This window comes from Nitratidesulfovibrio sp. 1201_IL3209 (assembly GCF_036763125.1).
Lineage (GTDB): Bacteria > Desulfobacterota > Desulfovibrionia > Desulfovibrionales > Desulfovibrionaceae > Cupidesulfovibrio.
Genome location: NZ_JBAIYT010000015.1, coordinates 1 through 91,578, shown reverse-complemented (window position 1 = coordinate 91,578; position 91,578 = coordinate 1). Strand labels below are relative to the sequence as shown.

General features: G+C 68.2%; 76 protein-coding genes, 1 tRNA gene and 1 rRNA gene. 24 read left to right on the top strand and 54 right to left on the bottom strand.

All coding sequences use genetic code 11. The features are described from left to right. The first annotated feature begins 30 nt into the window (after positions 1-30). Positions 31-145, top strand: a 5S ribosomal RNA gene (rrf, locus tag V6B97_RS09070). A gap of 144 nt (positions 146-289) precedes the next feature. Here the strand turns inward: rrf and V6B97_RS09065 are convergent. The 13 genes from V6B97_RS09065 to V6B97_RS09005 form a co-directional block, all read right to left on the bottom strand. Beyond that, entirely contained in the window at positions 290-1,909 is a 1,620-nt protein-coding gene (locus V6B97_RS09065; protein ID WP_333506180.1) for a sigma 54-interacting transcriptional regulator, read from the bottom strand. 96 nt (positions 1,910-2,005) lie between these two features. Further along, complete coding sequence (locus V6B97_RS09060) at positions 2,006-3,166, bottom strand: UxaA family hydrolase (protein ID WP_333506179.1); 1,161 nt, start codon at positions 3,164-3,166, stop codon at positions 2,006-2,008. A gap of 3 nt (positions 3,167-3,169) precedes the next feature. Continuing rightward, the gene (locus V6B97_RS09055) at positions 3,170-3,454 is read right to left on the bottom strand and encodes a UxaA family hydrolase (protein WP_333506178.1); all 285 of its coding nucleotides are present in this window, start codon (positions 3,452-3,454) and stop codon (positions 3,170-3,172) included. A 72-nt stretch (positions 3,455-3,526) separates the two neighbouring features. Beyond that, positions 3,527-4,120, bottom strand: coding sequence for a FumA C-terminus/TtdB family hydratase beta subunit (locus tag V6B97_RS09050; protein ID WP_333506177.1), 594 nt, complete (start codon positions 4,118-4,120; stop codon positions 3,527-3,529). A 9-nt stretch (positions 4,121-4,129) separates the two neighbouring features. Then, the gene (locus V6B97_RS09045; protein WP_333506176.1) at positions 4,130-5,014 is read right to left on the bottom strand and encodes a fumarate hydratase; all 885 of its coding nucleotides are present in this window, start codon (positions 5,012-5,014) and stop codon (positions 4,130-4,132) included. 29 nt (positions 5,015-5,043) lie between these two features. Beyond that, a complete protein-coding gene (locus V6B97_RS09040; protein ID WP_333506175.1) occupies positions 5,044-6,570 on the bottom strand; it encodes a cytochrome b N-terminal domain-containing protein in 1,527 nt (508 codons plus the stop codon). Beyond that, the gene (locus V6B97_RS09035) at positions 6,570-7,958 is read right to left on the bottom strand and encodes a 2Fe-2S iron-sulfur cluster-binding protein (protein WP_333506174.1); all 1,389 of its coding nucleotides are present in this window, start codon (positions 7,956-7,958) and stop codon (positions 6,570-6,572) included. Before V6B97_RS09035 ends, V6B97_RS09040 begins: the two co-directional genes overlap by 1 nt. 12 nt (positions 7,959-7,970) lie before the next feature. Then, a complete protein-coding gene (locus tag V6B97_RS09030) occupies positions 7,971-8,309 on the bottom strand; it encodes a succinate dehydrogenase (RefSeq protein WP_333506173.1) in 339 nt (112 codons plus the stop codon). A gap of 44 nt (positions 8,310-8,353) precedes the next feature. Continuing rightward, the gene (locus V6B97_RS09025; RefSeq protein ID WP_333506172.1) at positions 8,354-10,075 is read right to left on the bottom strand and encodes an L-aspartate oxidase; all 1,722 of its coding nucleotides are present in this window, start codon (positions 10,073-10,075) and stop codon (positions 8,354-8,356) included. A gap of 249 nt (positions 10,076-10,324) precedes the next feature. Next, positions 10,325-11,815 (bottom strand): tripartite tricarboxylate transporter permease, encoded by a 1,491-nt coding sequence (locus V6B97_RS09020; protein ID WP_333506171.1) that lies wholly within the window; start codon positions 11,813-11,815, stop codon positions 10,325-10,327. 13 nt (positions 11,816-11,828) lie between these two features. Next, entirely contained in the window at positions 11,829-12,338 is a 510-nt protein-coding gene (locus V6B97_RS09015) for a tripartite tricarboxylate transporter TctB family protein (RefSeq protein ID WP_333506169.1), read from the bottom strand. Positions 12,339-12,412: 74 nt separating this feature from the next. Then, on the bottom strand, positions 12,413-13,393 hold the full coding sequence (locus V6B97_RS09010; RefSeq protein WP_333506168.1) for a Bug family tripartite tricarboxylate transporter substrate binding protein: 981 nt from the start codon (positions 13,391-13,393) through the stop codon (positions 12,413-12,415). A gap of 79 nt (positions 13,394-13,472) precedes the next feature. Then, entirely contained in the window at positions 13,473-14,231 is a 759-nt protein-coding gene (locus tag V6B97_RS09005) for a sulfite exporter TauE/SafE family protein (RefSeq protein WP_333506167.1), read from the bottom strand. A gap of 756 nt (positions 14,232-14,987) precedes the next feature. Here V6B97_RS09005 and V6B97_RS09000 point away from each other — a divergent pair. After that, positions 14,988-15,824 (top strand): inositol monophosphatase family protein, encoded by an 837-nt coding sequence (locus V6B97_RS09000; protein ID WP_333506166.1) that lies wholly within the window; start codon positions 14,988-14,990, stop codon positions 15,822-15,824. 133 nt (positions 15,825-15,957) lie between these two features. Here the strand turns inward: V6B97_RS09000 and V6B97_RS08995 are convergent, their stop codons facing one another. The 4 genes from V6B97_RS08995 to V6B97_RS08980 form a co-directional block, all read right to left on the bottom strand. Then, the gene (locus V6B97_RS08995) at positions 15,958-17,232 is read right to left on the bottom strand and encodes an MFS transporter (RefSeq protein WP_333506165.1); all 1,275 of its coding nucleotides are present in this window, start codon (positions 17,230-17,232) and stop codon (positions 15,958-15,960) included. Positions 17,233-17,267: 35 nt separating this feature from the next. Further along, the gene (locus V6B97_RS08990; RefSeq protein WP_333506164.1) at positions 17,268-18,881 is read right to left on the bottom strand and encodes a tetratricopeptide repeat protein; all 1,614 of its coding nucleotides are present in this window, start codon (positions 18,879-18,881) and stop codon (positions 17,268-17,270) included. Between the two features lie 259 nt (positions 18,882-19,140). Then, positions 19,141-19,773, bottom strand: coding sequence for a rhodanese-like domain-containing protein (locus V6B97_RS08985; protein WP_333506163.1), 633 nt, complete (start codon positions 19,771-19,773; stop codon positions 19,141-19,143). A gap of 77 nt (positions 19,774-19,850) precedes the next feature. Next, entirely contained in the window at positions 19,851-20,642 is a 792-nt protein-coding gene (locus V6B97_RS08980) for a 4Fe-4S double cluster binding domain-containing protein (protein ID WP_333506162.1), read from the bottom strand. 835 nt (positions 20,643-21,477) lie between these two features. Between V6B97_RS08980 and V6B97_RS08975 the strand changes: the two genes are divergently transcribed. The 3 genes from V6B97_RS08975 (at position 21,478) to V6B97_RS08965 (ending at position 24,484) form a co-directional block, all read left to right on the top strand. Further along, entirely contained in the window at positions 21,478-22,680 is a 1,203-nt protein-coding gene (locus tag V6B97_RS08975; protein ID WP_333506161.1) for a quaternary amine ABC transporter ATP-binding protein, read from the top strand. 14 nt (positions 22,681-22,694) lie between these two features. Beyond that, positions 22,695-23,555, top strand: a complete 861-nt coding sequence (locus V6B97_RS08970) for an ABC transporter permease (RefSeq protein WP_333506160.1) — start codon at positions 22,695-22,697, stop codon at positions 23,553-23,555. 71 nt (positions 23,556-23,626) lie between these two features. Then, positions 23,627-24,484, top strand: a complete 858-nt coding sequence (locus V6B97_RS08965) for a glycine betaine ABC transporter substrate-binding protein (RefSeq protein WP_333506159.1) — start codon at positions 23,627-23,629, stop codon at positions 24,482-24,484. Between the two features lie 508 nt (positions 24,485-24,992). On the opposite strand, the gene mtgA is transcribed toward V6B97_RS08965, so the two are convergent. The 4 genes from mtgA to V6B97_RS08945 form a co-directional block, all read right to left on the bottom strand. Then, positions 24,993-26,204 (bottom strand): monofunctional biosynthetic peptidoglycan transglycosylase, encoded by a 1,212-nt coding sequence (mtgA, locus tag V6B97_RS08960; RefSeq protein ID WP_333506158.1) that lies wholly within the window; start codon positions 26,202-26,204, stop codon positions 24,993-24,995. Positions 26,205-26,462: 258 nt separating this feature from the next. After that, entirely contained in the window at positions 26,463-28,055 is a 1,593-nt protein-coding gene (locus tag V6B97_RS08955; protein ID WP_333506157.1) for a PhoH family protein, read from the bottom strand. Positions 28,056-28,286: 231 nt separating this feature from the next. After that, positions 28,287-30,227: an AAA family ATPase gene (locus V6B97_RS08950; protein WP_333506156.1), complete on the bottom strand. Its 1,941-nt coding sequence runs from the start codon at positions 30,225-30,227 to the stop codon at positions 28,287-28,289. Positions 30,228-30,277: 50 nt separating this feature from the next. Continuing rightward, the gene (locus V6B97_RS08945; protein WP_333506155.1) at positions 30,278-31,396 is read right to left on the bottom strand and encodes a type IV pilus twitching motility protein PilT; all 1,119 of its coding nucleotides are present in this window, start codon (positions 31,394-31,396) and stop codon (positions 30,278-30,280) included. 245 nt (positions 31,397-31,641) lie between these two features. On the opposite strand from V6B97_RS08945, the gene V6B97_RS08940 reads away from it, so the two are divergent. Further along, on the top strand, positions 31,642-32,445 hold the full coding sequence (locus tag V6B97_RS08940; protein WP_333506154.1) for a prepilin peptidase: 804 nt from the start codon (positions 31,642-31,644) through the stop codon (positions 32,443-32,445). A 59-nt stretch (positions 32,446-32,504) separates the two neighbouring features. Here the strand turns inward: V6B97_RS08940 and V6B97_RS08935 are convergent, their stop codons facing one another. Further along, positions 32,505-33,152: a lytic transglycosylase domain-containing protein gene (locus V6B97_RS08935; RefSeq protein ID WP_333506153.1), complete on the bottom strand. Its 648-nt coding sequence runs from the start codon at positions 33,150-33,152 to the stop codon at positions 32,505-32,507. Positions 33,153-33,235: 83 nt separating this feature from the next. On the opposite strand from V6B97_RS08935, the gene V6B97_RS08930 reads away from it, so the two are divergent. Continuing rightward, entirely contained in the window at positions 33,236-33,895 is a 660-nt protein-coding gene (locus V6B97_RS08930) for a DUF4124 domain-containing protein (RefSeq protein ID WP_333506152.1), read from the top strand. A gap of 240 nt (positions 33,896-34,135) precedes the next feature. Here the strand turns inward: V6B97_RS08930 and V6B97_RS08925 are convergent, their stop codons facing one another. The 13 genes from V6B97_RS08925 to V6B97_RS08865 form a co-directional block, all read right to left on the bottom strand. Further along, positions 34,136-37,489 (bottom strand): PulJ/GspJ family protein, encoded by a 3,354-nt coding sequence (locus V6B97_RS08925; protein ID WP_333506151.1) that lies wholly within the window; start codon positions 37,487-37,489, stop codon positions 34,136-34,138. A 13-nt stretch (positions 37,490-37,502) separates the two neighbouring features. After that, positions 37,503-37,901, bottom strand: a complete 399-nt coding sequence (locus V6B97_RS08920; protein ID WP_333506150.1) for a prepilin-type N-terminal cleavage/methylation domain-containing protein — start codon at positions 37,899-37,901, stop codon at positions 37,503-37,505. A 68-nt stretch (positions 37,902-37,969) separates the two neighbouring features. Then, positions 37,970-38,587 carry a pilus assembly FimT family protein gene (locus V6B97_RS08915; protein WP_333506149.1) on the bottom strand — a complete coding sequence of 206 codons (618 nt, stop codon included), beginning with the start codon at positions 38,585-38,587 and terminating at the stop codon, positions 37,970-37,972. Between the two features lie 286 nt (positions 38,588-38,873). Then, positions 38,874-40,154: a type IV pilus twitching motility protein PilT gene (locus V6B97_RS08910; RefSeq protein ID WP_333506148.1), complete on the bottom strand. Its 1,281-nt coding sequence runs from the start codon at positions 40,152-40,154 to the stop codon at positions 38,874-38,876. A gap of 79 nt (positions 40,155-40,233) precedes the next feature. Beyond that, positions 40,234-40,656, bottom strand: coding sequence for a type II secretion system protein (locus tag V6B97_RS08905; RefSeq protein ID WP_333506147.1), 423 nt, complete (start codon positions 40,654-40,656; stop codon positions 40,234-40,236). Positions 40,657-40,824: 168 nt separating this feature from the next. Beyond that, on the bottom strand, positions 40,825-42,039 hold the full coding sequence (locus tag V6B97_RS08900) for a type II secretion system F family protein (protein ID WP_333506146.1): 1,215 nt from the start codon (positions 42,037-42,039) through the stop codon (positions 40,825-40,827). A gap of 315 nt (positions 42,040-42,354) precedes the next feature. Then, complete coding sequence (locus tag V6B97_RS08895; RefSeq protein WP_333506145.1) at positions 42,355-44,061, bottom strand: GspE/PulE family protein; 1,707 nt, start codon at positions 44,059-44,061, stop codon at positions 42,355-42,357. Between the two features lie 57 nt (positions 44,062-44,118). Beyond that, the gene (pilQ, locus tag V6B97_RS08890) at positions 44,119-45,768 is read right to left on the bottom strand and encodes a type IV pilus secretin PilQ (RefSeq protein WP_442935475.1); all 1,650 of its coding nucleotides are present in this window, start codon (positions 45,766-45,768) and stop codon (positions 44,119-44,121) included. A gap of 26 nt (positions 45,769-45,794) precedes the next feature. Next, positions 45,795-46,370: a hypothetical protein gene (locus tag V6B97_RS08885; protein WP_333506143.1), complete on the bottom strand. Its 576-nt coding sequence runs from the start codon at positions 46,368-46,370 to the stop codon at positions 45,795-45,797. A gap of 4 nt (positions 46,371-46,374) precedes the next feature. Next, positions 46,375-46,923: a hypothetical protein gene (locus tag V6B97_RS08880; RefSeq protein ID WP_333506142.1), complete on the bottom strand. Its 549-nt coding sequence runs from the start codon at positions 46,921-46,923 to the stop codon at positions 46,375-46,377. Positions 46,924-46,934: 11 nt separating this feature from the next. Next, a complete protein-coding gene (locus tag V6B97_RS08875) occupies positions 46,935-48,848 on the bottom strand; it encodes a hypothetical protein (protein WP_333506141.1) in 1,914 nt (637 codons plus the stop codon). A gap of 681 nt (positions 48,849-49,529) precedes the next feature. Next, complete coding sequence (locus V6B97_RS08870) at positions 49,530-51,317, bottom strand: helix-turn-helix transcriptional regulator (RefSeq protein WP_333506140.1); 1,788 nt, start codon at positions 51,315-51,317, stop codon at positions 49,530-49,532. Between the two features lie 245 nt (positions 51,318-51,562). Next, positions 51,563-51,649 (bottom strand) — tRNA-Leu (locus tag V6B97_RS08865). Positions 51,650-51,872: 223 nt separating this feature from the next. On the opposite strand from V6B97_RS08865, the gene V6B97_RS08860 reads away from it, so the two are divergent. Continuing rightward, a complete protein-coding gene (locus V6B97_RS08860; protein ID WP_333506139.1) occupies positions 51,873-52,778 on the top strand; it encodes an Hpt domain-containing protein in 906 nt (301 codons plus the stop codon). 115 nt (positions 52,779-52,893) lie between these two features. Here V6B97_RS08860 and V6B97_RS08855 read toward each other — a convergent pair whose 3' ends face one another. The 3 genes from V6B97_RS08855 to V6B97_RS08845 form a co-directional block, all read right to left on the bottom strand. Continuing rightward, a complete protein-coding gene (locus tag V6B97_RS08855) occupies positions 52,894-53,544 on the bottom strand; it encodes a response regulator (RefSeq protein ID WP_035065830.1) in 651 nt (216 codons plus the stop codon). Positions 53,545-53,912: 368 nt separating this feature from the next. Continuing rightward, positions 53,913-55,127, bottom strand: coding sequence for an ABC transporter ATP-binding protein (locus V6B97_RS08850; RefSeq protein WP_333506138.1), 1,215 nt, complete (start codon positions 55,125-55,127; stop codon positions 53,913-53,915). A 63-nt stretch (positions 55,128-55,190) separates the two neighbouring features. Further along, positions 55,191-56,453: a M20 family metallopeptidase gene (locus V6B97_RS08845; protein WP_333506137.1), complete on the bottom strand. Its 1,263-nt coding sequence runs from the start codon at positions 56,451-56,453 to the stop codon at positions 55,191-55,193. Between the two features lie 377 nt (positions 56,454-56,830). On the opposite strand from V6B97_RS08845, the gene V6B97_RS08840 reads away from it, so the two are divergent. From V6B97_RS08840 to V6B97_RS08820, 5 genes are all read left to right on the top strand, one after another. Beyond that, on the top strand, positions 56,831-57,079 hold the full coding sequence (locus V6B97_RS08840) for a FeoA family protein (protein WP_333506136.1): 249 nt from the start codon (positions 56,831-56,833) through the stop codon (positions 57,077-57,079). A gap of 122 nt (positions 57,080-57,201) precedes the next feature. Then, a complete protein-coding gene (locus V6B97_RS08835) occupies positions 57,202-57,402 on the top strand; it encodes a hypothetical protein (RefSeq protein ID WP_333506135.1) in 201 nt (66 codons plus the stop codon). A gap of 121 nt (positions 57,403-57,523) precedes the next feature. After that, complete coding sequence (locus V6B97_RS08830) at positions 57,524-57,781, top strand: FeoA family protein (protein ID WP_333506134.1); 258 nt, start codon at positions 57,524-57,526, stop codon at positions 57,779-57,781. 2 nt (positions 57,782-57,783) lie between these two features. Beyond that, positions 57,784-60,117: a ferrous iron transport protein B gene (feoB, locus tag V6B97_RS08825; RefSeq protein WP_333506133.1), complete on the top strand. Its 2,334-nt coding sequence runs from the start codon at positions 57,784-57,786 to the stop codon at positions 60,115-60,117. A 338-nt stretch (positions 60,118-60,455) separates the two neighbouring features. Beyond that, the gene (locus V6B97_RS08820; RefSeq protein ID WP_333506132.1) at positions 60,456-62,132 is read left to right on the top strand and encodes a sensor domain-containing diguanylate cyclase; all 1,677 of its coding nucleotides are present in this window, start codon (positions 60,456-60,458) and stop codon (positions 62,130-62,132) included. 300 nt (positions 62,133-62,432) lie between these two features. On the opposite strand, the gene V6B97_RS08815 is transcribed toward V6B97_RS08820, so the two are convergent. Both V6B97_RS08815 and V6B97_RS08810 read right to left on the bottom strand, forming a co-directional pair. After that, entirely contained in the window at positions 62,433-62,855 is a 423-nt protein-coding gene (locus V6B97_RS08815; protein ID WP_333506131.1) for an FKBP-type peptidyl-prolyl cis-trans isomerase, read from the bottom strand. A 198-nt stretch (positions 62,856-63,053) separates the two neighbouring features. Further along, entirely contained in the window at positions 63,054-64,256 is a 1,203-nt protein-coding gene (locus tag V6B97_RS08810; protein ID WP_333506130.1) for a M20 metallopeptidase family protein, read from the bottom strand. Positions 64,257-64,787: 531 nt separating this feature from the next. Here V6B97_RS08810 and V6B97_RS08805 point away from each other — a divergent pair. Continuing rightward, positions 64,788-65,579 (top strand): TrmB family transcriptional regulator, encoded by a 792-nt coding sequence (locus tag V6B97_RS08805; RefSeq protein WP_333506129.1) that lies wholly within the window; start codon positions 64,788-64,790, stop codon positions 65,577-65,579. 65 nt (positions 65,580-65,644) lie between these two features. After that, on the top strand, positions 65,645-66,910 hold the full coding sequence (gene lysA, locus V6B97_RS08800) for a diaminopimelate decarboxylase (RefSeq protein ID WP_333506128.1): 1,266 nt from the start codon (positions 65,645-65,647) through the stop codon (positions 66,908-66,910). A 12-nt stretch (positions 66,911-66,922) separates the two neighbouring features. Here lysA and bioD read toward each other — a convergent pair whose 3' ends face one another. From bioD to bioB, 9 genes are all read right to left on the bottom strand, one after another. Further along, positions 66,923-67,669 (bottom strand): dethiobiotin synthase, encoded by a 747-nt coding sequence (gene bioD / locus V6B97_RS08795; RefSeq protein WP_333506127.1) that lies wholly within the window; start codon positions 67,667-67,669, stop codon positions 66,923-66,925. After that, entirely contained in the window at positions 67,666-69,036 is a 1,371-nt protein-coding gene (locus V6B97_RS08790) for an aminotransferase class I/II-fold pyridoxal phosphate-dependent enzyme (RefSeq protein WP_333506126.1), read from the bottom strand. The genes bioD and V6B97_RS08790 overlap by 4 nt, the downstream gene beginning before the upstream one ends. Further along, on the bottom strand, positions 69,015-69,494 hold the full coding sequence (locus V6B97_RS08785; protein WP_333506125.1) for a hypothetical protein: 480 nt from the start codon (positions 69,492-69,494) through the stop codon (positions 69,015-69,017). Before V6B97_RS08785 ends, V6B97_RS08790 begins: the two co-directional genes overlap by 22 nt. Next, positions 69,491-70,831: a beta-ketoacyl-[acyl-carrier-protein] synthase family protein gene (locus tag V6B97_RS08780; RefSeq protein WP_333506124.1), complete on the bottom strand. Its 1,341-nt coding sequence runs from the start codon at positions 70,829-70,831 to the stop codon at positions 69,491-69,493. The genes V6B97_RS08785 and V6B97_RS08780 overlap by 4 nt, the downstream gene beginning before the upstream one ends. 35 nt (positions 70,832-70,866) lie before the next feature. Next, the gene (locus tag V6B97_RS08775; RefSeq protein WP_333506123.1) at positions 70,867-71,283 is read right to left on the bottom strand and encodes an acyl carrier protein; all 417 of its coding nucleotides are present in this window, start codon (positions 71,281-71,283) and stop codon (positions 70,867-70,869) included. Between the two features lie 64 nt (positions 71,284-71,347). After that, on the bottom strand, positions 71,348-72,193 hold the full coding sequence (locus V6B97_RS08770; RefSeq protein ID WP_333506122.1) for an SDR family oxidoreductase: 846 nt from the start codon (positions 72,191-72,193) through the stop codon (positions 71,348-71,350). Then, a complete protein-coding gene (locus V6B97_RS08765) occupies positions 72,187-72,585 on the bottom strand; it encodes a hypothetical protein (RefSeq protein ID WP_333506121.1) in 399 nt (132 codons plus the stop codon). The genes V6B97_RS08770 and V6B97_RS08765 overlap by 7 nt, the downstream gene beginning before the upstream one ends. Next, on the bottom strand, positions 72,582-74,048 hold the full coding sequence (bioA, locus tag V6B97_RS08760) for an adenosylmethionine--8-amino-7-oxononanoate transaminase (protein ID WP_442935476.1): 1,467 nt from the start codon (positions 74,046-74,048) through the stop codon (positions 72,582-72,584). Before bioA ends, V6B97_RS08765 begins: the two co-directional genes overlap by 4 nt. 23 nt (positions 74,049-74,071) lie before the next feature. After that, a complete protein-coding gene (bioB, locus tag V6B97_RS08755) occupies positions 74,072-75,199 on the bottom strand; it encodes a biotin synthase BioB (protein WP_333506119.1) in 1,128 nt (375 codons plus the stop codon). A gap of 138 nt (positions 75,200-75,337) precedes the next feature. Between bioB and V6B97_RS08750 the strand changes: the two genes are divergently transcribed. The 6 genes from V6B97_RS08750 (at position 75,338) to V6B97_RS08725 (ending at position 82,245) form a co-directional block, all read left to right on the top strand. Then, the gene (locus V6B97_RS08750) at positions 75,338-76,294 is read left to right on the top strand and encodes a biotin--[acetyl-CoA-carboxylase] ligase (RefSeq protein ID WP_333506182.1); all 957 of its coding nucleotides are present in this window, start codon (positions 75,338-75,340) and stop codon (positions 76,292-76,294) included. Between the two features lie 215 nt (positions 76,295-76,509). Continuing rightward, positions 76,510-77,931, top strand: a complete 1,422-nt coding sequence (locus V6B97_RS08745; protein WP_333506118.1) for an MATE family efflux transporter — start codon at positions 76,510-76,512, stop codon at positions 77,929-77,931. Next, entirely contained in the window at positions 77,918-78,817 is a 900-nt protein-coding gene (locus V6B97_RS08740; RefSeq protein WP_333506117.1) for a DUF2156 domain-containing protein, read from the top strand. The genes V6B97_RS08745 and V6B97_RS08740 overlap by 14 nt, the downstream gene beginning before the upstream one ends. 191 nt (positions 78,818-79,008) lie before the next feature. Beyond that, on the top strand, positions 79,009-79,242 hold the full coding sequence (locus V6B97_RS08735) for a NifU family protein (protein WP_333506116.1): 234 nt from the start codon (positions 79,009-79,011) through the stop codon (positions 79,240-79,242). Between the two features lie 92 nt (positions 79,243-79,334). Continuing rightward, on the top strand, positions 79,335-80,729 hold the full coding sequence (gltX, locus tag V6B97_RS08730; RefSeq protein ID WP_333506115.1) for a glutamate--tRNA ligase: 1,395 nt from the start codon (positions 79,335-79,337) through the stop codon (positions 80,727-80,729). Between the two features lie 259 nt (positions 80,730-80,988). Further along, on the top strand, positions 80,989-82,245 hold the full coding sequence (locus V6B97_RS08725; RefSeq protein WP_333506114.1) for an HD-GYP domain-containing protein: 1,257 nt from the start codon (positions 80,989-80,991) through the stop codon (positions 82,243-82,245). A gap of 178 nt (positions 82,246-82,423) precedes the next feature. Here the strand turns inward: V6B97_RS08725 and V6B97_RS08720 are convergent, their stop codons facing one another. Then, on the bottom strand, positions 82,424-82,948 hold the full coding sequence (locus V6B97_RS08720) for a hypothetical protein (RefSeq protein ID WP_333506113.1): 525 nt from the start codon (positions 82,946-82,948) through the stop codon (positions 82,424-82,426). Between the two features lie 125 nt (positions 82,949-83,073). Here V6B97_RS08720 and V6B97_RS08715 point away from each other — a divergent pair, with 125 nt between their 5' ends. Both V6B97_RS08715 and V6B97_RS08710 read left to right on the top strand, forming a co-directional pair. Then, positions 83,074-83,232, top strand: a complete 159-nt coding sequence (locus V6B97_RS08715) for a hypothetical protein (RefSeq protein ID WP_333506112.1) — start codon at positions 83,074-83,076, stop codon at positions 83,230-83,232. Further along, positions 83,229-83,918 (top strand): Crp/Fnr family transcriptional regulator, encoded by a 690-nt coding sequence (locus V6B97_RS08710; RefSeq protein WP_167124476.1) that lies wholly within the window; start codon positions 83,229-83,231, stop codon positions 83,916-83,918. Before V6B97_RS08715 ends, V6B97_RS08710 begins: the two co-directional genes overlap by 4 nt. Before the next feature lie 16 nt (positions 83,919-83,934). On the opposite strand, the gene V6B97_RS08705 is transcribed toward V6B97_RS08710, so the two are convergent. The 4 genes from V6B97_RS08705 to hcp all read right to left on the bottom strand — a co-directional run bounded on the left by V6B97_RS08705 (position 83,935) and on the right by hcp (position 89,844). Then, complete coding sequence (locus tag V6B97_RS08705; protein ID WP_333506111.1) at positions 83,935-85,722, bottom strand: PAS domain-containing sensor histidine kinase; 1,788 nt, start codon at positions 85,720-85,722, stop codon at positions 83,935-83,937. After that, positions 85,706-86,902 carry an alcohol dehydrogenase-like regulatory protein ErcA gene (ercA, locus tag V6B97_RS08700; RefSeq protein WP_333506110.1) on the bottom strand — a complete coding sequence of 399 codons (1,197 nt, stop codon included), beginning with the start codon at positions 86,900-86,902 and terminating at the stop codon, positions 85,706-85,708. The genes V6B97_RS08705 and ercA overlap by 17 nt, the downstream gene beginning before the upstream one ends. A 198-nt stretch (positions 86,903-87,100) precedes the next feature. Continuing rightward, entirely contained in the window at positions 87,101-87,988 is an 888-nt protein-coding gene (locus V6B97_RS08695; protein WP_333506109.1) for an ATP-binding protein, read from the bottom strand. A gap of 242 nt (positions 87,989-88,230) precedes the next feature. Beyond that, positions 88,231-89,844, bottom strand: coding sequence for a hydroxylamine reductase (gene hcp / locus V6B97_RS08690; protein WP_333506181.1), 1,614 nt, complete (start codon positions 89,842-89,844; stop codon positions 88,231-88,233). A gap of 666 nt (positions 89,845-90,510) precedes the next feature. Here hcp and V6B97_RS08685 point away from each other — a divergent pair. Continuing rightward, positions 90,511-91,317 carry an acyl-CoA dehydratase activase gene (locus V6B97_RS08685; RefSeq protein WP_333506108.1) on the top strand — a complete coding sequence of 269 codons (807 nt, stop codon included), beginning with the start codon at positions 90,511-90,513 and terminating at the stop codon, positions 91,315-91,317. Positions 91,318-91,578 lie beyond the last annotated feature (261 nt).

The following is a 91,578-nucleotide window of genomic DNA, read 5'->3' as shown; positions in this document are numbered from 1 at the left end:
AGCCTTCCCGGACGGTGACCAGAATCTTGTGCTGGCATCCATGGAGGAGGGGGTACACCCGATCCCATTCCGAACTCGGAAGTTAAGCCCTCCATCGCCGATGATACTGCGTATTCGTGCGTGGGAACGTAGGCCGATGCCAGCACTTTTTCTTTCCGGGAGTCGCGCCAACCGCGCGCTCCCGACCGCTTCCCCAAGCAAGGCCCCGATGTGAGAACATCGGGGCCTTCGTACGTTCAGGGGATGGGGAGAAGGGGGAGTGGAGCGGGGAGCGGGGGATGCGGCGTTGTCAGTGCGCTTTGTTGGTGATGCCCGCCGCAAGGTTTGCGACGCTGTGCGTGTACCGGCTGATTTCGATGCCGTGTTTCTTCAGCTTGTAGAGCAAGGTGGAGCGCGGCAGGCCGAGCAGCGTGGCCGCGCCTTTTTTTCCGCTGATGACGCCGTTGGTCAGGGTCAGCACCCGCTCGATGACCAGCCGCTCGGTATCCGCCAGGGAATAGCCGGACGCCACTGCGGGAGGCGGGGACAGGGGCGCGGCGGGCACGTCGCGAACCTCCGGGTGGTGCGCATCCTGCTGGAGCAGGGGGGTGATCATGTCCGGCTCTATCTCGCCTCCGTAGTTGAGGATGAGCAGCCGCTTGACCATGTTGGAAAGCTCCCGCACGTTTCCCGGCCAATGGTACTCTTCCAGCAGGCGCAGCGCGGAGCGGGAGAAAGTGACGGGCTTGCACTGCATGTCTTCGGTAAGAATGCCGACGAGGTGTTGCAGCATGGCGCGCAGTTCCCCGAGGCGTTCCCGCAGGGGGGGAATGTTGATGATCGCCGCGCCCAGCCTGTAGTACAGATCGTTCCGGAACTGGCCGCGCTGGATCAGCGCGCCGAGGTCGGCGTTGGTGGCGGAAATGAAGCGTACGTTCACCCGGATGGAGCGGCTTTCCCCGACCCGCTCGAAGCTGGAGTCCTGCAATACTTGCAGCAGCTTTGCCTGAAGCGTCTTGTCCAGGTCGCCGATCTCGTCGAGAAAGATGCTGCCCTTGTCCGCCATCTCGAAGCGCCCCACGCGCGAGCTGTTGGCGCCGGTGAACGCCCCCTTGGCATGGCCGAAAAGCTCGCTTTCGAACAGCGTGGAGGACAGGGCCGGACAGTTGACCTTGACGAAGTTGTTGTTCTTTCTGGCGCTGTACCGGTGGATGATGTGGGCGATGAATTCCTTTCCCGTGCCCGTCTCGCCGCGTATCAGGACCGGCACGTTGCTGGAGGCCAGAAGCTGCGCCTGTTCCATGACGGTGCGCATGCTCTCGCAGCGGTAGAAAAAGCGCGGTTCGGAATAGCTCGTCTCTTCCGGATAGAGCAGGTCGCCCACGCGCTGTTGCAGTTCCGCATTCATCTTCTGAAGCTTGGCGTGGGCAAGCATGTTGTCCACGGCCAGGGCCACCTGCACGGATATTTTTTCCAGAAACGCCACCAGACAGGTGTCGTCGTCGCGCAGCGGCCGCCTGAAGGAAACGACCAGCGCGCCGACAGGCTGGGAACGGCTCATGAGCGGCAGGGCGATGGCCGAACGCAATCCGGCATCGTGCATGCTGCGTATTGCGTCGAACGAGGCGAAATTCTTGATGTCCTGGGCGACGTACGGGGCTTTTGCCCGGATGGCCTTATGGGCCAGGGGGCCCCGCTGCGGGGTGGGCGTATCGTCCATGCAGGTGACGGTAACCCCTTCGGCCCGTGCGAACCATTCCAGCGAGTCGTTGGCCGGATTGTAGATGCTCAGGCTGCATCGGTCGCAGTTGACCAGGGGTTGCAGCGTGGCGGCAAGACTCTGGAAAAGCCCCTCCTGGGTGACTTCGCGGACAAGAATGTTGTTGATCAACAGCAGCGCTTGGTAAAACCTGTCAGGAAGGTCGCTCATCGTTCCCTCACGTGTGCTGCCTGAAGGGTACGTGGATGCGGCGTCATGCGTGTGAGTGGGGCAGCCCGCGCTGGCCCCACTCATGACGTGCGGTGCTTATGCGCTTTCGTATAGTCTGGTTATGATGAATTCGCGGTGTCCGAGCACCTCGGCAGACGTCCTTCTGCCGTTGCATGTGCGAATCATCATGTCAATGAGCTTGTCCCCGGCCTGATCGAGGTTGATCTCGCGGCGCAGGATGCCGGAGACGTCCACGTCGAAGTGCTCGCTCATGGTGCGCAGCGTGCGGGGGTTGGAACACAGTTTGACCACCGGAAGGATGGGGTTGCCGATGACGTTGCCCTGCCCGGTGGGGAACAGGTGCACCACGAATCCGGCGGCGGCGCACAGGGTGACCATTTCTGCCGCGGCGGACGAGGAGTCCATGAACCACAGGCCGGGGCCGGTGGGGCTTTCCGCCTTGTCCAGGCAGCCCACCACGGGCGCCTTGCGGCCGATCTTCTGGATGTTGCCGAGGGCCTTTTCCTCGATGGTGGTCAGGCCGCCCTCGATGTTGCCCTTGGTGGGCTGCGAGTCGGTCAGGTCGTCGGTCTTGTGGTCGTCCACGACCTTGGCGTAGCGGTCGAAGAAGAACTGGAACTTCTTGCGCACCTCGTCGGTGGCGCAGCGCGCGGCCACCAGGTGTTCCCCGCCGGTAAGTTCCGTGGTTTCGCCGAACAGCAGGGTGACGCCGGCTTCCCACAGCTTGTCGTAGGCGTTGCCCACCGTGGGGTTGGTGGCCAGCCCGGAGGTGGTGTCGGATTCGCCGCACTTGGTGGACACCCAGAGTTCCTTCACGTCGCATTCCGTGCGCTGCTGCTCGGTGGCCCAGTGCATGTATTCCTTGGCCCGGCGCGATGCGGCGCAGATGGTGGCCAGGTCGCCGTTCTTTTCGATGGCGAAGCCCGACACGGGCTTGCCGGTCTTGGCGATGCCGTCCACGATCTTCTGCGTCCACAGGGGTTCGATGCCGATGACCACCACGGCGGCCACGTTGGGGTTGCTGCCCATGCCGATCAGGGTGCGGAAGTACAGGTCGAGATCCTCGCCGAACTGGAGGCGGCCGTAGGCATGGGGCAGGGCCAGGGTGCCCTTGACGTTGTTGGCCACGGCTTCGCACGCCGCGTTGGACAGGTCGTCGAGGGGCAGCAGGACCACGTGGTTGCGCACGCCCACGCGGCCGTTCTCACGCCGGTATCCGAAGAATTTCTTTTCCATGACCTACCACCTCTTGGTCTTGACGTTGTGGACGTGCAGGTGTTCGCCCTTCTTGATGGGCGCGACCACCTTGCCGATGTCCGTGTTGTACTTGAACACGGTGTCGCCCGCGGCGAAGTCCTTGAGCGCCACCTTGTGGCCGATGGGAATGTCGTTGCGCAGGGTGATGTGGACGGTCTTGTCCTCCTGCATGACCCATCCCGTGCATTCGTGGCCTGCCGTCAGCCCTTCCACCACCACGACGCCGACGCCGTCGGCCGCTTCGTGAACCAGGAAATCGATGGACATGTGTTCCTCCTTGAGGGGTTGTGAGGGTGCATTCCCGCTGTCTTTCCGACCGGGACCGTGGCGCGTCGGCCCCTAGGCCACGCCGAGCCTGGCGTAGATGTCCGGCAGCCTGCGCCGGGCTTCCGCGGCGATCTCGTCGTAGAGGTGTCGCCCATGGCTATCCATGGCCACGGTCAGGGGGCCGAAGTTCTTCACCCGGAAGCGGTACAGGGCTTCGGGGTGCAGATGCTCGAAGTAGACGGACTCCACCTCTTCGATCTGTTCCGTTTCCAGGGACGCGGCCCCGCCGACGATGGCCAGGTACACCGCCCCGTACGTGCGCATGGCGTCCAGGCTGCCCTGGTACAGGCCGCCCTTGCCGATGATGGCCCGCACCCCGTAGGTGCCGATCAGCCCCGGCGTGAAGCGGTCCATGCGCGTGCTGGTGGTGGTGCCCACGCAGATTTTTTCCCATTTGCCGTCCACCTGGCGCAGGCTGGGGGCGGTATGGATGCAGGGCATGCCTTCGAGGCTGACCGGGGGCTTGTTGCCCTGGTCGAAGATGTAGATTTGCGTCAGGTCGCGGATGCCGAACAGCGGGCCGTCGAAGTAGACGATGTCGCCGGCGTGCAGCGCGCGGATGTCCGCCTCGGAAAACGGGGACGTGAGATGGTGCGTGATGCTCATGGCTGTCTCCTAGTACCCGTAGGTCGTGGAGCCGTCGGGCAGGACCACCGCCCGCGCCCGTCGGGCGGGCCAGCACTGGGTGTTCACGGCCACGGGGTTCTGGGTGATGTGGGTGTAGGCGTGCTCGACATGCACGGCCAGGCAGGACACGTCGCCGCCAAGCCCCATGGGGCCGCGCCCGGTGGCGTTGATGGCCTCTTCCAACTCCTCCTCCATCTCGGCGAACTGCGGATCGGGGTGGCGCTGGCCCACCGGGCGGCAGATGGCGTCCTTGGCCAGGCGCATCACCAGGTCGGACGTGCCGCCCAGCCCCACCCCGATGACGCCGGGGGGGCAGGGGTTGGCGGCGCTTTCCACCACCGTGTCCAGAATGAACTTCTTGACCGCCTTGATTCCGTGCTGGGGGTAGAACATCTGCATCTTGCTCATGTTCTCCGAGCCGGAGCCCTTGGGCACCATCAGGATGTCCAGCGCGTCGCTGTCCTCGACGAAATCCCAGTAGATGACGGGCAGGCCCGGCCCCACCGAGGTCTGGGGATTGATCCGGGTGAGGGTGTGCGTGGAACTGCTGCGGAAGGGGAATTCCTGCGTGGCCCGCCGCGCGCCTTCGTAGAGGCAGGACTTGATGGCCGCACAGTTCCAGGGAAACCGCGACCCCACCCGGACCTTGTAGATGGGCAGGCCCGTGTCTTGGCAGAGCAGGGTCTTTTTGGCGTCCGCGATGTCGATGGCCTTGAACATGGCCTCGAATATGGCGCGGGCGGTGGGGACGGTCTCGCGGTCGCGGGCCTTGCGCAGGGCGGCGCGCACGTCCGGCGGCAGGTCGCACAGGGCCTTGATGTAGCTCTGCTTGGCCGCCTCTTCCACGATGCCGTAGTCGAATGATGAAGACATATGCCAACTCCTTGTGCTGGACATTGCGGTCAGCGAATGGCCGGGGGGATGGTTGGGGGGATGATTGGGGGGACGGTCTGAGGGGCGGCCGGGGGTTCGGTTGAAGAGACGGCCGGAGGGACGGTCAGGGTGTCGGGAATGCCGGTGCGGACGTCTTCGGTGCGCATGGGCACCGCCGCGCCCCGGCCGAAGTCGAGGGCCAGCAGGAAGGCGGCGAGGGCCTTCAGCTCTTCGGGCCGGAGGTCGTAGGCGGGCATGGCGCTGGAGGCCATCTTGGACTTGGGATCCTTGATGTAGGCGGCAAGATGTTCGGCCGAGCGCCCCTTGGCGCGCATGTTGGACATGTCGGGGCCGGTGCGGTGGCCGCCTTGCCCCAGGATGTTGTGGCAGTATGCGCATTCCCGTTCCACGTAGATGCGCAGGCCCTGACGGACCTCTTCCGTCATGGCGCCGGGGGAACCGGGGGCGCCGGGGGGCGTGAGCACGACCTTGTTGTAGGGCGCGGCCTCGGAATATGCCTGCCCGGTCAGGTAGACGACGCAGACGATGAAGGTCAGGCCGATGCCCATGGATACCGGCCTGTTGGCCAGTCCCTTCATGCGGCTTTCGCTCATGAAGGGCACGCAGAGCATCAGCAGCGCGCCGCCCACGGGAATGACCAGGCTGCCCACGGCCTCCCACGCGCCGGTGAAGTAGGTCAGCAACTGGAATATCCACATGTAGTACCATTCGGGCCGGGGCAGGTAGTCGGCGATGAAGGTGCCTGCCTTGTCTTCCAGCGGCGCGGGCGCCGTGGCCGCCAGCGCCAGCAGGACGCAGAACAGGATGCCGAAGGCGATGGCCGTGCGGTGCATGTGTTCGGGATAGAAGCGGTAGGGCGCGCCGCCTTCGGCCGGGGGCGGCAGCGGTTCGCCGCCCACCCTCTCGCGCGGGTCGGACAGGTTGTGCAGGCGGATGAGGTAGATGTGCACGGCCAGAAAGAGCAGGAGCAGGGCGGGAAGCAGCAGGGTGTGGATGGAGTGGAAGCGCGTCAGCGTGAACCCGGACATCCCGTCCCCGCCCAGGATGAAGCGCGTGATGGCGTTGCCCACCAGCGGGTACTGGCTGGGAATGTTGGCCCCCACCACGGTGGCCCAGTAGGCTTTCATGTCCCACGGCAGCAGGTAGCCGGTGAAGCCGAGGCCCAGCGTCACCAGAAACAGGCAGGCCCCGGTGATCCACGTGCCCTGGCGCGGGTGCACGTATGCGCCGTGGAAATAGGTGACCATCTGGTGCGCGAACACCAGCAGCACCATGGCGCCCGCCCCCCAGTGATGCAGGCCGCGCAGCAGTCGCCCGGCGGGCACCTCGTTCGAGATGTAGCGGACGGAGTTCCACGCCTTGTCCGGGGAGGGCACGTAGTAGAAGGCCAGCACGATGCCCGTGACCGCCATCAGCAGAAAGACCAGGGCGCACAGCGTGCCCAGAACGGCGCTCCAGCCCGTGCCGTCCGGCAGCCTTTTGTAGAGGAAGGGCTTGAGATGCGTTTCCCATCCGATATGTTTGCCGATGTTCATTACACCACCTCGACCTTGAGTATGCCGTCCTCGACCTTCCAGGGCAGACGGGTCAGCCCCCTGGGCGGCGGACCGGCGATGACGTTGCCGTCCCTGTCGAACGCCCCGCCGTGGCAGGCGCACTTGAAGCGCGAGGACAGCGGGTCCCAGCTGACGGCGCAGCCCAGGTGCGGACAGGCATTGCCGAAGCAGATGACCTGGCCGGGGGCGTCGTGCCGCACCAGCACGGTGGTCTGCACCTGTTCGCTGTGGAAGGCTTGCCTGCGCGTGTAGCCGAGCGGCAGGGTGCTGATGTCGCCCTCGGGGATGTCCTTGATCGGGGCCACGGGCACCCATTGCGCCGGGGTGCGGGCCAGGGTGGGCGCCACGGCCGCGGTGCCCAGGATGCCGCCGAGCACGGCCACGGCCCCCGCGCCCACGGCGGCCGTCAGGAAGGAGCGGCGCGAGGGGCAGGCCGCTTCCGGTCCGCCAGGGGGGCATGTTGTTGCGGCTGCCGGTGCGGTGGCCGGGGTCGCCGCCGGAGCTGCATGGCGCGCCCCGCAGGCGCAGGCCGTCGCAGCGCCCGCCGCAGCGGATGTCCGCGCGTCTTCCACCGCGCCCTTCGTCCCGTTCTTCGCCCTCTCCACAGCCCTGTCCTCCGCCGGATGGGAGGGAAGGGGCCTGAGCGATTTCAGGTGCTTCAGCGCCAGACGCTGGATGTACTTGATGGCTCGCGTCCCGCTGATCTGCTTGGGGCAGACTTCCGTACAGTTGAATTCGGTGCGGCAGGCGTAGCAGGAGTCCAGCGCGCGGGTCAGGCGGGCCTCGAACAGTCCGTCGCGCTGGTCGGCCAGCAGGGTGAAGGCGCGGTTGAGGGCGGCCGGTCCCGCGTACCCCGCGTGGTGATTGACCATGGTGCAGCTCGAAACGCAGCAGCCGCAGGCTATGCAGTCCGTGGCCATGCCGATGTCGATGCGCGCCTTGTCGTCGGGCCTGATGGCATGGGGCTCGTCGCGTGCGTCCGCGGGCTCGAAGAAGGGCAGGGCGTCCTCGTACTTGGCGAAGAACGGATCCATGTCCACCACGAGGTCCTTGATCACGGGAAAGTGGTTCAGGGGGCGGATGGTGATGTCCTGCGCAGGGGGCAGGTGCGAGACGTTGGTCTTGCAGGCCAGGGCCTCGCGGCCGTTGATGACCATGCCGCAGGAGCCGCACATGTTGACGCGGCAGGCGAAGCGGAAGGAAAGGCTCGGGTCCTGCTCGCGCTGAAGGCGCAACAGCACGTCCAGTATCGTGGTGGTTTCCGGCGCGGGGATGTCCAGCGTGTAGGCATCGAAATGCCCCTCCCCGCCCTCGGCGGGGTCGTAGCGGAACACCCTGACGGTGCGGGATGTCGGTTGGGATGTCATGACGGCCTCCGGTTAGTAGATGATGCCCCAGACGAGCAGCACCACGGCAAGGCCCATGCCCGGCAACCAGTAGACGAGGCTGCGCTGCCGCTTGATGTCCGCCAGATTGAAGTCCAGCAGGATGACCCGCAGCCCCAGCGCCGCGTGAAACGCCACCACGACCAGCAGCATGAACTGGAGAAACGGCTTGTAGGTGAAGAAGAGGTGCAACGTGAGGAATACGACGATGAATACGGCGCTGATGCGCTGCATCAGCCAGGCCCACATGCCCACATGGGTGCGCCCTCGCCGGTACGGATCAAGGTCTCCCCATTGCATTGGCGTGCGGTGCTCGAACTTGTGCTGTTCCATGATGTGTTCTCCGAAGTATGCTGCGTTGATATGTCGGTGAAAAATCATTTTTTCCATTTCTGGCAGGCTTCCACGGACTTGTGCGTGAATGCGACGGGCTTCTTTTCCGTAACGGGCATGCCGTCGTCGCCGCGCCAGAGAAACGTGTTGAACAGGCCGTAGTCGTCGCGCTGTTCGGGGAAGTCCAGCCGGGTATGCGCGCCGCGCGTTTCGTCACGCAGCAGCGCCGAGGTCGCGGCCATGATCGAGACGTCGATCATGCTGCGCGTATCGAGCCATACGTTGTAGATCATGTTGCAGGCATTGCTTCCGGAAACGGAGGCGCCCTCCACGTCGTCGCTCAGGCTGCGGAATATGGGCAGGGCTTCTTCCATGTCCTTCCTGTTGCGGATGATGCCCACCTTGAGCCAGTTGGTTTCCTGGATGTCGTGCCGGATTTCCAGCGGGTTCCGCCCGCCGGTGCGCAACAACGGTTCTCGCAGGCGCGCGACCAGCGATGTCACAAGGCCGGGAGCGGTTTCCTTGATGCTGCGGTCCGCCGACAGGAACCGGGCCAGGGACTTGCCCGCCAGGCGCCCGTAGACGCAGGATTCCGCGATGCCGTTGCCCCCAAGCCGGTTGGCGCCATGCACGCCGCCGGCGTCCTCGCCCGCCACGAAGAGTTTGTGCAGGCTGGCCTGGCAGTCGGTGTCGATCTGCGCGCCGCCCATGAAGAAATGGGCCGTGGGAGAGACGGGAACCCGCCCCCTGGCCAGGTCGTAGCCGAACTGCGCGCAGCGCTCGGCCATGCCCGGAAAGGTCTTGAGCACGAAGTCCGCGCCCAGGTGGGCGGCGTCGATGTGCACGCCGCCCTCGGGACAGGCCCGTCCGGCCATCATTTCCATGTAGGCCGAGCGGCTCACCACGTCGCGCGTGGCGCGCTCCGCCACGTCCGGGGCGTAGCGCCGCATGTAGCGCTCGCCCTCGCCGTTGTAGAGGTGCGCCCCCGCACCGCGCAGTCCTTCTTCCAGCAATGCGCCGGCCACCACGCTGCCGGGCACGATGAGCCCGGTGGGGTGGAACTGGATCATTTCCATGTCCCGCATGCGCGCCCCGGCCCTGTACAGCATGGCGATGCCGTCCGCGGATTTTTCCGGGCCGGGGGCATGGAAGCGGTACTGCGTGGGGCCGCCGCCCGTGGCCACCAGGGTGGCCGCGGCTTCCACGACCAGGAATTCACACCGGCGCATGTCGTACAGCAGGGCTCCGGTGACCGTCTGGCCGGTGGCGTCCAGCAACAGTTCCACAGCGCGTGTTTCTTCCAGCACGGGAATGCGCCGCTTGAAGACCTGTTCCGTGGTCCGGCTGATGATCTCGATGCCCGTCAGGTCCCCCCTGTGCACGGTGCGGTCGAAGGATTGCCCCGCGAAAGGCTTCTGATGGATGCGCCCGTCGGGAAAGCGATCAAAAAAGCACCCGCAAACGGTTTCCAGTTCCTTGACCGTCGGGGTGCCCTGCTCGACAAGCTGTTTCGCGAGGTCCTGATTGTTGATGTACTGGCCGCCCTTGAGCGTATCCATGAGATGTTTTTCATGGGAATCATCAGGGCTCAGGACGACATTGAACCCGCCCTGCACCATACGGCTGCATCCGCCCTTTCCCTTCAACGCCTTGGAGGCGATCAGGATATTCAGTGACGGCAATGCATCGTGCGCGTATATGGCGGCAAGCTGCGCCGCCGCTCCCATTCCTATGACGAGCAAGTCTACCTGAATGTCCGGTTTCATATGGCAAGCCTTGGGTGAAATAGTTGGTCACGATGTTCATGCCACATCAAATTTGGTGCCGTTGGTGTCTAATTTATAGCACCGTGTATTTATTTGTATTTTTATTGAGAGCGCATCGGACTTCTTTAGAAGTGCCCAATAATGGTCATTGGTGTTGCCTGTTGGGCAGCCATTCTGACCAATATTGGGCACTTCTTGTGCCGTGCCTTTGCCCGTGGGTTTCCCGGCAGGCGCCCGGCGGGTGGGCCTTCATTGCTCCATGGGGAGGGCACGATGCCGATAGAAAGTATAGATGGTGTATCCCAGGCTCAGCAGCGTTAACGCCAGGAACACCCAGCAGATGACGGACCCGAAGAAAATGGTGGGAGAACCGTGGGAGATGAGCAGTGACCGGCGCAGGTTGTCCTCAAAGAGCGGGCCAAGCACAAAGGCCACCAGCAGCGGCGCCTCGGGGAATTTGAAAACGGACAGGAGATAGCCGAGAAGCCCCAGAATGGCCATGACGAGCACGTCGAACATGCTGTTGTTGATGGAAAATGCGCCGTAGCAACAGATCAGCAGGATAATGGGGTAGAGCACCTGCTTGGGGATGTGCGCTATTTTGGCGAAGGTGCGGATGCACGTGATGCCCGTTACGTACATGAGCGCGGAGCTTACCATGATGCCGATGTATACGGCGTAGACCAGGACGATGTTCTCCTGGAACAGGAGTGGCCCCGGTGTCAGGTTGTGCATCATGAAGGCTCCCAGGATGACCGCGGTGACCACGTCGCCCGGGACGCCCAGCGAGAGCAGGGGGATCAGCGTCGCTCCGGCACAGCCGTTGTTTCCGGACTCTGCCGCGGCAAGGCCCTCCAGTTCCCCCTTGCCGAAGTTGCTCCGGTAAGGGGAACTGCGCTTGGCCTCGGTGTAGCTCATATAGGCTGCCGGCGCGCCGCCGATGCCCGGTATGGCGCCCAGAATGACGCCGATCCAGCTGCCCTTGACAATGGTTTTGAAGCAACGTTTGAACTCTGCCCAGGTCACCCTGTCGCCGCCCACGGCAATGACGCTTTCCTGTACAGGCGGGCGGCCGGTACACCCTTTCAGTATTTCCGGAATGGCGAACAGGCCGATGATGAGCGGAATAAAGCTGATGCCCGGCATGAGTTCCACGCTGCCGAACGTATAGCGGCCGGTGCCGAAAACAAGGTCGAGCCCGATGGTGGAAAGGAACAGGCCCAGGCATGCGCCGATAACCCCCTTCCAGAACTGGTCTCCGGACAGGCTGGCCACGATGGTCAGGGAAAAACAGATGAGCATGAAGAATTCGGGCGGGCCGAAGCTCAGGGCAAAACTGGCGATGATACCCGCGCAGAATATCAGGGAGAGATTGGAGATGAAGTCTGCAATGCAGGAGGCATAGAGCGCCATGTACAACGCTTTGCCTGCCTTGCCTTGCTGCGCGAGGGGATAGCCGTCCAGAACGGTGCAGGCGGCCGCCCCCGTGCCCGGTGTTTTGATGAGAATGGCGGAGATGGATCCGCCGTACATGGCGCCTTTGTAGACGGCCACAAGGAGCAGCAGCGCTGTGATGGGAACCATGTGGAAAGTGAAGGGAAGAAGCAGGGTGACCGCCATGGTTCCTGTAAGGCCGGGTATGGCGCCTATGACGACGCCAAAGGCCATTCCGGCAAACATCATGAGGAAATTTTCCAATGTGGAAGCCAGCAGTAGGGCGTCCATGAAATTTTCCAGCATTGCGCAGCTCCTTTTATATGATATTCTCCAGGACACCCATGGGCAAAGGCACCCCGGCAACTTTGACGAACAGGTAATACAAGATGGCCGTGGTCAGAATCGCACCCGCGAGGGCACGGAGGACGTTGCGTTCTCCGGAGAAAAAGGCAAAAAGAAGATAGAAGATCAGTCCACCGATAAGGATGCCGAGCCAGCCTGCAACGGCAAAAAGCAGGACCAGCGTGGCCATGGCGGCCATGCGAAAGAACAACGCAGTCCAGTCGAAAGGTGTCCGCGCGCTTGAGTCCGGGGCTGCGGCGGTGACCCGCATCTTGCGGAAGCTTGACCACAGCAGCCCAAGGCTGAAAGCCAGCATGGCCCAGAAAATCATGTCCGGGAAAGATCTGGGTGAACTCGCTTGCCCCTTATGGCTCGCTGTAGGTATTTCTATGGCCAGGTCATTCAGGAAAAGGACAAAGGCCAAGGATAACAGGGCAAAGATCACGCCCAGAATGGCATCCCATTTGTGTTCGGTCAGATGCATGGCTCCTCCCTTGTTGCGCGCCTGCTGTGGAGCGGATGTGAAAGCAGCACCCGCTCCACACGATTATTGGATAGTTACTGTATGACGATATCCATCTTTTCCCCGATTCTTAAAAACTTGTCGTACTGATCCATCACGAATTTTTCCGATTCCCCGGGGGTCATGACAGCGGGAAGCGCCCCGAGATTTTGGGTGGTTCTGAGCCACTCCTCGTCCGTCTTCAGCTTCTGCAGCATTTCCGCATAGGTGGTGACCACTTCCTTGGGCATGTTCTTGGGACCGAAAATCCCTGACCAGCCCACCGCGTTGGTCAGGGTGGGGTAGCCGGCTTCCGCTACGGTGGGGATATCCGGGAACATCTCCAGGCGCTGTTCCGTGGTTACGGCCAGACCGCGGACCATGCCGCTTTTGATCACATCCATCATGGGGGAAAGGTTGTTGGGCAGAAACTGGGTGTGCCCGCCGAGAAGCGATGTCTTTGCGTCGCCGTCCCCCTTGTAGGGCACGGATACGGCGGCGTTTTTGGGAAGGCCCGCCGCATCCAGAAGCATCATGCCCACGATGTCGAGCATGGAAAGCGCGCCGGATGTGCCGTACGACAGCTTGCCGGGTTCGGCCTTGATGGCGTCAACCAGAGCCTGCAGGGTCTGGTAGGGGGCGTCGGCCCTGACGCAGATGATGAACGGCGTGATTTCCGTAATGCCCACAAAAGTGAAGTCGTCGACCTTGTAGGGGATGGTCTTGTTGAGGGCGGGCACCGCTGCATTACAGCTTACCCGTCCCATGAGTATGGTGTAGCCATCCGGCTTCCCCTTTGCCGTCGTGGCTGCCGCCAACACCCCTGAAGCTCCCGGCTGGTTCACCACTACAATGGGCTGCGAGAAAAATTTTTTGGCGCAGTTTGAGAGAGAGCGAGAGGCCAGGTCTGTGGTTGAGCCGGCTCCAAACGGACAGAGTAACGTAATGGGTTTTGTCGGAAACTCCGCATGGGCTTGTGAAATCGTCCCGACCAGGAAAAACGCTGCTACTGCAATGAGAATGATGCTGCGGCGCATATGCACTCCTTTCCGTGGGTGGTGATGAATAAGCATTTAAAATTTGGAAAACTCTTCTGTTGTGTGCTGCAACTTCACTTCAGAAGCACAGCTTTGCAGAAACGATAAAGATGACGCCAAGGACAATCTTTCGAAACAACTGCTGATTCATGCGTTTATTTGCCAGATTCCCCAGGCTGCTCCCAATCCATACTGCTGGAACAGCTGGTAGAATATTGAATATTGTTTGGGGTGGAATGATGCCGATGAATACATACGCGATGGCCTTGTAGGTGTTTGTTAAAAAAAAGATGAAAACTATGGTTCCGACGAACGTGCGCCTGTCCTGTATGGAGGTCATGAGATACAGTGACCAGACCAGCCCGCCGGCGTGCGCCAGTACAGTTGCGACGCCGCCTAGCGCACCATAGAAATATATCTGGGTCTTGCCTGTGCGACAGTTTATTCCTGTAAAACGCGCCCTTATCCAACGCACAATGAACATGTTCGGGGAAAGATGACTCAGCGCATATGTCATCCCAAACATTCCAACGCCAAAGCGGAATTCTCTTGCCGGTATGATTGGTAGCAATAATGTGCCGATCAACAGGCCAGGTACTGCGGAAAGCATAAGGCGAAGCAGTTTGTTTGACCTGTCCCACTGCATCCAGTAATAGCGCAAGCCAATAATATCAGAGGCGAGCATGAGCGGCGCGCCCAGGCCAAGAGCTGTTTTTGCGGGAAAGGCCAGGGACAGCGTCGGCAGCAGGAAGACGCCGGAGCCTATGCCCACTCCCGTCTTGATGACACCGGAGAAAAATCCCGCCACCGCCACAATAAGGATTTCCCATAGTTCCATTGTATGCCTGTCTGGTGATTCATGCGTAACGAAACAATGTGCAGCATTCGTTTCAAATCATGGCGTGCAGAAAGTCGAAGTGTTGCAACCGCTCCACGCACTGAGGCGCGTGCTGCTATGCTTGTTCCGGTTTTCTCAAGCAATGGTCATGCCATGTTGTGCGCCCCTATAATATTCTTAATTGCTTTGTAAAAATGGCATAAAATCCGAAGTTCGAGAGGGGCTGGCCGCAAATAGGGCATTGTTGGCCGCTATCGGACAAAATAGTCCAATAATGGACATGCATGCTGCCGACGCTTCCGGAAACTGCATGCAACAGTGCGCCCCCTGTCTGGAACGACTCCGAATACATCGACAGCCCCGTCCGTTCCGTGGTGTACCGGAGGCGCCGATGCCGTGCCGGATGCGTGGCGACGGCACCCGCGCGTGACCGGGGTGTGGCCGCACGGGCGCGTAGGGTGGCGGCAGGCCGGGCCTGCGGGACGATACGGGGGGCGGAAGGGGGCGTGCCGGAAGGGAAGCAGGGCGCGGCGGGATCGGCGGAACTGGCGGAACTGGCGGAACTGGCGGGATCGGCGGGGCTCGGCACAGGCGCGCCGGGGCACAGGCGGTGGAGCTTTTGTCTTTCGCGTCGCGGTGCTAGGGAAGGGGAACGCCGCCGGGTTCCGGCGTGCCCTGGTATTCCGCGCCCGTTGCGGGGCGGCATCCCTTGGGGGGCTTGCCCCGTTCCCATCACTTCAGCTTCGGGAGGGCTGCATGCCTGCCGCACCGTCCACCGGCATCCACCCATTCGCGGGCATCGACCTCGACGCCGCGCTCGCCGTGGCGCTGGATGCCGCCAAGGCGGGATGCACCGTGCTGGCGCGCGGCCGTTCGCGTCTTGCCCGCTTGCACACCACCACCAAGAGCCCCGGCGATATCACCACGGAACTGGACGCCCGGTCGGAGGCGGCCATCTTCGCGCGCATCCGGCAGGTATATCCGGACCATGCCCGGCTAGGCGAAGAGTCGGGTGAGGAGTCGGGGGTTTCCGGCGCGTCGCCGTACCGCTGGATCGTCGATCCGCTGGACGGCACGGTGAACTATGTGCACGGAATCCCGTATTATGCCGTGTCGGTGGCGCTGGAGGTGGACGGAACAGCTGTGCTCGGCGTGGTGGCCGACCCGGCCCGGCGCGAGTTCTTTACGGCCGTGCGCGGCCGGGGGGCGTTCTGCAACGGAAGGCCGTTGTCAGTGGCGCGGCGCGCCCGGCTGGACGAGGCCGTCATCGGCACCGTGGTGCCGCCGCCCAGGTGGCCGGGCATGGAAGGGTATCTCGCGCAGTTCTGCGCCGTTGCGCGCAGCGCGGCGGGCATGCGCCGCGGCGGCGCGGCGGCGCTGGACCTGGCTTACGTGGCCGCCGGGCGGCTGGACGGCTTCTTCGTGGTCAGCCTGAAGCGTTGGGATCTTTCCGCAGGCGCCCTGCTGGTGCGGGAGGCCGGAGGGGCCGTGGCCGACATAGACGGCCACCCGGACCCGTTGCACGCCAACCGCCTTGCCGCCGCCAACGGCGATCTGTTGCCAGCGCTGTTGGGGCGGTTGCGGCCAGAGTGACGCAGGTATCGGCGTTGCGTGCCGGAAAAGCATGGGGAGGGGGCAGCATCGGCTTGCCTCCTCCCCGTTCTCATCGCGTCGCCGTGGTGCATCTCGCGGGCTGCAACCACTGTCACAAAGGCAAAGCCGGCGGTCAGTTGCCGCGTTTGCCGTGCGCCATGTCCTCGATGCCATCCCCGCGCCGCCGCAGCCACAGCCCGAACCACAACGCGTTGCCCAGGCACACGATGCCGGACAGCAACAGGGTCGTCGACGGACCCAGGGCATGGGCCATGGCGCCCCCCAGCAGCGAGCCGAACGGCCCCATGCCCAGGAACATCATGGAGAACAGGGCCATGACCCGCCCCCGGTAGGCGTCGGGCGACATGATCTGCAAGAGCGTGTTGGCCGAGGCCATCAGCACCACCATGCCCATGCCCACGGGCACCAGGGCCAGCAGGGCCGCCCACACCGACCGGCACAGCGCGAACGCCGTCAGGCTGGCTCCCAGCCCCATGGCGGCGTACAGCGTCCACCGGAACAGCCCCTTGCTGTCCCGGCGAGAGGCAAGGCACAGCGCGCCCAGCAGCGCGCCCGCCCCGGCGGCCCCCAGCAGCAGGCCGAGGGTCCTGGCGTTGCCGCCCAGCACCTTGTCGGCCACCACGGGCATCAGCACCGAATAGTTCACCCCGATCAGACTGGTGGCCCCCACCAGCAGCAGGGTGGTGCGGATGCCCTCGTGGCGCACCGCGAAGCCGAGTCCCTCGCGGATGCGTTGCAGCGTCGAAGGCCCCGGCGGCGGGGGCACGTGGGCGGGCAGGCGCATCATCAGCAGTCCGGCGATGACCGGCACGAAGCTGACGCCGTTGAGCAGGAAGCACCACCCCTCGCCAGCGGCGGCCACCATCAGGCCCGCCAGCGTGGGGCCGATGACCCGCGCCGCGTTGAACATGGACGAGTTCAGGCCGATGGCCGTGGGCAGGTCCTCGCGCCCCACCATGTCCATGACGAAGGACTGCCGCGTGGGCACGTCGAAGGCGTTGACCATGCCGAGGGCCGTGGCCAGCACGAACACGTGCCAGACCTGCACCAGATCGGCCATGGTCAGCGCGGCCGCCGTCAGCGCCAGCAGCATGGAGGCCACCTGCGTGCCCACCAGGATGGTCCGCCGGTCGTGGCTGTCGGCCAGGGCTCCGCCGAACACGGACAGCGCGAACAGGGGCAACTGCGCGGCAAAGCCCAGCGCCCCCAGCACGAAGCTGGATTCGCTCAGCCGGTATACCAGCCACGACTGGGCCATGGACTGCATCCACGTGCCGGGCAGCGAAATGGCCTGCCCGCCGAAGAACAGCCGGTAGTTGCGGTGACGGAACACACGCAGCGGGCCGGAACTGCCGCCGGGGGCGTGATGATCGGGGAAAGGAGGCATGCTGCATCCGTTGCGTTGCCGTCGTGCCCGGCGCGTCAGTTGGCGGGGCGGGCGGCCTTGCCTGCCGCGCCTGTGGCGTCACCCGGAGCGGCGTGCGGTGCCGGTTGCGGCACGGACTGGGGCATGGGCTGGGGGGCGGGCGGGTCGGGCAGGCCGGGGGCGGCGGGCTGGAACTGCGGGTGGACCTGCATCCACTGCGCGGCGATGTTCTTGGAGTGCACCAACTGGTCGGGTGTCATGCGCTGTTGCACCTCGGCCGCCACCGGGGCGGCGTCGCCGTCGCCGAACAGCACGGCGCGGGTCAGCCACGAATGGGCGGTGACCACGTCCGCCGTGGTCCCTTCGCCCGCGGCCAGCATGCTGCCCAGCAGGGTCATGCAGCGCGGGTGCCCGCCCTCGGCGCACTGGCCGAACAGTTGCAAGCTGCGCCCGAAGTCCTTGGGCACGCCATTGCCCTCGTGGTGCAGGATGCCCAGATTGAGCCGCGAATGCTGGTCGCCGGCCTTCTCGCCCATCTGGAAGTAGCGCACCGAGCTTGCCAGGTCAGGCTCGGCGCCCTGGCCCCGATAGAACATTTCGGCCACCAGGCCCATGGCGTCGGGGTTGCCTGCGTCGGCAGCCTCTTGCAGCAGGTGCAGGGCCTTGGCATCGTCGCGCTCGGTGCCCATGCCGTAGCGGTAGTGCACGCCCAGCCAGAACCGGGCACGCACCACGCCGAGGGCCGCGGCGCGTTCCGTCCAGCGGAAGGCTTCCTTCTGGTTCTCCGGTCCGGCCAGTCCCTTGCGGTGGTATTCGGCCAGCAGGTCGCAGGCTTGCGGGTGGCCGCGCTCGGCCGCCAGCGAGAGCCATTTTTCGCCCTGCATGAAGTCGCGCCGGGTGCCGCGCCCATAGGTGTACAGCACCCCCACCAGGGCCTGCGCGTTGACGATGTCCTGCCCGGCGGCGGACATGGCCAGGGAGAAGGCCCTGGCCTCGTCCTTCCGCACGCCGGTGCCGTCCAGGTACATGCGGGCCAGCACGTCCTGCGCGGGGCCGAAGTCCTGCGCGGCGGACTTCTCCAGCCATGTGGCGGCGCGAGCCGGGTCGGGCTGGCCGTCGGCGCCCTGCAACAGGGCCATGGCAAAGGCGAACTGGTCCTGCGGGCGGGTGGGGGCCTCGATGCTGGTGCCGTCGGAAAGTTCCACCAGTTCGCCCACGGGGTCGGAGGCGCGGCCTTGCGGCGACTGCGCCGGGGCGGACTGCGCGGCCTTGCCGTCCTGTTCCTGCCGGGCGTCGGCCATGCTGTCCGGCGTGACCACCAGGTCGGGCGCGTCCGACTCGTTTGCGCCGGACTGGTTCTGGCCGGACTGGTTCTGGCCGGACTGGTTCTGGCCGGACGCCGTGCCGGATTCGGCGGCGGATGTTGCGGAGGTCGCGCGTTCGTCGGTCGTGTCGGCGTTCTGCTCCGTGGCCTCGCGCACGTAGGTGGGGCGCTCCGGCAGGGCGGCCGTTCCCTTTTTTGGGGGCTTGCAGCCGCCCAGCAGCAGGCCCGCCGCCAGCAGCGCGACAAGCGCCAGGCGCGCCGCGCTGCGTGTCGTGCTGTGCGGGATGGAGGCGTACGGGGCGCAGGACGAACGGAAACGCGCGGCGATGCGGCGGGATATGCTCATGGTCTCTCCGGGGTGTGGCTGCGGAACGGTCGGGCGTGCGGGTTCGTCCGTGCACGGGCGTACGCGCGGGAGATCGCGCCGAAGGAGGGGCATAGCACGCGCCGGGGTGGGGGTAAACGGGCGCGGAGCCGCATGGGCCGGGAAGAGGGGAATGGGGGCGACACCGGAGCGGAGGGAAAGTGGATGGCAGGGCGGGCACGCCGCCACGACCGGAGCCGTGGGCGCGGAGCCGCATGCGTCGTTCGGCGACGCCGTGGGCTCAGCGCGCCCCGCCGCCCTCGCCGCCGCTGCTGCCGCCACCCGTGCCGCCCTCCATGTCGCCCTGCATGCCGCCCTGCATGCCGCCAGACGCTTCGGATCGGCCGCCGCGAGCGTGCTGGTGTCCCCCGGCTTCGCTGCCGCGCCGTCCCGGCTGGCCGGACTGCCCATTGGGGCCGTTGCCCGCCGGGCGGTGCAGGCCGCTTTCGCCTCCGGCGGGGATGTGCCCGCCGGGTTCGCCGCGCACCGGGGAATGGGCGCAGCCTTCGCCGGTGCGTCCGCCCAGTCCGTCCAGTCCGCCCAGTCCGCCGGGTTCGCCGTGCTCGCCGCCGTGCTGCCGCTGCCACGCCGCCAGTCCGCCTTCCAGGTAGCGCGCGGTCACCCCGCGCGCCGCCAGGCGCGACTGGATGCCCCGGCTGGCTTCGCCTCCGCCCGCGCAGTACACCACGGCGCTGGTGCCTTCCGGGATGGAGGGCAGCCACGTGCCGACGGCGGCCGGGTCGCGCCACTGCGAGCCGGGGATGGCTTCCGGATGCAGGGCGTGTTCGTTCCGGCTGCGCACGTCGAGCAGCAGCAGGCGTTCTTCGCCGCAGATGGCGTCGTCGAGTTCGCGGGGGGTGATGGAGCGGACCATGGGAGTCTCCCTTGGCTGCGGTGTCATGCTCGTCGGGACTGGCCGGGCCGTCCGGCACCGGGGAGCGGCGCTTCCCGTCAGGACGGCTGCGGGAACAGGGTGAACTGGTCGTCCATCATGGTCATGGGCACGTCGTCGCGTCCGTGCAGCACGCCCGTGCCGCGCGTCCCCCACGGGCACACCTTGACGCATACCCCGCACACCGAATGCCCGATGAGCGGCCGCCTGGCGAAGTCCTCGCGCAGCAGGGCGCGGCAGCGCTCGAAGTGCAGGGCTTCGTCGCGGCTTTCGTAGTGCGCGCCCGGCTCGTGCGGCAGCGCGGCCCCCTTGATGGCCCCGGCCGGGCAGGCATCGGCGCAGCGGGTACAGTTGCCGCAGCGGTTCAGCAGCGGGCGGCCCGGTTGCAGGGGCAGGTCGGTGAGCACCGTGCACAGGCGGATGCGCGGGCCGTACAGCGGCGAAACGGTCAGCAGGCTCTTGCCCTGCCAGCCCAGCCCGGCGGCCACGGCCACGGCCTTGTGCGAGATCATGCTGGTGCAGGCCACGGGGTCCAGCGTCTGCGAGGCGGGCAGGGGCAGGGCGCGCCCGCCCGCTTCCTGGATCAGCAGGGTCAGGCGCAGGGCCGTGTCGTCCAGCCGGGCGTTCACGGCCTGGTAGTGGTGGGCGTAGAGCGGCGTGGGGCCGTCCACGATGTCGTCCAGTACCGGGTCCGCCAGGCGCACGCCCAGGCTGATGGCCCGCGACCAGCCGTCCAGCAGGTTTGCGGGATGGGTGGGCAGGGCGCGCACGCGGTCCAGGTCGGCCACGCCGAACAGGCTTGCCCCCCACCGTAACGCCGCTTGTCGCAAGGAAAAACTGTCCATGGCCATGCTCACCTCCGCAGCGTGCTGGCTTCATGGATGGCATGTTTTCCGTCCGGGTGCAACGGCTGCGCGCGCCTCGGCGAGACGTTTGGCCGAGAGAGCATTACATGCCGGAATGCCAGTGATTGTCGTGAGAATACATTGCAGGTGGACACAGGGAATATTTTGCTTTATGTTCATAGAATGGCGTGGACAGGCGATTTCATCATGCGAATGAAATGCATGCCCGCACGGAATTGAAATCTTATGCTTCGATGTCCGGGAGGATGTTGAGCATACGGGCAAGGGCCAAGGAATGCCTGCCCGTATGCATATGAGTTCGGTATGATGTTTGCCACCGGAATCGTGTGATTTTTCGGTGTGCGATGTTTCGGGTGCAGTCGCAATGCGCGGCTTGTGCTTCCTCCGGCGTGCCCTTGCGGCCCGGCAGGATGCGAGTCGTGCCGTGGCCTGTGCCGCAGGCCCGGGCTCCCGCCGTTTGCGGGTGCGCCCGTGTGCGGCGTCTTTCGCGGGGGACCCCTCATGGACCGTCACATGGTCCGCTACATGGTCCGCCCCGCGAACCGGCCATGGCCGTGCGGCGCCAATGGCGCCCCGGCCAGGCTGCATCCCGTTCCGTGTCTCCCTCCCGTGCATCCCTGCGACAACATGATGCGCGCCCACGCCGGGTGTGCGCCGATGGTGCGTGCCCACGCAGCCGGTTCGTGTCCCGTCCCCTTTCCGGATGGCGCACGGCCGTGCCGTCGGGTGGTCCGCCCCGGCGCAACCGGTCCCCGTCCGGGCTCCGTCCGGACCCCATCGGGAACGGGGCACCCGTGGCGCGCGCGGCACAGGAGGCAGCATGGCGAAGATAGAGATCAGGAACCTTACCAAGATATTCGGGCCGGCCCCGGAAAAGGCGCTGGCCATGGTCCGCGAGGGCAGGCCCAAGGACGAGATATACAAGCGCACCAAGCACGCCGTGGGCGTCAACCGCGCCTCGTTCGACGTGGAGGAGGGCGAGATCGTGGTGGTCATGGGCCTTTCCGGCAGCGGCAAGTCCACGCTGGTGCGCTGCCTGAACCGGCTCATCGAACCCACCGACGGCACGGTGCGCATCGACGGGGCGGACGTGACCTCCCTTTCGGTGAAGGACCTGCGCGCCCTGCGCCAGCGCACCTTCGGCATGGTGTTCCAGAATTTCGCGCTGTTCCCGCACCGTACCGTGCTCGAAAACGCCGAATACGGTCTGGAGGTGATGGGTCCCCCGCGCATGGACAAATCGACCCGCCGCCACAAGGCGACCGAAGCCCTGGCCCGCGTGGGCCTTGCCGGATGGGAAGCGGCCCGGCCCGGCCAGCTTTCCGGCGGCATGCAGCAGCGCGTGGGCCTGGCCCGCGCCCTGGCGCTGGATCCGGACATCCTGCTGATGGACGAAGCCTTCAGCGCGCTGGATCCGCTGATCCGGCGCGACATGCAGGACGAACTGCTGCGCCTGCAGGACGACGTGCGCAAGACCATCGTGTTCATCAGCCACGATCTGGACGAGGCGTTGAAGATCGGCGACCGCATCGTGCTCATGCGCGACGGGGCCGTGGTGCAGGTGGGCACGCCGGAGGACATCCTGACCAGCCCGGCCGACGACTACGTGGCCCGCTTCGTGGCCGACGTGGACATCGCCCGCGTGCTCACGGCGGGCACGGTGATGAAGCGGTCCGAGGCGGTGGCGGTGCTGGGCGTGGACGGCCCGCGCACGGCCCTGCGCAAGATGCGCCACCACGCCATCGCCACCCTGTTCGTGCTCGACCGCAACCACAGGCTGGTGGGACTGGTCACGGCCGACGACATCGCCGATCACCTGGCGGGCGGCGAGCGCGACCTTGCGGCCATCATGCGCACCGACATCACCACCGTCCCGACAGACACCCCCGCCTCCGAACTCATTCCCATCATGGCCGGGCTGCCCCACCCGCTGGCCGTCACCGACGAGCGCGGACGTCTGGCGGGCGTCATCGTGCGCGGGCTGCTGCTGGGCGCGCTGGCCGAACGAGGAGGGAACGCCTGATGGATATGACGAGCATGACAAACATAACGGGCATAACGGGCATCTTCCCCCGCATCCCCCTTGGCCAGTGGCTGGAAGCGGCCATCGACTTTCTGGTGACCCACCTGGCCCCGGCCACGCGGGCCTTTTCCGCCGTGACCGAAAGCGGCCTGAACCTGCTGGAGGCCGGGCTGGACGCGCTGCCCCCGGTGCTGGTGGTCGCCTTTGTGGGGCTGGTGGCCTGGCGGGTCACCCGCAAGGCAGGGCTTGGCGTGTTCGCCGTGGCCGGGCTGGCCCTGGTCTGGAACATGGGCCTGTGGCAGGCGACCATGAGCACTCTTGCGCTGGTGCTGGTGGCCACCCTGCTGGCGGTGCTGGTGGGCATTCCGCTGGGTATCGCCGCCGCCATGAGCGACCGGGCCCGCGCCGTGGTCATGCCCGTGCTGGACGTGATGCAGACCATGCCCGCCTTCGTCTACCTGATTCCCGCCATTCCGTTCTTCGGCCTAGGCAAGGTGGCCGCCGTATTCGCCACGGTGATCTTCGCCATGCCCCCCGCCATCCGCTTCACCTGCCTGGGCATCCGGCAGGTGCCCGCCGAACTGGTGGAATGCGCGGAAGCCTTCGGCACCGGGCGCTTCCAGCGGCTGGTGAAGCTGGAACTGCCGCTGGCCGCGCCCACCATGCTGGCGGGCGTGAACCAGACGGTGATGCTGGCCCTGTCCATGGTGGTCATCGCGGCCATGATCGGCGCGCGCGGCCTTGGCGGCGAGGTATGGAAGGCCATCCAGCGGCTGGAAATGGGCAACGGCTTCGAGGCGGGCATCGGCATCGTCATTGTGGCCATCTGCCTTGACCGCATATTGCAGCATGTGGGGAAGCGGGTGGGGGGCTAACTTCCCGTTTCCGCACGCCCCACACCACCTCGCCGCAGTGCGCGGCATAACCTCCAACAGAGGAGCACGACATGAAGAAGATACTGCTGCTGACCCTGGCGGTCTTGCTGCTGGCAACGCAGGCCCTTGCGGCACCCGCTTCCGAGGGCAAGCCCGTCCGCCTCGCCTACGTGGAATGGGACTGCGCCACGGCCAGTTCCCATCTCGCCAAGGCGGTGATTGAGGACAAGCTGGGCCGCAAGGTGGAAGTGCTGCCCGTGAGCGCCGCCGCCATGTGGATGGCCGTGGCCTCGGGCGACGTGGACGGCATGGTCACCGCGTGGCTGCCCGTGACCCACGGCGACTACCTGAAAAAGGTGGAAGGCAAGGTGAAGGACCTCGGCCCGCTGGTGGGCGGCGCGCGCCTTGGCTGGGCGGTGCCCGACTACGTGCCCCTGAAGTCCATCGAGGAATTGAACGCTAACGCGGACAAGTTCAAGGGCAAGGTCATCGGCATCGACCCCGGTTCCGGCCTGATGAAGCTGTCCGAAAAGGCCATGCAGGACTATGGCCTGAACAAGCTGACCCTGGTAGAGGGCAGCGGGGCCACCATGACCGCCGCGCTGGATGACGCCATCCGCCGCAAGGAGTGGATCGTGGTCACCGCCTGGTCGCCGCACTGGATGTTCGGCCGCTGGCAGCTGCACTACCTGGACGACCCCAAGAAGGTGCTGGGCGAGGAAGAACGCATCCATACCGTGGTGCGCAACGGCCTGGACAAGGACATGCCCGAGGTCTACGCCTTTCTCGACCGCTTCCGCTATGCCGACGCCAACCAGTTGGAAACGCTGATGGCCTGGAATCAGGAAAAGAACGCCGACCTGATGGCCAACGCCCGGCGGTTCATGAAGGAGCACCCCGAACTGGTCAACGAATGGCTGGGCAAATAGGGGGGAGGAAAGAAGAAGAAAATGGCCAGGCGCGGCGGGTACCCGTCGCGCTTGGCCGGGAAGAGGAAGGGGCGGGCACCATCCCAAGGTGGTGGCCACGGTTGCGAAGAACGTCGATCATGGTTACTGTGGCACATGAGGAAGCGCATTGCCGACTGGCTTGAAAAAATGAGTGTCGGCATGTTCATTGGCGGGATGCTCAACCCGACTCCGGCCACCCCTCAGGTCGCCTGTTATTTTCTTGGTGTCGCGTTCTTCATTGTTTCAATGGTACTGACATGGCAGGAGGGTAGAAAGGCATGACGACATATCTTATCGCGGTGGGCCTCTTCGGTCTTGCCGTTTTCGTGGTCGCCTTGTTTCTGCCTCCAGACAAGCCGAGGAACCGCAAGCACGACAAACAGTGCAACGCCCATTAAGCGTTACGCCCCGTCAGCAATGGCGGGGTTTTTTTGCGTGCGACGCCGGGCGGTTTTTCTGGAACAGGCCCGGTATGTTTTGAAGGTGCTTACCCGTCCCCCATCCGCCGTTCCATGCGCGAATGGATGATGGATGCCCGCACCTGCACCCCGCGCGAGGTGCCCGTGGGCGACCAGCGCAGGGGATTGGGCAGCACCGCCGCAAGGCGGGCCGCCTCCCACGAGGTGAGCGCGGCGGCGGACTTGCCGTAGTGATGGCGCGCGGCGGCTTCCGCACCGAACACGCCGTCGCCCCATTCCACCACGTTCAGGTACAGTTCCAGGATGCGCCGCTTGGACAGTTCGCGCTCCAGCCGCCAGGCCATGATGGCCTCCTTGACCTTGCGCGACAGACTCTTTTCCGGGGTGAACCACAGGTTCTTGGCAAGCTGCTGGGTGATGGTGCTGCCCCCGGCGGCGATGCGCCCCTCCTCGATGTTGCGCAGGAAGGCTTCTTCCATGCCGTCGAGGTCGAACCCCTCGTGCCGCCAGAACTTGTCGTCCTCGGCGATGGTCACGGCCAGCACGAGGTTGCGAGAAATGTTGCCAAGGCCCACCCAGGTCTGGCGATAGCTGGGGCCGCGCCCCTGCCGCGCCCACTGCGCCTGCCGGTACTCCATGAACGAGGTGATGGCGGGGTTCTGTTTCGCCAGCATGGCCACCGGCGGCCACACCGCGTAGCGGGCGATGTCGCCGCCCAGCAGCAGCGCCACCAGCAGTACCAGCCGCACGGCCAGCGGCCAGCCGGAGCGGGGCGCGCGTGGGCGCGTGGGGCCTTGCGGCGTTCTGGGTGACGTTCGGGGTGACGGCGGGCCGGATGCCGGGGGCGGCGTTCCGGGCGGCTGCATGCTCAGGAAGGGGGAGGAGCGCCGGTCGGCATCCTCCGGCGGCATGGTGGGGCCGCCGTGCGAGCCGGTTCCCGAAGCGTCGCCGAAATCCGGTGCCATGCCCGATGCGCCCGGCGTGCCCGACATGACGCCAGCCGGGCCTGTCCCCTTGCCGTTCTTGCGGCCCGACAGCGCGCCCACCACGTGGGCCATGACCGCCCACAGGCCGCCCGCCATGCGCCATACCGACACGGCCAGCCAGCGCAACGCGCCGAACACCCCTCGGCCCGTTGCCGCTATGCCCAGCGCCAGCCCTCGCAGCATGCGGCCCACCAGCCAGCCCACGCCGTGCAGCGCGCGGCCCGCCACGCCTCGTTCGTCACGCGGGACGGCGGGTGCGGGCATCCGGATGTCGGGCAATTCGGTCGGGGACATGGCAGGGGCATGGCCTCTGCGCGGGGTGTGGTGGCCGGATCGGGTGGACATGCAAGGATGCTATCCGTGCCGCACCGGCTGCGCAAGGGACCGGTGAGGTCATTTTGCTCCTGGTCGTGATGGGCCAGGCCGGGCGGCGCCATGGCGCAGGGCGGACGCCTCGCGGCATCCGCCCAGCGTGTCGTGCGATGTGTCCGGTCTTTCGTGGCGCGGCGCGGTGCGGATGTGCATCCCCCGCCCGCCCCTTTCCGTCCTTTCCTACAGCCCGGCGGCCACCACCATGTCGGTGATGGGGCCACGGCTCTTGCGGCCGCGCAGCACCAGGTGCGCGTAGCCGGGGTTGCCGCGCAGCAGGCGCACCAGCCAGTTCAGGCCGTTGTTTTCCGGGCTGTTGAAGGGGGCGTCCACCTGCTGGGTGTCGCCCATGCAGATCACCTTCACGTTGCGGCCCATGCGGGTGAGCAGGGTGCGCAGGTCCTCGCGCGAGAGGTTTTGGGTCTCGTCCAGGATCACCACGCAGTCTTCCAGGTTGCGGCCGCGCGTGTAGTTGATGGGCAGCACCTGGATCACCTTGGGGTTCAGGCGGCTGAGGCTGGTGCCGTTGGGCGTGGCCGCCAGCGCGTTGGGGGCGCGGCGGTGCTCGTTGTGCAGCTTCAGCATCAGGTCCACGATGTATTCCATGTACGGGTCGGTCTTTTCGGTCAGGTCGCCGGGCAGGTAGCCCAGCTTGGGGCCGATTTCCACCAAAGGCTTCGAGATGAAGATGCGCTTGTGGCGCTTTTCCTTCAGCACCATTTCCAGCGCGCAGCCAAGGGCCAGGAAGGTCTTGCCCTTGCCCGCCGTGGATTGCAGGCTGACCAGCGGGATGTCCGGGTCCAGCATCAGGCGCATGGCCAGCGCCTGGTACACGTCGCGCGGCACGATGTTCCACGGGGTGGGGGCGAACTTGACCTCGTTCGTCTCCAGCGCGTGGTCGTGGAACACGGGGTACGCCCCTTCCCAGGTGAAGCTGTTGGGCACCACGTCGGCGGGCGTGACGAAGCCGGTGTAGCGTTCCGATTCGGAGCGGAAGGGGATGGAGCAGCGGTATTCCTCGCTGCGCAGGCCGGAACTGGTGTCGGCCATGATGCGCAGCAGCCGGTCGTTGGAAACCAGCACCACCGGCTCCTCGCGCGGCACGGTGGCCAGCAGCGAGCGGGCGTCGGCGATGATGTACTGGTCGGGAGAGGATTTGACCTCCGGCGCGGACGAGGGCAGGGCCAGGGCCTGGTAGTCGCCGGTGACCACCCGCAGGTGCCCCCGGGTGACGGCGGCCTCCACGGCGGACACGGCGCGGGCCACCAGATGGGCCTTGGCGGGCTGGCGCTTCAGCTTGTCCAGTTCCTGCAGCACGGTCTGGGGAAGGTAGCAGGCGTTCTCGTTGTCGCTGCGCAACTGCTCGATGCAGCCGGGGTCTTCCAGCAGGACGTTGGTGTCGATGACGTAATGCTTGCGGATTTCGCCGCCGGGGGTGCGCGCGGCGGCCTTGCGGCGTCCCGATGCGGCGGATACGGCGGACGCGGCGGACTTGCGGGCGGTCTTGTCGTCAGTCTTGCCTGGGGCCTTGTCCGGTGTCTTGCCTGTGGGACGGGGCGTCGCGCGGGCGGCGTTCCTGACGTCGGCGTGGTGGACCTGTCTGTGTTCCTCGAAATCCTCCAGTGACGAGAGCCTGATCTTGCCGTTGCGCTCCGGCAGCGGCGGGGCCTCTTCCTGCATCGCAGAAGGCGCGGGGACGGATGCGGCGCCGGTGGCGGGGGCTGCCCGTTCCTTGCGGCGCTTGCCGTTGCCTGCGTCCACCTTCTTCTTCGCCATGGGTGCTCCTCGGTTGTGGGGGCCTCTCGGCGGAATGGGCGGGGCGACGTGCGCTCCGTTTTCTGAGAACTCTAGAAAATCTTTAGCGCGCTTTGCGGAAATACGGAAGCACTCCCCGGCGGGCGTTGGGTGAGGATATGGTGACGGCGGGGTGACGGGCGTTGCGGGCGCGTGGCGCGATGCGCGCGGGCGGAGTGAAGCCGGAGCCCGGAAACGCGGCTCCCCGGCGAATCAGTCGAAATTGCGGTAGAACACCGCGCCGTCGCCGAAGGCGGGCTCCACCGTGGCGGCCGGAAAGCGCTGGCCGAAGCGTTCCGCCGCGGCGTGGGCCTCGGCGGGTTTGGCGTAGAAGCGCGGCGGCATCAGGTAGAAGCGCAGCCCCCGGTCGGGCTTCCACACCGGGGCCAGCACCACCTCGCGCTTGCCGCCGCCCCTGGCGCGCAACGCCCGGTAGGCTTCCTCCAGCGTGGGGTGGCTTTCCAGCAGCAGGGCGCACTGGCCGCGCCGCTCCATGCCCGGTTCCATGACCAGGGCGGGCAGGGCCAGGATGGTGTCCGAGGGCAGACGGTTGGGATTGGTGATGGCGGGGTTGGCCTGCATCACCGCATCCAGCACGGCGGCGGCCTTGCCGTACACGGTGTCCAGCAGGCCAAGCAGGGTTTCGCCGCGCGGCAGCACCACCATGCCCAGGCGGGCGGGCGGTGCGGTCGCCGGGGCTGTTGCCCCCGGGGTGGCCGTGGGGCCTGCGTCGGGCAGCGCGGCCGAAGCCGGGCCTGTCATTGCGGGCGTTGCCGCCTGCGGCCGGGCCGAGGCGCCCGCGCGGGCTTCCGGTCCGGGGGCTGCATCCTGCGCCGTTCCCGCGCCGGTTTCCGTGCCGGGCTCCGCACCGGACAGCCCCAGCGAGGCCAGCAGGGGGCGGAACAGGCCCGCCACGCCTCCGGCGGTGTTGCCCTCCGCAACGCCCTCCGCGCGGTTTTCGGCGGTCGCTGCCGCCTGCCCGCCGCCGGATGCCCACGGCAGGCGCAGGTCGCCGCCGGACAGCACGTGCCCCCCGGCCAGCATCGCCACGCCCAGCAGCACGGCGGCCAGCGCGGCATAGCCCACCACCCGCAACGGGCCCGGCCCGGCCCTGCCCGCAAGGCCGGTGAGCCCCGCCGGGCCGGTATCCAGCCTGCCGCCCAGGCCCGCGTCGCGGGTGGCGAAGGCCCGCACCTCGCGCCAGGTCACCCGGCGGCGGTTGTTGATCAGCAGGTTCATGACCAACTGGTGGCACAGGCGCATGATCTTGCGCGGGTAGCCGCCGGTGGCGTGGTGCACGGCCAGCAGGGCGGGCAGGGTGAACAGCCGTTCCCCGGCCGGGCCGCCGGCCAGGCGCAGCCGGTGGCGCACCAGGCGGATGGTTTCGCGCCGCGAAAGGGGCCGCAGCGGCAGGTATTCGTTGATGCGGTCGCGGAAGTTGGGCAGTGCGGCGATGGTGGCTTCCAGTTCGCGCTGGCCGAACAGGACGATCTGGAGCAGCTTTTCGGTGTTGGTCTCGAAGTTCAGCAGTTCGCGCAGCACTTCCAGGCATTCGGGCAGCAGCTTCTGGCCTTCGTCGATGCACAGCACCACGATGCGGTCCTGCTCCTGCGTCAGGCGCAGCAGGGAGGTCTGGATGCGTTCCACCGCCTCGCGCCGCAGTTCGCTGCCGGGGGCCACACGCGAGGTGTCGCCCGGTGTCGCCGCAGGGGCGCTGGTGACCGTGATGTGCGCCGCCGTGGGGCCGAATCCGTCGCCGTCCGGGACGGTGTCCGCCCCGGCGCTGGATTCGCCCGCCGGAGCGGCCGCACTCGCCATCCCGCCCGCCGCCCCCGGAGCCGCCGCTCCACCCGGACCTGCCAGCAGGTCGCACAGGTGCAGGGCAAAGGCTTCCGCGCTGGCGAAGCCGGGGTCCAGGATCAGGTGGGCCGTGACCTCCGGCTGTTCGGCAAAGGCGCGCAGCAGGCAGCGGCACAGGGTGCTCTTGCCGGTGCCCACCTCGCCCAGCACCACGTTCAGCCCGCGCCGCAGCCGCACGGCGATTTCCAGCCGGTGCAGGCACAGTTCGTGGCCGGGCGCGCGGTAGTACGAGAGCGGGTCCGGCGAGGTGGAAAACGGCTCGCGCGAAAGGCCGAGCAATTCAAGGTAGTTCATGTTGTGTCCTTGGGAGCATCGGGAGCCTTGGGGCCCGCGGGGGCCGCCGATCAGAAATCGTCATCCGTGATGTCTCCCGCGCTTCCCGCGCGGCCCATGGCGGTGGAGCCGACTCCGGCCAGGTACGGCTTGAAGCGCGGCTTGTCGGCCACGTGCACGGCGGCGTCGCGCGGGTTGATCAGCCCGGCGGCCAGCAGCCGCAGGATGTCGTCGTCCAGGGTCTGCATGCCCGCGTTCTTGCCGGTTTGCAGCACGCTGGGCAGCTGGTAGGTCTTGCTTTCGCGGATCAGGTTGCGCACGGCGGGCACGCCCAGCATGATCTCCAGCGCGGCCACCCGGCCGGGCCTGTCGGCGCGCGGAAACAGCACCTGCGAGATGACGGCCTGCAAGGTTTCCGAAAGGCTGGTGCGGATCTGGGCCTGCATTTCGGACGGAAACACCTCGACGATGCGGTCGATGGTCTTGGGCGCGGAGATGGTGTGCACCGTGGACAGCACCAGGTGCCCGGTTTCCGCCGCCTCCAGCGCCAGGCTGATGGTTTCCAGGTCGCGCATTTCGCCCACCAGGATGATGTCCGGGTCCTCGCGCAGGGCGCCGCGCAGGGCGGCGGCGAAACTTCTGGTGTGGCGGCCCACCTCGCGCTGGTTGATCAGGCACCCGCGCGGCTCGTGCACGAATTCCACCGGGTCCTCGATGGTGATGATGTGGTCGCGGCGGTGGGTGTTGGCGTGGTCGATCATGGCCGCCAGGGTGGTGGACTTGCCGCTGCCGGTGGGGCCCGTCAGCAGCACCAGCCCCTTGGGCAGCATGGCCAGGTCGCGCAGCAGCGGGGGCAGGCCCAGCTGTTCCACAGAGGGAATGGCGCGGGGAATCTCGCGGAAGGCCGCGCCCACGCCGCGCTCGTGGCGGTAGAAGTTGGCGCGGTAGCGGGCGGTGCCGGGCACGGCGTAGCCGAAGTCCAGGTCGCCGCCGGCGGCGAATTCGTCGCGCCGGGCCGGGGGGATGATCTCGTCCAGCATGGCGGAAAGGTCGGCATCGTCCAGCGCGGGGTGGTCCAGCCGTTGCAGCGTGCCGTGCACGCGCACCATGGGCGTGCAGCCGCTGGAAAGGTGCAGGTCCGAGCCGCCGAGCCCGTGCAGGACGTGGAAGAAGTGGTCGATGCGTGCCATGCGTGGTTCCTTGCGCCGCGCGGGCGGCGGTGGGGGATGGGGTGCGCGGGGAGGACAGGCCGGAGGCCGGTCGCCGCCTTTCGGGTTGCCGCCCGGTTGCCATCCGGTCGCCCTCCGGTGCCGTCTTCCGGGCTGGTCCGATCCTATGCGGATGGGCGGAATAATCAAGTATCGTATACTAATGGCGTCACAAGGCCCATTCTGCTAGAAGTCGCTTGCGCAACGGCGCAGGAGGAACCGACACCATGCCGTTCACAGACCCCGCCGTCTTTCCGTGGCTCGCGCTGGTGCTGGGCTTGGTGCTCGGCAGTTTCTACAACGTGTGCATCCACCGCTCCATCGAGGGGCAGTCGCTGCTCTGGCCGCCGTCGCACTGCCCGCACTGTGAGGCGCGGCTGCGCCCGTGGCATCTGGTGCCCATCCTCAGCTATCTTGCGCTGCGCGGCCGCTGCCATGCCTGCGGCCAGCGCATCAGTCCGCGCTACCCCATGGTAGAGGCCGTCTCCGGCCTGCTGGCGCTGCTGCTGGCGCTGCGCTTCGGCCCCACGTGGCCCTTCGCCGTGTACATGGTGTTCGGCGGGGCGCTGCTGGTGGCCTCGTTCATTGATTTCGAAACGTTCATCCTGCCCGACGCCATCACCCTGTCCGGCGCCCTGGCCGCCCCGGCGGCCGCCGTGCTGCTGCTGGACATGCCCCTGGCCGACAGCCTGATCGGCGCGGTGGCGGGCGGCGGCGCGTTCTGGCTGGTGCTGGCGGGCTTCAGGCGCGTGCGCGGCATCGACGGCATGGGCCTTGGCGACGTGAAGCTGATGGCGCTCATCGGCGGCCTGTGCGGCTGGCAGGCCCTGCCCGTGGTCACGCTGCTGGCGGGCCTTTCGGCCCTGCTGGCCGCCGCGTGGTTCCTGCGCCGCCGCGAAGAGGGGCAGTCCGCGCGAGAAGTGGCCATCCCTTTCGGCCCGTTCCTCAGCCTTGGCGCGGTGGCCTACATGCTGTACGGCCCGGCCATCGTGCGCTGGTGGTTCGGGGTGGTGACGGGCCATCCGGCGTAGCTTCACGCACCGCCTTTCACTGGCGGCGCACCATTCCTCCGCCTTTCCATGCATCACGCCTACCGTGAAAGCCGCGCGTACGTATCCATCACCTTGGTCACGTACTGCTGCGTTTCCGGTATGGGCGGGATGCCGCCGTGCCTGGCCACCCGTTCCGGCCCGGCGTTGTACGCGGCCAGCGCCAGCGGCAGGTCGCCGAAGCGGTCCATGAGCGATTTCAGGTAGCGCACGCCGCCCTCCACGTTGGCGTCGGCGTCGAAGGGCGCGGAAACCCCAAGGTCGCGCTGGGTGCCGGGCATGATCTGCATCAGCCCCTGCGCCCCGGCGGGCGAGACGGCCGTGGGGTCGTAGTTCGATTCCACGGCGATCACCGCCTCCACCAGACGCGGGTCCACCCCGTGGCGCGCCCCGTGCTTGGCGGCCAGCCCCTTGATGCCCACCGGCCCCACGGCCTTCACCAGTTCCTGCACCCTGAACCGTCCGAACACCCGGTAGCGCGTGTCGCCCTTGGGCTTGTCGGTCAGGTGCACCACGCCGTCCTCGTCCACGTAGCGGTAGATGGTGACGATTTCCGCAGCGGGGGCGGAACGGACGAGGCCGCCGGAAACATCGAAGGGTGCGGCAAGGGCCAGCGTCAGCGCCGCGGCCAGCAGGGCCACACGGCCCCGCCCGCGCCATCTAATGGGCGTGGCCGATGCGGGCTCCATGGTGTATGGTGCCCCATGGGGGCCGGGTGCCGCGACGGGCATCGAACGAGACCTGAACGTAACGGGATGCATGGGAGGTACCGATGTTCTCACTGCGAAAGCCGGGTGCGCCGCTTGCGGCGTTGCTGGTGGCCGGGTTGCTGGTTGCGCCGGGTGTTGCCCTGGGCGGCAAGGTCTACATCTGGACCGACGAGAAGGGCGTGAAGCACATTTCCGACCAGCCCCCGGCGCAGGCCCCCGCCGACATGAAAAGCCTGAAGGCCACGCCCGGTCCGGGGCGGCCCGATCTGCCCGATTCGTCCGGCGCCACGGACGCCCCCGCCCCGCGCGTGGTGGACGGCGTGATGGTGGGGCCGGACGGCCAACCCGTGCTGGGTCCCGACGGTCAACCCGTGCATATTGGCCCGGACGGCCAGCCGGTGCAACCCGGCCAGCCGGGCATCGGCCCCGACGGCCAGATGCTGCCCGCCGTGCAGTCCGCGCCGGACCCCAAACAGGAAGAGCGCGAAGCCCTGCAACGCCGCCTTCAGGAACTGCAGAAGGAAAAGGAAGCCTACGACCTGGCCAACCGGCGCGCCCGCTCCGCCGGAGACGGCTACGCCAAGCAGCGTTCGCGCTATTACCAGAACGACGTGACGAACCGCATCAACGAGGTGGAAAGCCGCCTCAGGCTGCTGGATGGCGAGGGCGAACCGTCCGGCGGCGCGTCCGGTGACGCATCGGGCGATGACGGCGGCCAGTAACCCATCCGCCTCCGGGGGCGTCCGCGTTCCGCCGCCGCGCGCCTTCCTTCCGCTTTCCCGTTCCTTCCCTTGCCCGTCACGGTGACGCGCCCCCCGAACCGCAGGGGGGCGCGCTTGTTTCGGCGCTGACCGCGCGCACTCCTTGGTGCGCGGCCATGCCGCTCCTCTTTGCTGTGATGTTCCTGCCTTTCGTTCCCGCAGTTCCCGCCGCGTTCCGTCTCCGCATCGCGCCTGCCGTTCCTACTGCTGGATGGGCGGCAGGAAGCCCTGCCCGCCGCGAATGTCGATTTGCAGGCCGAAGTCGTCAAAGGCGATGGTGGTGCCCGTGGACCCCGCACTGACAAGGGCGATGCCCTCGATGACCGGGGGGCGTGCGTTCGGGTCGGTACTGGGGTCCGCGTCGGATGTCGTAAAGCCGTTCAGTTTCAGTATCGACCTGGTGTGGCCCTGCGTTGCGATGATTTCGTTCATGCCGTTTACGCCGCTGGCCACTCCCTCCCATTCCACAAGGGTGAAGTTGTCGTACTCGTTGCCGTTGGCGCCGGTCCACAGGGCGTAGTCATCCGGCGTCCATTTGGGGCTTTGGCCCGCTGCAAGGCGGGCGTTGGCCCTGCTGCCTTCATTGGCGGGTATATTGTCGCCGCCGGTTCTCGTGGCCCCGCCGTAATAGACGCGCAGGTAGGTGGCCTTGCCGCCGGGGGTTGCCGCGCTTTGCGCGACCTGGGTGTTGTTGACCACCAGGTTGCCGCTGCCCATGGTGCCTTCCACGTTGCTCAGCACCAGTGTTCCGGCTGCGCCGTTGTTCCATACGCCCGTCGACGGGTTCCACCCCTGGCTGGTGACGATGGGCGGGCCGATGACGCGGCCCCGGCCCACGGTCATGCTTTCGGCGTTCTTGGTTTCCACGAAGTCGCCGTAATTGAAGTCGGCCGTGGCGGACCCTCCCGCGCCGGTAAAGCCCAGGTCGCGGCCTTCGGTTATGCGCATCAGCAGGGTGGACCAGTTGCGCAACTTATACTTGTTGTTGCTATTCACTATGTTCGTTGCGTGCAGCCGTTTGTAGGCCAGCCAGCGGAACTGGCCGTTTTCGCGCTTCCACAGCACGATGGCGGGGTGGGAATACTGCGTTTCCCGCTCGATTTCTCCACCCAGCACCCGCGTGGATTTAGTGGTTTTGTACAGAGTATGACCGGATATCTCGCCGAACAGCGGGCCGAAGTCCGTGGGGCTGACGTATCCCGGTATCAGTTTGTTATCCACGGAGGTCGAAAGACTGTACCCGGACCATGCCGTCCAGTCTCCCCAGCAGATGATAGTGCAGGTCTGCCGTCGTTCCCTCTCGCGGTAGCTGCGCACGAAGGACAGGCCGATACCGTCGAGGTCGTCACCGTTTTGCGCGCCGCGCAATAGCATGCCGCCGAACAGTTCAAGCTCCTGGTCTTTCGGAGTCGAGTTGTTATTATCGGCTTGCTGTGCGTACACCTTTACCTGCGCGTCGTAGCTCAGGTTCTTGCCTGCATCCAGCCATGCCCGCGCCATGTTGATATTGGTCTTGGACCAGTCGAAGAATATGGTGCTCCACTGGTTGCTGCCCGTCAGCCAGGAGCCGATGGCCCGCACGATGGCGATGAGCCACGAAATGAAACCGCCTGACGGACGTTCCGCAGCCATCTTCATTTCCGTCACCTTCAGCGCCGTGCCGCCGTCGATGGTTTGGACGTTATGGCTGCCCAGTTGGCCTTTCCCCTCGCCGCCCGTGACCCACCTGTTGCTTGGATCGCCCGCGGTGTCGAAGCTGTCCACGAAGCGTTCCTTGTTGAACACCCCGCCGGAAATACCGCCAATGGGTACGTTGTAGGTCACAAGGCGTTCCGTGCCGTCGGGCGTGACTCCCGTGGAGTACAGGCGCAGAAAGCGCTCCAGCGTGACGTCCGACCCGGAGCGGACCACCAGCGGCCATTCCTCGTCCGCCTGCCCGTCGGCAAGGCGCACGTCTTGCAGCGATGTACCGTCGCGCTTGCGATATACGTAGGCAAGATTGCCGCTGTTGCCTTCTCCGCGCACGGTGAACATACCGTTGAATTCCGGAAAGTTGGCAAGCGCGTTGGAATTGCCTGACAGCGTGAGGGTGCCGCCCTTGCCGACAGAGGTATCCACTGTGGCTCGTGCGGAAAGAAAGATGTCGGTATCGTTCGTGATGCCCGAAAGGTTGGTGATGCCCGAAAAGGTGATGCTCGACCCGCTCCCGCTGTTGGACACGCTGCTGAAGGCCACGGTGGTGCTGCTTTGGCCTATGCGCAGCCTGCCCGCGTGGCTGACTGCGGGCCTGCGGACGCCATATATCTTTGCAGTGATGCTGTTGTTGGTACTGGATATCGTTTCGAACCAGTAGGGTTCCGCCTCAAGCCTGAAAGACCCGGCGCTGCCCAGCGAAAAGGGTTTGTCCGAAAAACGTTCCAGCAGTTCCTTGCGGGCGAGATCCTGTTCGGTGTCGCCTTCGCCTTCGTGCAGGTACATGCTGGCGGCGGCGTTGAAGCCCGCCTCGGCAAGGTAGTAGGCTTGGTCCCCCTGCGTGACGAAATACCCGCTTTGGGTGGATGATGTCATGAGGGCCACCACGCCGGCGGCCAGCGCCGCAAAGGTCACGATGGTGACAATTGTGCTGAGCAGTACCGCGCCACGTTGCGTGTACATGGCATCACCCTCCGGTCTTGTACGTAATGCGCGGGCAACGGCGGCCACAAGGGCCACGCACAATATGACTGACAGCGCAAGATGCGCCGGGGCATGCACCGCAAGGAGAGCCAGCGCGGCAACGGGGTGCAGCGCGGCCCGCAGCGCGGCCTGCGCGTGCGGGGCACCCTCCACAAGGCGGGCAAGATGCGGCCCCACGGCGTAGTAAGCCTGCACCATGGCCCTGCCGGGGGCGTGCGGCAGAAGCCGCTTGTCCCTGAATTCCCGCAGGGTCGTCACGACCGGGTGGTCGATGTCGCCGTAGGCGGCGGTGGCGATGAAGCAGAAGTCGTACTTGGCCAGCGAGGGAATTTCCGTGCTGGGCAGGTTGCCGCCCATGTTTTGGTTGTTGCGCGGCACGATGCGAGTGACGAACTGCCGCTCTACGCCGATGGGAGAGGTCAGGGTGAAGCTCACCTCCACGGCGGCCAGTTCGCGCGGGTCAACCCCGCTGGAAGGCGGCCATGTGGACGAGACGTTGTCTTCTCCCCGGAAGTAGCGCAGACCGAACGCGGCCACATTGTCGGCCAGAGTGTCCTGGTAGGTTCCGGAGCCGGAAGCGGGCGAGATGATGACGATTTCGCGGCTGGCGCTGTCGTATTCCACGGTGCGGTCGCCGGAAATGTTGCCGATCACTATCTTCTGCGCCGTGCTGCCGCTTTTGGCCTCGGTCAGTTCGGTTATCTCGCGGGCCATCCTGTCCTGGACAAGCTGTGCATGCTGGGCAAGCTCTGCCGCCGCCCGGGTTTCGACAAAGCTGCGCATCCCGGTGACAATGCCCGTGCCCGCCACCGCCGCGAAAATCCCCGTCAGCATAAGGACGACGATGACTTCTATCAGCGTAAAGCCGCGCATGTTCATGTGCCGCTCCTTCCTACTGTCCGAAAAGGCAGGTGACGCGCGAGCCTTCCACTTCGATGGTGAGTTTCAGGATGTTCGTGCCGCTGGTCTCGTTGTGGTTGGAATCGAACCCTATCAGCCGTTTTTCGACAATCCTGTAGGTGCCGTAGGCTGTGGTGTTGCTGCCCACGTTGCCGACCTTCGCGGAAAAGGTGTCCAGCGGGTCGCCGGTGCCATCGGGGTTGCTGAAGATGAACCGGAAGTCGGCCGTCATGGTTTCCACCACATCGATAAGGCGGGCCTGCCGTTCTGCCCGCAGCAGGCTTTCGGCGCTGCCGCGCAGCGAAGCGCCCGTCAGGGGCAGCATCATGACGCCCACGATGGCGGCAATGATGATGGTGACAATGATTTCGATAAGCGTGAAGCCCGTCATGCCGTTTGCCGTTCGGCGGGCGTGACGGGGCATGCCGCATGCGCGGCCGGTCGGTGCGGCGGGGCGCGTCATGGTATGAACCCCGTATTGCGGGTGATGGTAATGGTGTCCGACGCGTCGCGATAGCTGAGGGTCACGGACACGTTGGCGTTGAACCGTGCGGGAGGCGTTGCCGCGTTGCTGCACGGCGCGCCCCAGTGGTCGAAAAAGACCGTGCCCGTGGCCGAAAAGGCCGCGCCTTCCGGCAGGGTGATGACGCCGCCTGCCTCTCCGGGCAGGACCACGCGGTTGGCGATGTTGCCGTTGCGGAACACGGCGTAGGTGGAGGGCGAAATGACCTGCACCCCGAAGATTTCGTCACTGTTCATGGAGCGGGTGCGGGCGTAGCGGATGTTGCCGCGCACCGCCGATGAAATGGCCGCAAGTTCCGCAGGGGCTTGATTGAAAATGCGGTCCGCCGCCACGGCGGCCAGAATGCCGATGATCACCAGCACGGCCACCACTTCGATCATGGTGAAGCCGCGTTGCCCGGTCCCGTTGCGCAGGGTGCGCGCGGGGAGCGGGGTGCGCGGAACAGGGGAAGGAAGGGCGGCCGCACGGGGGGCGCGCCGGCCATCGGCAACGTCCGGTCCCGTGAGGCCGCCCTGGGGGGGCATGGATGCGTGATGCGTGGTGTGCGTCGTCATGTGCGTGCCTGCCGGGCGCGCGGCCCGGCCGTTGCGGCGGGCGAAGGCCCGCCCGTAAGGCGTGGGAAATTTCCTGTCATTCGTGCCCGTGGCGGCGCGCCCCCGCAACCGCCCCGGACGTTCCGTATGTTCCGCGTGCCTAGGGGCTGTTTCTAACTTAGGATTTTCGTTCGTTGGCAAGGAAAACGAGCCTGCCATGAGGGAGTATACTCTTATCGTATTCGACCGATATGGCAGGCGAAGTTTGACGATGCCAACGGGCGAAAAGACAAGTTAGAGACAGTCCCTAGCGCCCGGTGAACTCGCGCAGCACATCCTCCAGCCTGCCCTCGTCGGTCAGGGTGTAGACCGTCTCGCCGTGTTCGTCCGCCCTGACCGTGCCGGACGGCCCGAGGTCGTGCGGGGGAGCGTCCGGCCGGGGCGCATCCGGGTGGAGCGCCGCGCGGGCCAGATGCCGGGCCGATTCCGGGGTGTAGTGGGTGGTGCCGAGGCCATGGTCCACCAGGGGCGATTCGTGGTCCGGCAGGTGTTCCTCTTCCGGCGCGGGGCGGAACACGTTGGACGGGGCGGAAAAGCGCTGCGGCCGGTTCAGGTAGTCGTCGTAGTAGGCATCCATGGTGTACATGCCCTCGCCGCGCCCCATTTCCATGATGCTGTGCAACTGGGCGAACTTGCCCTCGCGCACCAGCATGCGCACCGGGTGTGTGCCGATGAGCATGGACAGCACCGGCACGCGGAACCGGGCCACCGGGTGCATGCGCAACTGCTGCACCACGATGGCGTGCAGGGTGGACGACAGTTGGTGTCGCACAAGTTCCTGCGCTTCCAAAGGAAAGGCGTTGCACAGCCGGTACAGGGCTTCCTCCGGCGTGGCCGAGTGCAGGGACGCGATGACCAGGTGGCCCGATTCGGCGGCGCTGAGGGCAAGGCGGATGGTTTCCGCCTCGCGCAGTTCGCCCACAAGGATCACGTCCGGGTCTTCACGCAGCACATCCAGCAGGCCGCGCTCGAAGGAAGGGAAATGCGCCCCCAGTTCCCGCTGCTCCACGAAGCCCTTCTTGGAGGCGAAGCGGTATTCGATGGGGTCTTCCAGGGTGATGATATGTGCCGGGCGGTTGCGGTTTATCTCGTCCAGCATGGCGGCCATGGTGGTGGTCTTGCCGCTGCCCGTGGCCCCGCACACCAGTATCAGCCCGGCCCGCAGGCGGGTGAATTCTTCCAGCGAGGGGTGCAGGTTCAGATGGGCCAGGGTGGGAATGCGCCCGGCCAGCAGCCGCACGGCCATGCTGAGGCCCCGCGTGGTGTTGAAGATGTTCACCCGCACCCGGATGCCCGCCACGCTATGCGCAAAGTCCACCGACCAGCGGCGGCGCAGTATGTCCGCCCGATGCGGGTTCAGCAGGTCGCGGGCTAGGTCGTCCACTTCCGGGGGCGAAAGCACGGTGTCGCGCAGCATGCCGATGTCGCCGTCCTTGCGATAGACCACCGGATGGCCGCCGGTGACGTGCACGTCGGACCAGCCGAGGGCCACGGCCTGGGAGATGATGCGGCTGAAGGTCTCGTTCATGGCGGACACCTGTGCGTTGGGGGAAAGGGCGGCGGCGCGGGTGCGCCGCCGCCGGGCAGTTTCAGGGCGGAGTTAAAGACTACGGGGTGGTCGTGGTGGTCGTGGTGCACTCGGGGGTGACGACTTCCCAATTCTTCTCAGAATCCGGGTGGTCGACCGTGGCGGTGTCGAAAGTAAGCGTAACCGCGATGATGTTCTTTTCCGGAGTTCCAAGTGTAGCAGACCAGCCATTCCCAAGATCGCCGCCCGCATTGGCAATTGCAGTAGTAACAGCTGCGGAGCATTGTGCACCCGTCAAGAGTTCTTGGGCAAAACGCGCATTCAGGCGAGACTGTACTTCAGCCACGGCGGCCGCTGCGGCGTTCTTCCGCGCGGAATCCTGCAGGTCGAAATACTTGGGCACGGCCACGGCGGCGAGAATGCCGAGGATGACCAGCACGGCCACGATTTCGATGAGGGTGAAGCCCTGTTCCTTCTTCCTGTCCTTTCTGTTCCGGGTCATGGGTGTTCCTCCTGATGCGTGGTGTTACGATGTCCTGAATTCCTGTTCTGGCTAGGGTTCCGGACCTTCCGTCCCCCCTCCCTATGTGGCGCCGGTGCGGGCGTGCGCCGTCCCCCCCTTCGGGTGTGCGCGCCGTACTCCGGCATGCATGGGCATGTCTGTGCTTTGTCAGCGTCTGACCATCTTGGTCAGGTCCCACATGGGCATGAAGATGGCGAGGGCGAAAAAGCCCACCACCGCCGCCAGCACCACGATGAGGATGGGGCCGATGGCCTCGGCCATGCCTGCCACGGCGTATTCCACTTCCTCGTCGTAGTGGCGGGCCACGTCCTTGAGCATCGCGTCGAGGCTGCCCGATTCCTCGCCGATGGCCACCATGTTGACGACCAGCGGGGTGAAGAACTTGGCGGATTTCAGCGGGTCGGCGATGCCCCGGCCTTCCTTCAGCTTGTCCTGTATCCTGCGGAATTCGCGGGCGATGGCCGCGTTGCCGATGGTGTTGGTCAAGACGTCCAGGGCATCCAGCACGGTGACGCCGCTGGACTGCATGATGGAGAAGATGGCCGCGAAGCGGGCCATGACCGACTTCTGCAACACCGGGCCGATGATGGGCACGCGCAGCAGCAGGCTGTCCCGGTAGTAGCGGCCCGGTTCCGTGCGCACCCACCATTTGTAGGCCATGATGAGCGCCACCAGCCCGGCCAGCAGCAGCGGCCAGTAGTTGTTGATGCCATGGTGCATGGCGATGGCGATCCTGGTGGGCAAGGGCAGGTCCAGTTTGGCTGCGGAGAAGATCATGACGAACTTGGGAATGACCATGTTCAGCAGCACGAAGAAGGCGATGACCAGCGCGCCGACGACCATCTTGGGGTAACGCATGGCCGATGCGATGTCGGAGCGTATCTTGTGCTCGTGCTCCAGCAGGTAGACGAGGCGTTCCATGACGTCGCCCAACGCGCCGCTGGCTTCCCCGGCGCGCATCATGGAGCAGTACAGTTCGCTGAACACGCGCGGGTGCGCCCGGAAGGCGTCGTACAGGGTACTGCCGCCCACGATGGCCTGGGCCATGTCCGCAGCCACGCGCTTCAGCCGCTTGCTCTCGGTCTGGTTCTGCAGCACCTGCAACAGTTGGGTGATGGGTATGCCCGCCTGGAACAAGGTGCGGAACTGCTTGGTGAACAGGATGAGTTCCTTGGGCTTCACCGGGTTCAGGATGTCGCCCAGCGCGCTAAACTCGAAGCTGGCCCCCTGCGCCTTGACCTTCATGGGCACGTAGCCGCGTGATAGCAGCAGGGCGCGCGCCGTCTCGGGCGAGTCGGCGTCGATGGTGCCTTGCATGTTCACGCCGTTGTCGTTCAGCGCGGTGTAGACGTAGGTGGGCATGTCGTGCCTGTCGTGGGTTACCTGTTAGCTGCGAAATATGCCGGTTTTCATTTAGTGCTTAGTGCTTACTGCGTGCATGCTGCGGGCGGAATCCGTCTTTTGTCGCCGGGCTGTGTTGGCTTGGAATTTTTGATGCTCACGTACATAAGTACGCTCCGCTCAAAAATTCCAATCCGCCTTGCCCGGCGAGCAAAACTCGTAATTCCTTGCATCATCCCCGCCAGCCACCCGCGACGGAAGCCGTCGCGGGGTATAAGGAAGAAAGGCAGCGTCATCAGAACAAAGGCGAAAAGCTGAAAGACAACGAAAACCCTGCTACAACATCACCGAAGTTGCGGCCTCTTCCACCGTCGTCGTGCCTCGCAAAATCTTCAGCGCCGCGTCCTGCTTCAGGGTGCGCATGAGGTCGGTGCTGGTGGCCGCCTCGGCAATGACCTGCGTGGAACTGCGCTTTATCACCAGTTCCTGGATCATCTGGGTCATGGGCAGGATTTCGAATACCCCGGTGCGGCCCCGGTACCCGGTGTGGGCGCAGTGGTGGCAGCCGCGTCCCTTCAGGTACGTGGCCCCCGGCGTGTCCGGCGCAAGGCCGAAGGCGGCCAGGGCGGCAGGCAGCGGGTCGTACGGTTCCGCGCAGTTGGTGCACACCCGGCGCACCAGCCGCTGCGCGAACGAGACCAGCAGCACCGAAGACACCAGAAACGGCTCTATGCCCATGTCGATGAGCCGCGTCACCGCGCCCGCAGCGTCGTTGGTGTGCAGGGTGGACAGCACCAGGTGCCCGGTAAGGGCGGCCTGCACGGCAATGGCGGCGGTTTCCGCGTCGCGAATTTCGCCCACCATCACCACGTCCGGGTCCTGCCGCAGGATAGAGCGCAGGCCGCTGGCGAAAGTCATGCCCGCCTTGCGGTTCAACTGCACCTGCCGGATGCCCCGGATGCGGTATTCCACCGGGTCTTCCAGGGTGATGATGTTGATGTCCGGCCGGTTGATGCTTTTCAGGATGGCGTACAGGCTGGTGGACTTGCCGCTGCCCGTGGGGCCGGTGGACAGGATCATGCCGTAGGGCTTGTGGATGGCCCCTTCGATGGTCTGGTGGTCGCCCGACTGCATGCCCAGCATGTCCAGCGTGTAGTCGCGCCCGCTCATGTCCAGCAGGCGCAGCACCATGTTTTCGCCGTAGATGGTGGGAATGCTGGACACGCGCACGTTGATCTCGCGGTTGTCCAGATGCATGGTGAAGCGGCCGTCCTGCGGTACGCGGGTGACGGCGATGTCCATGTTGCCCAGGATCTTGATGCGCGAGACCACGGCGGGCGCCACGCTGCGCGGCGGGGCCGGGGCCTCGCGCAGCTTGCCGTCTATGCGGAAGCGCACCTGCACGCTGTCCTTTTCCGGGCTGATGTGCACGTCGCTGGCGCCTTCGCGCACGGCCTGCGCCAGAATGGAGTTGACCAGCCGGATGACGGGAGCCAGGTCGGCCTGGTTGGTCAGTTCGTCCACGGCCACGTCGCGCTCGGCCGCGTCGCTCTGGCTGGTGGCGGCCGTGTGCAACTCGCCCAGGCTTTCGATGACGCCGTCGAGGTTGGTGAACATGCCGTAGATGGCGCTGAACAGCTGGTTGTACTCCTGCTCCGTGCAGATGAGCGGTTCCACCTCGCTGTTGGTGGCGAATTCCAGCGTGTCCAGGGCGTCGATGTCCAGCGGGTCCACCATGGCCACCACCAGCACGTGGCCGTGCTGTTGCAGGGGCACCGCGTTGCACTTCTGGGCCACGTCCAGCGGCAGGCGCTCGGCCATGTTCAGGCTGAGCGGGTGCTGCTGGGGGCTGTACCGGTCTATCTTCAACTGGCGGCTGATCAGTTCCACCACGTCGGATTCGCGGCACAGGTTGGTCTTGGTCAGGTACTGGCCAAGGCGCAGCCCGCTCTTCTTGTGTTCGCGCAGGGCGGCCTTGAGCTGCTCGTCGGTGAGCAGCCCGGCCTGCACCAGCAGTTCGCCCAATCGTACACGCTGACGCACGGCGTTCCTACCTTGCTTCGGGGTGATGGTGTGGCGTCATGGTTCGCGTTCCTGCGGCTACTGGCGGGGCAGCACCGGTTCGTCGACCACGGGCGGCTGGCCGGGCTGCACGGTGATGTGCTGCGTGGCCTGCTGTTCCGCCATTTCGCGGTAGGGCAGCACCGTGGGGGTGATGAAGATCAGCACTTCCTCCAGCTTGTTGCCCTTGGCGTCGCGCCCGAACAGCCAGCCCAGCCCTTCCACGTCGTGCAGGCCGGGCACGCCAGAGCGGGTGGTGCTCTTGCGGTCCTTGGTCAGGCCGGAAATGACGATGGTCTCGCCGTCCTGCACGATGAGGGTGGTTTCCGTCTGCTTCTTGATGATGAAGGGGTTGCCTTCCACCGTGCGGGTAAGGTCCACCTCGTCCTTCTTCACCAGCACCTTCAGCTTCAGGTTCTTGTCGTCGATGACGTGGGGGGTGATTTCCAGGCGCAGCACCGCGTCCTCGAACTTCACCTCGCGGTCGCCCTGGGCGTTGGTGGAGACGTAGGGCACCTTCTCGCCGTTTTCGGTGAAGGCCATCTGGTTATCCAGGGTGGAGATGGACGGCGACGAAAGGATGTTGACCCTGTTGTTTTCCTGCAAGGCGGAAAGCTGCATTTCCAGCATGTTGCCGCCGATGGTGCCGAACAGCAGCCCCAGCGAGCCCGCGCCCGACTTGCCCGTGGTGTCGATGGGGAAATTAATGCCGCTGCCCTGGCTGCTGAGACCCGGAGAACCGAAGAACGGCGTGTACCCGCCCGCCTGCGGGTTGGTGGGCGTGCCGGTGCCTGTGCCGCCGGGTGTGATCCACAGGTTGTTGCTGCCCGCCATGTTGCCCACGCGGTTTACGCCGCCCCACTGGATGCCCAGGTCGCGCGCGGTTTCCTTGGTGGCTTCCACGATGTGCGCCCGCAACTGGATCTGCGCGCGGGGCTTGTCGAGGTTGGCCACCAGGGTCATCAGCTTCTTCTGGTCGTCTTCCACGGCCTGGATGATCAGCGAGTTGGTGAAGGTGTCCACCACCACCGAGCCCACGGGCTTGTTCTGGTCATCCTTGGACAGGAAGCCTTCCAGGTTCTTCTTCAGCTCCGCCGCTTCCGCGTAGCGCACGTCGAGCACGGTGGTGATCAGCGGGCCCACCTTGCGGCCCTTCAGCTTCTGGGCCATGCGCTGGTTTTCCAGCGTGGTGCGTTCCAGTTCGGCCTTCTTGTCGGCCAGGGTCATGACCTTGATCAGTTCGCCCTGCCATGCGTAGTCTAGGCCGTTGCTGTCCAGCATGCCCTTGAACACGTCGGCCCAGGGTACCCGGTTGACGTTGATGTTGACCGAGCCCTTCACGCCGGGGCTGAGGATGATGTTCTTTCCGGCAGCGGCGGCCAGGCTGCGTAGGCCCACGCCCACGTCCACGTTGTGGAGTTTGAGCGTTACCGGCACGGTGGGCAGCGGGCGGGACTGCTGGTCCTGCTCTTCCGCCACCTTGTCTTGCTTCAGCACGGCGCGGGGCTGGATTACCCGCGTCTCGCGCGAGGGCGAGAACCCAGTGGAATTGGTGGCCATGGTCTTCCACTTGTCGAAGAACGGGTCGGGCTCTTCCTTGCGCTTGGCGCAACCGAGGGTGCCGACGATGAATGCCGCCGCAAGCAGGACGACGAGGGCCAGGGGAACGTGTCTTCTCATGGAGCGCATCAAGATTCTCCCGTACTGCTCGCAGGTTACAGGTCGTCGCCCGAGTAGGCGATTTCCCTGTCGGTCACATCGCCCGGCGATGCCAGGACGACCTTGCCCGGCGTTATCGACTTCACCACGTATCCGGTATCCGCAACGGTCTCGCCGGCGCGGTATTCAAGGCCGTCCAGGATGGCCAGCACGCTGTTGCCGATGGCCACGTAGCCCGTGTAGGCGATGTCGTGCGCGGCGCTCTTGCCGCCCTTGCCATCGGGCCCCGCGCCGCCCGCGCCGTCGCCCTTGCCCTGCACGGGGTGGAAGGGGTTGGGCGCGGCCTGGCGCACCGCCGCGTCCAGCACGTAGAGCTGGCTGGGGGTGATCACCGCTTCGGCCAGGGTCTTGCGGGCCTGCTCGACTATGGGGCCGGGGGCTTCGGCGCCGGGGGGCAGACCCCCCGCGAGGCCAGCCGCGCCAGTCGCGCCAGCCAGGCTGGAGGAAACGGAGCCGGGAGCGCCCACGGCCGTGACCGGCCGCGAAGCGCCCGACGGCAGCAGAAGGATAACCACCGCCGCGATGGCCGCGACGCCCGCCATGCCGATCATGATCTTTTCCCTGCGGGTCATGCCTTCACCCACCGATCCGCGTTGCGTTGCCGTTCACCTTCACCCAGATGGACACCTTGTAGCCCGGCCACTGGGTGCCCGCGGTCACTTCCATGGATTCCACGCGGTCCAGCCACGGCTGCGCCGTGACCTGCATCAGAAAGGCGCGGAACGATTCCAGCGGGCCGTCCATGACCCCGTCCAGCCGCACCATGTCGCTGTTGCCCAGCACCGATTCCGCCAGCGGCACGAAGCGCACGCCCTTGAGCGAGGCGCGGTTGCCCATGTCCTGCAAGGCGCCGATGGCTTCCGCCAGGGCGGGCGGGTTGGGCGCGGCCAGCGCGGTGCGCCGGGCCAGCGATGCGTCGAAGCGGGCGGCGTCGGCCTTCATTTCGGCGATGACCGGGGCGAAGGCCTGCTGCATCTGCAACATAGCGCGGATCTGCGCCGTTTCTTCGCGCACGCGGGCCGTCTCGCGCATGGCGGGCGCGATGAGCAGCAGCGCCATGCCCACGATGGCCGCAACGGACAGCCCGGGTACGAGAAAGGGTGATGTGCTTTTGGATGCTTGCATGGCTGTGCCCGTCACACCAGTTTGAGGGTGGCTATGAACTGGAGCGATTCGGTGGCTGTGCCCGTTTCCGGGGCCTTTTTCTCCACCGTCACCGAAAGCACCATGGGCGAGCGTTCCAGCCGGTACAGGAAGTCGGCCAGCATGGCCTCCCGCTGGAGCATGTCGCCGGAGACCACCCCGGTGACCACGGCCATGGCCGTGGCGCTGGCGGCGGCGTCGGGCTTGGCCTGCGGCTGCGCCTGCCTGCCCTTGGCGTCCTTCGCGCCGGAAACCTGGCCATGGTCCAGTTGCGTCAGGCGCAGGCCGGAAAGGCGCACCCCCGACGGGGTGACGGCCGCCAGTTCGGACAGCAGGGCCACGGACACCTGGCGGCGGCTCATGGACTGCACGGCCAGGCGCAGGGCCTTGCCCTTGGCCGAGGCGGCCAGCAGCCTGGCCTTGTCGGTGGTTTCACCGTAGGCGGTCAGTTGCTGGCGCAGCGCGTCGCGGTCGTTGCGGGCCGAAAGCAGGGCCGCGCCCTGAAAGCTGGCGAACACCGCCGTGCACAGCACTACCACCATGCTGCCCACGGCCACGGCCAGGCGGATGCGTTCGCGCTGGCGGGCCTGCCTGCGCTCGCGGAAGGTGTTGACGCAGTTCTGGGTGCGATCGTCGCTGGACAGCGAAAGGCCGACGGCCCACTGGCCTTCGGCGCAGTCCGGCGGCAGCTTGGCGATGTCCAGTTCCGCCCCCGGCGTGGCCGGGCCGCGCTGGCTGTTCAGGGCCGCGCACGGAATGCCCACCTGGCGCCCGAATTCGTCCACCAGCGGTTGCAGGCAGCCGCCGGGGGTGGAAAGGAACATGCGCGACACGGCGGGGTAGCCGAGGGTGTTGGCGAAGTGGTCCATGGTGCGTTCCAGCTGGCGCACCAGGCGTTCCACGGCCGGGGCGATGCTGGCGCCGATGTCGGCCACCGGTCGGGGCACCGGACCGGCGGATGGGGCGGATGGGGCGGATGGGGCGGCGGAGGGCACGGGCATGGGCTGGCCGGTGGCGCCCTGCGCGGGGACGGACTGTCCGCAGGTGCTGTCGCGCAGCAGCAGGGCGCGGGCCTCGGCGTCGTCGAGGGGGCGGGCGGTGCCGGCGGTGGATTCCACCAGGGCGCGGGCCAGGCTGGCGAAGCCGGTCTTGACCATGCGGCTCAGCACCACCTGGGACGAGGAGTAGATGTCGATGCGGGTCGATTCCTCGTCGATGTGCAGCACCACGAACTGTTCCGTGGCCGGGTCCAGCCAGCCGGTGGTGAACAGGTTGTGCGAGGCGATGACCCGCGTGGCCGCGCCCGCCAGGGCGAAGCCCGCCCGCTGCACGATGTTGCGCACCTCGCCAAGGGCCGCGCGCACCGCCAGCGTGGCGGTGACGGGCAGCTTGGGCACGCCCTTTTCGATGATCTCGCTGCCGATGGTGCAGTCGAACACCGATTGCCGCTCGTCGAACTCGCGTTCCTTGCGGGCGGTCCAGAAGGCCACGTCGTCGCGTTCCTTGGCCGAAACCTTGGGAATGCGGAAGTGCCAGTGTTCGGCGTGTTCGTCGGGCAGGGCGGCCCACACCTCAAGGTCGGGGGCGGGGCCGCAGAAGTCCAGGATCTGCTGGCGCAGGAAGGAGGAGAAGGCGTCGTCGCCGGGGCGGATACCGGCGGGAATGCGGACGGCCTGCACCCCCTGCAACACCGGCAGGCCCGCGCGGCCGTGGCGGCTTTCCGCCAGGTACAGGCACCGGCCGCGCCATTCCACGCCGAGCACGCGGCGTTCCTTCAGCGGGCGCAGCAGCGGGATGTTCCACTTGCCGGAGCCCGGCTCCGGCCGGGGAGCGGGGCGCGCGGAATCGCCCTTGCGGATGAGTTCGAGCAATCGCCCGGTGGAGGACGCATTGGCGTGCAGACCCATGAAACCACCATCCCGATTACGGTTTCCCGGGTGGCGCGGGCCACCCGTGGTTGTCGTGCCGTATCGCAAGGCCAGGAGCGGCGCACGCATGCTCTCGCCGCCGTGGCGGCGCAAGCCTGTCGTGTGGGCCAAGCCCGGCCGTTCGTCATGACCCGCCGGAGCCGAATGGTGCCGACAGGTTATGACGGTGAGGTGTCCGTCCGGTTCTGCTCGTGTGGATGATGCGGAATGCGCCGGGCCGAAAGGCCCCCCCTGCGGCCCGGCGTATCCCCCCCTCTCTATGACGGCTCTGACCTTGCAACAAAGAATTGTTGGCGTGCAACCGCATTATAACTTTTCTAGAGAAAAGACCACTCACTGTTACGTCGCGTAAGCGGAAGGGCCGGGCCGTACTGGCGCGGCGCGCGGTTCTCCGGGCGGTGCACGCGGGAGAAACGTAACGGTGTCGCCACCATACCCTGCGGAAGGAAAAAAACAATCACCCGGAGCCACGACGGCGGGTGATATTTCGGGTGATTTTTGGGGGAGGGGCGTGTGCAGGCGTGGGTGACGGCACGTCGCGTCGCGCGGGGACGCGGTGGAATGATGTGACAGAGTGGCGCGGCTCGGCGTGGCAGCACCGGGTACGGCGGGCGGCCTGGCGCGTTGAGAGGGGCGGGGGACGGGAGGCGGACGCGGGCGTCAGTTGTCGGGCCGGGCCGGGTCGAACCGCGTGACGGCGTTGCGCAATTCCTGCTGGTTGCCCACGCCGAGTTGCCGGTAGATGTTGCGTACGTGGGTCTTCAGGGTGTTGTACGAGATGTTCAGCCGGTCGCAGATCTCGGGGCCGCTGTGGCGATCCGCCAGCAGCAGGGTGACGGCCACCTGCTGCCGGGTCAGGCCCATGCGGCGCAGGGAATCGGCCAGGCATTCCGCGGGTGGGGCCGACGGGTAGGTGCGTGGGGCCGCTTCGCTGAGCATGGCGGGCCGGGATGACGGCCCGTGGGGGGGATTCGGAGGGAGCGGCGGCGTGGCGGGCGCGGGAGCAGGAACGGTGGCGCCGAACGGGCGCCCTGTGCCGTGCAGGCCGAACCGGGGAGGCACCGGCAGTTCCGCGCCGTCCGCGCCCACCGGCGCCGGGGGGCGCCACGCGCCGGTGCAGGCCGACGGCTGGGGCGCGGCCACGGGCGGTGTCGTGTCCGCCGCGGTGCCGGAAAGGTCGGAAAGGATGGTCCGCAGGGCGGCATCGTCGTCGCACTCGGCGTCGTTGCCGGAGCAGTCGGCCCCGGCTTCCGCTCCGGCATGGTCCGGCACGTGGCCGGGCAGCGGCCAGCCCATGTAGGTGGCCGGATCGGGCCGCACCACCAGCATGATGGAGATGATGGCGCACACCGCCGCCAGCGAGAGCACCTGGATGTGGGCGATGTCCTGCGGCAGCAGCATGCCGAGCCCCAGGAACAGCAGGCTGCCCGCCCACTGCGAGCCGAACAGCAGCGCCCAGTACAGGGCCACGATGCGCGCGCGGTTGCGTCCGGCGTGCAGGCCCGCGCTGTGCAGCAGCGAGGCGTACATGAACACGTCCAGCAGCGCGCTGCCCGCAAGCTGGATGAACATGGGCACGCGCGGCATGCGCTGGCCGAGCAGCATCAGCGTGGCGAAGCCCAGGCCCAGCAGCGGCAGGGCCAGCCGGAACAGATGGCGCGGCGCCACCGAGGGCTGGACGCGCAACAGGATGGCCGCGCACAAGGCCACCCCGCAGAACACCACGCTGGAGGCCATGACCGTGGCGTCGCTTTCCGGGGGCAGTTGGTCCAGCAACTGATAGAACAGGCCGCAGGCCGCGCTGGCCAGGAACAGGGCCGCCAGCAGCGAGGCGGGCAGCGGCCGCAGGGGGGCGGGGGCCCTGCCGCCGGTGGCCTCGGGCAGGGTAAGGTTGCCCAGCAGCAGCCGGGAGAGCGCGGGCAGGCCCACTCCCAGGGCCAGCCAGGCGGTCTCGCCGCCCAGGCCGGAAAGGGACAGGGCCAGCACCGATTCCGCGACGACGGCGGCCATGGCGAAGCAGAGCGCGGCGTCCAGGCCGGACAGGGCGGCCAGGCGCAGGCCCCAGCCGTGGAGGAGCAGGGCGGCGCCCGCCACGGCCAGCGCGCCGAACGGCAGGTCCATGCCCGTGCCGTGCAGGCCGAGGCCCGGCATCAGGCCCACAAGAGGCAACAACAGCGCGGCCAGGGCCGCGTCATGCACCCGCGACAGGCGCGTGGCGCGCGGCAGCAGGGCAATGCAGCGGGCGCAGGCCAGCATGGTGGCGATGGCCATGGGCATCACCCATCCGCCGGCGTTCTCCGGCAGGGCCAGTATCTGCGGCAGGTGGGCGCGCAGCAGGCCCGCCCGCATGAGGTACCACATGCAGGCGATGGAAACCCCCAGCCCCACGCCGCCGCGCAGCAGCATGGCGGCGGAACGCAACGGCTGGCGATCCACGGAAAACGGCATGACACTCCCCCCCGGCACAGTCCCATTGAATGGAATCCCGCTTCTGCATGCATGATTTTGCTGTATGCGGCAACGCGTTTAGAGATGTTCAAATGCTGTCGGCGCAAGGGGGAGAAGGTGCGGGGGACAGGGACGGATGCGCCCCGGCTGGAATAGGATGGACTGGACCGGTGGAGCGGCCGGGCGCGTGCCCCGGCCCGAAAACGCAGAAAGGTCCCGGCGAATGCCGGGACCTTTACCGTCGATGGTGCCGAAGGGGAGAGTCGAACTCCCACGGGGGAACCCCCACTAGACCCTGAACCTAGCGTGTCTACCAATTCCACCACTTCGGCGCAGGAGGGTCTTCTAGCCAAACGCCGGGAGGTTGGCAAGCGTTTTTTTCAAAAACCTTGCGAATCCTGGCCGACGCGGGCTTCGGGAAGCCGGACGCCGTTGGCGGGCGCGGAAAAATACTTGCCTGCGGGTGAGGGCTAAGGCAATGGCTCATGCCTGCCGATAGCACGGGTGCGGGCATGGGCGCAGCGTCGCCCTGCACGCCGGGGGAGAGGAGACACGATGCCCAAGGCCATGGAGGACGGTGACACCCCGTCCCCCCATCAGGTGGATGCGATGGATGCCGGTGCGGATGCGCCGGAAGCGGAAATGGAGCACGGAGGCCCGCCGGATGGCCGGGGCGCGCGGCAGCCCGCCACGGGCGCGTCCATCGGCACGGGGCACCCCCTCGTGCTGGTGCTGGATGCGCGCCCGGCCGTGCGTGACGCCCTGGCGGGGCAGGTGATTTTGTTGTTGCCGGGGGCGCGTCCGCATGCCGGGTGCCCGGCGGCGGATGCCGTCATGGGGCACGCCGGTGGAGACGCGGCCCCGGCCTCGCGGCTGGTGGTGCGGCTTGCCGGTACGGACATTCCCGTGCCGCATGGCTGGGGCGATGCCCCGGTGGCCGAGGTGCGCCCCCGCGACGCGGACGGGGACGGCGTTTCCGTCGGGCGGGGCGATGCACCCGGCCGCCCGGAGACGACCGGCCGTGTGGATCTGGCTGACGTGGCGCTGGCGCTGGCCCGCTGCGGCCAGTTGCACCGCGTGGCGGAAACCGGTCTGCCGCCCGGCTGCCGGCTTTCGGGGGCGGCCATGGCCGCAGGCGTGCCCGAAATGCTGCGCCCGCTCCTGCCCGGCGTGCGGCGTACCGCCGAGGTGCTCGCCGTTCAGGCCGACGAGGCGCTGCGCTCGGGCGACCTGGTGCTGCTGGCCCGCGTGGGGCACACCCTGTGCGGCATGGCGGCCAACTATGGCATGCCGGAATGCGCCGCCTGCGCGGCAGCCCTGGAAAGGGCCGCGCAGACCGGTGAGACCGGTGCCGCGGCCGATGCCCTGGCCTGGCTGCTGGCCGCCGTGGCCGCGCTGGCTACCGTGGCGGACCCGACCGGAACGGATCCCGCCGGAACGGTCCCGGCCGACAGGGGATAGCGCACGGGCATAACGAAACGCATCGACGGGCCGGACCCCCATGGGAGTCCGGCCCGTCGATGCGTTTCGCTGGTCTTTCGGTGGCCTTCGCCGATGCCCCGCTCTGGCGTGACGGTCAGGGCGTAACGGTCAGCCCGTGCTCGATGGCGAAGCTGACCAGTTCGGCCGTGCTGTCGGCACCCAGCTTGCGCTTCAGGTTGGCCTTGTGCTTTTCCACGGTCTTGTGGCTGATGCACAGCTTGTCGGCGATCATCTTGTTGCCGTGGCCCTCGGCCACCAGCTTCAGCACCTGCTTTTCGCGGTCGCTCAGCAGGTCGAGCAGCGACCCGCTTTCGCGGCGGCCGTGGCGCAGGAAGTCCTCGATGAGCAGTTCGGAGATTTCGGGGCTGATGTACCGCCGCCCGGACAGCACCGTCTCCATGGCCTGCACCAGGATGTCGCTGGAGACGTTCTTCAGCACGTAGCCGTCGGCCCCCGCGCTGAGGGTGCGGTAGATCAGGCTGTCCTTCTTGTGCGCGGTCAGCGCGAGGACCTTGGTGCGCTCGCAGCGCCGCTTGATCTCGCGGATGGCCTCCGTGCCGTCCATGAGCGGCAGCGTCAGGTCCATGAGCACGATGTCCGGCATGTGCTTTTCAACGATTTTCAGGGCCTGGATGCCGTCCGGGGCTTCTCCCACGATGGTGAACGCGGGATACGCCCCGAGCAGGGCCTTCAACCCCTCACGGACGATATCAAGGTCTTCGACGAGCACAACGGTTTTCGACATGTCGGCAGCCTTTGACTATGATGTGGCTGGTCTGAAAATAACACGGTACGTTATATGTGCCCCCGGTGGAATTGTAAACCTGCTTTCGTCGCAGTAGGGTTATTCCCCATTATAGCGTAGGGGGTGCGGCTCGTGGTAGGGCGTGCACGGCAGCGCCACCGCAATGCGGCCGGCAGCGAAGCGGCACGCCTGTGCGCTGCTGTGCCATGGCATGCGGCACGGGGAGCGTGCATGGCGCGTTCCGGCCCTCTGTGGATGCACGGGGGGCGCACTGCGGGGTCGGCATCGTCCGGCAAGGCGGGCAGGAAGGAGCATGTCCGGCCCCTGCGCGTCAGGCCCGGTCATGACCGGATCCGGTCGTGACCAGGTCAGGGCGTCGTCGGCGTGTCCGGCGCGGACGGGGCATGCAGCCAGCAGCGCACGCCGTGCGCGGGCGCCGCGCCGTCGGGGTGGGGGGCCGCCATGGCCCAGGGCTCGACCTGCGGCGGCCGGGCGAGCAGGGGCGGCTCCTGTTCGGCGCACCGGGCGAAGGCGTGCGGGCAGCGGTCGCGGAAGGTGCAGCCGGAGGGCAGCGCCCACAGCGGCGGCACCGTGCCCGGAATGGCCGACAGCCGTTCGGCGCGCGGGCCGGAAACCGCCTGCGGCACCGAGCGCATCAGCCCCTGGGCATAGGGATGCAGCGGCCGCGCGAAGAATTCGCCCACCGGCGCGTACTCCATGATCCGCCCGGCGTACATCACCGCCACGTGGTCGGCGGTTTCCGCCACGACACCCAGGTCGTGGGTTATCAGCAGCACCGCCGCGCCCCGGCGGGCGGCCAGGTCGCGCATCAGGCGCAGTATCTGGCGCTGGATGGTCACGTCCAGTGCGGTGGTGGGTTCGTCGGCGATGAGCAGGCGCGGGTCGCAGGCCAGGGCCATGGCGATCATCACCCGCTGGCGCATGCCCCCGCTCATCTGGTGCGGAAAGTCGCGGGCGCGCAGTTCCGGCGAGGGGATGCCCACCTGCCGCAGCAGGTCCACGGCACGCGCCGCCGCCTGGGATCGGGAAAGCCCGAGATGCAGCCGCAACCCCTCGGCGATCTGCTCGCCCACCCGGAACACCGGGTTCAGCGAGGTCATGGGCTCCTGGAAGATCATCGAAATGCTGCGCCCGCGCACCCCACGCATGTCCTGCTCCGGCAGGGGCAGCAGGTCGCGCCCCTCCAGCCGCACCGACCCGGCGGCGATGCGGCCCGGTTCCGGCACCAGGCGCAGCAGGGCCAGGGCGGTCATGCTCTTGCCGCAGCCCGATTCGCCCACCAGGCACAACGTGCGCCCCGGCTCTATGGAAAAGGATATTCCCGCCACGGCGCGCAGGGGGGCGCCCGGCTGTCCGTCGGCGTCGGCGCGGCCGGGAAATTCCACGGTCAGGTCGCGCACATCCAATAATGGATGCCCGGCAGGATGCCCGGACACGGGGAGCGGCCGGACGCCAGTCGGGAACCCGGCGGCGGTCGCGGAGGTGGTTGCGGCGGTTGCGGGGGTCGCGCGGCCCGGCGCGCTGCCGAGCGCGGCAGGGGGTATGCTGGTGATGTCGGTCATGTCCGGCCTGTGGCTGTTTCCGCCTGTAACTGTTTCTGATGATGCCGCCAGTGCGGCGCGGGGCTACGCCCCCGTCTCCGCCGCCTCTCGCGCCAGGGCCAGCAGGGCTTCGTACACCGGCGCCAGGCTGGGGATCAGCAGGTGTTCGCGGTCGGTGTGCTGGCTGGTTTCGCCTTCCGCGCCCCAGACCACCCCGGCCATGGAAAGGTCGGTCAGGAAGCGGGCGTCGCTGGCCCCGTGGGCGCAGCCGGTGGCCGCGCCGGGGGCTTGGCGCAGCAGCCTGTCCAGCCACGGGGTGTCGCCGGTGACGAACAGCGGTTCCAGGCGGGTGACGGCCAGTTCGCCCCGCACGGCGGCCCGCATGTCGGCCACGATCCGGTGGGGATCGTCGTGTTCCGTGTAGCGCACGTCCAGATGGGCCACGGCCTCGGCGGGCACCTGGTTCACCGCCGTGCCCGCGTGCAGCAGCCCCAGGTTCATGGTGCGGTGCCAGTGGGTATCCGGTTGCGGAGAAGCGGCGGGGGACGGCGGCGTGCCCCGTTCTGCCAGTCCTGCCCGTTCCGCCAGTTCCGGGTACAGGCCGGGGAAGAGGGGCTTCAACGCCTCGTAGTCGCGCACCAGCGCGTCCACGGCGTTTTCGCCCAGCCACGGGCGGGCGCCGTGGGCGCTTTTGCCCTTGGCCGTAAGCATCAGGTCGATGACGCCCTTTTCCTTGATGATGACCGAACCCGGCGAGCCGCCGTCCAGGGCCACGCAGAAGTCGGCGCGGATGTGCGGCAGGGCGCGGAACGCGCCGTTGCGCCCGCCGGTCTCCTCGTCGCCGGTGATCACCAGCACCAGGGGCAGGGCCTCCGGCCCCCGGCCGCGCGCCGCGAGGTCGCGCAGGCAGCGGCGGCACAGCACCAGCGCCAGGGCCACGGCGTACTTGTCGTCGATGGCCCCGCGCCCGTGCAGCACGCCGGTTGCGGTGTCGATGCGCGGCGTGAACAGTTCGTCCGCGCCGTCCACCACGTCGAAATGCACCAGCAGGGCCAGCGGGGCGGCGTGGGCGGGGTTGCCCGCCAGCAGCGAGGGCACCCCCTCGTGCTCCATGCGGAGGCAGGGGATTTCGTTGTCGGCGAGCCAGGCGGCGATGACGTCCGCGCAACGGGCAACCTCCGCCGGGCGCGAGGCGGTGGAGCGGATGGCCATGAGCCGGGCGGTCAGCGCCACCATGTCGGCGATGTCTTCGGCCGTGGCCTCGTCCAGGCCGGACGGCAGGCAGGCGCGGGCCTGTTCCGCGAACCAGGCGGGGGCGGCGGTGGGGTCGGCTGCGGACTGGGGCATGGGGCATGGGCTCCTGGAAGATAATGATGGCGGCGCGCCCCGGCATTGGGAAGAGGCGGGATGGCGCCGGTTCAGGGCCGGATCGAAACCGGGCCGCAAGGCTACCGCACCGGACGGGGCGCGTCCAGTTCGCCGGGGCGTCCCCGCAGGGCGCGACGGAGATTGGCGTACGGGGCGGAAGGGGGTGCCGTTTTTGTCGAGAAGGAACTTGACAATCATTTTCAGGAGGTGCAGAAACGGGGTGTCGGGCGTGCACGCCCGGCGTCGGCCCCGCTTTCCGCGCCGTGTCCGCGCCAGTGCCGGTGCCCGTATCGGTACAGGCGGGGCAGGGTGCGCGGCGGCAGCCGCCCCGGAGTCCCCAGGCCAAGGAGACGCATATGCCCTGTTGCAAGCTGAGTGATGTTCCCGCCGGATGCCGGGTCCGGGTGCGTCGTCTTTGCGACAAGCAGGGCGAGCGGGGCAGGCTGTGCGCGCTGGGCATAACGCCCGGCACGGAACTGGAAGTCTGCTCGCAGGCGGGCGCGTGCTGCGTCAGGGTGCGCGACGCCTCCCTTGTGCTGGGCGACGCCCTGGCCTGCGGCGTCTACTGCGAGCCGGTGCAACTGGCCGGACGGGCTCCTGACTGACGGGTTGCGCAGAAGGGTTGCGCTGACGGGCTGTGCCTGATGGACAGCGACTGACGGGCGCCAAGCCCGGCGTCCGGCGCCGACGGCGCGTTCCCGCCACGGTCATCGAAAAGGAGAATGCAATGAGTTGGGACACCCTCGTGGTCGTCGCCATCGTGCTGGCGGCGGCAGGGTATGTCGCGTGGCGGTACCTGTTCCGCAAGTCGGGCGGGTGCGGTTGCGGCTGCTCGGGCAGCTCGGGTGGTTCGGGCGGATCGGGCTGCTGCGGCGGCGGGGGGCACACCGCCTCCAAGCCCGGCGACTCCTGCGGCTGCGGCAAGTAGCGGCAAAAAGAGCTGGAGATGGCCGGCCCTCGGGTCGCGCCTTTTTTTAACCCGGTTGATGAGAAAGATTTTCAATTTCGCGGGGGCTGCCGCCCTCGCACAGCGAGGAGGAGACACGAAGATGGGCAAAACCATTCCCCTGCGGCAACTGGCCGTGGGCCAGCGGGCGCGCATCGCCACGGTGAGCGCGCACGGTGAGATGGGGCGGCGCATCCGCGACATGGGGCTGATCCCCGGCGCGGAGATCGAGGTGATGGGGCGCGCGCCCCTGATGGACCCGGTGGCCCTGCGCCTGAAGGGGTTCACCCTCTCGTTGCGCAACAACGAGGCCGACTACATCGCCGTCGAGACCGACGCCAAGCCCCGTCCGCAGGAGTAGCCATGTCCGCCAACGTCATCGTCGCCCTTGCGGGCAACCCCAACTCCGGCAAGACCACCGCGTTCAACGAGTACACCGGCTCGCGCCAGCACGTGGGCAACTACCCCGGCATCACGGTGGAAAAGAAGGAAGGCATCGCCCGCGTGGACGGGCGGGAAGTGCGCGTGGTGGACCTGCCCGGCACCTATTCGCTCACCGCCTATTCCCAGGAAGAAGTGGTGGCCCGCCGCGTGCTGGTGGAAGACCGCCCCGACGTGGTCATCGACGTCATCAACGCGGGCGCGCTGGAGCGCAACCTGTACCTGGCCGTACAACTGATGGAACTGGGCATTCCCGTGGCGCTCGGCCTGAACATGATCGACGAGGCCCGCAAGCAGGGCCTGCGCATCGACGCCGCCCGCCTGTCGCAACTGCTGGACATGCCCGTGGTGGAAACCGTGGCCCGCACCGGCGAAGGGCTGAAGGAACTGATGTCCGCAGCCGTCGGCCATGGCGACGCCAGGCGCGGCGCCCCCTGGAAGCCGCTGGAAATTTCCTACGGTCCGGACCTCGACCCCGTGCTGGCCCGCATGGTCGAGCGCATCGAGGCCGCCCGGTTCCTTACCGACAAGTACCCGGCCCGCTGGGTGGCCCTGAAGTACCTGGAAAGCGACGAGGACATCCGCGCCCTGGGCCGCGCCGCCGGTCCGCTGGCCGCCGAGCTGGAAGCCATGACCGCCGAGGTGGCCCGCCACCTGGAAGCCACCCTGAACAGCTACCCCGAAGCCGTCATCGCCGACTACCGCTACGGCTACATTTCCGGTGTGCTGCGCCAGGGCGTGCTGGCCCGCCACGACGAACTTTCGGAGCGTCTCGCCGCCTCCGACCGCATGGACCGCGTGCTCACCCACCGCCTGCTGGGTCCGGTGATCATGCTGGCCGTGCTGTACGGCATCTATGAAATCACCTTCGCCATCGGCGAATACCCCATGGGCTGGGTGGAAGCCTTCTTCGGCTGGCTGAACGAGACGGCGTCGGCCGCGCTGCCCGACGGGCTGCTGAAGTCGCTGGTGGTCTCGGGCATCATCGACGGCGTGGGCGGGGTCATGGGCTTCGTGCCGCTGATCATGCTGATGTTCATGATGATCGCCTTCCTCGAAGACTCCGGCTACATGGCCCGCGTGGCCTACATGCTGGACCGGGTGTTCCGGCTGTTCGGCCTGCACGGCTGCTCGGTGATGCCCTACATCGTGTCCGGCGGCATCGCGGGCGGCTGCGCCGTGCCCGGCGTCATGGCCGCGCGCACCCTGCGCAGCCCGCGCGAGCGGCTGGCCACCATCCTCACCGCGCCGTTCATGACCTGCGGCGCCAAGCTGCCGGTGTTCATCCTGTTCGTGGGCGTGTTCTTCGCCGACCAGGAGGCCCAGGCCATGTTCGCCCTCACCCTGCTGGGCTGGGGCATGGCGCTCATCGTCTCGCGCCTGCTGCGCTCCACGGTGATCAAGGGCGAATCCACCCCCTTCGTCATGGAACTGCCCCCGTACCGCCTGCCCACCCTGCGCGGCATCCTCATCCACACCTGGGAGCGCACCTGGCAGTACATCAAGAAGGCCGGTACCGTCATTCTGGCCATCTCCATCCTGCTGTGGGCGGCCATGACCTTCCCGCAACTGCCGGAGGACCGCACCGCCGCGTTCGAGACGCAGCGCGCCGCCGTCACCGCCCAGAAGGAAGCGGCGGAAGCCGCCGGTGACAAGGAGGCCGGTGCGGAAGCCGCCGACGAGGCCGCCCCCGGCGAGGCCGTGGCCGAGGCTCCCGCCGCCGAGGCTGGCGCCGAAGCCACCAACGAAGCCACCGACGAAGCCGGTGAAGCCGCCGCCGAAGGCGAGGAAGAGGATCCCTTCGAGGCGGAGCTTGCCGCCATCGACGCCGAAGAAGCCGCCGCTGGCCTGGAATACTCCATCGCGGGCCGCGTGGGCATCGCCCTGGAATCGGTGACCGGCGCGGCCGGGTTCGACTGGCGCACCAACATCGCCCTGGTGGGCGGCTTCGCGGCCAAGGAAGTCATCGTCTCCACCCTCGGCACGGCCTACTCGCTGGGCGAGGTGGACGCCGAGGACGCCGCGCCGCTGGCCGAACGCATCAAGGCCGACCCGCACTGGACCCCGGCCGTGGCCGCCGCGCTGATGGTCTTCGTGCTGCTGTACGCCCCCTGCTTCGTCACCGTGGTGGCCATCAAGCAGGAATCGGGCTCGTGGGGCTGGGCCATCTTCAGCACCGTGTTCAGCACCATCCTGGCCTTCGGCCTCGCGGTGGCCGTCTACCAGATCGGCACCGCCATGCTGGCCGGGGGATAGCCCCGGCGGGCGCGGCCCGCGCACCATCCGCAACCACACGAGGCGCCCCTGGGGGCGCCTCGTTCGCGTTTGGCGGGGCGTGCGGCCCGCGCCGGACGGGCATCCCCCGCGCGCCGCCGGGAGCGCCACGGCGGCCGCAGACGTGCGCTCGGACGCCCCTTGCGCCGCACGTCCGCTTGCGTACCTGTATCTCGCCGTTTACATTGGCGGGGCCGCCATCATGCGCGGCGCGCCGGGGGGCGTGCCGCGCGCGGCATCGGACCGGCATCGGACCGGCATGGGCCGGGCACGCGGGGGACAAGCCGGACGGCCCACGGGCCATCGGGGGGACTGACGCCATGCGGCGTGGCCGTACCATCAAGGCGCAACTCAGGTTCTATTCGCTGCTGCTCATCCTGCTGCCGCTGGCCCTTTCGCTGGCGGCGTTCTACGGCGTGCTGCGCACCGAAGGGCTGGACAGGGCCCAGAGCGAGATGCAGGCGGAACTGCGCCATCACCGTTTCGACGTGGAGCGCTGGCTGGGCTACCGCCTGGCCGACGTGGTGCACGTGTCCCGCACCGATGCGGTGCGCCGTGTGGACCTGCCCGCCATGACGCGGGATTTTCACGCCTTCCTCGACGCGCACGGCGATTTCCGGTCGCTGGTCTACGTGGACGCGGCCGGGCGCACGGTGGTCGACTTCGACATGCCCGAGGGCGGTGTGGATATTTCCGACCGCGAATACTTCCTGCGGGCGCGCCAGGGGCAGCCGTTCATCTCGCGGGTGCTGGTGGGGCGCACCTCGGGCAAGGCCATCGTGATCTTCTCGTCCCCGGTGCTGAACCCGCAGGGCGACTTCGCGGGGCTGGTCTTCGGCGCGGTGCGCATCGACGCGCTGCACGAGATGGTCAGCAGCCTGCGGCGCACCCCGGTGGATCCCCCCTTTCTGGTGGACGCCGCCACCGGCCTGCCCCTGCTGGCCCCGGAAGGCGCGCCGGCCATTCCGCTGCCCGCGGACAGCACGGTCATCGACGGCCCGGTTCCCTATCGCAACCGCGACGGCCACCGGGTGCTGGGGGTGGGGCTGCCGCTCAAGAACGGCGAATGGCTGCTGGTGCAGGAGCGCGCCGTGTCCGACGTGCTGGGCGACATGCACCGCCTGCTGCTGCTCCTGCTGGCGGTGTCCGGCCTGACCATGGCCGTGCTCACGCCCTTCCTGCTGCGCCTCGCGCGGCGCGTCACCGAGCCCATCGAACGCATATCCGCCATGTCCGAGCGGATCATGGCGGGCGAATACGGCAACGCCTGCCCGGGCCTGGACGCCGCGCAGGTGACCCCGGAACTGGAACGGCTGTACCGCAACTTCTGCCGCATGGCCGAGCGCATCGGCATCCACGTGGGAGAACTGGAGCGCCTTTCCGGCACGGACGACCTGACCGGGCTGGCCAACCGCCGCCTGCTGGCCGAGGAGGGCGCCCGCATCGTGGGCATCTGCCGCCGGGCCGGGCAGCCGTGCGCGTGCCTGATGCTGGACCTGGACCGCTTCAAGCACATCAACGACGTGCACGGGCACGCCACCGGCGACGAGGTGTTGCGCAGGCTGGCCGCCACCATCATGTCCACGGTGCGCTCGTCCGATTTCGCGGTGCGCATGGGCGGCGAGGAATTCGCCGTCATCGCGCCCAACACCGACGCCGTCCGGGCCATGGCCCTGGCCGAGCGCATCCGCCGCAACGTGGAACGCATCGACCTGCGCCAGGGGGGCATGCCGGTGCCGGTGGCCATCAGCGTGGGGGTGGCGGGACTTGCCGCCGTGCCCCGCCATGGCTCCGGACCACTCGAGGATCTGCTGGCCAGGGCCGACAACGCGCTGTACCGGGCCAAGCAGGCGGGCCGCAACCGGGTGGTGCTGTGGGAGGAAACGGTTCACGCCGCGCCGGAGGACCCGGCGGAGCAGGCGGATCGGGTGGAGAGGACGGATGCGGAGGAGCCGGGGAAGGAACCGCCAGCCCCGGAGCCCCCGGTCAGGGACTGATGCCGCGCCCGCGCGGCTGTCCAGGCGGCAACGGAATGCGAAAACGGCGCCCACCCGTCAGGGGGGCGCCGTTCATGTATTCGGGGCCGGTGCGGCGGTCCCTAGGGGCTGTTTCCAAATCAGGATTTTCGTTCGTTGGCAAGGAAAACGAGCCTGCCATGAGGGAGTGCGGCAGCCGTTGGGTGAGCGAAGCGAACCTTACGGATGGCGACCGCAGAGCGTACTCTTATGGTATTCGACCGACATGGCAGGCGAAGTTTGACGATGCCAACGGGCGAAAGGACTATTTGGGGACAGCCCCTAGCAGATTTCGATCAACTTGATGTCAAAGGTCAGGTCTTCGCCGGCCAGGGGGTGGTTGGCGTCGAGGGTGACGTGCTCTGCGGTGACGTCGGTGACGGTGACGTCAAGCTCGCCGTCGTCGGTCATGAGTTGCAGCATCAGGCCCACCTCGGGCTCGATGTGCGGGGGCACCTGGTCGCGCGGCACGGTGATGACCATTTCCTCCACGTGTTCGCCGTAGGCTTCGTCGGCGGGAATGGTGACCTTCACCGACTGGCCCTTGCCCAGGCCCAGCACGGCCTTCTCGAAGCCGGGGATGAGCATGCCTTCGCCCAGGGTGAATTCCAGCGGTTCGCGGTCGCGCGAGGAATCGAATTCGGTGCCGTCGTCCAGCGTGCCGGTGTAGTGGACGCGGACGGTATCGCCGTTCTTGAGTGCCATTGGGGGCTCCTTGGGGGAGAATCTGTGATGGACGCCCGCCAGCCGGAATCGGATGGGGCGGCAACGGCCGCCGCGGCCGGGCGGACCCGTGGACCATCGCCCGCCCCGTACGGAATGTCAAAGATTATTCGGTGGCGGGGGGATGCGTCACATGCGCGGCGTTTCGCGCGGCGTCCGGCGGCGCGCCCGGCCGCCGGGCTACGCCCCGGTCTCCGGCGCGTCCCACCCGGCGCACAGGTGCGCGGCGGCCCGGCAGAGCACCTCCGTGCCCACGGGCAGGCAGGATTCGTCCGGGGCGAAGGCCGGGTTGTGCACCGGGGCCACGCCCGGCCCCCCGCAGCCCACGAAGAAGAAGCACCCCGGCACGCGTTGCAGGAACATGGAAAAGTCCTCGCCGCCCATGGTGGGCACGGGCTCCATCACCCGGCCGGGACCCACGGCGTCCAGCGCGGCCCGGCGCACCAGGGAGGCCGCGCGCGGGTCGTTGATCACCGCCGGGTGGCACCACCTGAAGTCCAGCCGGTGCGTGGCGCCCATGGCCGCGCACACCCCGCCCGCCACCTGGTCGATGCGCTTCTCCCACAGGTTGCGCACCTCGGGCGCGAAGGCCCGCACCGTGCCCGCCATGCGCGCCTCGCCGGGGATGACGTTGTACGCCGTGCCCGCATGCAATTCGCCGATGGTCAGGATGACCGGCTCCAGCGGGCTGGTCATGCGGCTGACCACCCGCTGCAACGCGCCCACCACCTGCGCGGCCGTTTCCAGCGCGTCCACGCACAGGTGCGGGTTGGCGGCGTGGCCGCCCCTGCCCAGCACGGTCAGCTCGAAGCGGTCCATGGCCGCCATGAGCGGGCCGGGCTTCACCCCGACGAAACCGGCGGGAATTTCCGGCCAGACGTGCGCGCCGACACACACGTCCACCCTGGGGTCGTCCAGCACGCCCGCCTCGATCATGGGCTGCGCTCCGCCGGGGCCTTCCTCGGCGGGCTGGAACAGGAACAGGACATGCCCGCGCAACGCGCCGGGATTCCCGGCGGCCAGGGCCGTGAGCACCCGCGCCGCGCCCAGCAGCATGGCCATGTGCATGTCGTGCCCGCAGGCGTGCATGCAGCCGGGGTGCTCCGAGGCGTAGTCCAGCCCAGTGGCCTCTGGGATGGGCAGCGCGTCCATGTCGGCGCGCAGCATCACCGTGGGGCCGGGCCGTCCGGAGTCGAGCAGGGCGGTGACCCCGGTGCCCGCGATGCCGGTGCGCACGGGCAGGCCCAGCGCGGCCAGTTCCCCGGCCACCAGGGCGGCGGTGCGCACCTCGTTGAAGCCGGTTTCGGGGATGCGGTGCAGGCGGCGGCGCAAGGCCACGATGTGCGGTGCGGCCGCGCGGATGCGGTCGGAAAGGGAATCCATGGGGTCTCCTGCCATGTTCCTGGCATGTCCCTGCCGTGTTCCTGTCATGTCCTTGGCGGAGCGCGACGGTCTGTGTGCGACCGTGTGCGACCGTGTGCGACTGCGGGCCATGGGCGCGGGCACGGCGCGCGGCGGACCGCCGGGGGACGGGGCCGCGCGGGTCGTGAAGGTGACCGGATTTCGTGCTCCGGATGTTGACAATCCGTGGCCGCTGCTTTAGTGGTACCAATCAGTACTACGCATGAGGTTTCCCCCGCCGCGCACGGAACCCGGTGCCCCTCGGCCAGTAATTGGCCAGGGCGCACGGAGCGGGGCGAAGGGATGGCCGCCGGATATCGGGCCGATGGCCGGTGGGTGCCGGGCGGATGCCGGGCGGACAGCAGGGCCGACAACGCGGCCAGTGTAGCGCAAGGCGGCGTTGCCGTCAGCCCCGCCACCGGATGGTTGTGCGGTCATCCCGTATCCGGCCGTCCGGCGGCCCTCATGCACCGGTACCCCGCCGCGCCCCGGCGGGCTTGTGGAAGGAAGCACATGGAACTCATCCAGGCATTGCGCAAGTTCGGCTTCACCCAGCAGGAATCGCTGATGTACCTCACCCTGCTGCGGCACGGCAGCCAGGCGTCCCATCAGAACCCCCAAACTCCCCAGAATCCCATGACCGGGTACGAGGCGGCCAAGGCCGCCGGAATTTCACGCTCCAACGCCTACGCGGCGCTGTCGAGCCTGGTGGAGAAGGGCGGGGCCGTGGTGGCCAGCGGCGACACCAGCCGCTACATGGCGCTGCCGCGCGAGGAACTGCTGCTGAACCTGCGGCGCGACGCCGAGGGCACGCTGGCCTTCCTGGAAGCCAACCTGCCGGACAGCGAGCCGGACGAGACGCCCTACCTGACCGTGGCCGGGCTGCGCAACACCGAGGACAAGATCCGCAACATGCTGCATCTGGCGCGGCTGCGGGTGTACGCCTCCATGCACGCGGACAACGTGGCGCTGTTCCGGCGCGAGTTCGACGACTGTGTGGCGCGGGGGCTGAAGGTGGTGCTGCTGTCCAACGCCGATCCGGGCATCGCCGGGGCCACCTTCCTGAAGAACCAGGCGGGCACCGGGCACGTGAAGCTCATCGCCGACACCAGCGAGGTCATCGCGGGCCTGCTGGAACCGGGCGTGAGCGGGCGCTGTCTGTATTCGCGCAACGAGCACCTCGTGTACCTGATGCGCGAGGCCATACTGCACGAGATGGAACTGATCCGCATCCGCGCCGCCATGCCGAACGCCATGCCAAACGCCATGCCTGACGCCGGGGCGGACTCCACCCCGGACAACTGACGGACCACCGGACGGGGCCACGCACAGAACGCGGCCCGCGCGCCGGAAACACGACGGAGACCTTCATGCCCAACGTCCGTTCCACCTACACCGACGCGGTCGGCTTCTTCGGCCGGACCACGCCCGAAGAACTGGTGGCCGCCTACGGCAGCCCCCTGTACGTCTACAGCGAGGCCCTGCTGCGCGCGCGCTGCCGCGAGATGAAGGCCCTTTCGTCGCATCCCGGCTTTTTCGTGAACTATTCGGCCAAGGCCAACACCAACCTTTCGCTGCTGCGCATCGTGCGCGAGGAAGGGCTGGTGGTGGACGCCATGTCGCCCGGCGAACTCCACGTCAACGAGGCGGCCGGGTTCACCCCGGACCAGATCCTGTACGTGTGCAACAACGTGTCCGAGGCGGAACTGGCCAACGCCGTGGCGCACGGCCTGCTGGTGAGTGTCGATTCGCTCTCGCAACTCGACCTGCTGGGCAGGGTGAACCGGGGCGGCAAGGCCATGGTGCGCTTCAACCCCGGCATCGGCGCGGGGCACCACCAGAAGGTGGTCACGGCGGGCAAGGCCACCAAGTTCGGCGTGGACCCCTCCGAGGCCCCGCTGGCCGAACTGCGGGCCATCCTGGCCAAGCACGAGATGACCCTGGCGGGCGTCAACCAGCACATCGGCTCGCTGTTCCTGGAGCCGGACGGGTACGTGGCGGCGGCGGACTTCCTGCTGTCCGTGGCGGAGAAGTTCGACACCGTGGAGGTCATCGACTTCGGCGGCGGCTTCGGCATTCCCTACCGCAAGTATGAAGAGCAGCCCCGGCTGGACCTGGCCGCCACGGCGGAACGGTTCCACGCGCTCATTTCCGCCTGGTCGGAACGCACCGGGTACAGGGGCCGCTTCTACGTCGAGCCGGGCCGCTACGTGGTGGCCGAATGCGGCCTGCTGCTGGGCACGGTGCACGCCACCAAGCACAACGGCCCCACCCGCTACGTGGGCACCGACCTTGGCTTCAACGTGCTGGCCCGCCCGGTGATGTACGACGCGCACCACGACATCGAGGTCTACCGCGCGGGCGGCGCGCCCGACGCGGCCCTGCACCCCCAGACCGTGGTGGGCAACATCTGCGAGAGCGGCGACATCATGGCCAGGGAACGTGCGCTGCCCGCCATCCAGGAGGGCGACATCCTGGGCGTGCTGGACACCGGGGCCTACGGCTACGCCATGAGTTCCACGTACAACCAGCGGCTGCGCCCGGCCGAGGTGCTCATCGGCCTGGACGGGCAGCCCCGGCTGATCCGCCGCCGGGAAGAGCTTTCGGACTTGATGGCGTTTTTTCCTGACGCCTAGTCCCGCCGGGACTCAGCAGGGCGTCGTCACCCTGTCCGTCCCGTCCAGCACGTCGAGCATGCGCCGCAGCGGCGCGAAGGCGGCGTCGGGCGGATGCAGCAGATTTTCGATGGGCGGCACCACGCCGCTCACCGGAAAACCGGACAGCATGGCTACCGCCTCCATGTTGTCCCGCACAAGGTCCGGGGATGCGGAACGTTCCTTGGTGTGAACGAAAACGATCCCTGCCGGTTCCATCCCTCTCCGGACCAGCGCCTCCACCGAGAGGAGCGTGTGGTTCACGGTGCCCAGCCCCGCCCGCGCCACCAGCACGGGACGGGCGTCGGCGGCCCGGATGCAGTCGATGCACAGGGCTTCCGGCGTGAACGGCACCATCAGGCCGCCCGCGCCCTCGAGGACCAGCGAGGCGTGTTCACCGCGCAGACATGCCAGACTGCGCACCAGGTCTTCCGTCTCCACGCCGCGCAGTTCGTCCCGCGCGGCGTGGAGCGGAGCTTTGGGCGCCGCGAAGCACCACCCCACCGCCTCCGCCGGGTCGCGCCCGGCCAGTTCCGGAACGTGCTGGTACACGAAGGCCGCGTCGCTGTCCGTGTCGTACGGATCCCTGCACCCGGTCTGCATGGGCTTGGCGTAGAACGGCCGCTCCCCCCGCGCGAACAGCTCGCGCAGCAGCAGCATGGAGACCACCGTCTTGCCCACGCCCGTGTCCGTGCCCACCACGAACAGGGCGCGGGAGGGGGCTGCGTGCGTAGTGTTCATGAGGATTCTCCGGTCGTGTGGTGCGGGGCAGCGCCCCGCTCTTCCTCTTCCTTCCAGGCGCGGGCCAGCAGGTCCACGCAGCGGGCCACGTCGTCCACCCGGTGCAGGGCGGTAAGGCCCAGGCGCAGCACGGCCGCGCCGCGCCCCACGGTGGGGTGGCGCGCGGCCAGGGCCAGCACGCCGGGGCCGCCGCCAGCGGGTGTGCGCAGCTTCGCGGCAAGGCGGGTGCAGCGGGCCTCGTCGCCCACGTCCACGCAGACCACGTGCGCGCCCTCGCGTACCGGCATGCCTTCGGCGCGCAATCCGGCGCGCAGGGCCGCACCCAGCGCGGCGAGGTGATGGCGGCGGTCGTCCAGCCGGGGCAGCAGGTCCAGCAGGGCCAGGCAGCAGGCGGCGTGCGCCTCCGGCAGGGCGGTGGAGTGGATCAGCGGCGAGGCCAGGTTTTCCAGCGCATTCCGGGTGCCGCGCGGCAGCAGCAGGAACGCCCCGAACAGCCCCAGCGCCTTGCCCAGCGTGCCCACGGCGGCGTCGGCCACGCCGTGCGCCCGGCCGCGGCCGCCAGCGCCCAGCGCGCCGAAGGCGTGGGCCTCGTCCACGATGACGAAGGCCCCGTGCTCGCGGGCCACCGCGCCCAGCCGGGCCATGTCCGGCAGGGTGCCGTCCATGCTGTACAGCGATTCGGCCAGGACCACGGGCTGGGGCGCGCAACCGGTACCCCGCGCGGGGGGACCGTCGTTGCCTGCGGCCCGCCATGCGGCCAGGCGGCGCGACAGGTCGTCCATGTCCGCGTGGCGGTGGGTGTGCAGCCGCGCCCCGGTGGGGGGCAGGGCATGGGCCATGCTGGCGTGCACCCGGCGGTCCAGGAATACCGCGTCACCGTGGCCCAGCAGGCCCCAGAGCAGGGCCAGGTTGGCCTGGTAGCCGCTGGGCAGGAACAGGCATTCCGCATAGCCGAAGTATTCGGCCCACGCGGCCTCGGCGTCCGCCGCCAGCGCGGTGTGCCCGGCGGCCAGGCGCGAGGCCGTGCCCGAGGGCGCATGGCGCGCGAAGCAGGCGGCCACCGTGGCCCGCCACGCCCCGTCGGCGGCCAGGCCAAGGTAGTCGTTGCCCGCGAAATGGAGCAGCGGACGGCCGTCCATGTGCACCAGCGCCGGGGAGGGGGCATTCCCGATGTCTCCGGAAGGGACGGCGGCGGAGGCGGGCAGTCCGTCCAGCAGTGGGGCGCTGCGGCCAAGACCGGCGGCGTGCAATTCCTCCATCCGCAGGGTCAGGCGCGCGGCCAGCAGGCCGGGAGCGGCCGGGGATGGCGCGGCGGCGGGGGAGGGGCCGGGCGTGGGTCCGGCGGTCAGGGGGTTGTGGTCAGCCATGCGAATATCTCTCGATAACGGGCGGCGAGTACGTCGCCGTTGAAGCGGGTGTCGTAGGCCGTGCGGCCGATGATCAGGGTGGCGGCCATGCTCGGGGGCGCGGGCGGGGTGTCTGCGCCGGGCACCTGCGGAATGGGCGTGATGGTCGTGGCGTAGGTGGCGGCGCGCTCGCTTTGGGCCAGCAGGTCGGCCCGGATGCGGGAGGGGCCGTGCAAAACGTCGGCAGGCGGCCAGTTGCATTCCTGTACCGTCAGCAGAAAGGCGTGGAGGGAAAAGCCGGAGGACCAGCGGGCGTGCAGCGCGGCCAGTTGGGCCATGGCTTCCAGCCCCTGCCATGGGGGTGCGCCGGCGAAGGCGCGGCGGCCCGTGGCCCCCGCGGCGTCGCAGCGGTCCACCCGGTCCAGCAGCAGGAAGCGGGCGGGGGTCTCCTCCGGAAGGGCATGGCGGAAAAGGGTCACAGTCGCACCACCAGCGCCGCGTTCTGCCCGCCGAAGCCGAAGTTGAGCAGCAGCCCGACGGAACCACCCCCGGTACCGGGCAGGGGGCGCATTTCGCGCACGAAGTCCAGCCGCCCGCTTTCCGGCGCGGACAGGTTGCGCACCGGCGGCAGAAAGCCGTCCGCCGCGCAGGCCAGCAGCACGGCCAGTTCCACCGCGCCGCAGGCCGAGGCGCAGTGCCCGGTCCACGACTTCACGGCGGTGACGGCGGGCGCGTGGCCCGCATTGGCGAACACCCGTTCCAGCAGGCGGATTTCCGCCGCGTCGTTGAGGGCGGTGCCGGTGCCGTGGGCCGCTACCCAGTGCACGTCGCCGGGGGCAAGCCCCGCCTCGGCCAGCGCGCCGCGCACGGCGGCCTCGGCCCGGCGGGCGTCGGGCTCCGGCGCGGTCAGGGCGTGTCCGTCCAGCGTGGCCCCCATGCCCAGGATTTCGGCCAGCGGCGTGGCCCCGCGCGCCAGCGCCGCGTCCAGCGGTTCCAGCACGAAGGCCGCGCCTCCTTCGCCGGGCACGAAGCCGCGCCGCGCCCTGTCGAAGGGGCGGCAGGCCATGTGGGGGGCCGTTGCATCGGCGAGGTCCAGGTCGCGCTGGATGGCCCCGGCGCGGGCGTAGCCCAGAAGGCCCCCTTCCGACAGGCGCGAATCGCCGCCCACGGCCAGCGCCGCCGGGGCAAGGCCCCAGCGCACCCGCCGGGCGGCCTCGCCCACGGCCTGCAACGAGGCGGCGCAGGCCGTGCCCAGCACCAGTCCTTCGCCCCGGATTCCGCAGCGCATGGCCACGGCCGAGGCGACGGTGTTGGGCAGCCAGCGCAGCATCCACAGCGCGTCCAGATCGGGGTGCTCAAGCCCCGGCGGGGTGTCGTGCGGCGGCCTGATTCGTCCGCAGGCCGCCGGAAAGTCGGCCCCCACGTCCATGTTGGGGCCGCTGGCGGCCACCAGCGCGGTGCCGTCCGGAAAGGGGAGCGGGGGCGGGGTGCCGCCGTCGCCCACCGCACCGTCGGTTCCGTCGCCGCAGGCGTATCCGGCCTGCCGGGTGGCGGCCAGGGCCGAGGCCAGCGCCAGCAGCCCGCCGCGCGAAAGGTAGCGGCGGTGCCGCCAGCGTCCGGTGGCCGCCGCCTCGTCGAAGTTCCGCGCGGGCGCGCAGGCCGCGCCGGGCAGGGCCACGGCATGGCGGAACGGGCTGTGCCCGTCGCGGATGGCGCGGGCCACGTCCTGCGGGGTATGCCCCAGGGGCGTCACCGCGCTCACGCCGGTGACGGCCACGCGGCGGGGGGAATGGGGAGGGCGGAAACGGGGCTGCATGTGTTTGGCGGCCACTGCTGCGGGGACGGTCAGGCCTATCGGCCCGTGTGCCGTGCCAGCGCCCACGCCACATAGGCGGCCACGTCGCCGATGGTCAGCACCGGCGGCGCGCCCGGCACGCGCACGTCGGCCAGGATTTCCGCCACGCGCGCGGCGGGCAGGTGCGGGTACTCCCGCGCCAGCCGGGCTTCCGGGGATTCGCCATGGCGTTCCGCCTCCAGCACGTGGATGCGCAGGTCGGTGAGGAAGGCGGCGGCGTCGCGCACCGGGATACCAAAGTGGCGGTTCAGCCCGGCGCCTATTTCCAGCAGGTCGATGGATTCGCAGGGCAGGTCGGCCATCAGCCGCGTGGCGGGCGACAGGCTGGCGGCGTCCACGTCGAAGATGGGGGCCACCAGCGCGGCTACCGCGACCGCGATGTCGTGCAGTTCCTGGGGGGTATGTGAGGGCATGGCGTTCCTGTCCGTGGGGGTGATGGGAATATTCCGGCGAAGGTACTTCCGCGCCGGTGCGGGATCAGCAGGCCGGTTTCAGCGCGCCGAAGCCGCCGTCGCAGGTCAGGGTGGTGGCGTTGATGGCCGCAGCCGGGGCGGACAGCAGAAAGCGCAGGGTCTGCACGGCCTCGGCAACGGTTACGACGCGCCGGGTGGACGGCAGGGGGGCGTTGGCGGCGCGCGATTGCAGGAACGGCGCGCCCCGGCCCGCCTCCAGCCAGCCCAGCCGCAGCGAGCAGGCGGTGACCCCGCGCGGGGCCAGTTCCACGCCCACGGCGCGGTACAGGGCTTCTCCGGCCAGCTTGGCGGCGGCGTAGTAGCCCTGCCCCGGCGCGGCCCGTTCGGCGGCGGAGGACGAGACGAACACGCACCGCCCGTCGCGCCCGGCCAGCATGGACCGGCTTACGGCGCGCAGCAGCCGGGCGCGGAAGGCGATGTCGCGCGCGGCCCACAGGTCGATGTCGGCAGGGTCCGCCCCGGCCAGCAGCGCTTCGAACCGCGAATGCAGCAGGTCCACGAACAGCCGGGGCGCGGACCCCAGCGAGGTGCGGGCACGTTCGGGCAGGGTTTCCGGGGCATCGTCTTCGGCATGGCTTGCGGCCGCCGTCGAGGGCGTGAAATCTTCGGGCGCGCTGCCCTGTTCCGGCCCGCGCGCGTGCAGGCGCAGCACCACGGCGTCCGGCAGCGCGGCGCGGATGCGCGCCGCGCCCGCCTCATCGCGCGCGGTCAGGGCCACGGCCACGCCGCCGGCGGCCAGCGCTGCGCCGAGGGCCAGCCCCAGTTCGCACGAGCCACCGGCGATGAGCGCCGGGCCGCGCAGGGCAGAATGCGTCAGGGCGGAATCCGTCAGGGCGGCGCGGGCTACCATGCCAGCACCCCGGTCACCAGCGGGGCGGGGGGTGCGGCGACGCATCCCTCTTCGCCGACCGCCGGGGCCAGCGCATGCAGCGAACAGCGCAGGCCGTCATCGGTGCGTTCCATGCGGAAGGCGTAGTCCCCCGGCGTGACGAAGCGCCGGAAGCGGAACCCGCGCGCTTCACGTATCGGGCGCGGCGGCCCGGCGGGGCCGTCCGCCCAGCGCGCCGCCTCGTCCGCGAAGGCCAGCACGATGCACGACCCCGGCACCACCGGCGCGCCGGGGAAATGGTCCGCGAACAGCGGGTGGGCCGGGTCGAACCGGAACACGCCGCAACGCACGGCGCGGCGCGCGCAGGCGGAAGCCGGTGCTGCCGTATCCCTGCTGCCGGGCATGCCTGTCATGCTCCCGCCGGGCCGCTGGCGCCCGGAAGCCTGTCCAGCCCGGCCAGCCCGTCCAATCCACCGGTGGCCCCGCGCTCGGTCACGGCGCGGATGGCCTCGCCCGTGGCGTCCACCAGCAGGTCGATCTCCTCGTCGGTGATGGACAGCGGCGGCATGAGCACCATCACGTCGCCCAGCGGGCGGACGATCACCCCGCGCCGCCGCGCCTCCAGGGTCACCCGGTGGCCCACGCGCAGGGCCATGTCGTAGGACTCCCTGGTCTCCCGGTCGCGCACCAACTCGATGCCGGTCATCACCCCGCGCTGCCGGATGTCCCCCACGTGGGGCAGATCGCGCAGCGTTTCCAGCCGCGCGGCCAGCCGGGCGATTTTCGGTTGCAGCCGTTCCATGACCCGTTCTTCCTCGAACACGTCCAGCGAGGCGATGGCCGCCGCGCAGGCCAGCGGGTTGCCGGTGTAGGTGTGGCCGTGGAAGAAGGTGCGCAACTCCTCGTGGCGGGCCAGGAAGCCGTCGTGCACCCGCTCGGCGGTCAGGGTGGCGGCCAGCGGCAGGTAGCCGCCGGAGATGCCCTTGGCCAGGCACAGGAAGTCGGGCGTCACCCCTTCCTGCTCGCAGGCGAACAGGGTGCCGGTCTTGCCGAAGCCCACGGCCACCTCGTCGGCCACCAGGAACACGCCGTGCGCGTCGCACAGTTCGCGCACCCGGCGCAGCCAGCCCGGCGGCTGCAACAGCATGCCCGCCGCGCCCTGCACCAGCGGTTCCACCACGGCGGCGCACATCTCGTGCCCGTGGCGGGCGAACAGGTCTTCCACGTGGGCGATGCATTCCCGGCCGCAGTCCCCGGCCTGCCGCCCGAACGGGCAGCGGTAGCAGTGGGGGCTTTCCGCCTTCAGCGTGTCAAACAGCAGCGGCGCGTAGATGGCGTGGAACAGGTCCATGCCGCCCAGGGCCACGGCCCCCACGGTGTCGCCGTGATAGGCGTTGCTCAGGCTGAGAAAGCGGGTGCGCCGGGCGTCGCCGCCCAGGTGCGCCGGGGCCTGGCGGTGGAACTGGAAGGCAATCTTCAGCGCCACTTCCACGGACGTGGACCCGCTGTCGGAATAGAACACCCGCGTCAGTCCCTGCGGAGCGATGGCGGCCAGCCGCGCCGCCAGTTCGATGGACGGCTCGCTGCCCAGGCCCAGCAGGGTGGTGTGGGCCACCTTGTCCAGTTGCGCCCGCACGGCCGCGTCCAGCCTGGGGTGGCGGTGCCCGTGTACGTTGGTCCACAGCGAGGACACGCCGTCCAGGTAGGACACGCCGTCGGTGTCGATGAGCCGGTTGCCCTCGGCGGCGGCGATGATCAGCGGGTCGGCGGCCAGCCAGTCGCGCATCTGGGTGAAGGGATGCCACACGTGGGCCTTGTCCAGCGCGCGCAGCCGCCGGGTGGCGTCGGTGGAGGGGACGATGGCCCCCTCGGACATGCCGTTTTCCGTACCCTGTCCGCTCATGCCCGCGCCTCCCCGCCGTCAGGCCCGGCGGCCGTCCCGCCGGGCGCGGCAACGCCGCCCACGCCCAGCGCGGCCAGCATCTCCATGTCGTCGCAAAGGGCGCGGCCCGCCGTGGTCAGGTAGTTGCCCACCATCAGGCCGTTGGCCCCGGCCGCGAACACCCACGACTGCCACGGGCCCAGGGTGGTTTCCCGCCCGCCGCACACCAGGACGTCACGCTCCGGGTGCAGCAGGCGGAATATGGCGATGGCCCGCAACGCCTCCATGGGCGGCAACGGACTGCGGTGGCCCAGCCGTGTGCCCGGAATGGGATGCAGAAAGTTCAGCGGTATGGAATCCACGTTCAGTTCACGCAGGGTCAGAGCCAGTTCCACGCGGTGTTCCCACGTTTCGCCAAGGCCCAGGATGCCGCCGCAACAGGTGCGCAACCCCGCCCGGGCGGCCTCGCGCACGGTGGCGACATCGTCGTCGTAGGAGTGCGTGGTACATACCTGCGGGAAAAAACTTCTGGCCGTTTCCAGATTGTGGTGGTAGCTGGAAATGCCTGCGTCCTTCAGGCGGCGCGCTCGTTCTCCCCGTCCGTCCGGTCCTTTCGATGCGGCGGACCCCGTGGCGAGCTGCCCCAGGGAGGCGCATAGGCCGATGTCCACCCGTTCGCGCAACAGGCGCGCCGCATGGCAGACCGCGTCGAATTCACGCTCCGAAAGGGCGTTGCCGCTGGTCACGATGCCGAAACGGCGCACGCCCGCGCGGGCCAGTTCCTCCGCATGGCGCAGCAGTGCGTCGGGGCCGAGCAGCCCATGCACCGGAGCGCCCGTGTCGTGGTGCGACGACTGGGCGCAGAAGGCGCAGTCCTCGCCGCAGCGGCCCGACTTTGCGTTGACGATGCCGCAGGTGGTCGCCAGCGGTCCCTTGCGGGCCGAACGCACGGCCTGCGCCACGGCCAGGATGTCCAGGATGTCGGACGCGGGCAGCCGCGCCACGGCCAGCGCCTCCTCTCCGGTGATGCCGGACGGGGAGCCTTTGGCCGCGTGGGCGCGGCTTGGCGATGCGCAAGAAGTCTCCGTTCCGGGGGGAATGGTGTCCGAAAGGCGCGCGCGCAAACGTTCCAGCAGGGGGTTCATGTACCGGTAGCGCTCCTGTTGAATGGCAGTTCAGGGCGAGTAGCGGGCGTGTTCCTTTTTGTCAACCAAGCAATTGCCTGATGGTTTACAATCGCCGTGGACACTGACAGGACGACCACGAAGGGGCGTGTGTTCGCCATGTTGCGCGAAGCGGGCGGCAACTGGCGATCGGGAGAGGAACTTTCGCGGCTGCTCGGCGTGAGCCGGGCCGCCGTGGCCAAGCACGTGCGGGCGCTGCGCGCGGAAGGGCACCAGATCGAGGCCATGACCCGCCGGGGCTACCGGCTGCTGGCCGAGGCCGACGTGCTCACCGTGGCCGCCGTCCGGCAGGGGCTGCGCACCGGCTGTTTCGGCCGGGGCGATTTCGTCCTGCACGGCTCCACCGATTCCACTAACCGCGAGGCCGCGCTGCTGGCCCTTGGCGGGGCGCCCGAAGGCGTCGTGGTGGCGGCTTCCGAACAGACCGCCGGGCGCGGGCGCGCCGGGCGGGCCTGGGCATCGCCCGCCGGGGTGGGGGTGTACGTCTCGCTGGTGCTGCGGCCGCGCCTTGCCCCGCAGGCCGCGCCGCTGGTCACCCTGATGACCGCCGTGGCCGTGGCCGAGGCGGTGGCCGAGGTCACCGGCCTTGCCCCGCGCGCCAAATGGCCCAACGACGTGCTGCTGCACGGCCGCAAGGTGTCGGGCAACCTGACCGAGGTGGCGCTGGTGGCCGACACGGTGTCCCACGTGGTCACCGGCGCGGGCATCAACGTGAACACCAGCGCCGGGGACCTGCCCGAAGAACTGCGCGCCACGGCCACCTCGCTGGCGGCGGAACTGGGCCGCCCGGTATCGCGGGTGGACGTGCTGCGCGCCTTCCTGGAGCGGGCGGAACACTGGTACGCCGCCCTGCGCGAGGGCGACCCCGGCCCGGTCATCGCCCGCTGGAAGGAGCTTTCCGCCATCGTGGGCACCCCCCTGCGGGTGGGCACGCCCCACGGCGTGGTGGAAGGGCTGGTGGCCGACGTGGACCCCGACGGCCTGCTGCGCCTGGTGGACGCCCAGGGCCACGAACATCGCCTGCATGCGGGCGACGTCATTGACAGCAGGCCGTAAGCGCCTATCTCTTCGTGGCCGCGCCCGGCAGGTGTGACGCACCGGCGCCGGGCGCGGCGGCGCGCCTTCCCGTCGGCCCCCGGTTTTCCGGTGCGGCCACGGGATTCGCGCGTCCGGCCACGGGCACGGCCAGCACGCCGCATCCCCTGGCCCGCGCCGGATCATGCCTGCGGGCGGGTGCGACGCCCACCACCGAACCGAACGGACGGCACGAGATGTCGCAGCACGCGCGCCCGCAGGGCGACGACGCTTCCTATCGCGGCATCTGGCGGCTGACATGGCCCCAGATGCTGATGATGGTCTTCCATTTCCTCATCGGGTTCACCGACGTCTGGGTGGCGGGCCGCATCCAGCCGGAGGTGCAGGCCGCCATCGGCCTCGTCTCGCAGTGTCTGTTCTTTCTGCTGGTGGTGGCCGTGGCCGGTGCCAACGCCGGGGTTGCCGCCATCAGCCAGGCGCTGGGGGCGGGCCTGCTGCCGCGCGCGCGCCGCTACGCGGGCATGGTGCTGGCGGGCGGGTGCACGGTGGGCGTGGGCATCATGCTGCTGGGCCTAGCCACCATCGAGCCCTTCCTGCGCCTGTTGCAGGTGCCCGAGCCCATCATGCCGGTGGCCTCCTACTTCTGGAAGGTGTACCTGCTGGGCCTGCCCGCCAACTACCTGTTCACCATCACCGGGGCGGTGTTCCGCGCCCGCAAGCGCATGATCGCGCCGCTGGTGTCCATGGTGGTGGTCTGCGCCGTCAACGCCGGGGCCACCCTGGGCTTCGGCCTCGGGCTGTGGGGCCTGCCCGCCTACGGGTATGCCGGGGTGGCCTGGGCCACCTTCGTCGCCATCATGATCGGGGCCGCGCTGAACGTGGGCATGCTGGTCCGCGACCGGGAACTGCTGCAACGCGCCTCGTTCCCTCCCCTGCGCTGGATGCGGCGCGGCGCGCCCTATCTCATCCGCGTGGCCGCGCCCGCCGCCGGGCTCCAGATCATGTGGAACCTCGGCTACCTGGTGCTGTTTTCCATCACCGCCTCGCTGCCCGCGGGCAGCGTGGCCGCCCTGGCGGGCATGACGGCGGGCATGCGCGTGGAATCGTTCATCTTCCTGCCAGCGCTGGCCTTCAACATGACCGCCTCGGTGCTGGTGGGCCATCTGCTGGGCGCGGGCCGCAAGCCGGAAGCCTTCCGGGTCAGCCTGCGCCTGCTGGGCATCGGCTGCGCCTCCATGAGCGTGTTCGCCGTGCTGCTCTGGCCCTGGACGGCCGACATCGCCGCCTGGCTGGCCCCGGAACCCGCCGTGGCCGTCCAGGTGGTCAGCTATCTGCGCTACAACCTCGTCTCCATCCCCTTCACCGTGGCCAGCATGACCCTTGGCGGGGTCATGACCGGCGCGGGCGCCACCCTGTATTCCTTCCTGGTGTACGGTTCGGCCACGTGGTTCGTGCGGCTGCCGCTGGCATGGGTCATGGGCCACGTGGTGTGGCGGGATGCGGCGGGGATATTCCTCGCCATGTTCGTTTCCCAGGTGTTCCAGTCTTCGGTCATGCTGTGGCTGTTCTGCACGCGTGACTGGAGCCGGTTCAGCATGATCCGGCGCAACGGCCGCAAGGCCGCGCCACAAGGAGTTGCCTCGCATGACCGACAGTGAGTTGACCCCCGGAGAGTTCCGGCCCGTCTCGCTCGACCGCATGGCCGAGTACCTCGACCTTTTCGCCCGCACGCCGCAGCGCGCGTCGGACTACAGTTTCACCAACGTCTGGGGCTGGGCCGAATACTACGGCCTGGAATGGACCTTTGCGCACGGGTTGTGCTGGCTGCGCCAGACCAGGCCGGAACCCGTATGGTGGGCGCCCGTGGGGCCGTGGCTGGATGCGGACTGGAGCCGGTGCGCGCTGCTGGGCGCGGGCGCCCGGTTCATCCGCGTGCCCGAGTCGCTGGCCGCGCACTGGCAGCGGACCCTGGGCGACCGGGTGGCGCTGGCCGAGGCGCGCGGCCAGTGGGACTACCTGTATGCCGCGCAGGATCTGGCGGAACTGAAGGGCAACAGGTTCCACAAGAAGAAGAACCACGTGAACGGCTTTCTGAAGGCCTATCCGCACGAGTACCACCCCATGACGCCGGACTGCATCGAGGCGGTTCTGGACATGCAGGAGGAATGGTGCAAGTGGCGCGAGTGCGACGAATCGCACGCGCTGGTGGCGGAGAACACCGCCGTGCGCAGGGTGCTGGAGCACTGGGACAGGATTCCCGGGCTTTCCGGCGGGGCGCTGTACGTGGACGGGAAGATGATCGCCTACACCGTGGGCGAACGGCTGGACGACGAGACCCTGGTGGTGCACTTCGAGAAGGCCAAGCCGGAGTATCGCGGCGTGTACCAGGCCATCAACAACCTGTACGCGCGCGAGCACGCCATGAGCTTCCGGTACATCAACCGCGAGCAGGACCTGGACGACATGGGCCTGCGGCAGGCCAAGGAAAGCTACAATCCCGTGGGCTTTTTGAAGAAGTTCGCGGTGGACGTGGCCCCGGCCTAGGACGGAGTCTTTCGTGCGCCTCCGGCGTCCCCCGCACCCCCGGCATGCGGCGGTGCCCGGATTCCGCATGGCCGCGCCAACCCCGCCCGTGGTTTGACACCCCGCCGCCGAAGGCAGTAGAAGGGCGCGGCGTCCGCCGCCCCTGCGGGGCGCGCCATCCGCCCCCCGTGGGGAAACTTCAGGAGGTTTCCATGTCCGATGCCATCCGCGAAAGGGTGCAGGCCGCCCTCGACAAGGTCCGTCCCTATCTCCAAGGCGACGGAGGCGACGTCGAACTGGTGGACATCACCGCCGACGGCGTGGTCCGCGTGCGCCTGACCGGCGCGTGCAAGGGCTGTCCCATGTCGCAGCAGACCCTGAAGGGCGGCGTGGAACGCATGGTGTTGAAGGAAGTGCCCGAGGTGAAGTGCGTCGAGGCCGTGTAGCCTCCGCGCCGCGCTCCCGTTCCTTTCGTCTTCCCGGCCGCGCGTGCGGCATCCCACGCCATCAACGATACCCGAAGAACGGGGAGAACATCATGACCAAGGTCGTCACGCGCTTCGCGCCGAGCCCCACCGGGCACCTGCACATCGGCGGGGCGCGCACCGCCATCTTCAACTGGCTGCTGGCCCGCCACTTCGGCGGCACCTTTCTGCTGCGCATCGAGGACACCGACCAGGAGCGCTCGCTGCAGGAGTACACCGACTCCATCCTGGCCTCCATGCGCTGGCTGGGCCTGGACTGGGACGGCGAGCCCATCTACCAGAGCAGGCGCTTCGACATCTACAACGGCTACATCGACCGCATGCTGGAAACCGGCCACGCCTACTGGTGCGAATGTTCGCCCGAAGAGGTGGAGCAGATGCGCGAAACGGCGCGGGCGCGCGGCCTGAAGCCCAAGTACGACGGGCGCTGCCGCGAGCGGGGCCTTGGCCCCGGCCCCGGCCGGGTGGTGCGGCTGAAGGCCCCGCTGACCGGCCGCGTGGTGTTCGAGGACGTGGTGAAGGGCGCCCTGGCCTTCGACGCGGCGGAACTGGACGACATGGTGCTGCGCCGGGCCGACGGCACGCCCACCTACAACATGGCCGTGGTGGTGGACGACGCCGCCATGGGCGTCACCCACGTGCTGCGCGGCGACGACCACGTGTCCAACACGCCCAAGCAGGTGCTGATCTACCAGGCCCTGGGGCTGCCGTTGCCGGTGTTCGGCCACGTGCCCATGATCCTTGGTCCGGACAAGAAGAAGCTGTCCAAGCGCCACGGCGCGCGCGCGGTCATCGAGTACGAGCAGGACGGCCTGCTGCCCCAGGCGCTGGTGAACTATCTGGTGCGCCTAGGCTGGTCGTTCGGCGATCAGGAAATCTTCGCGCTGCCGGAACTGGTGGAAAAGTTCACCACCGACAACCTGAACAGCGCCCCCGCCGCCTTCGACCCGGACAAGTTGCAGTGGCTGAACGCCCACTACCTGCGCGAGACCCCGGTGGACGAACTGGCCCGCCTGGCCGCGCCCTTCGTGAAGGCGGAAGGCTTCGACGCGGCCCCGGAACGGCTGGCCGCGCTGGCGCCCCTGTTCCGCGAGCGCGCCTCGAACCTGGCCGACCTCGCCAAGGTGATGCGCTTCATGCTGGTGGACGCCGCCGCGCTGGACCACGACCCCGCCGCCGTGGCCAAGGCCCTGACCGCCGAGGGCAAGGCCCACGTGGCGGCCCTGCGCGGGCTGCTGGAAAAGGCCGAGCCCTTCGACAAGGCCGCGCTGGAAAAGGTGGTGCACGACTATGTGGAGCAGGGCGGCCTGAAGTTCAAGCAGGTGGGGCCGCCGCTGCGTGTGGCCCTGGCGGGCTCGCTGGGCGGCCCCGGCCTGCCCGAGATCATGGAAGTGCTGGGCCGGGCCGAAACCCTGGCCAGGCTCGACCGGGCGGCAACGCTGGGCTAGAAACCCGCCGCACCGGCAATGAAATCGCGCCTGCAACGGGGCCGGAAGCGACAGCTTCCGGCCCCTCTTCATTGCCGTTCCCGGCCGGGGTGCGATGAATCCGGTACATCGTCATTTGCTTGTTGACACCGCCATTTGCTCGCCGATAAAGTATATGACCATCAATGTTGTCGGCCGCCATCGGGGATCGTGACGCGGCGGGCGCATGCGCAACGGGGTCCGAGTGGCCCCGTGTTGCCGGGACAGTGCCGGGGGGACCATGTATTCGGGGATTACGGTGGACCTGTCGGACATGCTGTTGTCCATTTCGGAGGCGCTCGACCTTGCGAGCCCTTCGTTGTCGCAGCATCAGTTGCGGGTCGCCTTCGTGGCATGGGAACTGGCGGAGGCGCTGGACCTGCCGCAGAAGGACAAGGAAACGCTGTTCATCGCATCGCTGCTGCACGACGTGGGCGCGCTGTCGCCGGAAGACAAGCTGGACGTGCGCGCCTCGCGCGTGGAGAACATGGACGAGCACTGCGCCGTGGGCGCGGGGCTGCTGGCCCAGGGGCCGGGCCTGGCCGAGGCCGCCGAGGTGGTGCGCCTGCATCACGCCACCCTGCCGGAGTTGGAGGCGCACGGCCCGGATCCGCGCGTGGGCCTGCTGGCCCAGATCGTCCTGCTTGCCGACACGCTGGAACGGTCCATGGACCGGCGCATCTACGTGCTGCACCAGCACGACGACCTCACCGCCGGAATCCGCCGCATGTCGGGCTGCGCCATCGACCGCCGGGTGGTGGAAGCCTTCTTGCTGGTTTCCGGCCGCGACGAGTTCTGGCTGAATCTCGTCTCGCCGCGCCTGTTCGCCTTTCTCAGCGAGCGCAACCCCTGCCGCCGCCTGCAACTGGACCTGGACGGCGTGCGCATGTGGTCGCTGCTGGTGCGCGAGATCATCGACTTCCGCTCCCCGTTTACCGCCACCCATTCCGCCGGGGTTTCCGCCTCGGCCGGGGCGCTGGCGCGGGCCTTCGGCCTGCCCGAGCCCGAGGCGCGCCTGCTGGAGATCGCGGGCAACCTGCACGACCTCGGCAAGATGGTGGTGCCCAACGCCATTCTGGAAAAGGCGGGTCCCCTGTCCGACGAGGAATTCGCGGTCATGCGCCAGCACACCTACCACACCTACCTGGTGCTCAATTCCATGAAGGGGCTTGGCGGCATCGCCGAATGGGCGGCCTTCCACCACGAGAAGCTCGACGGCTCGGGCTATCCCTTCCGCATCGGGGCGGGCGGACTGAGCATCGGCTCGCGGATCATGGCCGTGGCGGACATGTGCACCGCCCTGGCCGAGGACCGGCCCTACCGGGCGGGCATGCGCCGCGACGAGATCGTCGACGTGCTGCGCGACGGCGTACGCCGGGGCCTGCTGGACAAGGCGGTGGTGGCCACGCTGGAATCGCGGCGCGACGAGATCATCGACATTTCGGCGGCGGCGCAGGGCAAGGCGCGCAGCAAGTTCACCCGTCACATCGGGCGCTGAGGCGGCAGCGGGCCGCGCCGCCGTACGGGGCCTTCGGCACTGGCGCCGTTCCGCATGGATGGCGCACGGCCGCGACCATCGGCAGAACGCAGGAAGGGGACGCCGCAAGGCGTCCCCTTTCGCTGCATGCGCGCGGAGCGGCGCGCGGCCGCCCGGCAATCCGGCGCCGGTCCCGGCGCTACTGCACCGGGTAGCCGCCGTTGCGGCGGTCATCGCCCCCGTCGCCGTCATCCTCGTCGCCATCATCCTCGTCGTCCTCGTCGCCGAGGTCGTCGTTGCCGGAATCCTCGTCGTCCAGCAGGGCGGACAGGATGTCCTCGTCCAGATCGTCGTCGTCATCCTCGTCGTCGTCCTCGTCCTCACCGTGGGCGGCGGCGCGGGAAGCGCAGGCGCGGTCCATGTCCAGCAGGGGGCCGTCGTCGCGGGTCAGGCTGCCGGCCGGATCGGAGGCGAAGCCGTCGCCTTCGTCGTCACGGGTGAACATGCGCCAGGTCACGCTGCCGTCGTCGTGCTGTTCCGAGGACACGCGCAGGATGGGGGTTTCCTTCCAGATGTAGATCATGGTGTCGTCGGGCCATATCTCGCAGCGCATGTGCGCCGCGATGTCATGTGCGCCGATGGCGCCGGGGTCCTCGCCCAGTTCCTCGAGTTGCTCGCGCAGCAGTTCCTCGACGCGGGCCGCCACCTTGCTGCCGTATTTCATGGAATGGTCTCCTGTGGATGGGGCGCGGGCGCCCGTGGTCGTCCTTGGCTTGCCGTCGCTTACCGCACCCCGCGCACGGCCGCAACAGGGATGCGCGGGCCGATCCCGGCCAGCCACGACCAGTCATGGCCGGTCACGACCAGTCACGGCCGGTTCCGGTCGGTCCCGGCTACCGGTTGCGGATGCTGCCCGTTCTTGCCCGGCGGGCCGACGTGGCCTATGCTGTGGCGCATCCGCCCGACATCGCCGACATCGCCCGACAACAACCAGAGGTACGCCAGTGACCCAGCAGAACCGCCGCATCATCGAACGCCTGCCCCTTTTCGACGGGCTTTCCGACGCCCAGTTGGAAGGGCTTGCGGGCATCGTGGTGGACCGCCGCGTGGACAAGGGCCAGATGATCTTCTTCGAATCGTCCCCGGCGGAAGGCTTCTACGTGGTGGCCGAGGGCCGCGTGAAGATATTCAAGACCGCGCCCGACGGGCGCGAGGCCGTGATGCACGTGATGGGCCCCGGCGAGACCTTCGGCGAGGTGGCGGTGTTCCAGGGCGGCACCTTTCCCGCCCACGCCATGGCCGTGGAGAATGCGCGCGTGCTGTTTTTGCCGCGCAAGGGCCTGGTGGACCGCATCACCCGCGACCCCACCCTGGCCATGAACATGCTGGCCGCGCTGTCGCGCAAGCTGCGCGTGTTCACCACCAAGGTGGAATCCCTGACCCTGCACGAGACGCCGCAGCGCCTTGCCGCCTACCTGCTGCACGCCAGCGAACTGAAGGGCGACGCGGACACCTTCCGGCTGGACATGGCCAAGGGAGTGCTGGCGGGCATGCTGGGCACCGCGCGCGAGACGCTTTCGCGCTGCCTCGGAAAGCTGGCCGAACGGGGGGCCGTTTCCGTGGACGGGCGCGAGGTGACCATCGTGGACCGCGACTATCTCCAGGCGTTGGCCGACGGAGACGAGACGCTCTGACGACGGCGGCGTGAAGCTACGCGCCGCGCCGCACGGCGGGCAGCAGCACCGTGAAGCGGCACCACAGGCCCGGCTGCGATTCCACCATGATGTGCCCGCCGTGGTTGCGGCTGACGATGAAGTACGACACCGAAAGGCCCAGTCCCGTGCCTTCGCCGGGCGGCTTGGTGGTGAAGAACGGCTCGAACGCCCGTACCCGCGTCCTCTCGTCCATGCCCGGCCCGTTGTCCTCCACTTCCACCCGCACGTAGTCGGCGTCGGCCCCCGGAGCGGCGGGCTCCCCGCTTCCATCGCTCCTTCCGGCCCCGTCGGGCAGACCGGGCAGGCCGGGCACGCCGCGTTGCGTGCCCACGCGCAGGATGATGCGCGGCTTTTCCCTCTGCGGGTAGGTCTTCCGCGAGATGGCCTGCGAGGCGTTCTTCAGCAGGTTGAACAGCACCTGTTCGATCTCGGTGGGGGCGCATTCCGCCCTGGGCGTGCCGGGCGCGTACTCCCGGATGATCCGGATGTTGCGGAAGTCGTGGCGTTTCTTGAGGTCGTAGTCGTTTTCGGCCAGTTCCACAGCCCGGTCCAGCAGCACCGACAGGTCGCATTCGCTGCGCTCGGCGTCGCTGCGCCGGGCGAAATCCAGCATGTGCCGCACGATGTCCGCGGCGCGGGCGCAGGCCTCGCGGATGTTGGTCACCAGTTTGGCCAGCCCGCGCAGTTCGAAGTAGTGCCGCACGCGCTCCAGGTCCACGCCCGCCATCAGTGCGGCGGCCTCGTTGTCCGGCACGCCGGGGGCAAGGCGGCGTTGCAGGTTCTGCGCCGACTGGGTGATGGCCGACAGGGGGTTGTTGATCTCGTGCGCCATGCCCGCGGCCACGCCCCCCACGGACATCATCTTTTCCGTCTGCACCATGATCTCGCGCAGCTTCTTCTGCTCGGTCACGTCGCGGATGATGGCGATGAGCCACGGTTCCCCCCGCAGGGTGAACCGGCTGAGGGAAATCTCGCAGTCGAAGGGGGCGCCGTCCGCGCGCAGGTGCGTCCATTCGAAGAACTGCGGCTCGCCAGCCAGGGCCTTGGCCAGGCGCATCTCCTCCACCAGCCGGGTGTCTCCGGAGCGGGGCTGCTCCGGCGGCGAAAGGTCGCGCGGGGCCATGGAGGTCAACTGGTCCAGGGGCCTGCCGAACAGCTCGCAGGCCCGGCGGTTGGCGTCGCGCACCAGGCCGTCGCGGATCAGGAAGATGGCGTCGTTGGCCGCCTCGAACAGCGCCCGGTACTTGCGCTCGCTCTCGCGCAACTCCTCTTCGGCGCGCAGCCGTTCCGACACGTCGCGCGCGATGCACGAGACGTAGGGCTGTCCGCCGATGTCGTGGCGCTTCAGGGCCAGTTCCAGCCACAGGCCGCCCCCCTGCGAGGGCTGGCGGATCAGGCGGCGCTCTTCGCCGGTGGCCGTGGGGACGGCGTCGGCCATGTGCCATGCGCCGGTGCGCGGGCCGTCCTGCGGCGCGCCACCCTCCGCGCCGCCCTCCAGGCGCGGCTTCCACCCGGCCAGTTCGGGAAACGCCGCCGCCAGCGGGCGGCCGGTCAGGGCCTCCCACGGCAGCCCGGCGAAGCGGCAGGCCGCGCCGTTGGCGTCCAGCACCACCAGGGTATCGGCGTCCAGCAGCAGCACCCCGTCGCCCGCGCTTTCCAGCAGGGCGCGGAACAGTTCCAGTTGCTGGAGGCGCTCCTTCAGTTCCGGGTAGTAGCTCTTGCGCGTGGAGGCCTGCCCGAGCCCGATGAGTTTTTCCCGCAGGTCGTCAGAGCGCTTCGGCATACAATGCTTCCAGTTCGCGCGCGTCGAGCGGGGCCGGATTGGTGGACAGGCAGGGATCGTCCAGCGCCAGGCGCGCCAGTTCCGCCAGTTGTCCCCGGGTGACCCCGTACTGGGCGAGCCCCTTGTCGAACCCGGCCCGGCGGCGCATGTCGCCAAGCCGGGCGAACAGGGCGTCGCGCACCTCGTCGTCCGGGGCGGCGAGGGGCCCGCCCGCGCCCGGCGTACCGTCCCCACCCAGCGCCTTGGCCACGCCCAGCGCTTCGGCCACGCGGCGGTAGCGCTGCGGGGCCGCCGTGAAGTTGCGTCGCACCACGAAGGGCAGCAGCAGGGCGTTGCATTCGCCGTGGGGCAGGTCCAGCAGGCCGCCCAGGCTGTGCGACAGGGCGTGCACCGCACCCAGGATGGCGTTGGAGAAGGCCAGCCCCGCGTTCATGCTGCCAAGGGCCATGCGCGCCCGGGCGTCCCTGTCGTGCAGGTCGTCCAGTACGTCGAACAGGGCTGTTCCGATGCCCCGGATGGCCTCAAGGGCGAACATGTCGGTGACGGGCGAATGGGCGTTGGAGGCGTAGGCCTCCACGGCGTGGGTCAGGGCGTCGAGCCCGGTGGCGGCGGTGAGGTCGCGCGGCTTGGTCAGGGTGGTCAGCGGGTCCACCAGGGCCACGTCGGGCACGTTGGCCTTGCTGACGATGGCGATCTTCACCTTGCGCGGCGTGTCGCGGATGATGGCGAACTGCGAGACGTCGGCGGAACTGCCCGCCGTGGTGGGCACGCAGACCAGCGGGGGCATGGGCTTGGGGATGGCGTCCACCCCCTCGTAGTCCAGGATGTGGCCGCCGTTGGCCACCACGATGCCGATGCCCTTGGCACAGTCCATGGGACTGCCGCCGCCCACGGCCACGATGGCGTCGCACCCTTCGGCGCGGAACACTTCGCTGCCCTGCATCACTTCGGTATCGCGGGGGTTTTCCGACACCCCCAGAAAGGTCGCGCAGGCAATGCCTTCGTCGCGCAGGGTGCGGACCACCGCCTCGGTATGTCCAGCCGCCGCCACGCCCTGGTCGGACACCACGAGGCATCGCGATGCGCCGAGGTTGCGGGCATGTCGGCCCGCCAGACCGGCCGCGCCGTAGCCGAACACGAATTCCGGCGCGACGAATTTACGCAGTTCGTAGTCGTTCATGGAACGCCCCCGATGCCGCCATGCGACGGCCCTTCCCCTGAAGGACGCCGCCAGTGTTTCCCCGTATCGCACTGTATGCAAGGCGGGGCCGTTTCGTCATCCTTTTTGTGACCGGGGTTTACCAACGCGCGGAACGGCGCGCGGCCCGCGTTGCGGGCCGTGCGTCGTGGGCAGGAGGTCTGGCGAAGTGCCGGGGCGTCAGGCCAGAGGTGTGGGCGCCGGGGCGCCCTGGCACGTCATGACCATTTCGTTCAGCGGCACGTTGGTGCCGGAAAGCTCGCGGGCTTTGGCCAGGGCTGCGGTGAGTCCACGGCAGCAGGGCACTTCCATGCGCAGCACGGTCATGGACCGGATGCCGCTGGTGGCCAGGATGTCGGCCAGGCGCTGGGCGTAGGCGTCGGTGTCGTCGAACTTGGGACAGCCGATGAGCACCACCTTGCCCCTGGCGAAGTGGCTGTGGAACAGGGGCGAGGCCGCCGCCGCGCAGTCCGCCGCCACCAGCACGTCGGCGTCCTTCAGGTAGGGGGCCGTGGGCGGCACCAGGCGGATCTTCAGCGGCCAGTGGCCGGGGCCGGACACCGGGCCTTGGGCCACGCCGAATACGGGCGCGTCGGCCTTGGCGAAGCTGCGGATCATGGAACCGGGGCAACCGCCATGGCCGCCGCCATGACCGTGTCCGTGACCATGACCATGACCGTGTCCGTGCCCGGCCTGTCCGGCCTGTTCTGCCTGTTCTGCCCGTTCTGTTTGACGGGCAAGGCCGTAGTGCCCGTGCACGCCGTGCCCGTCGGGCCTGCCGTGGGGGGCGTGATGGTCGCCGGAGCGGGGCTGCGCGCCGTCGCGCGTGCGCACGTGCTCCATGGCCGCTTCCTCGTCGAAGGGCACGGCCTCGCGCTGGATGATGCGCAGCGCGCCCTGCGGGCAACTGCCGATGCACGCGCCGAGGCCGTCGCAGAAGCTGTCGGAAACGATCTTGGCCTTGCCGTCCACGATGGCGATGGCGCCTTCGGCACAGTCCAGCACGCACGCGCCGCAGCCGTCGCAACGTTCCTCGTCGATTTCCAGGATGTTCCGGGTGGTGTTCATGTCTGTGGTCCTTGTCCGCGGGTCGGAGCGCGGGCGGTGGCCCCCCGCCGGTTGCCGGTCGCGGGGCTGGTCGGTGATGCCGGGCGTTGCGGCGGTCGTTGCGGCGGTCGTTGCGGTCGCTGCGGCCCCGTTGCCCCCGTGGTCTTCAGGTACGGGGATGCCGGAGCGGGGGAGGGGGAGGAGGCGGCCCGTGCCGCCCCCTCCATCTCTCGTTGTTCTCGTCGTTTCGGCGTGAGCCCGGTTTACCCCAGGATGGCCTTCAGGTCTTCGTCCGGGGTGGTGATGGGCTTGATGTTGTAGTTCTGCACCAGGAAGTTCAGCACGTTGGGGGTGATGAACGCGGGCAGTGACGGTCCGAGGCGGATGTCCTTGATACCGAGGGCCAGCAGCGTGAGCAGGATGACCACGGCCTTCTGCTCGTACCACGAGAGCACCAGCGACAGGGGCAGGTCGTTCACGCCGCACTCGAAGGCGCCAGCCAGGGCCACGGCGATCTGGATGGCCGAGTAGGCGTCGTTGCACTGGCCCACGTCCAGCAGGCGCGGAATGCCGCCGATGTCGCCCAGTTCCTTGTCGAAGAAGCGGAACTTGCCGCAGGCCAGCGTGAGCACCACGGTGTCCTTGGGGGTCTTTTCCACGAACTCGGTGTAGTAGTTGCGGCCGGGCTTGGCGCCGTCGCAGCCGCCCACCAGGAAGAAGTGGCGGATGGCGCCGGACTTCACCGCGTCGATGACCTGGCCGGCCACGCTCATGACGGTGTTGTGGCCGAAGCCCACCAGCACGTTCTTGCCGGGCGCGTCCTCGGTGAAGCCGGGCAGTTCCTGCGCCTTCCTGATCACGGCCGAGAAGTCGTAGTTCTCGCAGTGCACGAGGCCGGGCCAGCCCACGAGGCCGGTGGTGAACACGCGGTCCTTGTACGAATCCTGCGGCTTCTGGATGCAGTTGGTGGTGAACAGGATGGCGCCGGGGAAGGCCGGGAATTCCTTGTGCTGGTTCTGCCAGGCGGTGCCGAAGTGGCCGTAGAAGTGGGGGTACTTCTTCAGTTCCGGGTACCCGTGCGTGGGCAGCATTTCACCGTGGGTGTAGATGTCGATGCCCTTGCCTTCGGTCTGCTTCAGCAGTTCGTGCAGGTCGCGCAGGTCGTGGCCGGAAACCAGGATGCACTTGTTCTTGCGATGGCCCAGCGGCACCTGGGTGGGCACGGGGTGGCCGTAGGTGCCGGTGTTGCCCGCGTCCAGCAGTTCCATGGCGCGCAGGTTGGTCTTGCCGCATTCCAGGGCAAGTTCCACCCACTGGCCAAGGTCGCGCTGCACGCCGTCGTACCCGGCGGCCAGGCCCTTGAACAGGAAGGCGAACACTTCGGGATCGGTCTGGCCCAGCACGGCGGCGTGGTCGGCGTAGGCGGCCAGGCCCTTCATGCCGTAGAGCAGGGTCTGCTTCAGCGAGACGATGTCCGGGTCGCTCTTGTCGGCGGTGAGCGCGCCGATTTCGGCCTGGGCGCCCAGGCCGTCCAGGGTGGCGGCGGGCTGGAACGAGGCCGGGCCGGAGCTAACCGACACGCCCGCGCGGGCGGCCAGGGCGTTGCGGTGCTTGACGATCTCGTTGATGTACGCCTGGAAGCGGGCCGGGTCGAAGTTGACGTTGGTCAGCGTGGTGAACAGGGCCTTGGCCCCGTAGTGGTCGATGGCCGGGTCCACGATGCCTTTCTTGCGGGCTTCCAGCGCCACCAGGGCCAGGCCGCGCAGGGCGTAGACGGTCAGATCCTGCAGGGCGGCGACTTCGGGCTGCTTGCCGCACACGCCGATGGTGGTGCAGCCGGTACCCTTGGCGGTCTGTTCACACTGGTTGCAGAACATGGACATGGGGCTCTCCTTTTTCTGGGGTTCGTTCTTGTGGCCGGACTGACCAGACAGGCCGAACAGGCCTAAAATCTTCGAAAGGACCATGGGCTCGCTCCGTCGTGGTTGCGGTTCGGCGGGGCGGCGTCTCCGGATCGGCGCGTTTGACGCGTCTGGCGCGTCTAGCGCATCGGGCACATCCGGTACGCTCACATCGTTGCCGGGCCTTTTGCCCCGTCGTTGAGTGCACAATAGTCCGGGGGGCGGATGCGCGATGTGACGGGCATCAAAACCACGGGGAATTTCGCGCGGAATGCGATTTTTTTTTGTCCCGCCCTCGCCTTCCCGCACGAGGACGAGGGGTATCCCTTCCAGTATAGCAGGATGCGCCGCCGAAGGCAGTATTTTTTTGCCGCGACGCGGCAGCCGGGAGTGCCGGGCCGTCAGCGGACCGTCAGCCGGACCGCCCGCCGCCGTGTGTGCATCGCGTGCGCGGACAGCGGGGCGTCGCCAACCCCAAAACGGGAGAGATCACCGTGTGTGCATCGCGTGCGCGGACAGCGGACATGTGTCTATGTATCGGAGCGCTTCGGATAGAAAGTATCGATTTTACCGGAACTTGGCAGGTGGGCTATCCAGTGGCGAGCCACCGCGCGTGGCCGCAGCTTTCCCGCAGGAGGTCCCATGCCCGTTGCCCGTCTGGTTGCCGGAGTGGACGTGGGCTCCACCGCCGCCAAGGCCGTGGTGCTCGACGGCGACTCGCGCGCCGTGCTTGGCGTGGCCGTCACCCCCACCGGATGGAACCCCCGCGAAACCGGCGAGGCCGTGCTGCACGCCGCCCTGCGCGAGGCCGGAACCGGCATGGACCGCGTGGCCCGGGTGGTGGGCACCGGCTACGGCCGCATCTCGCTGCCCTTCCTGCACCGGGCCGTCACCGAAATCACCTGCCATGCGCGCGGGGCGCACCACCTAGCCCCCGCAACACGCACCGTGCTCGACGTGGGCGGCCAGGACAGCAAGGTGGTGGCCGTGGACGAGCGCGGCAATGTGCGCGACTTCGTCATGAACGACAAGTGCGCCGCCGGTACCGGCCGCTTTCTCCAGGTCATGACCGGCGTGCTCGACATGACCCTGAACGAACTGGGCGACGCCGCCCTGCGCGGCACCCCCGTGCCCCTCAACAGCATGTGCGCCGTGTTCGCCGAAACCGAAGTCATCGGGCTCATCGCCCAGGGGGTCTCCAAGGACGACCTGGCCGCCTCCATCGTGGCCTCCGTGGCCCGCCGCCTCAAGGCCCTCACCGGGCGCGTGCCCCTGGTGCCCGGCTGCGCCTTCACCGGCGGGCTCGCTACCAACCCCGCTTTCGCCCGCATCTTTTCCGACACCCTCGGCCTTGCCGTCACCGTCTCCCGCATGCCCCAGGCCACCGGCGCCCTCGGCGCCGCCCTCATCGCCGCGCATGACATCACTCATGGCGGGGCGGCGGGGTAGTTGTCTGTAACACTTTGACGGGGGGAAGGGGGGCCCCTTCCCCCCGGACCCCCATCCCCTTCCCCCCAAACTTTTCAATTGTGGGGTGTTGCGCGTGATGGTCGGTCCTGCTGGTCGAAGCGGGAATGCTGGAATGTTTTGGGCAATGAGGTGCCCTGATTGAAAAGTTTTGGGGGGAGGGGTCCGGGGAGGGAGACCTTTTCCAAAAGGTCCCCTCCCCGGTCTCTCTTAATCCCGTAACTCATTAAGGAGCAGGCACAT

Excerpts from the sequence above, each read along its gene's own strand:
- V6B97_RS09065 (WP_333506180.1), bottom strand. The coding sequence starts at position 1,909 with ATGAGCGACCTTCCTGACAGGTTTTACCAAGCGCTGCTGTTGATCAAC.
- V6B97_RS09060 (WP_333506179.1), bottom strand. The coding sequence starts at position 3,166 with ATGGAAAAGAAATTCTTCGGATACCGGCGTGAGAACGGCCGCGTGGGC.
- V6B97_RS09055 (WP_333506178.1), bottom strand. The coding sequence starts at position 3,454 with ATGTCCATCGATTTCCTGGTTCACGAAGCGGCCGACGGCGTCGGCGTC.
- V6B97_RS09050 (WP_333506177.1), bottom strand. The coding sequence starts at position 4,120 with ATGAGCATCACGCACCATCTCACGTCCCCGTTTTCCGAGGCGGACATC.
- V6B97_RS09045 (WP_333506176.1), bottom strand. The coding sequence starts at position 5,014 with ATGTCTTCATCATTCGACTACGGCATCGTGGAAGAGGCGGCCAAGCAG.
- V6B97_RS09040 (WP_333506175.1), bottom strand. The coding sequence starts at position 6,570 with ATGAACATCGGCAAACATATCGGATGGGAAACGCATCTCAAGCCCTTC.
- V6B97_RS09035 (WP_333506174.1), bottom strand. The coding sequence starts at position 7,958 with ATGACATCCCAACCGACATCCCGCACCGTCAGGGTGTTCCGCTACGAC.
- V6B97_RS09030 (WP_333506173.1), bottom strand. The coding sequence starts at position 8,309 with ATGGAACAGCACAAGTTCGAGCACCGCACGCCAATGCAATGGGGAGAC.
- V6B97_RS09025 (WP_333506172.1), bottom strand. The coding sequence starts at position 10,075 with ATGAAACCGGACATTCAGGTAGACTTGCTCGTCATAGGAATGGGAGCG.
- V6B97_RS09020 (WP_333506171.1), bottom strand. The coding sequence starts at position 11,815 with ATGCTGGAAAATTTCATGGACGCCCTACTGCTGGCTTCCACATTGGAA.
- V6B97_RS09015 (WP_333506169.1), bottom strand. The coding sequence starts at position 12,338 with ATGCATCTGACCGAACACAAATGGGATGCCATTCTGGGCGTGATCTTT.
- V6B97_RS09010 (WP_333506168.1), bottom strand. The coding sequence starts at position 13,393 with ATGCGCCGCAGCATCATTCTCATTGCAGTAGCAGCGTTTTTCCTGGTC.
- V6B97_RS09005 (WP_333506167.1), bottom strand. The coding sequence starts at position 14,231 with ATGGAACTATGGGAAATCCTTATTGTGGCGGTGGCGGGATTTTTCTCC.
- V6B97_RS09000 (WP_333506166.1), top strand. The coding sequence starts at position 14,988 with ATGCCTGCCGCACCGTCCACCGGCATCCACCCATTCGCGGGCATCGAC.
- V6B97_RS08995 (WP_333506165.1), bottom strand. The coding sequence starts at position 17,232 with ATGCCTCCTTTCCCCGATCATCACGCCCCCGGCGGCAGTTCCGGCCCG.
- V6B97_RS08990 (WP_333506164.1), bottom strand. The coding sequence starts at position 18,881 with ATGAGCATATCCCGCCGCATCGCCGCGCGTTTCCGTTCGTCCTGCGCC.
- V6B97_RS08985 (WP_333506163.1), bottom strand. The coding sequence starts at position 19,773 with ATGGTCCGCTCCATCACCCCCCGCGAACTCGACGACGCCATCTGCGGC.
- V6B97_RS08980 (WP_333506162.1), bottom strand. The coding sequence starts at position 20,642 with ATGGCCATGGACAGTTTTTCCTTGCGACAAGCGGCGTTACGGTGGGGG.
- V6B97_RS08975 (WP_333506161.1), top strand. The coding sequence starts at position 21,478 with ATGGCGAAGATAGAGATCAGGAACCTTACCAAGATATTCGGGCCGGCC.
- V6B97_RS08970 (WP_333506160.1), top strand. The coding sequence starts at position 22,695 with ATGACAAACATAACGGGCATAACGGGCATCTTCCCCCGCATCCCCCTT.
- V6B97_RS08965 (WP_333506159.1), top strand. The coding sequence starts at position 23,627 with ATGAAGAAGATACTGCTGCTGACCCTGGCGGTCTTGCTGCTGGCAACG.
- mtgA (WP_333506158.1), bottom strand. The coding sequence starts at position 26,204 with ATGTCCCCGACCGAATTGCCCGACATCCGGATGCCCGCACCCGCCGTC.
- V6B97_RS08955 (WP_333506157.1), bottom strand. The coding sequence starts at position 28,055 with ATGGCGAAGAAGAAGGTGGACGCAGGCAACGGCAAGCGCCGCAAGGAA.
- V6B97_RS08950 (WP_333506156.1), bottom strand. The coding sequence starts at position 30,227 with ATGAACTACCTTGAATTGCTCGGCCTTTCGCGCGAGCCGTTTTCCACC.
- V6B97_RS08945 (WP_333506155.1), bottom strand. The coding sequence starts at position 31,396 with ATGGCACGCATCGACCACTTCTTCCACGTCCTGCACGGGCTCGGCGGC.
- V6B97_RS08940 (WP_333506154.1), top strand. The coding sequence starts at position 31,642 with ATGCCGTTCACAGACCCCGCCGTCTTTCCGTGGCTCGCGCTGGTGCTG.
- V6B97_RS08935 (WP_333506153.1), bottom strand. The coding sequence starts at position 33,152 with ATGGAGCCCGCATCGGCCACGCCCATTAGATGGCGCGGGCGGGGCCGT.
- V6B97_RS08930 (WP_333506152.1), top strand. The coding sequence starts at position 33,236 with ATGTTCTCACTGCGAAAGCCGGGTGCGCCGCTTGCGGCGTTGCTGGTG.
- V6B97_RS08925 (WP_333506151.1), bottom strand. The coding sequence starts at position 37,489 with ATGAACATGCGCGGCTTTACGCTGATAGAAGTCATCGTCGTCCTTATG.
- V6B97_RS08920 (WP_333506150.1), bottom strand. The coding sequence starts at position 37,901 with ATGACGGGCTTCACGCTTATCGAAATCATTGTCACCATCATCATTGCC.
- V6B97_RS08915 (WP_333506149.1), bottom strand. The coding sequence starts at position 38,587 with ATGACGACGCACACCACGCATCACGCATCCATGCCCCCCCAGGGCGGC.
- V6B97_RS08910 (WP_333506148.1), bottom strand. The coding sequence starts at position 40,154 with ATGAACGAGACCTTCAGCCGCATCATCTCCCAGGCCGTGGCCCTCGGC.
- V6B97_RS08905 (WP_333506147.1), bottom strand. The coding sequence starts at position 40,656 with ATGACCCGGAACAGAAAGGACAGGAAGAAGGAACAGGGCTTCACCCTC.
- V6B97_RS08900 (WP_333506146.1), bottom strand. The coding sequence starts at position 42,039 with ATGCCCACCTACGTCTACACCGCGCTGAACGACAACGGCGTGAACATG.
- pilQ (WP_442935475.1), bottom strand. The coding sequence starts at position 45,768 with ATGCGCTCCATGAGAAGACACGTTCCCCTGGCCCTCGTCGTCCTGCTT.
- V6B97_RS08885 (WP_333506143.1), bottom strand. The coding sequence starts at position 46,370 with ATGACCCGCAGGGAAAAGATCATGATCGGCATGGCGGGCGTCGCGGCC.
- V6B97_RS08880 (WP_333506142.1), bottom strand. The coding sequence starts at position 46,923 with ATGCAAGCATCCAAAAGCACATCACCCTTTCTCGTACCCGGGCTGTCC.
- V6B97_RS08875 (WP_333506141.1), bottom strand. The coding sequence starts at position 48,848 with ATGGGTCTGCACGCCAATGCGTCCTCCACCGGGCGATTGCTCGAACTC.
- V6B97_RS08870 (WP_333506140.1), bottom strand. The coding sequence starts at position 51,317 with ATGCCGTTTTCCGTGGATCGCCAGCCGTTGCGTTCCGCCGCCATGCTG.
- V6B97_RS08860 (WP_333506139.1), top strand. The coding sequence starts at position 51,873 with ATGCCCAAGGCCATGGAGGACGGTGACACCCCGTCCCCCCATCAGGTG.
- V6B97_RS08855 (WP_035065830.1), bottom strand. The coding sequence starts at position 53,544 with ATGTCGAAAACCGTTGTGCTCGTCGAAGACCTTGATATCGTCCGTGAG.
- V6B97_RS08850 (WP_333506138.1), bottom strand. The coding sequence starts at position 55,127 with ATGACCGACATCACCAGCATACCCCCTGCCGCGCTCGGCAGCGCGCCG.
- V6B97_RS08845 (WP_333506137.1), bottom strand. The coding sequence starts at position 56,453 with ATGCCCCAGTCCGCAGCCGACCCCACCGCCGCCCCCGCCTGGTTCGCG.
- V6B97_RS08840 (WP_333506136.1), top strand. The coding sequence starts at position 56,831 with ATGCCCTGTTGCAAGCTGAGTGATGTTCCCGCCGGATGCCGGGTCCGG.
- V6B97_RS08835 (WP_333506135.1), top strand. The coding sequence starts at position 57,202 with ATGAGTTGGGACACCCTCGTGGTCGTCGCCATCGTGCTGGCGGCGGCA.
- V6B97_RS08830 (WP_333506134.1), top strand. The coding sequence starts at position 57,524 with ATGGGCAAAACCATTCCCCTGCGGCAACTGGCCGTGGGCCAGCGGGCG.
- feoB (WP_333506133.1), top strand. The coding sequence starts at position 57,784 with ATGTCCGCCAACGTCATCGTCGCCCTTGCGGGCAACCCCAACTCCGGC.
- V6B97_RS08820 (WP_333506132.1), top strand. The coding sequence starts at position 60,456 with ATGCGGCGTGGCCGTACCATCAAGGCGCAACTCAGGTTCTATTCGCTG.
- V6B97_RS08815 (WP_333506131.1), bottom strand. The coding sequence starts at position 62,855 with ATGGCACTCAAGAACGGCGATACCGTCCGCGTCCACTACACCGGCACG.
- V6B97_RS08810 (WP_333506130.1), bottom strand. The coding sequence starts at position 64,256 with ATGGATTCCCTTTCCGACCGCATCCGCGCGGCCGCACCGCACATCGTG.
- V6B97_RS08805 (WP_333506129.1), top strand. The coding sequence starts at position 64,788 with ATGGAACTCATCCAGGCATTGCGCAAGTTCGGCTTCACCCAGCAGGAA.
- lysA (WP_333506128.1), top strand. The coding sequence starts at position 65,645 with ATGCCCAACGTCCGTTCCACCTACACCGACGCGGTCGGCTTCTTCGGC.
- bioD (WP_333506127.1), bottom strand. The coding sequence starts at position 67,669 with ATGAACACTACGCACGCAGCCCCCTCCCGCGCCCTGTTCGTGGTGGGC.
- V6B97_RS08790 (WP_333506126.1), bottom strand. The coding sequence starts at position 69,036 with ATGGCTGACCACAACCCCCTGACCGCCGGACCCACGCCCGGCCCCTCC.
- V6B97_RS08780 (WP_333506124.1), bottom strand. The coding sequence starts at position 70,831 with ATGCAGCCCCGTTTCCGCCCTCCCCATTCCCCCCGCCGCGTGGCCGTC.
- V6B97_RS08775 (WP_333506123.1), bottom strand. The coding sequence starts at position 71,283 with ATGCCCTCACATACCCCCCAGGAACTGCACGACATCGCGGTCGCGGTA.
- V6B97_RS08770 (WP_333506122.1), bottom strand. The coding sequence starts at position 72,193 with ATGGTAGCCCGCGCCGCCCTGACGGATTCCGCCCTGACGCATTCTGCC.
- V6B97_RS08765 (WP_333506121.1), bottom strand. The coding sequence starts at position 72,585 with ATGACAGGCATGCCCGGCAGCAGGGATACGGCAGCACCGGCTTCCGCC.
- bioA (WP_442935476.1), bottom strand. The coding sequence starts at position 74,048 with ATGTCCGAGGGGGCCATCGTCCCCTCCACCGACGCCACCCGGCGGCTG.
- bioB (WP_333506119.1), bottom strand. The coding sequence starts at position 75,199 with ATGAACCCCCTGCTGGAACGTTTGCGCGCGCGCCTTTCGGACACCATT.
- V6B97_RS08750 (WP_333506182.1), top strand. The coding sequence starts at position 75,338 with ATGTTGCGCGAAGCGGGCGGCAACTGGCGATCGGGAGAGGAACTTTCG.
- V6B97_RS08745 (WP_333506118.1), top strand. The coding sequence starts at position 76,510 with ATGTCGCAGCACGCGCGCCCGCAGGGCGACGACGCTTCCTATCGCGGC.
- V6B97_RS08740 (WP_333506117.1), top strand. The coding sequence starts at position 77,918 with ATGACCGACAGTGAGTTGACCCCCGGAGAGTTCCGGCCCGTCTCGCTC.
- V6B97_RS08735 (WP_333506116.1), top strand. The coding sequence starts at position 79,009 with ATGTCCGATGCCATCCGCGAAAGGGTGCAGGCCGCCCTCGACAAGGTC.
- gltX (WP_333506115.1), top strand. The coding sequence starts at position 79,335 with ATGACCAAGGTCGTCACGCGCTTCGCGCCGAGCCCCACCGGGCACCTG.
- V6B97_RS08725 (WP_333506114.1), top strand. The coding sequence starts at position 80,989 with ATGTATTCGGGGATTACGGTGGACCTGTCGGACATGCTGTTGTCCATT.
- V6B97_RS08720 (WP_333506113.1), bottom strand. The coding sequence starts at position 82,948 with ATGAAATACGGCAGCAAGGTGGCGGCCCGCGTCGAGGAACTGCTGCGC.
- V6B97_RS08715 (WP_333506112.1), top strand. The coding sequence starts at position 83,074 with ATGGCCGGTCACGACCAGTCACGGCCGGTTCCGGTCGGTCCCGGCTAC.
- V6B97_RS08705 (WP_333506111.1), bottom strand. The coding sequence starts at position 85,722 with ATGCCGAAGCGCTCTGACGACCTGCGGGAAAAACTCATCGGGCTCGGG.
- ercA (WP_333506110.1), bottom strand. The coding sequence starts at position 86,902 with ATGAACGACTACGAACTGCGTAAATTCGTCGCGCCGGAATTCGTGTTC.
- V6B97_RS08695 (WP_333506109.1), bottom strand. The coding sequence starts at position 87,988 with ATGAACACCACCCGGAACATCCTGGAAATCGACGAGGAACGTTGCGAC.
- hcp (WP_333506181.1), bottom strand. The coding sequence starts at position 89,844 with ATGTTCTGCAACCAGTGTGAACAGACCGCCAAGGGTACCGGCTGCACC.
- V6B97_RS08685 (WP_333506108.1), top strand. The coding sequence starts at position 90,511 with ATGCCCGTTGCCCGTCTGGTTGCCGGAGTGGACGTGGGCTCCACCGCC.